A 113,448-nucleotide genomic window follows, 5' to 3' on the forward strand; every position below is an offset into this window, starting at 1 on the left:
TACGCGGGCGCGGCGAAGCTGGTGCTGCGGCACGAGCACGTCTTCCGCACCCGGCGGGCACCCGAGCACGACGGGCAGCTGGCCGCGCTGGTGTTCCTCGCGACCCTGCTGCGGCCGTTGCACGTGGGCGCGGCCCGCGACCTGTGCCTGCACTTCGAGCTGATCGACGCCGAGCACGACTGGCGACCGCTGCTCGCCGCGTACGAGCGGCTCTACCCGCTCGACCAGGAGGCGCTCGACCCGCTCGGCCCGTGCCAGCTCGCCGACGACCTGCTCGCGGGCGTCCTGGTGGACAAGGACGCCGATCTCGGCGTCGACCCGGACTGGGCGGTGCGGCTGCTCGATGCGATCGCGACGGCCACGTTCCCGGAAGACCCCGGCGTCGAACCGCACTCGATGGCCGCGCTCGCCCACGCGTCGGCGCGGTTCCGCCGGCTCGCCACCGGCTTCCTCAACCCGATCGTCCACTCCCGGCCGGAGCTGCTGGTCCGCGCGGGCGCGGCGGCGATCATGACGGCGCTGGCGAACGCCGACACCGAGCTGCTGGAGCGCATCCACGGCGCTCTGCCACCACCGGACGAGCGCGAGGTGCACCTCGACCCGGCCGTGGTGCGGCTGGAGCTGGCGCTGGTCGACCACCTGCGGTCGGAGGGTGCGCCGAGTCCGGAGCGCGACGCGCCGCTGGACCTGCGGCTGGCGCGCAGCCAGGCTCGTGCCGGTCTGCTGGAGGCGGCCCTCACGACAGCGGCGAAGGCCGCCGACGGGTACCGCAGGCTCGTGGTGCGGGAACCCCGCGTGCACACCACCGGCCTGTGCGAGTCGCTGGTCCTGCAGAGCGGGCTGCTGGGCGAGCTGAACCAGTCCGAGCAGGCGCTGGCGGTCGCCGAGGAGGCCGAGTCGCGGCTGCGGACGCTCCAGGTCAAGCGCCGGGACGAACCGGGCTCCACCCTCGCCTCCGCGCTCGCGAACCTGGGCAGGCAACGCGCGCGCAGCGGCAACACCGGGCACGCCCTGCGCGACGTGCGGGAGGCCGTGACCATCCTGCGCGACCTGGCCGGGGTGCGGCGCGCCGAGTACGAGCCGGAGCTCTGCGAGGTGCTGGTCAACCTCGCCGAACGCGCGGGCGAGGCCGGGGAGCCGGAGCTCGCGCTGTCCGCCGTGGAGGAGGCGGTGGCACTGGCCGCCCGGCTCCACGCCGCCAACAAGTGGGCCCACCTCCACCGCTACGCCGCGGCACTGGCTGGGCGGTGGCGGTGGACCGGGTCGGCGAGCGACCTGGACGAGGCGGTGTCGTTGTACCGGCAGGCCGCGCAGGCATCACCCGAACGGTTCGACCTGGCGCTCGCCGGCGTGCTCGTCGACCGGTCCCGCACCACCGGCGACCTGTCCGCGCTGGAGGAGGCGATAGGCCTCTACCAGCGACACAAGCGGGCAGAGGACGAGCTGGCCGCGGCGGTTGCGCTGCGTGACCAGTGGGAGGGCGGGTCGGTGTGATCGCTACCCTGGAGCCGTGACCGACCTGGCCGACGACCTCAGCCTGCTGCGCGACCTCGAACGCAGGTTGCTCGTCTACAAGTTCGCGATCGAAGAGCTCATGACCAAGCTGAGGATTCTCAGCGAGGAGTTCGACTCCGTGCACCGGCACGACCCGATCGAGCACATCACGAACCGGGTCAAGAAGCCGGAGGGCATCCTGGAGAAGCTGCGGCGCAAGGGGGTGCCGTTCGACCCCGACCGGATCGGCGACCACCTCGACGACATCGCCGGGGTGCGGGTGGTCTGCCCGTTCGTCTCGGACGTGTACCGGGTGTCGGCGATGCTGGCGCGCCAGCACGACGTGGACGTGCTGCTCACCAAGGACTACATCGCGGTGCCCAAGCCGAACGGGTACCGCAGCCTGCACCTCATCGTGCGGATCCCGGTGTTCCTGTCGGACCGGGTGGAGCACGTGAAGGTAGAGGTGCAGCTGCGGACCATCGCCATGGACTTCTGGGCCACGCTGGAGCACAAGCTGTTCTACAAGTACGACGACCGGCCGCCGGCGGACTTCGTCGACGAGCTCATGTCGTCGGCGTTGATCGCCGCGCAGCTGGACGAGCGGATGGAGTCACTGCACCGCCGCATCCACCAGGACGACCGCTAGCTGCCGGGCCGCTTCGCCGCGCAGGACGCCGTAGTGGTCGGCGTCGATGCGGTGCGTGGTGGCGTCGGTCAGGCTCGCCCACATGTCGAGCTGGCTGTCGAGCAGGTCCGCGGCGACGACCACGGCTCGGGTCTGCTGCGGTCCGCGGGCCCGGTAGGCGGCCGAGGCCTGGGCGTGGCGCAGGAAGACCTCCCAGCGCTCGTCCAGGACGTGCGCCGGCACGTGGTGGCCCGCCTGGGCCAGGCGCGCGGAGATCACCAGGGTGTCGGTGAACTCGCCCTCGACGCCGAACGACGCCATGAGGTTGCGGCCGAACATCTGGAACCACTCGCGTTCGATGCCCTCGGGGTAGTTCTGGTTGATCGGCGGGGTCGAGTCGATCACGGCCACCAGCGGCGGCTGCGGGTCGCGGGCCGTCATCTCGAACACGATCTGGCCGCCCATCGACCAGCCGGCCAGCACGTCCGGGCGCAGGCCGGCGAGGTCGAGGTCGGTGCGGTAGGCGCGGGCCATCATCGGCAGGGTGGGCAGTGGTTCGACCTCCTGCGAGACGGTGACGCGCCAGTCGTCGGGCAGTGCGGCCACGAGGTCGCGGTAGTCCTGGACGCCGCCGCCCGCGCCGTGCACGAGGTGCAGGTGCGTGCCGGGGCCGTCCTGGAGGGTCACCAGGGTGCTCGGCGCGGCCTGTTCGCCGGTGCTCTGCAGCTGGGCGACGAGCCTGCGCGGGGTGGGGTCGACGAGCCAGTCGGCGATGTCGACGGAGGCGTCGAGCCGGTCGCGCACGGCCGCGAGGAGCCGCACGACGTGCAGGGAGTGGCCGCCGGAGGCGAAGAAGTCGGCGTCGGGACCGGTGGGCGGTTCCTCCACGAGCGCGGCCCACTCCTCCGCGATCACCTCCCACTCGGTTCCGGCGGGCAGTGCCTGGTGTTCGACGACCTCGGTCTCGACGTGGCCGGTGACCGCGCGGGTCCGGATCGGCAGCTCACCGACGGTCAGCGCGGGGTCGGCGGACAGCACGGTGTCGAGGTCGTCGAGCAGCCGCAGCACGGTGTCGCGGTCGTAGCGGCCGGTGTTGTACTCCACCTCGGCGCGGTGGCCGCCGTCGACCTCGGCGAACGACATGGACATGTCGGCGCGGGCCGCGCGGTTGGGGCTCGCGAGCCAGGTGAGGCCGACGTCGCCGAGCTTCAGGTCGAAGCCGATCTGGCCGAGGTAGCTGACGAGCAGCGGGGACGCGTCGGTCAGCGACGCCTGCGTGGCCGCCGGCAGCGCGGCGAACACGGCCGGGTAGGGCACGTGCTGGTGCGCGAACATCTGCCACAGGCCGTCACGGGCCCGCGTGACGACCTGCGCGACGGTGTCGGTGTCCTGGATGGACGCTCGCACGACGCACAGGTTCGCCGTGTAGCCCACGAGTGCCTGGTCGCGGACGCTCATCCGGTTCGCGGCGACGACACCGACGCTGATGTCGGCACCGGCGGTGCGGGCGAGCACGGCCTCCAGCGCGGCCAGCATGATCGCGAACGGCGTGGCGAACGACGCCTTGGCGAGTGCCGCGAGGCCGGCGCTCGCCTGCGCGCTCAGCGTGTGCCGGATGACGACACCGGGTGCGCCGACGCCGAAGCGGCCGGCGTGGTCGGCGGCGACCGTGGTGGCGGTCGCACCGTCCAGTGCGGACCGCCAGTGGTCGAGCGACTTGTCCCACTTGCCGCTCGCGCGGGCCTCGTGCTGCTCGGCGGCGTAGACCGTGAACGGCACGGGCTCGTCGTCGAACTCGCCGCCCTCGTAGGCGACCGACAGCTCGGCCACGAGCAGCTGGATCGCCCAGCCGTCCAGCACGACGTGGTGGACGGTGAGCAGCAGCTCGTGCCGGTCGCCGATGCGGACGTACGTCAGGCGTGCCAGCGGGGCGTCGGCAAGGTCGATCGGCTGTTCCTGGACCTCCTCGGCGATGAGGCGGGCCAGCTCCTCGTCGCCGTGGTCGACCTCGACGACGTGCAGGCGGGCCGTGCGGGTGTCGTGCACGGTCAGCGTGATGTGGTCACCGGTGCGCTGGACGGCGGTGCGCAGCGCCTCGTGCCGGTCGGTGAGGCGTTGCCACGCGGACCGCAGGCGGTCGACGTCGAGCGGGCGGTCGCACAGCAGCCGCCAGGTGAGGTTGTAGAGGGACTTGTTGCGGGCCCGCTGGTGGATCCACCAGACGGACTCCTGCATCGCGGTCGCGGGACTAACGAACACCCTGTGCCTCCAAGAACTCGGCGAGGAGGCGCTTGCGGTCGACCTTGTCGATGTCGGTCAGCGGGATGTCCGCGCGGTGGTGGAACGCGCGCGGCCGCATGTACACCGGCAGGGTGTCGGTGAGGCTGATGAGCTCGTCCTCGCCGACCTCGGCGCCCGTGTGGAACGCGTGCAGGTCGATCTCGCCGTCCGCCGCGGTGACTGCCAGCACGACCGCCTCGACGACGCCGGGGTGGCGGCGCAGCACGGACTCGATCTCGCCGAGCTCGACCCGGTTGCCGCGCACCTTCACCTGGTGGTCGATCCGTCCCATGTGGACGAGCTCGCCGCTCTCCAGCCGGACCCGGTCACCGGTGCGGTACCAGAGGTCGTCGGACACCGGGCTCGTCCCGTCGTAGAGGGTGCCGCGGGTCTCGCCCTCCTTCCACGCCACGAACCGGCCGATGTTCTCGCTCTCGGTGAGGTAGCCGGGGAACCGCTGCGAGCCGCGCACGCACAGCTCGCCGTCGTCCTCCTGCGGCTCGAACTCGTCGTTGAACAGCACGTAGTCGAGGTGGTCGAACACGGTGCCGATGGGCGCGGAGCCGTTGGAGGTGACGATCCGGTCCTCCGGGTTCGCCGGCACCTCGTAGGCGGTGACGATGCAGGCGGCCTCGCTGGGGCCGTAGCAGTTGATCACCGCGGTGTTCGGCGCGGCCTGGGTCCAGGCCTCGATCTGCTCCACGGTCAGGGGTTCGCCGCCGAACGAGCTGAGCCGCAGCGTCGGCATGCTGTTGGGGGCGAGTGCGCGCAGGCGCTTGGCGAACGAGATCAGCGACGGCACGGACATCCAGTGGGTGAGCCGCTTGCCGCTGATGAACTTCACCGGCGTGAGCACGTCACCGCGTTCGGCCACGACCAGGGTCGCACCGGAGCCCCACGCGCCGAACATCGACAGGATCGAGCCGTCGAAGCACATCTCGAACGTCTGCGCGACGCGGCAGTCCGGGCTGAGCTTGTAGCGCTTCATGACCTCGGCCAGGAACCAGCTGACGTTGGTGTGCGTGACCGGGACGCCCTTGGGCTTGCCGGTGGCGCCACTGGTGTAGACGACGTAGGAGCCCTCGTCGAGGTCGGGGCGGATGATGTCCGGGATGGCGATCTCGTTGTCCGGCAACAGGAACTTGCGCCAGCGGTCGCCGGTCATGTCGAACAGCGGCACCCGCGCGTTGGCCCGGTACTCCTCCAGGCCCTCGCCGGAGCTGTCGTCGATCATGGTGAAGTCGACGGCGGCGTCCTCGGTGATGCCGAGGTTGCGGACCGCGGGCGCGGCGGGGTTGAGCGCGACCGCCGTGGCACCGAGCCGCAGCCCGGCCAGGTAGGCGATGTAGCCGATGAGGCTGCGCGAGGTCATCAGCCCGACCCGCTTCGGCGCGTGGCCGAGGTTCTCCAGCATGGCGGCGCTGACCCGTTCGACGGCCTCCTGCAGCTCGGCGTAGGTCAGGGTGGCGCTGGACATCTCGATCGCGACGTTGTCCGGGTACTCCTGCGCCGACGCGTGGAACCAGTCGTAGAGCGAGCGGGTGGTCAGCACGGTTGCCTCCGGGACGAGATCGGTTTCGAGCTCAAGCAGGTGACGCAGGGTGTTGTGCACGAGCGACGCGCGCGGGCGGCCCCTGCGTGCGGAGTCGACGGCGAAGCGCAGCGCCTTGGGCAGGCCCTCCCAGGCCGTGCCCGCGTCGGTGTGGCCGAGCAGCCGGTGCCGGAACGCCCGGTGCTGCGCCGCGGTCCACAGGTCGTCGAGGTTGCGTTCGGTGATGCGGTCGGCGAGGAACGGCAGGACCTCCTCGTCCGTGCGCAGCCACTCGCCGTCGAGGTGGGGCGTGACACCGGGTCCTCGTTCTCTTCTGAGCCAGAGCTGACCGTCGGGTTGGTGCAGCGGGAACCCGAACACGTGCTCGTTCCTGAGTCTCTGCTCCGGCGTCCAGTCGTCCGGGTGCATGGCCTTGAGCAGCTGCTCGGTGGTGAGCCAGCCGGCGAACGGGTGCTGCTCGCCGTCCGCGAGCAGGCCCGCGAACCCGTCGCGCACGTACCAGCGGTTCTGCCGGCGGCGTTCGACGAGCACCCAGTGCGGCGCCGGGGTCTTGCTCGGCGACCACGGCAGTTTGGCGTTGTCGGTGACCACCAGGCAGCGCCCGTGCTCTTCGAGCTCGTCGGTGATGCCCCTGACCGGGTCGCCGGTGGCGTAGGCGAGCTGGGTGCCGTCCGGCAGCCGGTTCAGCGGGTACCGGTGGTGCGAGAACGCCAGCTCGTCCAGGTCCGTGCGCACCGCCAGCCGCACGGACTCGGCGAAGGTCGCCTCGGTGCCCGCGAACTCACCGGCGAGGTAGGCGACCAGGTTCGTCGTGTAACAGCTCAGCCCGGTGATCACGGTGCCTCCAGGAACGCCACGCTCACCGGTACCGCGCTGGTGCGCAGCCGGTTCCACCGCACGCCGCGCCACGTCCCGCTGGCCTGCCCGCGGGCCACCGGGATCGACCACGGCCGGCCCGACAGGCCCTCGCCGGTCGCCTTCACACACGCCTCCTGCACGGTCCACACCCAGGCGAACTCCAAGTCCCGCTCCCCCTCCGGCAACTCCGCCAGCTCCGCCACCCCGCACCGCCGCAACAACCCGTCCGAGGCGGGTACCGGCAGCTGCACGTCCACGCCGACCCCGAGTCCCCTGCCCCGCCGGCACGCGGCGGCGACGTACCCGCCGTCGTGCGCCAGGCTGACGGCCAGGTCGGGGTGCTCCGGCAGGTACGGCTGCCCGCTCTCGCGCGCCGCGATCTCCCCCTCGCCCAGCTCGGCGACCAGGCTGCGCAGCAGGCCCCTGGCGGCGGCGAACTCACGGGCGCGCACGGCGGGGAGGTGGGCCGCGGCCTGGACGTCCACGGCGTGCGGGGTGACGTCGCCGACGGCGGCGACCGCGACCCTCACCGGACCTCCAGCAGGTCGTCCGCGTGGTCCGCCACGCCCGCCAGCATCGCCCCTACGGCACCGCCGGCGATCCCGAACATCGCCACCGCCGCCCGCAGCTCCGCGATCCCGCCGTGGGTGAACGCGTCCGCGCCCAGCAGCTGCGTGCACTCCCGCAGCACGACGTCCAGCCCGTCCGCGACGGCCACCTTCAACGCCATCGCCGAGGCCATGTCCGGTGCTGCCGCCGACACCGCCGCCATCCGCCACGTCTCCACGACGCACCGCGCGAAGCGTTCGCGCACCGCCGCGTTGTCCCACAGCACGCCCTCCCCCAGCGCCCGCGAGCCCAGCCGGGCCCGCACGTCCCGCAGCACCCGCCGGCACAGCGCCACCGCCCACAGGGCACCCGCGCGGCGTTCGGCGGCGACCTGCACCGCGAACGACGCCAGGCCGCGTCCGGGTGGCCCGACCAGGGCGGAGCGGTCCAGGACCACCTCGTCCAACGTGATCGCGCCGATGCCCGCACCGTCGAACAGCGACGTCGGCTCCGGTGTCACCCGCACGCCCGGCGCGTCCAGGGGCACCAGCACCCAGCAGAAGCTCGTGAAGTGCCGCACCGGCTTGTGCCGGGCCAGCACCAGCGCGTGCGAGGCGTGGCAGGCGTTCGTGATCCACCGCTTGACGCCCGACACCGCGACCGACGAGTCCGACAGCTTCGCCGTCGTGCCCATCGACATCAGGTCCGACCCCGCGCCCACGTCGTCGGTCGCGGCCAGCGCCACCACCGCGTCACCGGCCTCCACCGCGCCGGCCAGCGGATGTCCGTTGTCCCGCAGCAGCGGCAGGACCGTGGCGAGCTGGACGCAGCAGGCCAGCACCACCCCGACCGGGTGGCGTCCGTCCAATGCGGACACGTCGGCCGTGCTCGTGTCCAGCTCCAGCCACGCATCACGCAAGGCGCACCTGCCGATCGAGCAACGCCAGCGCGCCGTTCGCCAGCAGCAGGCGGTCGTTCGAGTAGTTCAACGACGCCGAGCGCAGGTCGCGGAAGACCCGTTCCAGGTCGGAGGACCGCATGTACCCGTGCCGGAGCCCGACCAGCTCGACCATCTCGTCGACCGCGGCGAAGCACTCGACCGCTGCCCGCACCTTCAACGTGTTCACCAGCATCTGCCCGGCGCCGACCGAGAAGTCGGCGTCGAGGGTGTGCTGCAGCAACGCGTGCACCACGTCCAGCCGCTCGCGAATCCGCGCCACGCGCGTCAGCAGCAGCTCCGACGACGGGTCGAACTGCCGCGACGACCCGCGCACCAGTCCGAGAACGCGGGAGAACGCGCCCGACGCCGCACCCAGCCACGCCGCCGCCCAGCCGAGGTGCGCCAGCGGCCCGAAGGTCGCCGCCACCACGTCGCGGAACCCACCGGGTGCGCCCACGACCTGGGAGGCGGGAACGACACCGGCGAGCCGCATCGGCACGCTGTGGGTGGCACGCATGCCCAGCGGGTCCCAGCCGCCGTGCACCTCGACCACGTCGAGCTGCGAGCGGTCCGCGTACACCAGCGACACCTGCGTCGGCGTCGTCGCGTCCGGTGCCAGCACGGTCACCAGGAACGCGTCCGCGTGCACGCCGCCGGTCACGATCGGCGCGTCCCGGTCGATCCGCAGAGCGCCGTCCACCCAGTCCACAGTGGACTCCGACGACAGCAGGTGTCCACCCTTGCCCTTCTCGGTGGTCACCGAGGCCAGGTACACCCGGCCGGACCGGATCCGGTCCACCAGCGCGGGCGCGTGCCGCACCAGCGCGAACGCCTGCTGGCAGTGCATCGCGTAGATCATCGCGACGGACATGTCCTCGCGCCCGAGCCGCAGCGTCACGTCCACGACGTCGCGCACCGACCCCACGACCGGCAGCGCCAGCAACCCGCTGTCGCGCAACGCCTCCAGCGCCTCCACCGGGAACGCCGCATCGGCGTCGCAGCGGCCGGCGTGCTCGGCGGTGACCGCGAGGACCTTCTCCAGCGCCGGGATCACGACGCGACCCGCAACGAGTCGACCGCCGCCCACAGGCTGCCCGCGGTCGCGAACGTCGCGTCGGTCAGCAGCTCGTCGGGCAGCGACACCCGGTAGTTGTCCTCGATCGCGAACAGCAGCTCGATGGCGCGCATCGAGTCCAGTCCGAGATCGCGCAACGACGACTCGGGCGTGATGGTGCCCGCACCCGCGTACTTCAGGAACGGCCGCAGCACGGCCGGGAACTCAGCGTCCATTACAAACCCCTCTCTCGTCTGATCTCCAGCCGCGACTCGTCGACGACCACACCACCGTCCACGACCACCTCGTCGGCCAGCGGATGTCCGAGGAACGCCACCAGCGAGGCGTAAAGCCCGTACGCACCGACGTTGGGAACGCTCACCACGTCACCGGGTGACACCGGCGCGACCTCGGCGGCGCGCGCCCACGTGTCGACCGGTGTGCACAGCGGGCCGGCGACGATCGTGTCCGGCACCGGAGACCGCGCCGGGTCGTCCTGGGCCGTCTGCACGTCCGGCACGATCGGCGGCAGCCTGCGCAGCCCCGACATGCCGCCGAGGTGGTTCACCCCGGACTCCAGCACGAGCACCGGCCGGTCCTGCGAGTACTTCACGTCGAGGACGCGCGTGCGCAGGGTCCCGCAGGTCGCCGTCAGGTACCGGCCCGACTCGAACGCCACCACCGGCGCACCGGTCCGCCAGCCGGGGAACGTCTCGTCCAGCAGGTCGGCGAGGCCGTCCGCCAGGCCGGGGAAGACCGGCAGTTCCCCCGACCTGGCGAACGGTGCCCCGAACCCGCCGCCGAGGTCGAGGACCTCGACCGCGAGCCCGGTCTCGTCGGCGAGCCGGCGGGCCGTGCGCGCCGCCTGCCGGAACTGGTTCAGCAACGCGTCCTCGTCGCTGATGTTCGTGCCCATGTACAGGTGGAAGCCGGCGACCGAGACGTGCTCGCGCGAGCCGAACGCCGCCGGGTCGCGCAGCACCCAGGTCAGGTCGGCGCCGAACTGCGAGGGCACCCCGGTCATCGTCAAGCCGTGGCCGGGCACCGGCTGCTCGTCGTTGATCCGGACGATCGCCCGCACCGGCACGCCCAGCGCGTTCAGCTGGTCGAGGCCGAACGGCGAGTCGACGGAGAAGTGCGTGACGCCCTCCTTCACCGCCTCCCGCAGGTCCTCGTCCCGCTTGCCGGGACCCGTGTACAGCAGCTGCTCGCCGGTGAACCCGGCCTCCAGCGCCACGTGCAGCTCGCCCGGCGAGCACACCTCGGCCAGGCAGCCCTGCTCCCGCAACGCCCGCACCACCAGCGGGTGCGGGTTGGCCTTGAGCGAGTAGTAGATCTCGCTCGGTTCCGGCAGCGACGAGCGCAGCAGCGCGTGACAGCGCCGCACCTCGTCCAGGTCGTAGACGTACTCAGCCACGCGTCCCCCTGAGCACTCGGCCGTGAGCCCCGCCCACCCCCGCTGCTGCCAAGGGCGTCTGCAAGTACCACCAACACATGATCGAATCGCCCTCAACTACCACCGACATGCTCGCCGCCCTTCGGACCAGGCCTGCGCCCGCGGGCGGCCGGAAGCACTGTCGGCAGTGGAAAAGTGCTTGTTGATGTTGAGTTGGTGGTACTTGCAGATGCCGGCGGAAGCAGGGGGTGGAAGGGAGACGGGAGAACCTGGTCACGCATGCTGGAGCCTCTTCCGGTCGACCTTCCCGTTGGGGGTCAGCGGGATCTCGGTCACGACCACGCACGCCCGCGGCGCCTTCGCGTCCTCGATCTGCTCGCGCAGCAACGCCAGCACCTGCTCGGAGGTGAGTGCGGTGACGGCGAACAACGTCGCCCCGTGCTGCCCGCTGGCCGGGGGCAGCACCGCCGCCGCCTCGACGCCGGGGACGCGGTGGGCCGCGGCCTCGACCTCGGTGACGCTGACCCGCGAGCCGTGCTCCTTGTAGATGTCGTCACGCCGGCCCACGAAGTACAGGTAGCCGTCCGCGTCCATGCGCCCGTAGTCGCCGGTGCGCAGCTTGGGGAACAGGCCCTCGTCGCGCGGGAACCGCTGGGCGGTCAGCTCGGGACGCCGCCAGTAGCCGCTCATGACGTTCGGCCCGCGCACCACGATCTCGCCGACCTCCCCGACCGGCACCGGTGTGCCGTCCGGGTCGACGACCAGGATCTCGGTGCCCGGCAACGCCTTCCCGCACGCTCCCGGCCGGCGCAGGTCCTCGTCCTTCGGCATGATCGCGGCGCGTTTGCACTCGGTGAGCCCGAACATCAGCTGCACCTGCAGGCCGAGGACCAGGTGGCGCAGCTCGGCGATCACCTCGGGCTGCATGGCCGCACCGGTGTTCGTCAGCAGCCGCAACGCCGGCGGCTGCGTCCCCGGCCGCGCGAGCATCCGCGCGAGCCCGGCCGCCATCGCCGGCACCGCGGGCAGCACGGTCGCACCGCACGCCCGCAGGTGCCGCACCAGCTGCGGGCCGGCGTCCGCCGCGCTGCCCAGCTGCAGCCGCGCGCCCGCCAGCGTGCTCAGGAACACCTGGTAGAGCCCGTAGTCGAAGGCCAGCGGCAACGCGCAGAACACGGTGTCGTTCGGCAGGTACTCCAGCTGCGACTGGATGGCCTGCGCGGCGAACACGACCTGCGCGTGCGTGGACACGACGGCCTTCGGCATGCCGGTGCTGCCCGAGGTGTAGACCAGGCACACCGGGTCGACCGCGATCGGGCCGGGCACGGGCTCCTCGTCCCCGCCCTCCACCGCCCTGCGGACCTCGTCGAGGTCGCGCAGCACGAGCACCGGTTCGCAGTCGGCGACCACGTGGGCGATCGCCACCTCGGGCGACTGCGGGTTGAGCACGCTGAACACCGCGCCCGCCCGCGCGCACCCGTAGAGCAGGGCGGGCACCAGCAGGTCGACCGGGACGACGACGACCACCCGGTCACCGCGCCGGACACCCTGGCGGTGCAGCCAGGTCGCGATCCGGCGGCTGGCCCGGCTCAGCTCGCGGTAGGTGAGCGTCGCGTCGCCGTGACCGACGGCTAGCGAGTCCGGCCGGGACCGGGCCGCGCGGTCGAGGAACTCGTGCAGCAACGTCATCTCGCGCTCCCCGCAGCAGCCGACCCGGTGAACAGCACGCACAGGGAGTCCAGGTCGCGCAGGCTCTCCGGCGTGAGCGCCTCGGCGGCCACCTCGACGCCGAGCCGCGCCTCGACCCGTTCGATCACGTCCACGAGCCGGAACGAGCTGAACCCGGGGAACTCGCGCAACGGTGTCCGGCCGCTGTGCACCCGGTTGCCGAGCACGTCGCTCAGCTCGGCCGCCACGACGGACCGCACGCGCGTCAGCTCCTCGTCGCGCGCCAGCAACCGGGTGAGCTCGGCCGCCACGCTCGGCACCAGCGCACCGCCGCGCAGCACCCGCCGCATCGCCACGTAGCTGTGCGCCGCCAGGACGTTCCACTCGCGGACGTGCTCCTCGAACGCCGCCGAGTCGAGCCACACGGCGTGCAGCCCGCGGGAGCGCGCCAGCAGCCAGATGTCGAGCACCATCTGCTCGACGTCGGCGCACGTGGCCTCGACGTCGACCGTGCTCACGAACGGGGAGATCGCCCGCGGTGCGGGCAGTTCGCCGAACGCGAGCTCGACCACGGTGGCCCTGGGCAGCTCGTCCCACGACACCCGCCACACGCCCGGCCGGGCGTTTCCCCACTGCGTGCCGTTGTGGTACCCGTCCACGACCTCGCAGGCGTCGCCGTCGTCGCGGAACAGGAAGCTGTGCTCCATGTGCTGGTGGCCGGCGTACGGCACCCAGCTCAGGTCGAACGCGTCGGCCACCGCGTACTGCAGCTCGTCGGTGGCCCGGTCGCGCAGCACCGCGTCGTCGTGGCGCTTCACCACCTGCAACCCGAGCAGGCGGGAGGCCTCGTCGAGCCGGCGGTCCAGTGTGGACTCACCGGTCAGCTCGGCACCCAGCGCCACGTGGCTGCCGGGACCGTGCCGGAGGTCGGCGAGGATCGCCAGGTTGACCTGGAGGCAGTCCATCAGCTCGGCGCGCAGGCCGCTGAAGTCGCTCGGCACGTCAGATCCTCCTCAGTCCGGCCACGGCTTCGCGCAGCGCCTCTTCGTCGGCCGGTGCGTCCTCCGGCAGGCCGGCGAGCAGCCGGTCGTAGGCCGAGAGGTCGAGCAGGCCGTGCCCGCTGACGCACACCAGCACGCCCTTGCCCGGCTGCGCGGCGGCGGTGATCGCCGCGGCGAGCGCGTGCCCGGACTCCGGTGCCGGCAGCACCAGCTCGGTCATCGCGAACGCCCGTGCCGCCTCCAGCGCCGTCCGCTGCCCCACCGCGACCGCGTCCACCTGACCGTGGTGCCGCATCGCCGAGATCACCTTGGCCGCGCCGTGGAACCGCAGCCCCGCCGAGTGCGACGGCGGGATCGAGTAGGAGGAGCCGATCGTGTACATCGCCTCGACCGGCCCGGTGCCGGTGGCGTCGGTGTGGTCGTAGGCGTAGACCCCGCGGGTCAGCTTCGGCGTGGCCGACGACTCGACCGCGAGCAGCCGTTCACCGGTGCCGCGGGCGAAGAACGGCAGCGCGATGCCGCCGAAGTTCGAGCCCGCTCCCACCGAGCCGACCACCACGCCGACCTCGTCGTCCAGCTGCTCGACCGCCTCCAGCCCGATCACGGTCTGGTGCAGGATCGAGTAGGTCTCGCCGGAGCCGATGCAGAACGCCCGCTTGGGGTCGGCCGCCGCGTACTCGACCGCCTCCCCGATCGCGAGCGACAGGCTGTTCGCCTGCTGCCCCGACTGGCCCACCGACGTCAGCGTGCTCGGCGAGGCGTGCACCTCGGCGCCGAAGAGTCGCATCAGGCTGCCCCGGTAGGGCTTGTCCCGCAACGACCCGCCGACCATGAACACCGTGCAGGTCATCCCGAACGCCGCGCACGCCGCCGCCAGCGCCGTCCCCCACTGCCCGGCACCCGTGCCGGTGACCAGCTCGCGGAACCCCGCGCGGTGGTAGTAGTGGGCCTGCGCCAGCGCGGTGTTCAGCTTGTGGCTGCCCGAGATGTTGCCGCCCTCGTACTTCACGTAGATCGGCGCGCGGGCGCCGACCTCCTCCTCGAACCGCCGGGCCCGCCACAGCGGCGACGGCCGGTAGGTCCGGTAGCGCTCCAGCACCGGTTCCGGGATCTCCCAGTACTCCTTGGCCGACACCGACTGGCGCACCAGCTCCAGCGGCAGGCCCGCCGTGACGGCGCCGGACGAGGTCTCCGGCGTCAGGTCCGGCGGCAGGTCGTGGCCCAGGTGCGGCAGAACGCTCCGCCAGTGCGTGATCATTCCGCCACCGCCGCGCTGACGACGTCCACGATGTCCGCCACCGTCGTGAACTTGCGGCCGGCGAACAGGTCGTCCGGCAGCGTCACGTCCAGCTCGTCCTCCAGCTTGACCAGCATGCCGAGGAACCCCAGCGAGTTGATCCGCAGCAGCGACCCGTTCAACGGCTCGTCGTCGGCCAGCTCCGCGGGGTCGAGCGCCAGCCGCGACTCGCGGATGACCAGCTTCTTCACGACGTGCCCGATCTCAGCCGCCCTGATCTCAGCCACGGAGCGCCCCCTCCCCCTCGATCACCCAGCTGTGGGTCAGCAACGCCGACAGGCCCACCGGTCCGCGCACGTGCAGCCGGCCGGTGCTGATCGACAGCTCCGGTCCGAGCGCCATGGTCGGGCCGTCGTGCAGCCGCAGCGACCCGTTCACCACCAGCGCCGCCGCGTCCACGGTGTTCAGGAACCGCGTCACCACCTCGCGGTCGGAGGCGACGATGCCCTCCGTGTGCGCGGACCCGTACCGGCGGATGTGCGCGACCGCGTCGTCCACGGAGGACACCCGGTGCAGCGCGATCGTGCGGTCCAGGAACTCGCGGCCGTGGTCGTGCGGGTCCAGCTCCAGCTTCAACGCCCAGCCGTCGCGCGCCGCCTCGAACGCCTCGATCAACGCGGGCGCGATGTCCTCGTGCGCCAGCACCATTTCGAGGGTGTTGCACGCCGTCGGCTCCGGCAGCTTGCTGTCCAGCGCGATCGACACCGCCAGGTCGACGTCCGCACTGGCGTCCACGTAGAGGTGGTTCACGCCACCGCCGGAGGCGATCACCGGGATCGTCGACGCGGACAGGCAGTAGTCGATCAGCGAGGGGCTGCCGCGCGGGATCAGCACGTCGATGGCGTCGTGCCGCTTCAGCAGCTCCCGCACCACGCGCCGGTCGTGGTCGGTGACGACCTGGACGACGCCCTCCGGCAGCCCGGCCCGTGCCGCCGCCTCGGCCGCGATCCGGCCCAGCTCGGCGTTGGTGAGCGCCATCTCCTTGCCACCGCGCAGGATCACGGCGTTGCCGACCGCGACGGGCAGCAGCGCGCCCTCGATCGTGACCGTCGGCCGCGCCTCGTAGATCATCAGGACCACGCCGAGCGGTTTGGCGATCCGGTTGCCGACCCGGCCGGTCACGCGCGGCAGCTCGGCGCGCACGTCCTCGGTGAGCCGCACCAGCACGTCGAGGTGGCGCTGCGCCAGCGTGAGCCGGTCCAGCAGCTCCCCGGACAGCCCCGAGCTCTCGACGTCCTGCGCGTTCGCGGCGAGCACCCGCGTCCAGTCCTTCGTCAGGCCGGCGGCGAGCTCCGAGCAGTACTCGGCGTACCGGTCGTCGCCGGGGGGCGGGGCGGCCGCTCTGGCCTGCGCCGCACGCGTCACCACATCCACTGGCCACCATCCACGATCAGCTTCTGCCCGGTCACGTAGGTGCCGTTGACGAGGAACTCCAGCCCGTCGGCGACGTCCTCGACGGTGCCCATCCGGCCGACGGGGATCTCGGAGATCACCTGGGCCCGCGCGACCGGGTCGTCCAGCCGGAACCGGGTGACCAGCTCGTCGGTCTCGGTCATGCCGGGGATCAGGCAGTTCACCCTGATCTTCGGCGCGAGCTCCAGCGCCAGGCACTTGGTCAGGTGCAGCAGGCCGGCCTTGGCAGCGCAGTAGTTCGCGCCGTTGGCCCGCGCCCGCATGCCGGTCGTGGCACCGACGTTGATCACGGTGCCGTCGTCCATCATCGGGACGAACGCCCGCGTCAGGTAGAAGGCACCGGACAGGTTGGTGTCGACGACGGTCTTCCAGTCCTGCACGGACATCTCCAGGAACGGCCGGTCGATGTTGACCCCGGCGTTGTTCACCAGCACCGAGATCGGCCCGATCTTGTCGGCGACGACGGCGACCGCGTCCGGGTCGGCCACGTCCACCTGGTAGGTCCGCAGTCCCGACGCCTCGGCGGCCGCGGCGGCCGCGGCGTCCGAGCGGTACAGCGCGACGACCTCGAAGCCGAGCTTGGTCAGGCGCCGGCTCAGCGCCAGCCCGATCCCGCGGGTTCCCCCGCTCACCACAGCGAGCCTCATGCCCGCACCCCCAGGAAAGCGTCGAGTCGTGCCGTGAGCTCCGGCAGGTGTGCCGGGTCGAAGACGGAGTAGTGCGAGGCGGCGAGCGTGCCGCCGACCAGGTGGGGTGCCAGCTCGCGCCAGCGCGCCGCCGCCGCCTCCCGGTCGCGGAAGTCGTCGTCCCGGCACATCAGCACCAGCACGCGACCCGCGTGGGTGCCGGTGCCGTGGTACTCCGCGAGGGCGGCGACCTGCGTGTCGAACGTGGCCCGCACGCGGTCGGCCGTGTCCGGGTCCGGTCGCGGGCCGAGCATGCCGACGATGAACTCGCGCAGCTCCGCGTCGTCCTCCGCGGTGGACACGCGGGGCAGCGGTGAGCTGTCGACCACCACGAGGTCCGGTGCGCCCGCGAGCCGCTGGCACAGCTCCCAGCCGACCGTGCCGCCGAGCGACCAGCCGAACACCAGGGCGGGGTCCACCCCGGCCTCGGCGAGCGCCTTGTCCGCCGACTCGGCCATCTCCGCGATCGTGTGCTCGGGTTCCTCGCCGGGGACGAGGCCGGCCGCGCGGACGGCGTGCACGTTGTGGGTCTCGCCGAGGTGGGTGGCCAGGCGCAGGTACGGGTTGAGCCCGCCGCCGGCGCCGGGCAGCAGCACCGCGGACGGCCGGTCGCCGCGGCGCACGAGGGTGATCAGCCGGCCGAGCATCAGCCCGCCTTCCCGGCGCGGACCAGGCCGGCCAGCGTCGCGACGGTCGGCGAGCCGAAGAAGTCGATCATCGGCACGGGGACGCCGTAGCGCTCCTGCACCTCGGCGAGGACGGTGAAGATCGTGAGCGAGTGGGCGCCGTACTCCAGCACCGGCCGGTCGCGCACGATCGGCTCGACGTTCAGCACCCCCGACCAGATCCCGGCCAGCTCGCGCTCCAGCTCGTCCTCGTACTCGACGGTCTCCGGCTCCTCCGGTGCCACGAGCAGCTCGTCGCTGCGGGCCACCAGCGCGTCCCTGTCGGTCTTGCCGGTCGGCGTCGTCGGCACGGTGTCCAGCTCGAACACCCACACCGGCACCATGTACGACGGCAGCGACCGCGACATCTCCGCCTTGATCGCGTCGGCGTCCAGCTGCCCGGAGGGCACGACGAACAGCACCAGCTCGCGGTCCACGCCGTCGCCGCGCACGACCGCGACGGCCTGGTGCACCGAGGGGCACCGGTTCGCGACGGTCTCGATCTCGCCCAGCTCGATCCGGTAGCCGCGGATCTTGACCTGGTCGTCGGCGCGGCCGAGGAACGTGAGCACGTCGTCGTCATCGCGCACGACCAGGTCACCGGTGCTGTACATGGTGCCGCCGCCGGCGAACCGGTCCGGCACGAACCGCTGGGCCGTGATCTCCGGGTCGTTGACGTACCCGGTGGCCGGGCACAGCCCGCCCAGGTACAGCTCGCCGACCACCCCGGGCGGTGCGAGGTGCCCGGTCGAGTCCACGACGTAGGCCTCGACACCGGGGTACGGCAGGCCGATCGGCACGTGCGCGGCCCACTCGTGGCTGCGGTACGACAGCCGGTGCGAGGTCACGGCGTGCGTCTCCGTGGGTCCGTACAGGTTCACGAGGACGCAGTGCTGGTGGCGTTCGAAGAACGTCCGCACCTCGTCGTCGACCATCAGCTGCTCGCCGGAGACGCACAGGTAGCGCAGGTGCGGCAGGACGACGCCGCGGGCGTTCGCCAGCTGCACCAGCGGCCGCAGCGCCGCGACCGGCAGGTACACGTGCGTGACCTCGGTCGAGGCGATCCGGCTCAGCACCGCCGGGAACATCCGGCGGTCGGCGGGCTCGCGGGAGACGATGGTGCCGCCCGCGACCAGGGTCGGGACGATCTCCTGGAACGACACGTCGAACCCGAGCGGCGCGTACTGCAGGAACCGGGTGTCGGCGTCCATGTGCAGCGCGGCGAGCTGCCACGAGGTCAGGTTCGCGAGCGGGCCGTGGCCCATCTCGACGCCCTTGGGCTTGCCGGTCGAGCCGGAGGTGTACATGACGTACACCGGGTGCTCGGTGCTCGCGACGAGCCCGGCGTCCGGTCCGTCCAGTGTGGACACCTCGGCGTCACGGCCGAGGACGAACGCGCAGCCCGCCTTCTCGATCATGTACGCGAGCCGTTCGTCGGGCAGCGTCGGGTCGAGCGGCAGGTAGGCGGCGCCGCGGCGCAGGATCGCGAGGATGGCGATCGTGGTGTCGGCGAGGTCCTGGTTGACGAGGCCGACCACGTCACCGGGGCCGATCCCCCTGGCGGCCAGGCCGTTCGCGACCCGGCGGGCCGCGGCGACCAGCTCGCGGTAGGAGAACGCGCGGTCCGGCGTCTCGATCGCGACGGCGTCCGGCCGGTCGGCGGCGACGTCCTCGATGATCGACGCGAACGAGCCGTCCGGGATCGGGCGGTGCCAACCGTCGGTGCGCGGCACCGGCCAGTCGGTGAACAGGTCGGCCAGCGCGACCGACGAGTCCGCGAGCGCCCGCCGCATCGCCGAGCGCAGCGACGTGAGCAGACCGTCGGCGGTGGCCGGCGAGATCAGCTCGCGGTCGTACTCCAGCTCGAACTGCCAGCGCCCGTCGACCGGGGTGGCGCCCAGCCACAGGTCGAACTTCGCGTTGCCGTTGCCCAGCTCGTGCACCCGCAGCACCGAGCCCCGCGACTCGGAGAACGTGTCCTGCATGGCGAGCATCGCGGAGAACAGCGGGTTGCGGTTGCTGGAACGCTCCGGGCGGGCGTGCGCGACCAGCTGGTTGAACGTGATGTCCACATTGGACCGGCAGTGGTCGACCGCGCCCTTGACCACCTTGCCGAGGTGCTCGTCGACCGTGCGCGACCACTCGGCCTCGACGGTGACCGGCAGGGTGTTGACGAAGAACCCGCACAGGTCGAACGCGCCGATCGTGCGCCGGGCCATGAACGGGCTGCCGACCAGGACGCTGCCGACGTTGCCGTGCCGCGCGAGCACCAGCCCGTACATGCCGCTGAACACCACGAACGGCGTCACGTCGAGTCGGCGGCACAGGTCGGTGAGCGCCCTGCCCTCCGCCTCGGACATGGTCCAGCTGATCCGCGCGCCGGTGAACGAGGTGTAGGACGGGCGGCCCGGCCGCGGCGAGAGCACCAGCGGCGGCACCTCGCGCAGCTGCGCCGCCCACTCCTGCGCCCGCTCCGCCACGCGTTCCGGGCTCGCGCTGCGGGTCTGCGCCTCGAGCTCCTTGCGGAACGCGGTCTCCCGCGCCTCCCGCTTGGCCGCGAGCTCCTCCCGCGACAGCGGCTGGGCCAGCGCGGCCTCCAGGTCGCGCACGAACGGCCCGAGCGAGATGCCGTCGAGGATGATGTGGTGGTCCGCCAGCAGGATCGCGGCCGCGCTGCCGTCGGACGCGCGGACGAGCGCGAACCGGTAGGCGGGGCCGCGCGCGAGGTCGAACGTCGGGCGCCCGATCCGTTCCGCGACCTCCGCGACCGCCTGCTCGAACTCCCACGGCTGCACGGTCACCCGCTCCATCGGCACCACCACCGGCGGCGGCGTGAGGGAGGCGTGCATCTGCGGCAGCGCGGCGAACACCTCGCGCATCGCCGGCTGGATCGTCACCAGCGTCAGCAGCGCCCGCGACACCGCCTCGTCGCTCAGCGCCGGGTCGACGTCCAGGCGGACGAGCTGGTTGTACAGCACGGAGTCCGCCGGCGCGCCCGCGTCGACGACCAGCAGTCCCTTCTGGGACTCCGTCATGGGCAGCCCATAAGGAGTTGTCACTGCGCCGCTCCCTCCAAGTCGCGCAACCAGCCCTTCAGGTCCCCCACCGTGCGGAGGTCGACGAGCCGTGCGGCGTCGATCTCCGCGTCGTCGTCCGTCGCGACCTCGACCGCGAGCCGCAGCAGCGCGAGCGACTCGAGGCCCGCCTCCAGCAGCGGGGTCGAGTCGTCGAAGTCGGTCGACGCGTACCGGGCAATCACCGAATCCAGGTCGGACATGAGCGCAAGCTTCAGCGTCGCCGATGTTTTCTCGATGTTCGCCGGATGGAATGTCGCTGTACGGGCTGGACAGGCCTTCGACGTCGGGTAATAGTGAGTCACCCTGGAATGGAGAGGTAGCTCGTGCGCGCTCGCTGGACCGGTCACCACCTGCGGAAACACCGGTTCACAAGCCCCGGCATCACGTTTTCCGAGCTGCCCATTCGCAAACCAAATGGCCCTACGGACGGGGAACTGCCGTGAATTCACCCGACGAGCTGCGTCCTGCCACGGCGCGCCGCAACGAATGGTTGCTGGTGGCCTTCACCGGCACCACGAACATCGCCGACGCGGTGACGAGGGTCGCCCTGCCGCTGCTCACCGTCGGCATCACGACCTCGCCGATCGTGGTGACCGCGGTGGCCTCGCTGATGACGTTGCCGTGGCTGCTGACCTCGTTGCACATCGGCGTCTTCGTCGACCGCATGGACCGCCGCACGCTCATGATGGCCGCGGAGATCGCCCGCACGCTGTCGGTCGCGGCGATCCTGCTCGCGTACTTCTTCCAGATGGTCAACCTGCCGTTGATCTACCTGGTCGCGCTGGTGCTCGGTCTCGCCGACGTGCTCGCGGGCGTGTCCGGCGCGGCGATCCTGCCCAACGCCATCCCCAAGAAGCGCTGGCAGAAGGTCAGTGAGCGGATCACCGGCCTGGAGTACCTCGCGAACGGCTTCCTGGGCACGCCGATCGGCGGTTTCCTGACGGCGGCGGGCTTCGCGGTGGCGTTCGGCGTCTCCGGGATCGTCTACGCCCTCGGCGCCCTGCTGCTGATCTCGCTGGTCGGCAAGTTCAAGGTGGAGCCGACGACCGAGCGCAAGTCGGTGAACGCGGAGATCAAGGACGGCCTGGGTTTCCTGTTCGGCAACAGGTTGCTGCGCACGATGTCGATGATGATCACCGTGATGGCGGCCTGCTGGGGTGCCTGGCTCGCGCTGATCCCGGTGTACGCGGTCGGCGGGCCGCTCGGGTTGTCCGCCGAGCAGTACGGTCTGCTGCTCACCTGGCTCGGCGCCGGTGGTGTGGTCGGGTCGCTGCTGGTCGGGTGGATCAACAAGCTGCTGGGCCGGCGCTGGTCGATGTTCGTCGACATCATCGGCTCGTTCGCGCTCGTGGCCGCGCCCGCGTTCCTCCCGGCCGAGCCGGGCAGCGCGTACGTGATCGGCGCGGCGGCGTTCGTCGCGGGTGCCGGTGGTGTCATGTGGACGGCGAACTCGCGCGTGATCACGCAGACGTTCGTGCCCGCCGAGATGATGGGCCGCTACAGCGCCGCCGCGCGCATGATCGCCTGGGGTGCCTCGCCGATCGCGGCGTTCCTGTCCGGTGTGATCGCGCAGTTCGCCGGCTACCGCTGGGCGTTCGGCATCTTCGCCGCGCTGTGCCTCGCGATCGTCGTCCCGTTCTTCCTGGTCGTCACGCCGGAGGCCGTGGCCGCGGTGGACCAGCCGGACGAGGACGAGGACGAGGCGGACGGCGTGGACAAGAAGGACAAGCCGGAGGAGGCGAAGGCGTGACCCTCTGGCAGCGCTTCGCCACGACGGCCCAGCACCACCCCGACGCGGTGGCGCTGGTCGCCGGTTCGTCGTGGACCTACGCCGGCCTGCACGACCTGGTGCTGCGCACGGCGGCGCAGGTCGTGCGGGACGCGGGCGGTGTGCCCGCGGCGGTCGGGGTCACGGCCACCCGGACCGTCGACGCCTACGTCGGCTACCTCGCGGCACTGCGGCTCGGTGCCGGTGTCGTGCCGATCAGCCCGGACTGGCCCGCCGCACGGGTGGCGGCCATCTGCTCCGCCGCCTCGGTGACCCACGTCGTGTCGGAGGTGGGCACCGGGAAGCCCTGGGAGGAGCCGTACTACGGCGACGCGGACGACGTGGCCTACACGTTGTTCACGTCCGGCTCGACGGGCTCTCCCAAGGGCGTGCCGATCCGGCACCGGAACGTGCTGGAGTACCTGGACTTCAACGTGGCCCGGTACGGCGTCACGCCGGACTCGCGGCTGTCGCAGACCTTCGAGCTGACCTTCGACCCGTCCGTCTTCGACATGTTCGTCGCGTGGTCGGCGGGCGCGTCCGTCGTCGTCGCGCGGCCGGACGACAAGATGGCGCCGGTGCGGTTCGTGAACGACAACGAGATCACGCACTGGTTCTCGGTGCCGTCGGTGATCTCGCTGGCCCGGCGGCTGCGCCAGCTCCGGCCGAACGCCATGCCGTCGCTGCGCTGGAGCCTCTTCGCGGGCGAGCAGCTGACGCTCGACGCGGCACGGGTGTGGGCCACCGCGGCACCCGCCTCGACGATCGAGAACCTCTACGGCCCGACCGAGCTGACCGTCACCTGCACCGGCTACCGGCTGCCCGAGGTGTGGCCGGTGACCTCCAACGGGACCGTGCCGATCGGCGAGGTCTACCCACACCTGTCCTACGAGGTCACCGAGGACGAGGAGCTCTGCGTCGGTGGTTCGCAGTGCTTCTCCGGCTACCTCGACCCCGAGCAGAACGTCGGCCGGTTCCTCGGCGGCCGCTACCGCACCGGCGACCGGGTGCGGTGGGAGAACGGCGTGCTGGTGCACCACGGCCGGCTCGACGACCAGGTGAAGGTGCACGGCTACCGGGTCGAGCTCGGGGAGGTCGAGTCGGTGCTGCGGCGCCACCCGCTGGTGCAGGACGTGGTGGTGCTGGCAGTCGGCGAGCTGCACGCCGTCTACACCGGCACCGCCTCCCCCGCCGAGCTGGAGACCCTGGTCGCCACCGAGCTGCCCGCCTACATGGTGCCGCGCACCTTCTCCCCGGTCTCCGGCTTCCCGTTGAACGGCAACGGGAAGATCGACCGCCGCAGGCTCGCCGCCGACCTCGGGGAGGTGACGGGTGCGGTTCCGGATCCTCGGCGCGGTTGAGGTCTTCGACGGCTCGTCGTGGCGCGCCATCGGGTCGGCGAAGCAACGCGCACTGCTGGCGTCGTTGCTGCTCAACGCCAACCAGGTGGTGCCGGCCGAGCGGCTGATCTCCGACCTGTGGCCGGACGGCCCGCCCGCGTCCGCCTCCGGGCTGCTGGCCGGGTACGTGTGGCGGCTGCGGCACGCGCTGCGCGACGACGGCGTGCTGCTGACCCGCGCACCCGGCTACCAGCTGGCCGTGCCGTCCGGCGCGATGGACGTGCACTACTACGAAACCCTGGTGGCACAGGGACGTGCGGCCTCCGACCTGGAGGAGGCGGTGTCGGCGTTCACCCGCGCGCTGGCGGTGTTCCGCGACGTGCCGTACGCGGACGTGCCGCTGACGCCGTCGGTGCTGGCCGAGCGGGCCCGACTGGAGGAGTCGCAGCTGTCGGTGGTCGAGGCGCGGATCGGCGCCGAGATCAAGCTCGACCGGCACGAGGCGCTGCTGCCGGAGCTGAAGCTGCTCGTGTCGCAGTTCCCGCTGCGGGAACGGCTGCACGCCCACCTGATGCTCGTGCTCTACAAGTGCGGGCACCAGGCCGACGCGCTCGGCACCTACCGCGACCTGCGCCGGCTGCTCGTGAACGAGCTGGGCATCGAACCGTCGAAACCGTTGCGGGACCTGCAGCAGCGCATCCTCCAGGAGGACCCGTCGCTGCTGGGCCCCGCACCCGTGCGGGCCCGGCCACGCACCCCGCCGCCGCGCGGGCTGCTCATCGGGCGGTCGCGCGAGATCGCCGCGGTGGCCGGGTTGCTGGCCGCGGGACAGGTGTGCGCGGTGCACGGCCCGGTCGGCGTGGGCAAGACGGCGCTGGCCGCGCACGCCGCGTTCTCCGTCGCCGCTCACTTCCCGGTGGGGGTGCTGCACTTCTCGGCCGCGGAGGCGCTGCACTCGTTGCCGCCGGGCGTGCTGGCGGTGCTCGACGACGTGCCGGACGTGGGCGTGGTCCCGGCCGGTGTGGGGGTGCTGGTGACGTCGCGGGGGCCGGTGCGCGGTGTGCCCGGCCGCGCTCACGTCCACTTGGGACGGTTGTCCGGCGCGGCGGCGGCGGAGCTGCTGCGGGCGCACGTCGGCGACCGCGAGGGACCCGCCGCCGAGATCGCCCGGCTGTGCGAACGGCTGCCGCTCGCGCTGCGGCTGGCCGGTGACCGCCTCGCGACCCGGCCGGACTGGTCGCTGGCCGACTTCGCCGCGCGGCTCGCCGACCCCCGGCGGCGGCTGGACCTGCTGTCGTGGCAGGACACCAGCGTGCGCGACCGGCTGGCGGGCGCGTGGGACGGCCTGGCCACGGCTGAGCGCTCGGCGCTGCGGCTGCTGGGCGCGCTGGACCTGCCGGTGGTCGCGGCTGACACGATCGGCGCGCTGATCGGGCGGTCGGAGACCGAGGCGTCGCTCATCGCCGAGCGGCTGATCGACGCCGGGCTCCTGGAGAGCGTGACGATCGACCGCTACCGGGTGCCGGACCTGGTCCGGCTGTTCGCCCGGGAACGGCAGGAGGGAGACGCGTCGGCGGCGATCTCCCGGGTCGTCGAGCACTACGTGGCACTGGTCGACCAGCGGCGGTCCACCGCGGACCGGCGGGCCTGGTACCGCGGCGAGCTGGCGACGTTGCGGTCACTCGGCCTGCACGACCGCTCCGACCGGCTGCACCGGGCCGTGGCGCACCTCCTCGGCGGCCAGCAGACTTAGGCACGTGAAGAGCGTGTGGCCGTTGTGCGCGGCCGGTTTCGTGACGGCGTTCGGCGCCCACGGCGTCGCGTCCGGACTGGGTTTCCTGGAGCCGGACCTGCTCACCCTGGGTCTGCTGCTCGCGCTCTACGACGGCGCCGAGGTGGTGCTGAAACCCGTCTTCGGCTCGCTGGCCGACCGCGTCGGCCCGCGCCCGGTCCTGCTCGGCGGTCTGCTGGCGTTCGCCCTCGCCTCCGCGTCGTTCGTGCTCGTCGACAGCATCGCCGTGGCCCGCTTCGGCCAGGGCGTGGCCGCCGCCGCGTTCTCCCCCGCCGCCAGTGCGCTGGTGGCCAGGCTGACCCCGGACACCGCGCGCGGCCGGGCGTTCGGCCGCTACGGCGCGTGGAAGGGCATCGGCTACACCGCCGGCCCGCTGCTCGGCGGCGTGCTGATCCACTTCGGCGGCTTCGACGTGCTGTTCCTGACGATGGCCGGGCTGGCGGTGGCCGTCGCGCTGTGGTCGCTCACCGTCCCGCGGCTGGAACCGTTGCCGCGCACCGGGCAGACCGTGCTCGACCTGGTGCGGCGCCTGTCCCGCCGCGACTTCCTGCGCCCCACCGCGGCACTCGCCGCCGCCACCGCCGCGCTGGCCACCGGCGTCGGCTTCCTCCCGGTCGCCGCGGCGGCCCACGGCCCGGCCGTCACCGGTGCCGCGGTCTCGGTGCTGGCGCTCACGGCGGCCGTCGTGCAGCCCCGCGCCGGCCGGGCGTACGACGCGGGCCGCATCACGAGCCCGCGCCCCGCGTTGCTGGCCGTCGCACTCGGTTTCGTCGCGGCCGCACTGGTTCCGGGCTTGCCGGGAGCGTTCACGGCCGCCGTCCTGATCGGCGCGGGCACGGGCGTCGTGACACCGCTGGCGTTCGCGGCGCTGGCCAGGTCCACTCCGGAGGAACGCCTCGGCCAGACGATGGGCAGCGCCGAGGTGGGCCGCGAGCTCGGCGACGCGGGCGGCCCGCTCCTGGTGGGCGGGCTCGCCGCGGTCGCCTCGCTGCCGGTGGGCCTGCTCGCGCTGGCCGCCGTGATCACCGTCACGGCTTGGAGATCTCCAGCTGCAGCTCGGTGACCCAGCCCGCCGGGTCGCCCGCGCCGTAGTCGAGGTACACCTCGCGGGCGAACCCGAGCTGCCGATAGCCGTTGGCCTCGATCCACGTCGCCACGGTCTGGTAGGTGACGTCGACGTCGTCCATCGGTCCGCGGTGCACGACGGTCGCCGCCTGCGGCAGCGCCGGCAGGTCCACGACCTCGAAGTCGTAGGCGTCCGACGGCTCGACCGACACGGTGACACCGGCCCGCACCAGCACGGAGTCCCCCTCGGCAGGCTCGTAGGTCGCGATCCCGTAGCCGGTGATCCGCACCCCGGCGCGTTCCACCCGTGACAGCAGCTCCGGGTACAGCGGCTGGATGACCGGGCCGATGTCCTCGGGCCCGTAGGAGGCGGCGGTGGCGCTCAGCCTGGCCACTCGCGCGGACGGGACGGGTTTCACGACGACGTCGTCGGTGGGCATGGCGCCCTCTCTCTCGATGGCGCGGAGACGTGCCTCGACCCGCCGCAGCCGCGACTCGTCCGCGACGATCCGCTGGCGCAGCTCGGCCCGCCGCAGGGACAGCATCCCGTGCAGCTGCTCGACGGACAGCTGGTCGTCGAGCACGACGCGGACCTGTTCCAGGGTCAGGCCGAGGTCCTTCAGCGCGACCAGGCGGTTGAGGCGGTGCAGCTGGGCGACGGTGTAGAAGCGGTAGCCGGAGCCGGGGTCGACGTGAGCCGGCGGGAGCAGCCCCACCGCGTCGTAATGGCGCAGCATCCGCACCGACACCCTCCCCAGCCGGGCGAAGTCTCCGATGGTGAACACGACTGCTCCTGTGTAGGGGCTGACACGGTGTCAGGGTCAAGAAATGATGGTTTGAACAGCGCGCCGGGTGCGCACCCCGGGGTGTTGACGAGAGGTGGCACATGACGTTCGCACATCCGGCGTTGTTCTACTCCGACGAGGAGTCCTACATCGACGGCATCGTCCCGTTCGTCGTGGAGGGGCTCGCGAACGCCGAACCGGTGGTCGTCGCCGTGCCGGACCGCCACCTCGCGCTGCTCAGGGAGGCGCTCAGCGGGTTCGCGCACCTCGTCACCTTCCTCGACATGGCGGACGCCGGCCGCAACCCCGGCCGGATCATCCCGGAGCTCCGCGCGTTCGCCGACCGGCACCGCGGGCCGCTGCGGATCATCGCCGAACCGGTGTGGGAGGGCCGCAGCGACGTCGAGTACCCGGCGTGCGCGCTGCACGAGGCGCTGGTCAACTACGCGTTCAGCGACCGCGACCTGAGCATCCTGTGCCCGTACGACACCACCGGGCTCAGCCACGACGTCCTCGCCGACGCCGAGAAGACCCACCCGGTCGTGATCGACGCCGGCGGTCACCGCCCCAGTGACCACTTCCACCCCGCACGGGTCGTCGTCGCAGCGCACACGATGCCGCTGCCCATCCCGGAGGACGCCGCCGGCACGAGCGTCGGCGCCGGGGCGATGGCGGCGGTGCGGGCGTTCGCGCGCGAGCAGGCCACGAAGCTCGGTCTCGCGCCCGACCGCGTCCACGACTTCGCACTCGCGGTCACGGAGCTCGCGACCAACAGCGTCCGGCACGGCGGCGGCGAGAGCACCGTCCGGGTCTGGACCGAAAGCGAGAGCATTGTTTGCCAAGTCAACGACAACGGTCACATCACCGATGTTCTGGCCGGACGCACACCCGTTCACGCAAACGATCCAGGCGGTCGCGGTCTGTTGCTGGTGAACCGTTTGGCCGACCTCGTGCGCACCCAAACGACGTCGTCGGGCACCGCAATCCAGGTCAGATTCGACCTGGGGCACAAAAAGGCAACGTGATCGACATACATTTGGCCGATCTCGTTATAGCTTGGGCACGTGCACGACGAGGAAGCGACGGAAATCGGTTACACCGGGGCACGTTTCGGGTCTCCGGCGACTCGCGCACGCCTGCGCGCCGATGGAAGAGATGACGCGAGCGGTCTGGAGACGCAGCAGCTACCCCGTCAGCACCCGACGCGCCGGCGACCGCCGGAACCGCCTCCGGAGTGGCTGATGCAGGAAGAAGAACAGCAGGTGTCGGCGCGGGACAGCGCGCTGGTCCGCCCGTACGCCCGCACCGGTGGCCGCACCGCGGCCCGCCACGACCTCCGGTTGGAGACGCTGCTCTCGACCGACGAGGAACGCCTGTACCGGGCCAGCGCCGAACAGTCCCAGATGATGAGACTGTGCCTGCAACCGCGGTCGGTCGCGGAGATCTCCGCGCTCATGAAGATCCCGCTCGGTGTCACGCGGGTGCTGCTGAGCGACCTGATCACGCTGGACCTCGTCGCCGTGCACGAACCCGGCGACAAGCCGAACATGGCGCTGCTCGAACGGGTTCTGTCGGGTCTGCGGCGCCTCTGACCCACCTCCGGCCGGCGCGCGGAATCGTGCCGGGGCGCCGATAATGGTGCTGTGGCGACCCCCAGCGGCGAGACCGACCCGACCCTGCAGCCGACCCCGCAGCCGACCTCCGCGTCGACTGCGCCGTCTGCCGCGCCGACGACCCCGATCACGACCCCGCCCGCGACCACGCCGGGGGACACGACCGGGACCGTCGCCCAGAAGAGGAAGCCGCGGCCGACCAGGATCAGCGGCACCTGGGTGGCCGTGCTGGTCGCGCTCGTCGTGCTGATCTTCCTGCTGGTGTTCATCCTGCAGAACGGCGGCAACACGACCATCTACTTCCTGGGGGGCCAGAGCACGCTGCCGCTGGGCGTCGCGCTGCTGTTCGCCGCGATCGGCGGCGGGCTGCTCGTCGCGGTCGTGGGCGCGGCCCGGATCATGCAGCTGCGCCGCCAGGCCAAGCGCGCCCAGGTCGTCCCTAGTCCTCGTCCCGGGACCTCAGCACCAGCTCGACGCGAGAGCTGATCCCCAGCTTCCGGAAGATCTTGCGCAGGTGGAAGTTCACCGTGTGCGGTGACATGAACAGCTGCGTCGAGATCTGCCGGTTCGTCCTGCCCTTCGCCACCAGGTTCGCGATCGCCCGTTCGGTGTCGTCCAAGCTGGACCATCCGGACGAGGGCCGCACCGGTGCCGCACGGCGGCGTCGGCCGAGTTTGCGCAGCCGCCCCAGCACCCTGGCGCCGTCGCGGGAGGCGCCGATCTCGCGGTAGAGGCCGAGCGCGGTCTCCAGCGCCTTCACCGACGCGGCACGGTCGGGTGTCGCGGCCAGCACCGCGCCGAGGTCCTCGGCCGCGTTGGCGCGCGCCCACGGGTCGCGGTGCTGTTCGGAGGCCAGCCGCAGCAGCGCGGTGTCGCCGTCGAGCAGGCCTCGGACGTGCAGGGCGGTCGCGGCCACCGCGCGGAAGCCGGGGTTCTCCTCCGCGAGCCGTTCCACCCGGTCGACCACGGCCTTGGCGAGCCCGTCGTCGCCCGCCTCGGCGGCCCGGCGCACGAACCACCCGGCGGCGCGGGGTTCCTCGGCGAAGAGCCCCGACTCGACCAGGTCCGGGTACCGGCCGTGCAGCAGCCCCAGCGCCGGTTCGAGGCCGCGGTGCACGTAGGTGACGAGCACGTCGGCCCACTGGTAGAAGCCGTGGGAGAAGACGATCCCGTCGACCTGGCCGGTGCCGCGGTACCGCTCGACGTGCTCGACCGCCGCGGGCAGGTCGCCGGTGTGCAGGGCGACCAGCGCGAGCACCACCAGCGCGGGCGCCAGCAGGACGGTGTGCCCGGTGTCCTCGGCGGCGGCAAGCGCGGTGTGGGCCTCGGAGGCGGCCTCCTCGATCCGCCCTGCCTGCAACAGGACGCGCGCGTGCACGACGGCGGTCAGCAGCTCCCTCGTGACGACGGAGGACGGCCCGCCGCGGACCCGGCGGAGCAGGCCTTCGGCCTCGCCGAACTCGCGCAGCCCGGCGTGCAGGGTCGCGAGCAGCAGCTGCGGGTAGGCGCACAGGTCGTGGGAGGACACCGCCCGCGCGCCCGCACGGGCCAGTTCCAGTGCGGTGCCAGGACGTCCGCTGTCACGCGCGAGCGCCGCGAGCACGGCGAGGGCCGTGGCGAGCACGTCGTCCGGCGCACCCCGGCGGGAGCGCACGACCGCGTCCGCCACCTCCTGGGCGCGGTGCCGGTCGTGCCCGAGCAACGCCATCAGCCGGGTGATCTCCACCCAGGGCACGAGCTCCGCGGGCAGGTCGGTCTCGGTGAGCAGCACGTCGGCGAGCTCCACGGATTCGGCGCACCGCGCGCCGAGCAACGTCGTGACCGCCACGCAGTGCCGCAGCTTCGCCGCGCTGGGCGAGGGCACCTGGCCCGCGACCGAGTCCTCGGCGAGCGCGTGGGCCGCCGTCAGCCGGCCCGCGGCGACCAGGGCCCGCACGGCGGTCACCGTGCGGTTCGGCAGCGACGGCGAGGTCTGGTCGGTGAGCTCCAGCGCCCGCACGGCGAGCTCGGCCGAGGCGTCAGGTGCCTGCCACAGCACGGCTTTCGCCGCCGTGACCAGACCGTCGATCGACCGCACGTCACCGCGCCGGGCGCCGTGCAGCAGGTGCCGGGCGGCCGTGGCCGCGGCGTCCCCGCGCCCCAGCAGCATCTCCCCCGCCTCGCGGTGCAGCGCGCGCCGGACGGGTGCGGGCACGGAGTCCGCGACGAGCCGCCAGACCAGCTCGTGGCGGAACGCGAGCCGGTCCTCGGCCGCGGTGACGAGGCCGGCGCCGATCACCTCGTCCAGCGCGGGCACCAGGACCGCGGTGCTGGAGGCGAGCAGCTCGGCGACGTCACCGGGTTCGAACCGCGGCCCGAACACCGACGCGACCTGCAGCAGGTGCCGCGCTCCGCCGCTCAGGGCCGTGATGCGCTCGCGCAGCAACGCTTCCGTGCGGCGCGGCGACCCGTCGGTGCGCAGCGCGGCCCGTTCCTCTGTGACCACGAGCTGGTCGTCGTCGCGCAGTGCGGTGACGAGGCGGATCAGGGCGGCGGGGTTGCCCTGGGCGGTGGCGGCGAGCGCGCACAGGTCGTGGTCGGGAACGCCGCCGGCGAGATCGGCGACGAACTGGGCGGCGACGTCGTCGGGCAACGGCCGCAGCTCGACGTGCGCGGCGGTGCGGGCGAGGGCGGCGAACAGGCGGTCGGCGCCCTCACCGCAGCGCCGGGCGAGCAGCCAGACCACCTGCTGCTGCACGGAGTTCGGCAGCAGCGCGCGCAGTGCGGCGAGGGTGCCGGGCTCGGCGAGGTGCAGGTCGTCGAGCACGACCAGCGTGGGACCGCCGGGGTCGCGTTCGGCCAGGCGGGCCAGCAGGAACGGCTGGTCCAGCTCGTCGCGCGCGGTCACGACGGTGAAGCCGCGGCGTTCGGCGGTGCGGGCGGTCTCGGTCAGCAGCCGGGTCTTGCCGGTGCCCGCCGCGCCGTCGACGAGGGCCACACCGGTGCCCTCGGCCAGCACGCCGTCGAGCAGCGCCCGTTCTCCTTCGCGGCCGCGGAACAGCCCGTCCCGATTCCCCGACACCCGATTTCCTTTCACCCCGCGGCTGCGGAGAAACGCTGCCCTACCACAGCGACCCCGGCCGCGACCAGCCCTGATCGTTCCGAACCGGCCCGCGGGGATGAGCGGTCACGCACTCTTCCGGCCGCCGCTACCCATTCGAGTAGCTGCCTGGCGGATCATACGTGCCGCCACCGTGCTGAGACGCCTCCCGGCGCGGCTACCTTTACCTGGGCAAGTGGCGCGCTTTCTCCTAGCATCATTTCTGCTGATCGTTTCACCCCCGGATTGCGAGAGATCGTGGAAAACCCGCCGAAAGCGTGGTGCGCCGGAATCAGCGACCGGGTGGCGCCGGGCACGACGACGGTCGTGGAAGGCGCTCCGGGTACGGGCAAGACGGCGGTGCTGGACGACGTCGCCGCGCGCTGGGAAGGCTCCGGCGGGCGCGTCGTGCGGGCCCGCGGAAGTGCTCTGGAAATCGATTTACCATTCGGCTTGGTGGCCCAGTTGTTCGATTTGGTGGATCCGGCGGTGGTGCCTTCGGAGGCAGTCCCGGCCCTCCGGTCGACGGCCTCCGGTGCCGGCTTCGCGGTGCTGCGAGCGCTTTACCGGCTCGCGGTTGAGTTAGCCGGTTCGTCCAGTTTGCTGGTTCTCGTGGACGACGCGCAGTGGGCGGACGCGGAGTCGTTGCGGTGGCTCGCGTACCTGTCCCTGCGGGTGCGGCAGCTGCCGGTGGCGGTGGTTCTCGCGGTCGGTTCCGGTGAACGGGCGGACGACCCGTCGTTCGCGGAGATCGCGGCGACGTGCCGCCGGGTGGTGCTGGCGGACCTGACGCCGGACGAGGTCACCGGGCTGGTCACCGCGGCACTGGGCCCGGCCGATCCGGCGTTCACCGCCGCCTGCCGCACCGCGACCGGCGGGAACCCGCTGCTGACCGTGCGGCTGCTGAGGGCGCTGGCGCGGGACGGGGTGCCGCCCTCGGCCGCGGCGGCCAGGCAGGTTGATCACCTGGCCGCGGAGGTGGCCCGCGAGGTCGTGGTGGCGCGGGTGCGGCGGCGCCCGGCGGCGGTCGTGACGGCGGCGCACTGCCTGGCGGTGCTCGGGCCGGCACCGCACCCCGGCGTGCTGGCGGAGCTGACCGGGCTGGGTCCCGGCGAGCTGGCCGAGGCGGTGCGCACGGCCGAACTGCTCGGCGCGACCGGTCCGGCGGTGCTCGCGGACGTGCCGGCGGCGGCGCTGTCGGCGTTGCACCTGCGGGCGGCGGAGTCGTTGCGGGCCCACGGTGCCGCGGACCGCGAGGTGGCGGCGCACCTGCTCCAGACGGCACCGGGGCTGCCGCCGTGGGCGGGCGGGGTGCTGGACCGGGCGGCGCGGGAGGCGGTGGGCGGTGGCGACCAGCCCGGTGCGGCCCGGTTGCTGTGGCGGGCGTTGCGCGAGCCGGTCGCGAACCCCGCGCGGGCGTTGCGGATGCTGGGGATGGCGGAGCTGGTCGGGAACCTGCCGGGTGCGACGGCACGGCTGCGCGAGGCGCACGAGTCCGATGTGGACGACGTGGAGTCCGCCGTGGCGCTGTCCTACGCGTTGCACGCCGACGGGAAACCCGCGGAGCTGGTGGAGGTGCTGCGCTCCCCCGACGCCTTCGCGCACCTGGTGGTGCACGGGCTGGTGTGGCGGGAGGCGGTGCCGCCGTCGGTGCCGCTCGACACCCCGGCGGGGGTGCTGCACCACGTGATGGCCGGGTCGATCAGCGCGGCCGAGGCCGTGCGGCGGCTGTCCACCGACGGCGCGATGCCGGCGTTGACGTCCGCGATGGTGCTGAACCTGGCCGACCGGCTCGACCCGGCGCTGGACGTGCTCGACGCCGTGGACCGCGCGGAGGCACCGGCGTTGCGCGCGCTGGTGTCGGTGATGAGGGCGAACGTCCAGCGGCGCAAGGGAGATCTCACGTCCGCCCGCGCCGACCTCACCGCGGCCGCCGGCCACCTGCGGCAGGACCCGCGCTGGCACGCGGTGACGGCGTGGCACGCGGCGTTGCTCGCGGACATCCTGCTGGAGGAAGGACGTCCGGACGAGGCGCTGGCGTTGATCGAGCAGACGACGACGGACGAGCTCCGGCGGCTGTGGACCTACGGCGGGATGCTGACCGTGCGCGGCAGGGCGTTGATCGTGCGCGGTGAGGACCACGAGGCGCTGGAGGCGTTCCTGGCCGCCGCACGGCACTGCGCCCAGTGGCCGTACCGCAACCCGGCCGCGCTGGCGTGGCGTTCCGGTGCGGCGGTGGCGTGCGCGGCGCTGGGCGACGGCGAGCGGGCCCGGCAGTTCGCGCTGGAGGAGGTCGAGCTGGCCGGGGACTGGGGTGCGCCCAGGGCGTTGGGCATGGCGTTGCGCGCACTGGGCCGGGTCACCGCGGGAGCCGCCGGACGCGCGCACCTGGAGGACGCCGTGCGGGTGCTGCGCGGCTCCCCCGCCCGGCTCGAACTGGGCCGCGCGCTGGTGGACCTCGGCGTGGTGGCGCGCCGGCAGGGCGACACGGCGGCGGCGCGCGTGTGCCTGCGCGAGGCGGTGGACCTGGCGCAGAAGTGCGGGTCCACAGCGATGGCGGCGCGGGCGCACTCCGAGCTGGTCGCGACGAGCGCGGGACCGCGGCGGCTGCGGCAGACCGGGCCGACCGCGCTGACACCGGTGGAGCACCAGGTGGCGGTGCTGGCGGCGCGGGGCCGATGTGACGAGGAGATCGCGGGTGCCCTGCTGCTGTCCGCCGACGCGGTGGAGGGCGTGCTCACCGCCGTCTACCGCAAGCTCGGCGTGCCCGGCCGGTTGCAGCTGCCGGAGGCGCTCGACGCGGGGTGAGCGGCATCCCCCGTACGCGAGTGGTCCGGACCCGTTCGGCCGATGGTTCACGCTGGACCGTTCGGCCCATGGTCCTTGCTCATGGCGAGCGACCTGCAAAGACGCAAGGTGTCCGTGGTGTTCGACGCGTTGGACGCCAACAGCGACGGATACCTCGACGAGAGCGACTTCCGCGCGCTCACCGCGCGCTGGGTGTCGTTGCGCGGCGGCGACGAGGAGCTGCTGTCCGAGGTGATGATGGGCTGGTGGGCCACCCTCACGTCGGCGGCGGGCACCGACCGGGTGAGCATGGACGACGTGCTGTCCATCGTGGACGTGCTGCCGCGGAGCCCGGAGGCGGTCACCGGCACGGCGCACGCGATGTTCGGTGCCGTGGACGCCAACGGGGACGACTACGTGTCGCCGGAGGAGTTCCAGACGATGATCTCCGCGTGGCTCGGTCACGACGGTGCCACCGACTTCGCGGCCCTCGACTCCGACGGCGACGGCAGGCTGTCGCGCGACGAGTTCGCCCAGCTGTGGCTGGAGTTCTGGTCCGGCGACGACCCCTCCGCCGCCGGCACCCGCGTCTTCGGCCCTCTCTGACTCCCCCTGCTGCTCCGGCAGGCAGGGGAGTCAGAGAGGGCCGGGGCGATCATGGTCGGCGGTGGCGGTCGCGGTGGACGCGACGGTCGTGCGCTGCCTGCTGGTGCCCGCGGCGATGGGGGTGCTGGGCGACCTCAACCGGTGGGCGCCGGGCGCACGACGGCGAGGCGACCGGACCCGCCCTCCCACGAGCCCGTGACCACGCCGACCACGTCACCGTCGGCGGGGCGCGGCAGCACCAGGCGGTCGAGCTCGACCACGACCGGACCCCCCACCGCGCGCCGCAGCTCGCCGCGAGCCTCGGCGGCCAGGCTGCGGCTGCCCGGCTCCGAGGTGCCGCCGGTGGTGACGAGGTCGAGCACGGCGGCGTGCCAGACGGGGTCGGTGACGGCGTCGTAGATCCACCGCGGGCCCAGGACGCTGTGCTCGGCGGTCGTGAGGAGCGCGCCACCGTCGAGCGGCGCCGGCCGGTAGGTCAGCGGGACCTGGTAGACCGACTCACCCGCCCGCAGCAGGTGCGTCTCCACGCCGACCTCGCCCGCGGGGTCGGAGAACCGGAAGTACCCGACCGGCCGCAACGGCCCCTCGCCCGCGTACCAGTCCTGCCGCGCCACCCAGGCGGGCACGAAGTCGCGGAACGGCGGTGTCAGCGCGGCCCCGGCGTGGATGTTCCCCATGTCCCGCAGGTTACGCGTGCACCAGCGTGAAGAACTCCTGCCGGGACGCGGGGTCCTGCCGCAACGCGCCCTGCAACGCCGAGGTCACCGTGCGGGCCCCGCTGACCCGCACCCCGCGCAACGCCATGCACATGTGCTCGGCCTCGATCACCACGCCGACGCCCTTGGGCCGCAGGTGTTCCTGCAGCCAGTCGGCGACCTGCTTGGTCAGCCGCTCCTGCACCTGGAGGTCGCGGGCGAACATCTCCACGACCCGCGCGAGCTTCGACAGCCCCAGGATGCGCTCCCCCGGCAGGTACCCGACGTGCGCGATGCCGTGGAACGGCAGCATGTGGTGCTCGCACAACGACTGCACCGGGATGCCGCGGGCCAGCACCAGCTCGTCGTAGCCCTCGTCGTTGGGGAACGTGGTCAGGTTGAACGTCCGGGGCGTCAGCAGCTCCTCGTACGCCTCGGCGACCCGGCGCGGCGTGTCGGCCAGGTGTTCGGAGTACGGGTCCTTGCCCAGCGCCTTGAGCAGGTCCGTGACCGCCTTCTGCGCGCCCTCGACGTCCATGCCGCCACGGTAGTTCGGCTGGCCGAATTTAGTCAATGGGAGTAGTTTTTAGAGATGGCCGACCCCGTCGCCGCCGTCGCGGCCCTGGACGAACCGAACCGGCGCAGGCTGTACGACCTCGTGGCCCGCCGGACCGCGCCGATCAGCAAGGACGAGGCCGCGCAAGCCGCCGGACTGCCCCGCACGACCGCCGGGTTCCACCTCGACAAGCTGGTCGAGATGGGCCTCCTCACAGTCGTGCACCAGCGCCGGACCGGACGCGGCGGACCGGGCGCGGGCCGTCCGGCGAAGCTCTACCGCCGTGCCGAGGAGCAGATCGCGGTGTCGCTGCCGGACCGGCGGTACGAGGCCGCGAGCCACCTGCTGACCGACGCGCTCCTCGAAGCCGAGACCACCGGTGAGCCCCCGCGCGAGGTCCTGCGCCGCCGCGCGCACGAGTGGGGCACGGCCCTCGCGGCCGCCGCGCGGGGCGACCTCGTGCAGGCGCTGGAGGACTTCGGGTTCGAGCCGCGGGCCGGGGACGGCTCGGTCCTGCTGGGCAACTGCCCGTTCCACAGCCTCGCGCAACGCCACACCGAGCTGGTCTGCGGCCTGAACCTCCGCCTGCTCACCGGCCTGGCCGACGGCATCGGGGCGGGCTACCGCGCCCGCCTCGACCCGTCACCGGACCACTGCTGCGTGCGCCTCGATCAGGCGCCGTCCTCCAGGTCGCCCTCGGTCTCCAGGTAGGCCGCCCTCAGCGCGTCCAGGGTGGCCTCCTCCGGGTGCTCCCACATCTTGCGCTCGGCGGCCTCCAGCAACCGTTCCGCGATGCCGTGCAACGCCCACGGGTTCGAGGTCTGCAGGAACTTCCGCGTCTCCGGGTCGAGCACGTAGGTCTCGGTCAGCTTCTCGTACATCCAGTCGGCGACCACGCCGGTCGTGGCGTCGTAGCCGAACAGGTACTCGACCGTGGCCTGCAGCTCGAACGCGCCCTTGTACCCGTGCTGGCGCATCGCGTTGACCCAGCGCGGGTTCACCACGCGGGCGCGGAAGATCCGCGAGGTCTCCTCGGTGAGCGTGCGGGTCCGCACCGCCTCCGGGCGCGTGCTGTCCCCGACGTACGCGGCGGGCGCCTTGCCGGTCAGCGCCTTCACCATCGTGACCATGCCGCCGTGGTACTGGAAGTAGTCGTCCGAGTCGGCGATGTCGTGCTCGCGGGTGTCGATGTTCTTGGCCGCCACCGCGATCCGCCGGTACGCCGACTCCATGTCCGCGCGCGCGGCGATGCCGTCGACACCGCGACCGTAGGCGTAGCCGCCCCAGACCGCGTACACCTCGGCGATGTCCTGCGAGTCGCGCCAGTTGCGGCTGTCGATCAACGGCAGCACGCCGGCGCCGTACGCACCGGGCTTCGAACCGAAGATCCGCAGCGTCGCCCGGCGGTGGTCGCCGTGCTCCGCCAGGTCCTGCACCGCGTGCGCCCGCACGAAGTTCTGCTCCGCCGGTTCGTCCAGCGCCGCGACCAGCTGCACCGCGTCGTCCAGGAGGGACACGACGTGCGGGAAGGCGTCGCGGAAGAACCCGGAGATCCGCACGGTGACGTCGATGCGCGGCCGGCCGAGCTCGTCGAGCGGGACGACCTCCAGACCGGTCACGCGGCGGGACTGGTCGTCCCACACCGGTCGCACGCCCAGCAGCGCGAACACCTCGGCGATGTCGTCACCGGCGGTGCGCATCGCGGACGTGCCCCACACCGACAGACCCACGGACGGCGGCCACTCGCCGTCGTTGTCGGCCCGGTAGCGCTCCAGCAGCGAGTCCGCCATCGCCTGGCCGGTCTCCCACGCGAGCCGCGACGGGATGGCCTTCGGGTCGACCGAGTAGAAGTTGCGGCCGGTCGGCAGCACGTTCACCAGGCCGCGCAACGGGGAACCGGACGGACCGGCCGGGACGTAGCCACCGTCGAGCGCGTGCAGGACGTGCGTCATCTCGTCGGTCGTGCGGGCGAGCCGCGGCACGACCTCGACGGCCGCGAACTCCAGGATCTTCTGCACGTCGGTGTTCTCGTGCAGCGTCTTCGCCACGGCGGCGTCCCAGCCCGCGTCCTCCATCGCCTGGACGAGCACGCGGGCCTGTTCCTCCACGGTGTCAACGTCTTCACGCGCCGTGCCGACGAGTCCGAGCGCCTCGCGCAGACCGGGCAGCGCCGCGACCTGACCGCCCCACATCTGCCGCGCCTGGAGCATCGCGAGCACCAGGTTGACGCGGGTCTCCCCCGCCGGCGCCTGGCCGAGGACGTGCAGGCCGTCGCGGATCTGGACGTCCTTGACCTCGCACAGCCAGCCGTCGACGTGCAGGATGAACTCGTCGAACTCCGCGTCGTGCGGCCGGTCGTCGAGCCCCAGGTCGTGGTCGAGCTTCGCGGCCTTGATCAACGTCCAGATCTGCGCGCGGATCGCCGGCACCTTGGCCGGGTCCATCGCGGAGATGTTCCCGTACTCGTCCAGCAACTGCTCCAGCCGCGCGATGTCGCCGTAGCTGTCCGCGCGGGCCATCGGCGGCACGAGGTGGTCGACCAGCGTGGCGTGCGCGCGCCGCTTGGCCTGCGTGCCCTCACCGGGGTCGTTGACGAGGAACGGGTAGATCAGCGGCAGGTCGCCGAGCGCCGCGTCCGTGCCGCAGGACGCCGACATGCCGACGGTCTTGCCCGGCAGCCACTCCAGGTTGCCGTGCTTGCCCACGTGCACCACGGCGTCGGCGCGGAAGCTCGACTCGATCCAGTGGTAGGCACCGAGGTAGTGGTGCGAGGGCGGCAGGTCCGGGTCGTGGTAGATCGCGATCGGGTTCTCGCCGAACCCGCGCGGCGGCTGGACCATGACGGTGACGTTGCCGGACTGCAGGGCCGCGAGGACGATCTCGCCGTCCTTGTCCTTGCTGCGGTCCACGAACAGCTCACCGGGCGCTTCACCCCAGTGCTCCCGCATCGACTCGCGGAACTCCTCCGGCAGCGTCTCGTGGAACCGCCGGTAGTCGGCGGCCGCGATGCGCACCGGGTTGCTCTCGAACTGCTCCTGCGTCAGCCAGTCCACGTCCTGGCCGCCCGCGGCGATGAGCGCGTGGATCAGCTTGTCGCCGTCGAGCTCGTCGACGCCCGGCAGGTCGTCGCCGATGTCGTAACCGTGCTCCCGCATGGCCTTCAGCAACCGGACCGTGGAGGCGGGTGTGTCGAGGCCGACCGCGTTGCCGATGCGGGAGTGCTTGGTCGGGTACGCCGACAGCATCACGACGACCCTGCGCTCGCCGACCGGGATGTGCCGCAACCGCGCGTGCCTGGTCGCGATGCCCGCGACGCGCAGCGCCCGTTCCGGGTCGGCGACGTAGACGGTGAGACCGTCGGAGTCGATCTCCTTGAACGAGAACGGGACCGTGATGATCCGGCCGTCGAACTCGGGGATCGCCACCTGGGTCGCGGTGTCGAGCGGTGACAGGCCGTCGTCGTTGGAGTCCCACTGCTCACGGCTGGAGGTGAGGCACAGGCCCTGCAGGATCGGCACGTCCAGCGCCGCCAGCGCACCCACGTCCCACGCGTCGTCGTCACCGCCCGCGCTCGCGTTCGCCGGGTTCGTGCCGCCGGCCGCGAGGACCGTCACGACCAGCGCGTCGGCCTGCCGGAGCGTGTCGAGCAGCTCGGGTTCGGCGGTGCGCAGCGACGAGCAGAACACCGGCAGCGGCCTGCCGCCCTTGGCCTCGATCGCGTCGCACAGCGCGTGCACGAACGCCGTGTTCCCCGCCACGTGGTGTGCGCGGTAGTAGAGCACCGCGACCGTCGGGCCCTCCACCGCGGCCGGCTCGCGTTCCAGCACCCCCCACGTGGGGGTGGCGGCGGGCGCGGCGAACCCGTGGCCGGTCAGCAGGATCGTGTCCTCGAGGAACTTGTGCAGCTCGGCGAGGTTTCCTGGCCCGCCCTGCGCGAGGTACAGGTGCGCCTCCGCGCACACGCCGCCCGGCACCGTCGACAGCTCCATGAGCGCCGCGTCGGGCTGCATCTCACCGCCGAGGACGACCACGGGCAGCGGCTGCGCGAGCAGCCAGTCGAGGCCCTCCTCCCACATCCGGCGGCCGCCGAGGATGCGCACGACGACCAGGTCCACGCCCTCGACCAGCGCGGGAAGGTCGTCGGTGGTCGTGCGCGAAGGGTTGCCGAGCCGGTACTCGGCGCCACTCGCACGCGCCGACAGCAGGTCGGTGTCGGAGGTCGACAACAGCAGGATCACGCGGGCTCCATCCCTCGTGGGGTCCTCGCCCCAGGTCACGGGTCGCGACGAAGCGGAGTTCCTGACTCCCGGCGAGTTCGCTGGTCACAGTGGCGGGACCGCGCCGGATTCGCACCGGCTTCCTCCTGCGCTTCGTCGTTCGGGCTCACCCTAACCGGCGGGTTACAGTCCGACCTATGCGTACTCACCCGGATGCCTGCCCCGGCGCCGTCGAGCTGCACCAGGCGGCCGATGGCGGGCTGGCCCGCATCCGGGTCCCCGGCGGCACCCTCTCCGCAGCTCAGTGGGACGTCGTGCGCACCGCCGCGGCCGAACTGGGGTCGGGCGTGCTGGAGCTGACCTCGCGGGCGAACCTCCAGATCAGGGGCCTCACGTCGGGGGTCGAGCTGGGTGCCCGCCTGCGTGCGTGCGGCCTGCTGCCGTCGGACACCCACGAACGCATCCGCAACATCATCGCCGCGCCCCTGGACGACAACCAGGCGCTGGTCGACGCACTGGACACCGCCCTGTGCTCCGACCCGTCACTCGCCGCCCTACCAGGGCGTTTCCTGGTGACGGTGGGTGCTTCGGTGAGCGGTCTGGGCGGCGACATCGGCCTGGTGGACGACGCGCTCCTGCTCGCCGGTACCGATACAGGTGTCCGGGTCGACGACCCCGTGGACGCCGTCGTCACCGCCGCCCGGCTGTTCCAGGAGCTGCGCGGCACGGCCTGGCGCCTGTCCGAAGTGGACGGCGGTGTGCGCAAGATCACCGCCCACCTCGGCACTTCCGCCGCACCGCGCGTCACCCCGGCTGTGACTCCTGTCGCACCTTCACCTGTGACACCAGGCGTTCCACTGGGCCGGCTCGACGCCGGTCAGCTGCCGGGCACGGCCCTGCGCCTGACCCCGTGGCGCTCCCTCGTCGTGCCGCCGGGCACCGACACGTCCGGCCTGATCACCGACCCCGCCTCGCCGTGGCACGGGGTGAGCGCGTGCACCGGCAAGCCGGGGTGCGCGAAGTCGTTGTCGGACGTCCGCGCCGACGCCCGCGCGTGGCTCGGCACGCCCCACTCGCGGCCGGTGCACTGGTCGGGTTGCTCACGCCGATGTGGTCGTCCGGCCGGTGATGTGATCGAGTTCGTCGCGACCGGCGACGGCTACGAGGAGATCAGGTGACGGAGTACATCAGGGACGGCGCGGAGATCTACCGGCAGTCCTTCGCCACCATCCGCGCGGAGGCAGACCTCACCGCCTTCCCCGCCGACGTCGCCCAGGTCGTGGTCCGCATGATCCACGCCTGCGGCATGACGGACCTGCCGCGGGACGTCGGGTTCTCCCCGCACGTCGTCCGCGACGCCCGCGCGGCGTTGCGCGCCGGCGTCCCGATCCTGTGCGACGCCAACATGGTCGCGTCCGGCGTGACCCGCCGGCGCCTCCCCGCGGACAACGAGGTCCTCTGCTACCTGCAGGACCCCCGTACCCCCGCACTGGCGACCGAGATCGGCAACACGCGCAGCGCGGCGGCACTCGAACTGCTCGCCGACCGCTTCGACGGCGCGGTGATCGCCATCGGCAACGCCCCCACCGCCCTCTTCCACCTCCTGGACCTGATCGCGGCCGGAGCCCCGCGACCGGCGGCCGTGCTCGGCATCCCGGTCGGGTTCATCGGCGCCGCGGAGTCCAAAGACGCCCTGGCCGCAACGGATCTCGAACACCTCGTGGTCCGCGGCCGGCGCGGCGGCAGCGCCATGACGGCGGCCGCCATCAACGCGATCGCTAGTGAGGTCGAATGACGGGCAAGCTCTACGGCGTCGGTGTGGGTCCCGGTGACCCCGAACTCGTGACGGTCAAGGCCGCACGGCTCATCCGGGAAGCCGACGTCATCGCCTACCACAGCGCCCGGCACGGTCGCAGCAACGCCAAGAGCATCGCGGCACCGTACTTCCGCGACGGTCAGATCATGGAGCAGCTCGTCTACCCGGTCACCACCGAGGACACCGACGACTACCAGGGCGAGATCGACGCGTTCTACGAGGAGGCCGCCGCCACGCTGGCCGCGCACCTCGACGCCGGCCGCACGGTGGTCGTCCTCGCGGCGGGAGACCCGTTCTTCTACGGCTCCTACATGCACATGCACAAGCGGCTCGCCCACCGCTACGAGGCGGAGGTCGTCCCCGGCGTCACGTCCGTCAGCGGTGCCTCCGCGGTACTGGGCACCCCGCTCGTCGAACGGGACGAGGTGCTCACGATCCTGCCCGGCACGCTGCCGCCGGCCGAGCTGGCCGCGCGGATCGCGGACACCGACTGCGCCGCGATCCTCAAGCTGGGCCGCACCTTCGGCAACGTCCGGCAGGCGCTGGAGGAGGCCGGGCGGCTCGACGGCGCCTGGTACGTGGAGCGGGCGACCACCGGGCGGGAGCGCACGGCGAAGCTCGCCGACGTCGACCCCGGGTCGGTGCCGTACTTCTCGCTGGCGTTGCTGCCCAGCAACTCCCGGCCGGCGCGGCCGGGTGGTGAGGTCGTGGTCGTCGGTCTCGGCCCAGGCCACCACTCCTGGCTCACCCCGGAGGCCAAGCGGGCACTGGAGTCCGCCGACGACCTCGTCGGCTACACCACCTACCTGAACCGGGTGCCCGACCGCCCCGGCCAGACGAAGCACGCCTCGCACAACCAGGTCGAGTCCGAGCGCGCCTCCTTCGCACTCGACCTGGCCCGCCGCGGGTCGCGCGTCGCGGTCGTCTCGTCGGGTGACCCCGGTGTGTTCGCGATGGCCACCGCGGTCCTCGAAGTGGCCGCCGAACACCCGGACGTCCCGGTGCGGGTGCTCCCCGGTGTCACGGCCGCGAACGCCGTCGCCGCGAAGGCCGGTGCGCCGCTGGGGCACGACTACGCGGTGATCTCGTTGAGCGACCGCCTCAAGCCGTGGGACGTCATCGCCGAACGCCTGGAGGCCACCGCCAAGGCGGACCTGGTGATCGCGATCTACAACCCGGCCTCGAAGGCCCGCACGCACCAGGTGGCGGAGATGCGCGACCTGCTGCTCAAGCACCGTTCGCCGGACACGCCGCTGGTCGTCGGCCGGGACGTCGGCGGTCCGGAGGAGGAGATCCGCGTCCTCACCCTCGGCGCGCTCGACCCGGCCACGATCGACATGCGCTGCCTGCTGGTCGTCGGCTCGTCGCAGACCGTCGTGACCGAGCAGGGGGTCGTGTTCACGCCCCGGCGGTACCCAACCAGCTGACGGCCTCGTCCACGGTGGCCACCGCCTCCACGGGTGGGAGCGGTGGCCGCCGCACGACGACGACGGGGAGGCCGAGCCGTTCCGCGGCGTCCAGCTTCGCCGACGTCATCGCGCCGCCGCTGTCCTTCGTCACGAGCACGTCGATCCGGTGCTCGCGCATCAGCGCCAGCTCGTCTTCGACGGTGAACGGCCCGCGCGCCAGCAGCACCTCGATCCGTTGGGGCATCGGCGGTTCCGGCGGTTCGACCATGCGCGCGAGGAACCACTGCGGACACCCGGCGAACTCGGCGAGGTCCTGCCGCCCGGTCGTGAGGAACACCCGCTCACCGGGCAGGGCTGCCGCCGCGTCCGCGACGCTGTCCACCCGGGTCCATCCCGGCCGGGGCGTGAACCCGGGCCGCCGCAGGACCAGCAGCGGCACCCCGACCCGTTGGCAGGCCTCAAAAGCGTTCGCGGTGATCCGCGCCGCGAACGGGTGGGTGGCGTCGACCACGGCGTGGATGTCGTTGTCCCGCAACCACTGCGCGAGCCCGTCCACCCCACCGAACCCGCCGACCCGCACCTGTCCGGCCGGGAGCCGCGGCTCGCGCACCCGTCCGGCCAGGGAGGACACCGCGGTGACCCGGGACGCCAGCGCGCGGGCCTCGCCGGTGCCGCCGAGGATGAGAATCATCGAACGCGGGTCGCCGAGTACAGGTGGCTGTCCGGGAACTGCGTCGCCCCCAGCACCTTCCCCACGATGATCACCGCGGTCCGCTTGATGCCCGCCGCGGCGACCTGGGCGGCGATGTCGTCGAGGGTGCCCCGCAACACGACCTCGTCCGCGCGCGAGGCGTACGCGACGACCGCGACCGGGCAGTCCGCGCCGTAGTTGGGCACCAGCTCCGCGACCACGTCCGCGATCCGCTGCACGGCCAGGTGCAGCACGAGCGTCGCGTTCGACCGCCCCAGCGTGTCCAGGTCCTCGCCCTCCGGCATCGGCGTGGCCCGCTGCGACGTCCGCGTGAGGATGACGGTCTGCCCGACGCCCGGAACGGTCAGCTCGCGCTGCAACGACGCCGCCGCGGCCGCGAACGCCGGCACCCCCGGCGTCACGTCGTAGCCGATGCCCAGCGCGTCCAGCCGCCGCATCTGCTCGGCCATCGCGCTGAACACCGCCGGGTCGCCGGAGTGCAACCGCGCCACGTCCAGTCCGGCCTCGTCGGCCGCCACCAGCTCAGCGATGATCTCGTCGAGCGTCAGGTTCGCCGTGTCGACCAGCCGTGCGCCGTCCGGGCAGAACTCCAGCAGCTCCACCGGAACGAGCGCACCGGCGTACAGGCACACCGGCGAGGAGGCGATCAGGTCGCGGCCCCGCACGGTGATCAGGTCGGCGGCACCGGGTCCGGCGCCGATGAAGTGCACGGTCACTTGGTCACGCTCCACGTCGTCACCGGCATGTGCGGCCGCCAGCCGGTGAACCCGCCGACGGCGGACCCGCGGTTGACCGCGATCCGCACCAGGTCCCCGCCGAGCCGCGCGTACCACTGCGCCACAACGGCTTCCGACTCCAGCGTCACCGCGTTGACCACCAGTCGTCCACCGGAACCCAGTGCGTCCCAGCAGAACTGCACCACGCCGGGCACCGTCAGCCCGCCGCCGATGAAGATCGCGTCGGGCTTCTCCAGCCCCTCCAACGCCTCCGGCGACCGCCCGACGAGCACCTGCACACCCGGCACGCCCAGCGCGGCGGCGTTGCGCACGATCCGTTCGGCCCGCACCGCGTCCTGCTCGACGGCGATGGCCCTGCACGTCGGGTGCGTGCGCGCCCACTCGATCGCGATGGACCCCGACCCCGCGCCGACGTCCCACAACAGCTGCCCCGGCAACGGCGCCAGCTGCGCCACCGACACCGCCCGCACCTCGCGCTTGGTGAGCTGGCCGTCGGTCTCGTAGGCGTCGTCGGGCAGTCCCGGCACCCGCGAGTACCCCGGTCCGCTGAACTCGACGGCGATCACCGACAGCGGGTCCGCGAGCTGCCCCGACCACGGGTAGACCCGCTCGTGCGGCCCGCCCAGCTGCTCCAGCACCGTGATCGGTCCCGCCAGCGCCGCCACGGCCTCGGCGTCCCCGCCGAGCACCAGCACCCGCCGCCCGGCCGTGAGCGCGGGTCGCAGCAGGTCGACCGACCGCCCCACCAGCGAGACGACCTCGACCTCGTTCAACGCCCACCCGAGCCGCGCGCACGCGAGCGACACCGACGACGGGTGCGGGATGACGGTGACGCGCGGCCCCAGCATGCGCACGAGCGTCGTGCCGATGCCGTGGAACATGGGGTCGCCGGAGGCGAGCACGCACACGTCCCGGTACTTCTCGAACAACGCGGGCAGCGCCGGCACCAGCGGCGAGGGCCACGCGACCCGCTCGAACTCGCCCGGCACCAGATCGAGCTGCCGCTGCGAGCCCATCAGCACCTTCGACCGCGACACGGCGGCCTGCGCGGCGGGTGAGAGCCCGTCCCACCCGTCGGCGCCGATGCCGACGACGAGGACGTCAGACTGATCCGGAGACACGCTGCACCTGAATCTCGATCACGACCCGTGTGGGGTTGACCCGCGGCTGACGATAACGCTGCGCGTACAGCTCCTCCGCTTGGGCGACGGACTCGGCGTCCTCGCGGACGGTCGCCGGCCCCTCCAGCGCGGACCACCGGCGTCCGTCCACCTGGCACACCGTCGCGTACCCGGCCCCGCGCACGTGCCGGACCTTCCACGACGCGCCGTCCGTGATCACCCGCGCGACACCGTTCACCCGGTCGAGCGTCACTCCCACGGGCACCACGTGTGGCGTGCCGTTCGCACGCACGGTGGACAGCGTGCACAGGTGCCGTTCCGTCCAGAACTCGGTGAACTCGGGGCCGCGCTCGATCGACATGGCACGCATCATCCCCGCGCGGGGCCCGCTGACGAAATCGAGGGAGAGCACCGTCACGCGAAGTCAGGTCATCGGTTCGAGCTCCGGAGCGTCGCGACGAGCTGCCGCGCCCGCGGTTCGTCGAACTCCGCCAAGACCGCGAGCGCTTCCTGTTCGGTGGCGGCTGCCTGGCCCGGCTGTTCGGACTCCCTGAGTGCGAGGGTCAGGTTGGTGAGTGCGCACGCGAGCATCCACCGGTCGCCGGTGTCCCGGAAGGCGGTCACGGCGGTCCGGTGGAACTTCTCCGCCTCGTCCGGCCTGCCCAGTTCCCGGTAGGCCTCACCGGTGCCGTCGAGCGCCTCTGCTTCCCGGTTGCGGTCACCGAGCTGCCGCTGCGCCACCGCGGACCGCTGGTAGGAGACCAGGGAGTCGGCCACCTCTCCCCTGGCACGCTGGATTCGGCCCAACTCGGTCAGCCAGTACGCCTCCCAGGCGACGTGGTGGTCCTGTTCGGCGATGGCGAGCGCTCGCCCGATCGACTCCGCCGCCGCGTCGAGCTCGCCGTTCTCCCGCTGGGCCGCGGCCAGCAGGAACCACGCGTTCCCCTCGTAGGCACGGTCGCCGAGGTCCCGGTAGGTCTGCACGGAACGGCCGAGGGCGTCGACCGCGGCCGGGAGCTCCGCGAGGTCGTAGCTGGCACCGCCCAGGTTGGTCATCGCCAGTGCCTGCCAGCGGCGGTCACCGAGCTCTTGAGCGATCTCCAGGCACTGCCGGAAGCGCTCGATGGCAGGAGTGAGCCTTCGGCGGCGCCACTCGAGCAGTCCGAGGGCGTTGACCGACACCATCTCCCCGTAGCGGTCGCCGCTCTCCGCGCGGAGGGCCAGTGCCCGCGAATGACATTCCTCGGCGCGCTCCAGCTGCTGCGACTGGAGGTAGGCCTTGCCGAGGCTGTCGAGCACCTCGCCCTGGGCTGCCAGGTCGCCGATCCGCTCCGCGGCCGCCAGCCCGGCGGAGCTGGTCTCGATCCAGTCCTCGAACGGGTTGCGGCTGACGTAGATGCTGCGCAACAGCACCGGCAGCCGCCACGCGACGTCGTCCCGGCCGGCCGAGACGGCGGTGCGGACGGCGGCGACGAGGTTCGCCCGCTCACGTTCGTACCAGTCGAACGCCTCGCCCCGGTCCGAAAAGGACACAGGAGTCGTGTTCGCGGGCAAGGGTGTCAGGACGACGCGCCGGTCGAGTGGTGCGATGACCGCTGTCGCGTTCGACAACGTGTGGAGGTACCAGCTCAGTCCCCGGTCCACGGCGTCCCTTCTGGCAGCGGCATCTTCATGGTGGAACGCCTGTTGTGCCGCGTAGATGCGCAACAGGTCGTGGAACTGGAACCGGTTCGGCGCGTGCTGTTCCAGCATGTGCGCGCCGATCAGCACGTCGAGCAACTTCCTGGTCTCGGACAGACCGAGGCCGCCGAGCGCGGCCGCCGCGGTGACGCCGAACTCCGCTCCGGGGTGGAGTCCGAGCAGCCGGAACAACCGGGCGGCATCCGCGTGCAAAGCCCGGTAGGACCAGGCGAAGACGGTCCGCACGGCATCCGACTCGTCGTCCTGGTCGGCGGTCAGCGCGTCCCACAGCGCCGACTCGTCGCGCAGATCGTCGATCAGTTCGTTCAGCATCATCAGCGGACGGCTCGACGCGCGTTCCGCGGCGATGCGCAACGCCAGGGGCAGCCGCGCGCACAGCCTCGCCAGCTCGACCAGGTCGGTCGTGTCGTCGTCGCGCCGGTAGCCGCTGGTGACCGTGCGCAGCAACCGAACCGCCTCCTCCTCGGAGAGCATGTCGAGCACGAGCCGCCGAGCACCGTCGCGGGCCACCAGCCCGGAGAAGCGGTTGCGGCTGGTGATCAGGACCAGGCACGTGGAGCTGCCGGGCAGCAGCGGCCGCACCTGGCCGGGACTCGCCGCGTTGTCCAGGACGACCAGCACGCGCCGGTCGGCGAGCAGCGAGCGGAACAACGCCGACCGGTCCTCCAGGGCGACCGGAATCGTTGTGGCCGGCACGCCGAGCCCCCGCAGGAACCGTTCCAGCGCCTGCTCGGCCGTCACCGGCGCGCCGGGGTCGTAGCCGCGGAGGTTGACGTAGAGCTGGCCGTCCGGGAACCGGTGCCGGACGCTGTGCGCCCAGTGCAGTGCGAGCGACGTCTTGCCGACACCGGCCGTGCCGGTGATCAGGTAGACGGCGACCGGTTCCTCGTCGGCCTGCTCCAGCACCTCGTCGAGCCGGGCGAGCTCGTGCAGTCGATTCACGAACCCGCTCGTGCCACCGGGCAGCTGGTTCGGCCGCGGCAACGGCCGTTCGTGGTCGCGCGGACCGTGGAAGTGGATGCCGCCTTCGACATCCCTCGCCTGCACCACGTCGGCGGCGGACCCGGAGACCGAGGAGCTCGGCTGAAGCCGGTCGTCCGGCTCCATCACCGGCTCCGCAGCGGTGGCCCCAACGACTCGACCTCACGTGCGAAGTACGTGCTGATCGGTTCCGCCTTCTCGTACAGCCGTGTGATGAACTCGCGACAACGGAGCACCGGAGAGGCACCCGTGTAGAGCACTGCGCCCCGCAGACGCCCGTTCTCCTCATAAAGGATCTCGTACATCACGTCGTCGCCCAAGGTGATCAGCTCGGGCAGCAGGCTCTTTTCCTCGAAGCGCGCGACCTCCTGCCGGAGCAGGATCCGAGTAGGGCCGCCGAGCTGATCCCTGACGCGGAGCAGGTGCAGTTCCCACCTCAGGTAGTCCGTCAGCGGATGCTCCACTATTCGCACTCGGGAGGTGACGAACCCCGCGTTCTCGATCTTCGCGTAATGCGCACGCAGAGCCGGCCTGCGTTCGTCCAGGAGCGCGAGGGACCGGTGCCAGTCGCCCTCGTGGAACGCCTCCCAGCTGTCGTCCCCCGGCTCCTCGAAGTGCTGCAGCCGTTCGAGCTTCCAGAAGCCGGACCGGCCGCTGTTCCAGAAGCGCCGGTCGAAGTCGTCGAGGTATGCGTCTCCGAGCAGCAGCTCGCCTTCCGCACCACCGAACAGGTCATGCATCGGGGATGTCCGCCTTCGCCGCGATCACCATTCCCCGCGGCAGCACGACGAGCCGCTCGTCCGCGCCGACGCTGACGCCGTCCGGCAGGCGCCCCGCGTACTCCGGGGTGAGGTCGCGGCCGATGACCGCGACGTCGCCGTTGTCGAGCTCCCAGATGTCAGGGCACTTGGACTCACCACCGCTGGCGGCTTCGTCGGACTCACCGCCGCTGCCCGGTTCCTGCGGTGCGATTCCCCAGCGCCGGGAAAAGTCAGCCGACGGATTCGGTTGCCATATGTTTGTGGACATAACAAGAATGTCCTTTCTCCCCAAACGTAAGAGAATCAAGGTTAGCACCGAAAACATCGGAACCACGAAGCCGTTCTTCCACCGATCGTATGAACCTCAATAGCGAACGGCCCGTCACGAAGGTGACGGGCCGTTTGCATGATCGAGCGCCTACGGGTAGTTGACGACGTTCACCGGCACGGTTCCCGGCGGCGTCACCCCTCCCGTCTCGTTGACCACGTGTGTGATGGTCCCCTTGTAGTTGAGCGACACGGTCAGCAGGTTGTGCAGCCGCACCCCGGACCGGTTGGGCACCTCGAACGCGTGGTGGGCCCGCACCGACGGGTTGACGTTGAAGAAGCAGTAGCTGCCGAGCCCCCACGCCTCGTGCGTGGTCACGTTGTCCGCGACCTTGTAGGCCGCGTAGCCGGCCAGGCCGTTCGGCGAGTTCCACACCGCCTGGTTCGGCACGTCGTAGGGCATCTCGTTCTGGAAGAAGATCGTCCGCCCGTTGTTGCCATTCCAGATGACCTGGTACTTCTGGTAGTGCTCGACGAACAGGCCGGTGGCCAGCACGTTGTTGCCGTTGACGACGACACCGGTGTCGCCGATGGCCTCGTTCCACCCGTAGGTGCCGGCGTTGCCGTGGTCGGCGCGCCAGACCCAGGTGTGGTCGATGATCGTGTCGTTGCTGTTGACGACGAGGCTGTTCGTGGCCTTGCCGGCGATGGCGCCGCCGACGCGGAAGAACACGTCCTGCAACGTGATCGGGTTCGCCGAGTGCGAGGCCGACGAGCCGGGTGTGCCGACGGTCAGCAGCGACTGCGACAGGGTCGTGCCGGCGTCGAACAGGACGCCCTTGATCCGCACGCCGTCGACGTCGGCGACCTGCATGGCCGTGACGCCGTTCTGCGGCACGATCGTCGCGTACCCGATGCCGAGCACGACGGTGTTCGGCCGGGTGATCTGCAGCGTCTGGTTGACGTTGTAGATGCCGGGCGTGAAGAACAGGTTGCAGCCCTGGGCCAGCGCCGCGTTGATCGTCGAGGCGGTGTCACCGGACTTGACGACGTAGAACTGGCTCATCGGCAACGACGAACCGGGCGTGCCGCCGTTGATCCACGACGCACCGGAGGCGTTGGTGCGCAACGAGGGCAGGAACACCCGGTAGGCACCGTTCTCGAAGTACAGGTACGGCACGTCGCGCGAGACCGGCGTGGTCGCGAGGGTCGTCGACGGCGGGTTCGGGAACGTGGTCGCCGGAGCGCCGGGCGTCCCGGAGAACACCATGTTCCACACGCCGCCGTTCCAGCTGCCGTAGTTGGAGTCGCGGGTGTACCACTGCTGCTGCGACACCGACGCCGTCTGCCCGGACACGCGCGTGTCGGCGGTGTAGCCACCGGACGCGAAGCCGTAGGAGGCCGGGTAGAGCGCCAGGTTGCCGCGGATGTCCATGCGGCGGAACGGCGCGGCCTGCGCGACGGCCCAGCGGTTGGTGCCGTTGCTGGGGTTCACGGCCATGTTCTCGGCCGAGCGCCAGAAGTTCTGCAGCGCCACGCCCTGGTCGGACTCGTTGAACGCGTCCACGGTGATGTCGCCGTTGATGACCACGTCACCGGGGTTGCGGCCCAGACCCGCGACGGACGTGTAGTAGCCGACGTCGTCGTGGATGTTGTACGTGCCCGGCTTGAACAGGTGCGCGACCCGCCGCGGCGCCATCTGCGCCGTCAGCGTGTCTTTTTGCATGTTGAAGTCCGCGTCCAGCTGCGTCTGGATGCTCGCCGCCGACATGCTCGGGTCGAAGATCCGGGTGTTCGGCCCGAAGTTCGGCGTGTTGGACTGCACGCAACCCTGCTGCGTGCCGATGGTGTAGGTGGCGCTGCCCACGGACGAGTTCGCGAGCCCGGACTTGATGCCGATCGCGTTGATGGTCCTGGAGCTCGGCACCGAGATCGGCCCGCTGTAGACCGGGGAGGACGCCGTCGGCGTCGAACCGTCCACTGTGTACCGGATGGTCGCGCCGGAGGTGGCGGTGGAGATCGTCACCGTCTGCCCGGACGTGTAGGCGCCGCCCGGTGGGCTGAACGTGGGAGTGGCGACCGGTGCCTGCGTGCTGCCGTGCGTGTAGGTGAAGTGCGGCGTGTCGTACTGGGGGCCGCTCTTCTCGTAGGTGAACCAGTACTCGACCACCGTGCCCGCCGACAGCGACCCGACGGACTTCTGCCACGTCCCGCCGTTGTTGGTCATCCGGAAGTTCTGCTGGGGCGTGTTGGTGATCAGGTAGTGGACGTCCACGTACAGAGCGGGCGTCGTCGGCGTGAAGTTGATCCTCGCCTCGGACGTGCTGACGGACGTCACGTTCTGCGTGTAGTCCGCCGCCGCCGAAGCGGTGTCGGACGCGGCTAATGAAGCCAGCACAACGGCAACGGCAGCGAAGCCGGCCTGCAATCTCGTCTTTGAGAGCGCTCTCACACCTGATGACGGTAAACGGCGCGGGTCCGCGGGACAAGCGCCGTTTCCACCCGAACGGGTCCGTACCTTGAAACGACTTCAAGCAATAGCGTCGGAGGCCATGACCTACTCCACCGCGTACAGCCGTGACCTCGGCGACGAGCTGCGCCTCATCCGGGAGACGAGCACGTCGCTGCACGGCCGCGCCATGGCGAACCGGCTCGGCTGGGACCCGAGCAAGGTCTCCACCATCGAACACGGGAAGGCGCACGCGAGCGCGGGCGACATCATCCAGTACCTGACGGTGTGCGGCAAGGACCTGGAGTACATCGAGGCTTTTCAGGCCCGGTACCGGCACGCCTTCGACCCGTACTTCGCCCAGATGCCGGAGAACCTGCGCACGCTCATGATGGCCGAGTCGCTGGCCACGAAGATCACCTGGGTGGAGACCAGCACCGCCCCTGGTCTCGTCCAGACAGCCGAGTACGCCGATGCGCTGTACCGCAAAGCGGGGCTGGTTGCCCTGGAGAAGATCGCGGCGTGCGTGCAGTGCCGCATCGACCGGCAAACGATCCTGCGGCGCGCCAGACGACCGGAGATCCGGATCTACGTGCTCGAACGCGCTCTGCAAACCTACGTCGGCGACGACAAAATCATGGAGGAGCAGTACCTCCGCATGCTCTTCAACACGCACATCGTGCGGATCATCCCTGAGGACGCGGTCATCCTGACGGCGGGTTGCGCTCTGCTGGAGTTCGAGAAGGCGCCGCCGGTTGCGTACACCGACAGTGAACTGGCACAGGTTTTCGCTCAGGACGATGCTGCGATCGAGGTTGCAGTAGCTCTGTTCAAGCGACTGGAGACGTTCGCCTTGGATCAGGAACAATCGAAGCGCAAGCTGATGGAGTACATCAGCCGACTTCGAGGGGATTCCAATGGCGCGGGAACGGACCTGGCGTAAGAGCAGCTACAGCACAGGAGGCGAGGCCAGCGCCTGTGTCGACGTGTCGCTGGCCCACAACGCGCAGGTGCGGGACTCGAAGAACGTGAGCGGCGACGTGCTCACGTTCTCGACTCCCGCTTGGCGCTCGCTGGTCGCACACGTCGGCTCGCGCTGAGACGGAGCACCCTCGGAGAACAGAGCCGTGGTGGAGCTGGAAGCCTGGTACGAGGAGGACCAGGACGACGCCGTGATCGTCCGCACCCCGGCCGAGCTGGACGCCGTGCTGGACGCCGTCGCCGGTCGGGACGGCCGCGTGCTCGTCGACCTGTACGTGGCCGAGAACCCCGGCCGCGCGAACTTCAACGTCGGGCTGCACGGCCAGGCCGGTCGGGGCGCGCTGTACTACGCCGGTGGCGGGCAGCAGTGGTTCAGCACGGAAACGCCCGGAACCGACTGGGGTTCCGCCGAACCGGTCCTGTACTACCTGATGAGCTCGGACACCGAGTACCCGGCCGACTCCGAGATCCCGCTGGACGTCGTGCGCCGGGCCGCCCACGAGTTCATGACCACCGGCGGCGAGCGCCCGGTCGCGCCCGCCTGGAGGGCCGCTCCGGACTGGTGGTGAGCGGCCCGCCGGCAGCCCTCACGTGCCCCGGTTCGCGTTGAGGTAGTTGTAGATCGTGTAGCGGGTCACCGCGAGCACGCTCGCCAGGTGGTCGACCGAGTCGCGGATCAGGAAGAACCCCGCCTCGTCCAGCACCCGCACGACCTGCGACTTGTGCACCTTCTTCATCAGCTCGACCGGCACCCCGACGTCGGCGATCGCCTTCTCGACGAGCACCCGTTGGAGTGTGTCCACGTCCTGCGGGAACGACTCGACGGGCCCGGACGCCTCGTGCGCGGCGAGCTTGTTGACGCACAGGCAGCCCACCGCCACCCCGGCCGCGTCGCGCACGAAGGTCGTCGACGACCAGATCGCGCGGCCGTCCGGCGCGTAGGTCTCGTAGCCGGGCATGTCGGTCGTCGTGCCGCGGCGGACCAGGCCGAGCAGCAGGTCCGTCATCGGGCCGCCCACCTGGCGGCCGGTGAGCGAGCCGGCGATCGCGATGATCGAGTTCGGCAGCCGGGACAGGTCGTGCACCACGACCTCGGTGTCCGGGCCCAGTGCCGTGGCGAGGCTGTCGACCGTCGGCACCAGCGCCGACAGCGCCGCCGGCATGGTCGAGACCGACGGACCGGACAGCGACCGCAGCGCCGACCGGACGCGTTCGAGGGTGCCGCGGGTGGTCGTGGCGTGCGGGGACAGGCGGACGTGCTCCGGGCGGACGGTGGCGGTGACGCCGAACGACTTCAGCGCCTCCCCCACGACCGGCGCGGCCTCGGCCGTCGTGAACGCCAGGATGCCGGCGCGGCGGTCGCGGGCGGAGACGACCTCGCCGCCGCACGACAGCACGATCTCCTCCAGTTCGGCGACGACTTCGGCGACGGCGGTGTCGAGCGCGCCTACTCCCGCCAGCTCGACGAGCTCCAGCGCCTCGGCGAACGCACCGGACACGACCGGGGAGAGGTTGGTGACGTTCCACGCCGCCGCGTCGGGGGCTGCGGCGTGCACGGCGTTGTCGAACAGGCCCGCGTCCACCGCGCCCGTCCACCCGGACAGCACGGGCTGGAGCCGTTCCAGCGCGCGGTCCGACAGCACCACGAAACCGGTGCTCCACCCGGCTCGCAACCACTTCTGGCCGCCGACCACGAGCACGTCGGCCACCTCCCACGGTTCGTCGACCACGCCGAAGCCCTGGATGCCGTCCACGATCAGCAGGCGGTCGCCGACGGCCTCGCGCAACGCCGCCAGGTCCGCCCGGTAGCCGGTGCGGAAGTCCACGGCGGACACCGACAGCGCGGACACCTCGGGCGTCAGCGCGTCGACGACCGAGGACGCCGTCACCGCGCCGTCGAGCACCACCGACGGCAGGCCCGCGCGCACCCACGGGTACGTGTTCGACGGGAACTCCGCCGCCGAGTACATGACGGTGCCGGTCAGGCCGAACGCGGCCTGGAAGAGGCCGGTCGACGTGTTCGGCACGAGCGCCACGTGGTCGGTGTCGGTGCGGCACAGCCGCGCGGCGGCGGCCTTGACGCGCTGCTCCTCGCGCATCAGCGTGTCCACCGTGGCGGGACCGGCGAGCGACGCCTGCTCCATCAGCCGGGTCGTGGCCGCCACCACCGGGATCGACGGGGGGCCGAAGCGGGCGAAGTCGAGGTACCCCTCCGGTTCGCGGAACTGGGCGAGGTACGAGGAGTTGGTCACCTAGAGCACCTTTGCGAGGAACTGCCGCGTGCGCGGCTGCTGCGGGTTGTCGAGCACGTCGGCCGGGGTGCCGGACTCGACGACCGCGCCGTCGACGAGGAACACCACGCGGTCGGCGACTGAGCGGGCGAAGCCGATCTCGTGGGTGACCACGATCATCGTCATGCCGTCGCGGGCGAGACCGGTCATCACGTCGAGCACCTCCCCGACGAGCTCGGGGTCCAGCGCCGACGTGGGCTCGTCGAACAACATCAGCTTGGGTTTCATCGCCAGCGCGCGGGCGATCGCAACACGCTGCTGCTGGCCGCCGGACAGCTGCGCCGGGTAGGCGCCGGCCTTCTCCGCGAGCCCGACCCGTTCCAGCAGGTCGCGCGCCTCGGCGACGGCGGTGGCCCGGTTGACGCCGAGCACGTGCACCGGGCCCTCGAAGACGTTCTCCAGCGCCGTGCGGTGCGGGAACAGGTTGAACCGCTGGAACACCATGCCCACGTCACGGCGCTGCCGGGCGACGTCGCGCTCCTTCAGCTCGTACAGCTTGCCGCCGGCCGCGCGGAACCCGACCGGCACGCCGTCGACCCAGATGCGGCCCGCGTCGATGGTCTCCAGGTGGTTCACGCAGCGCAGGAACGTCGACTTGCCGGCACCGGACGGCCCGAGCAGGCACACGACCTCACCCCGCTCGACCTCCAGGTCGATGCCCTTGAGCACCTCGGTGTGACCGAACGACTTGCGGACATCGACCGCCTCAACGAGGGCCATACGCACGCTCCAGGTAGTGCTGCCCGACCGACGCCAGCGACACCATCACCAGGTACCAGGCCGCGGCGGCGAACAGGGTCTCCATGATCTCCAGGTTGCGCGAGGCGATGTTGTTCGCGGCGTGGATGAGCTCCAGGAACGCGATCACCGACGCCATCGACGTGCCCTTGATCATGTTGATGAAGTTGTTGCCGGTCGGTGGGATGATCACGCGCATGGCCTGCGGCAGGACCACCCGCCGCAACGTCGTCGCCGGCGTCATGCCGATCGACTTGGCCGCCTCGGTCTGACCGGGGTCCACGCTGGACAGACCTGCGCGGACGATCTCGGCCATGTAGGCGCTCTCGTTCAGCCCCAGCCCCAGCAACGCCGCCACGAACGCGGTCATCACCACGTTCGTCGGCACGCTGAACACCATCGGGATGCTGATGTTCTGGAAGACGAGCGCGAGGTTGAACCAGATGAGGATCTGCAGCAGCACCGGCAGGCCGCGGAACAGCCAGATGTAGCCGATGGCGAACCACCGTGCGACCGGGTTGGCGCTCAGCCGCATCAGCGCGACCACCACGCCGAGCACGATCGCACCGCCCTGCGCGGCGATGGCCAGCACGATGGTGTTGACCAGGCCTTCGAGCATGACGGGGTGCGTGAAGAACCCCGGGACGTGCTCCCACTGGATCTGCGCCTCCGCCATCGCCCAGCCCAGGCCGGCGATGATGATGACGATGATCCCCGCGCTGACCCACCGCCACGGGTGGCTCAGCGGGACGACGACGAGCTCATGATCCTGCTTCTGATCGGACATCCGATCCACATCACTTGCCATTGATCGCAGCCTTGCCGATCGCACCCTGCTTGATGTCCCAGTTGCCGAGGATCTTGGCGTAGGTGCCGTCGTCGATCAGTGCCTGCAGCGCGCCCTTGACCGCCTCGCTGAGCTTGGCGTTCTGCTTGTTCACGCCGATGCCGTACGGGCCGCCGTTGATCGGGGCGAGCTCGACGACCTCGAAGAACGCGCCGTCACCCGCGGTCTTGGCGACGTACACGGCGGTCGGCAGGTCGTTGAGGATCGCGGCGACGCGGCCGGTGCGCAGCTGGTTCTGGTTGCCGGTGTCGCTGTCGGTGACGCTGACCTGCACCTCGGGCTTGCCCGCGGCGACGCAGCGCTGGCTCTGCTCCTTGGCGAACGTCTCCTGCGAGCTGCCGAGGTTCACCGCCACCCCCTTGCCGCAGAGGTCGTCGGGTCCCTTGACGCCCTGCGGGTTGCCCTTCTGCACCATGATCGTGATGCCGGAGGTGAAGTAGTCGACGAAGTCGATCTTCTGCTGACGTTCGGCGGTGTCGTTCATCGCCGCCATCGTCACGTCGACCCGGCCGGTCTCCAGGCTCGTGATCAGCGAGCTGAACGCCATGTCGCTGTGCTCGGCCTTGAGCCCGATCTTGGCGGCGATCGCGGTGATCAGGTCGACCTCCGACCCCTGCGGGGTTTTGCCGTCCTCCTTGTAGAAGTTGTTCGGCGGGTTCTGGATGTTCGACCCGACCCGCAGCTTGCCGGTCTGCGCGATGGCCGGGGGCACGAGCGCGGCGAGCGCGTCGTCCTTCTGGACGCTCGACAGGTCCGAGGACGGCGGGGTGGTCGTCTGCGCGTTGTCAGACGTGCCGCCACACGCGGTGAGCGTGGCGACGAGCAGCGTGGTCACGAGCAGGCGCGGCTTCATGGCCGGGAACCTACAACGCTCCGTTGAAGACGTCCACAAAAAGTTGAAATCCACGCCTGCCTCAGTGCACGCGGGGAGCTTTCGTACTCGTAGAGGGCACGCGGGGTCCCCGCGTGCCCGGAGGGGCGGGAATTCTGGGGGCGGTTGGGGCGTTGGGAGGGGCGAGCCCACTACGAGGAGGAACAGATGGCGACGGTCGAGCTGACCACGGAGAACTTCGACGAGGTGGTCGGCGGTTCCGGCATCGTCCTGGTCGACTTCTGGGCCGAGTGGTGCGGGCCGTGCCGTGCGTTCGCGCCGACGTACGAGGCGGCGTCGGAGAAGCACGAGGACCTGGTGTTCGGCAAGGTCGACACGGAGGCGCAGCAGGAGCTCGCGGCCACGTTCGGCATCCGGTCGATCCCTACGTTGATGATCGTGCGCGAGGGTGTCGTGCTGTTCGCCCAGCCGGGTGCGCTGCCGGGCAACGCGCTGGACGACCTGATCGAGCAGGCCCGCGGTGTGGACATGGAAGAGGTCCACGCGAAGGTCAAGCAGGCGCAGGAGCAGGGCTGACCTCCCGCGAAACACCCATGTCGGTGATTCGCGAGGGGCTACTCCGGGTAGCCGAGTCGCATGAACACCGACACGTCGACCGCACAGCTGGTCAACCAGCTGTCCGAGCAGGTGAGCAGGCTCGCACGCGATGAGATTCGCCTCGCGGTCGCCGAGCTCAAGGACAAGGGCAAGCACGCCGGTGTCGGCGCCGGGTTGTTCGGCGCGGCCGGCGTGTTCGCGTGGTGGGGTGGGCTGAGCGTCGTCGCCGGCCTGGTCCTCGCCCTCTCCCTCGTGCTGCCCGGGTGGGCGGCTGCCCTCATCGTCGCCGCCGGGCTCCTCCTGATCGCCGGTGTCCTGGCGCTGGTGGGGCGCTCGCAGGTCAAGCAGGCCGCTCCGCCCGTGCCGCGGCAGGCGGTGGAGAACGTCCAGCGCGACATCGCGACGATCAAGGAGAGTGCGCACCGATGACCGATCCCAGGGAGCAGTTGCAGCGGGACGTCGAACGCACCCGCCGTGAGCTCGGCGAGACCGTGGAGGCGTTGGCGCACAAGGTCGACGTGCCGGGTCGTGTGAAGGAGCAGGCGCACGAGACGGTCGTGCGGATGACCGCGGCGACCGACCAGGCCGTGGCGTCGCTGCCCGAACCGGTGGCGCAGCAGGTGCAGAAGGCGCGTCAGCACCCGCTGGCGATCGGAGCGGTGCTGATGGCACTCGTGCTCCTCATCTGGAAGCTGTCCAGGAGGAACGGATGAAGCTGCTGTACCGCCCACTCGGAATGCTGCTCGGTGCGTTGGGCGGCATGGCCGCCACGGCGATCTTCGGGCAGATCTGGAAGGTCGTCGCGGGTGACAAGGAAGCGCCCAGCGCGACCATGAAGGACCGCCGCTGGCGCGAGGTCCTGCTCGCCGCCGCACTGCAGGGAGCGATCTTCGGCCTGGTCAAGGCCGCGATCGACCGCGGTGGCGCCGTCGGCTTCCAGAAGGCCACGGGCAAGTGGCCCGGCGACGAGGAAGACTGACCACCGCACCACCACGGCACGACACGAGCCGGTCCGCGCCCACCCGCGGGCCGGCTCGTCGTGGTCCTGCGGGCGTTTGAACCCTCAACTACTCTGGTCGGCATGCCACAGCCAGAGGGTGCCGAGCTGGACGCGATCAGGGCCAAGCGCGACGAGCTGCGCGAACGCTACGTGAAGCCGTTGGCCGACCGCGGCGGCTCACCGACGCAGGGCGTCCACCACATCGCGCTGATCTGCCGCGACGTCGAGGAGACGATCCGGTTCTACCAGGAGTTCCTCGGCTTCCCGCTCGTGGAGCTCGTGGAGAACCGCGACTACCGCGGCTCCAGCCACTTCTTCTTCGACCTCGGCAGCAAGAACCTGCTGGGGTTCTTCGACTTCCCCGGTCACGACCACCCGCCGTTCTCCGAGACGATCGGCGCCGTGCAGCACCTGGCGCTGTCCATCTCGCCGGAGCGGTTCGACGCGATCAAGGCCAAGCTCGACGAGGACGGGGTCGAGTACCTGGGGCCGGATCGGGGCGTCGAGGACAGCCTGTACATCCGCGACCCCAACGGTGTAGGGATTGAGTTCTACCGGGAAGAGCTGGGCAAGTTCGAAGGCTCGACGCTCGTCAACTGAAGGAGTCGCAGAGTGGCGCAAGAGGTCAAGGGCATCGTCGCCAGGGGCAAGGGACAACCCGTCGAGCTGACCTCGGTGCTGGTGCCCGACCCCGGACCCGGTGAGGCCGTGGTGAAGGTGCAGGCGTGCGGCGTCTGCCACACCGACCTGCACTACCGCGAGGGCGGCATCAACGACGAGTTCCCGTTCCTGCTCGGGCACGAGGCGGCCGGTGTCGTCGAGTCCGTGGGCGAGGGCGTCGCCGACCTCGAACCCGGCGACTTCGTGGTGCTCAACTGGCGCGCGGTCTGCGGCACGTGCCGTGCGTGCAAGCGCGGCAAGCCGTGGTACTGCTTCTCGACGTTCAACGCGACGCAGCCGATGACGCTGACCGACGGCACGAAGCTGTCGCCCGCGCTGGGCATCGGCGCGTTCGCCGAGAAGACGCTGGTCCACTCGGGACAGTGCACGAAGGTCGACCCGTCCGCGCGGGCCGCGGCCGTGGGCCTGCTGGGCTGCGGTGTCATGGCCGGTGTGGGCGCGGCGGTGAACACCGGTGGTGTCACGCGCGGCGACTCGGTGGCCGTGATCGGCTGCGGTGGTGTCGGTGACGGCGCGATCGCCGGTGCGCGCCTCGCGGGTGCGGCGAAGATCATCGCCGTGGACACGGACCCGCGGAAGCTGGAGTGGGCCAAGGGTTTCGGTGCCACGCACACGGTCAACGCCCGCGAGGTCGACGACGTGGTGACGGCGATCCAGGACCTGACCGGCTCGTTCGGCGCGGACGTGGTGATCGACGCGGTCGGCCGCCCGGAGACGTGGAAGCAGGCGTTCTACGCCCGCGACCTCGCCGGGACGGTCGTGCTGGTCGGCGTCCCGACGCCGGACATGACGCTGGAGATGCCGCTGATCGACTTCTTCTCGCGCGGCGGGTCGCTCAAGTCCTCCTGGTACGGCGACTGCCTGCCCTCGCGGGACTTCCCGCTGCTGGTCGACCTCTACCAGCAGGGCCGGTTCGACCTGGACGCGTTCGTCACCGAGGAGATCGCGCTGGACGGCGTCGAGGGCGCGTTCGAGAAGATGCACCACGGCGACGTGCTGCGATCGGTCGTGGTGTTCTGATGGCGCTGCGAGTGGACCACACCGTCACGTCCGGCACGTTCTCGCTGGACGGCGAGACGTTCGACGTCGACAACAACGTCTGGGTGATCGGCGACGACAGGGAGTGCGTCGTCATCGACGCACCGCACGACGTGGACGCGATCCTGGCGGTCGTCGGCAGCCGCCGGGTCAAGGCGATCCTGCTGACCCACGCCCACGACGACCACGTGCGGGTCGCTCCCGACCTCGCGCACGCCACGGGTGCTCCCCTGGCGCTGCACCAGGCCGACCGGGTCGTGTGGGAGCTGACCCACACGGGCGTCACCCCGCACGAGGCGTTGCAGGACGGCCAGGTGCTCACGGTGGCCGGCGAGGAGATCCACGTGCTGCACACGCCGGGCCACTCGCCCGGCGCGGTGTGCTTCTACGTGCCGTCGCTGGGCGCGGTGTTCACCGGTGACACGCTGTTCCAGGGCGGTCCGGGCGCGACCGGCCGGTCGTTCTCGGACCGGCCGACGATCGAGCGATCGATCCGGGAGAAGCTCTTCGAGCTGCCCGGCGGCACCGTGGTGCACACCGGCCACGGCGAGGACACCACGATCGACGCCGAACGCTTCTGACCCCTGCCGGCCACGTCAGAACCGCGGGGGCCGCTTCTCCAGGAACACCGACACGCCCTCCGCGTAGTCGGCACTGGAGGCGGCCTCCGCGTACAGCGCCCGCACGAAGTCGTCCTCGTGGCCACCGTCGGTGATCGAGTTGACGATCTTCTTCGCCCCGCGCACGCTCACCTGCGCACGCCCGGCGATCTGTGCCGCCAGTTCCCCGACGCGCGCCGAGGTCCGCGACGACCTCGTTGACCAGCCCGATCCGCAACGCGGTCGCCGCGTCGATCAGGTCGGCGGAGAACAGGATCTGCTTCGCCCACGCCGGGCCGACCACGTCGACGAGCTGCTTGGTGGACGTGAAGTTGTAGACGATGCCCAGTTTCGCCGGGGTGATCCCGAACCGCGCGCCGGCCGCCGCCACCCGGAGGTCGCAGGCGAGGGCGATCTCGCAGCCGCCGCCCACGCAGAACCCGGACACCGCCGCGATGGTGGGCTTGTCGAGCTGCACGATGGCGCGCTCGCCGTTGTGCACAGCTTCCCCGTAGCGCGCGGCACCCTCCGCGCCCCGGCGCAGGGTGGAGAACTCCGCGATGTCCGCGCCGGCCGAGAAGTGCTCGCCACCCCTGATGACCAGCACGCGGACGCTGTCGTCGGCGGACACGCGGGCCATCAGGCCGGGCAGTGCGGACCACATCTCGTAGCTCATCGCGTTGCGCTTGGCCGGCCGGTCGATCGTCAGCGTGGCGACCGGACCCGCCGTTGACAGCTGAAGGAATTCACTCACTTGCCGCACGATACAGCGCGCATTCGGCGCACATCCCGGCTCTTGTTCGGGTAGGAACGCGGTCACGCCGTTGTGACGTCCGTTGCCGAACAAGGGAGGAACGCGTGACCGCGGCCGGCATCGGCGCTGCCACCCTGCGCACCTTCGCGACGCGGTTGCGCGGCAGCGCCCCCGTCTCCGCGCGCATCCTCTCCGAGCTGGCGAGCGAGCTCGACCGGGGCGGCCCGGTGGCCGACCTGCTCTGCTCGCACAGCGCGGTGCACAGCCCGCTGTTCGGCATCCAGGCGCTGGCCGGGGTGCGGCTGCTGATGCTGTCGGGGCGGGCGCCGGAGCTGAGCGAGCGGTTCGCCGGCGCGCACGCGGCGGCGATGGCGGGCGCGTCGGACTCGGCGTCGCTGCTGGCGTGGCTGGCGGCGCGGCGGGCGATCGTGGAGAACCCCGGCGAGATCCTCGCGGCGCTCGACCGGACCGTGCAGCAGCACCAGCCCAAGACCGCCGGGTTCCTGTTGCGGGGCCTCACGATGATCGGCGCGCCCAAGGTCCGGTTGCTGGAACTGGGCGCGTGCGCGGGGCTGAACCTGATCCTGGACCGCTACCGCTGGTTCGGCCTCGACTGGGAGTGGGGCGACCGGGACTCGCCCGTGCGGCTGGCCGCCGCGGGACCGCGGCCACCGGAGCTCCGGATCGTCGCGCGGGCGGGCTGCGACCTGCAGCCGCGCGACCCGGCCGACCCGCGGCACGCGATGATCCTGCACTCGTTCATCCCGCCGGAGCACGACGCGCTGCGCTGGGACCTCGACGACGCCATCGAGCTCGCCGCGCAGGTCGGGGTGCGGGTCGCGCGGTCACCGGCCGGGCGGTGGCTGCGGGAGAACCTCGTGGCGCCGGACGAGAGCGACACCTGCACGGTGATCTGGCACAGCTCGTTCTGGCCGTACCTGACCGAGGACGAGCGGCTGGAGATCGAGACGACGCTGACCGCGGCGGCGGGGTCGATGCCGCTGGCGCGCGTGGCGTACGAGGCGGCCGACTTCCGGTCTACGCCGCGGTTGACGGTGACGATCTACAGCTGAACAGTCCGTGAACGGTCAATCGCGCACCGTGGTGCCCGTGGCTTCATCACCTCTAGTTTGCGGTGGGTGAAAACTTTTTTCGCGACCGCTGTTCTGCTCACGACGACCCTCATCGCCGCGCCGGCGCAGGCGGCCGTCTCCGACTACGACCTCGCCCTGCACTGGGCGCCGGTGCACCACCAGGACACGGACTCGTCGGACCACGACGCGGACTACCTGTCCACAGTGGACTTCGACGGCGACTGGGACGGGCTGAACAACTGGGAGAACCAGACCCAGCTGAGCCGCCTCACCGGTGCCGCCTACTACTCGGTGGTGGAGACGGAGACCCACTGGTTCCTCGTCTACTCGTTCTTCCACCCGCGCGACTGGGACGACAAGCCGGACCCGTTCGGCCTCACGACGCACGAGAACGACCTGGAGGGCGCGCTGTTCGTGGTCCGCAAGGACGCCTCCTACGGCACGCTCGAAGCCGCGGTCACGGTGGCGCACAGCGACTTCTACTCCTACGTGCCGGCCGGGTCGCCGTACCGCAGCGGTTCGGAGACGGTCGACGGCACGCTGCTGCTCTCCGGCGGGCGGCCGGCCACGCGCCAGGAGGCAAAGGGCCACGGCCTGTACCGCTGGGACGGCAACGACTTCCCCGGCGGCGACGGAGTCGTCTACCACCCCGCCGCGACCGGTGAGGTGCCCTCCGGTGGCAACGACCGGGACGTGAAGTACCGGCTGGTGGACACGTTCGCCGCGAACGGGATGTGGGCGCGCCGCAACAACTCCGAGACGTACGCGTCGTTCGGCACGTTCCGCGGCGACAACGGCAAGGACAACGCGGCGAACGCGCCCTGGGGCTGGGACGACCAGAACGACGGCGCGTTCTACCGCGGCTACCTGGCCACGCACCCGGCGGAGCTGGTGAACTCGTACTTCTCCGGCAAGGGCACGTTCAGCCTCACGTACGTGCGCAACGCCTACCGCGGCTGAGCCAGCAGGTGCTGCAGGACGGCGAGCGCCTCGGTGATCGCGGTGCCGGTCCACCGCTTGCCCGCGGCTGCAAGGAGGAAAGGGGCGGACAAGAACTTCTGGCCGGCAGGGCGGCGGCTAGGCCTGGGCGGTGGGGCGCACGACGATCTCGTTGACGTCCACGTCGGGCGGCTGTTCCAGGGCGAACGCGACGGCGCGGGCGATGGCGTCCGGCGGGATCGCGATCTCGTCGCGCATCGCCGCGATGCCCGCCCGCACACCGGGGTTGGCCGACGCCTCCGCGAAGGCGGTGTGCACGAAACCGGGGAACACGGTCGTGACCCGCACCTGCGGACCGGCCTCCTGGCGCAGCCCCTCGCAGATCGCCTGCACGGCCACCTTGGTGCCCGCGTAGACCGCCATCGCCGGCACGACGCGGAACGCCGCGGTGGAGGCGGTGGTGACGAAGTGCCCGGACCCCTGCTCGCGGAACACCGGCAGCGCGGCGGCGATGCCGTGCAGCACGCCCTTGACGTTGACGTCGACCATCTCGTCCCACTCGTCGACGCGCAGGTCGTCGAGCGGCGAGATCGGGCCCGCACCGGCGTTGCCGACGAGCACGTCGAGCCGGCCGAACCGGTCGCGGGCCAGCGCCACCAGCGCGTGCAGGTCCGCGCGCCGGGTCACGTCGGTGGCCGTGTGCACGGCCGTGCCGCCCGCCTGCTCAATCCTCGCCACCAGGTCCGCCAAGCGGTCCGTGCGGCGGGCGCCGAGCACGAGCCGTGCTCCGCGGCGTGCGAGCAGCAGCGCGGTCGCCTCTCCGATCCCGCTGCTCGCACCGGTGATCGCCACGACCTTGTCCTCGATTGACATGGCACCAGCCTGCGGCGGCCTCACCCTGGTATCCAGAGCCGGTTTATGCTGGAACCGGAGGTACCAGCATGGGACGGACGGCTGACCAGCGGCGTGAGCTCGGCGCGTTCCTGCGCAGCCGGAGGGAACGCCTGTCCCCCGCCGAGGCCGGGCTGCCGAACACGTCCCGCCGCAGGACACCGGGGTTGCGCCGGGAGGAGCTCGCCGTCCTCGCCGGGATCAGCGCCACCTGGTACACGTACCTGGAGCAGGGGCGCGACGTGCGGGCGTCCGGCCAGGTGCTCACCGCGCTCGCCGCGGCGCTCGGGCTCGACCGGCCCGAAGAGGACCACCTGTTCCTGCTCGCCGGGCACGCGACCACGCGGGTGCCGGAAGCGGAGGCCGTGACCGCGGAGGTGGCGGCCGTGCCGCACCTGCTGGGCCCGCACCCGACGTACGTGATCGGCGCGACCTACGACGTGCTCAGCCACAACGCGGCGGCGGCCGAGCTGTTCGTGAACCTCAAGGCGGACAAGCCGAACTTCGCTCGGTGGACGTTCACCGACCCGCTGGCCCGCGAGGTCGTTCTCGACTGGGAGCAGGAGGCGCGCGGCCTGCTCGCCCGGCTGCGCACCCTCGCGGGCCGCCACCCCGCCGACGAGCGGTTCACGCGGCTGGTCGCCGAGCTGCACGAGGCGAGCCCGGAGGTGCGCTCGTGGTGGCCGCACCACGAGGTGCAGGACCAGGGCAGCGGCCGGAAACGCTTGCGCCACCCCGATCTCGGGCCCCTCGACTACGCCTACACCGCGTTCCACCTCGCCGGGCAGCCCGACCGGACGCTGGTGATCTACGCCGACGCCCGGCCCTGCTGAGGGTCAGGCCGCCCGCGGGTACATGCGCGCCATGCCCGGCGGCGCGGTGAAGGGCGCCCACGTGCCCTCCGGCTGGGCCAGCCGGTCGGCCACCACCCACAGCACGCTCGCGTTGAAGCCGTACCCGAGGTGCGACGAGGACACCTGGACGTTCTCCCGCCGCGGGCCCGGTTCCTCCACACAGGACTCCCAGGACACGATCCCGTCGGTCTTGGAGTAGACCGACGTGGCCGGCACCGGGATCGGCGGGCGGGTCGACTCCGGCGGCGGGAACTCGTCCTTCGGGATGTGCAGGCGGGAGAACAGCGCGAACGCGGGCATCGCCCGTGACTGCACGGGATCGCTCATGTTGTACGGCGAGCCGAGGGTGACCACCTGGCGCACCCGGTGCGGGTGGTCACGGGCCATCTCGCGCGCGAAGATCCCGCCGAGCGACCAGCCCACGATCGACACCGGGCCGCCGTGGGCGTCGGAGACCTTCTTGACCAGCGCGTGCATGCCGTCGACCGCGTGGCGGGTCGGGCCGATGTTGGTGCCCAGGCCCCAGCGGTGCGCCTCGTAGCCCAGGCCGGAGAGGAACCGGCGCAGCATCACCGTGGACGGGTCCGCGGCGCCGAGACCGGGGAACACGAGGACGGGGTGGCCGTCACCGGAGGGCGCACCGCGCAGCATCGACCGGGTCGCGACGAACTCGCCGACGTCCAGGGCGCAGCGGGTGGGTTCGGTGAGGTACCAGAAGAGGCCGGGAGCGCTGCCTCTCACGAGGTGCAGGGGCGAAGCGGCAGCTTCGTCGAAGACGTCGTCCGAAGGTATGGCGGACATACGGGCCTCCCCACACGTCGACAACCCCGAGCCGGCGCCCCGAGCGGCTCCGCCCGGTGTGTCCATGATGTTTCGTGATCGATCTTTTTGCCAGCACTTTCGAGTCTCGATTCGCCACGCGGAGGTGACGCGTCGGCAACCTCACCGCTGTGCAGTGCCTCTCACCTGCATGGACGTCGATTGAGACGGAGTGCTCCTCTAGTGTTCCCCGAGTGGACCGGATGAGCTCGCTCGACGCAGGCTTCTACTTCATCGAGGACGAGAACGTGCCGATGCACGTCGGTTCCGTCCTGGTCTTCGACGGCCCGGTGCCGTCCTACGGCGACGTCATCCGCCTCTTCCTGGCGCGCATGGACCAGGTGCCGCGCTACCGGCAGAAGGTGAAGGCGCTGCCGTTCCACGTCGGCCGCCCGGTCTGGGTCGACGACGACCACTTCAACGTGCTCTACCACGTGCGGCACACCGCGGTGCCGTCGCCGGGCGGCGAGGACCAGCTGCGCAACCTCGCGGGCCGGATCTTCGCGCAGAGGCTCGACGGCACGAAGCCGCTGTGGGAGGCGTGGCTCGTCGAGGGCCTGGAGGGCGGTCGCTGGGCGATCATCTCCAAGGTCCACCACTGCATGATCGACGGGGTGTCCGGTTCGGACATGCTGCAGCTCATCCTGGACTTCCGGAAGGAGGGCGAGCTGCCGGAGCCGGAGGAGTGGACGCCGCGGCAGCAGCCCTCGACCCTCGACCTCGTCGTCGACGGTGTGCGCGACGCCGTGGTGACCCCGGTGCAGCACCTCGCCGCACTGCCCGCGCTCGCGCGGAACCTGCGGTCGTTCAGCGAGATCGTCGACTTCGGCAAGTCCGTTCTCGGTTCTCTTCCCGGTACCGCGCGCCGCCTGCTGACGAGCGCGGCCACCTCGCTCAACGGCCCGATCGGCCCGCACCGCCGCTGGGTGTGGGCGCGGGCGGACCTGGCCGAGATCAAGCAGATCCGCCGTGCCGCCGGCGGCACGGTCAACGACGTCATCCTCACCGCGGTCACGCGCGGTTTCCGCGACCTGCTGGAGAAGCGCGGCGAGCTGACCGACGGCATGGTCGTGCGCACGATGGTGCCGGTGTCGATGCGCAGGGCCGACCAGCACAACGAGCTCAACAACCGCGTCAGCGCCGTGCTGGTGAACCTCCCCGTCGGCGAGGCGGACCCGGTGCGGCGGCTCGCGTCGATCCGCGCGCAGATGGACGACCTGAAGAGCTCCCGCCAGGCCGCGGGCGCCGACGTGCTCACGAACCTGAGCAACTTCGCCGCGCCCACGCTGATGGCGCTCGGCTCGCGCACCGCCATGCGGTTCCCCCAGCAGGTCCTGCAGACCGTCACGACCAACGTGCCGGGCCCGCGGATCCCGCTCTACCTGCTCGGCCGCCCGCTGGTGGAGATGTTCCCGTACGTGCCGGTGGCCTCGACGATCCGGATCACCGTCGGCATCTTCTCCTACCTGGACAGGTTCACGTTCGGCATCAACGCCGACTTCGACGGCGTGCCGGACGTGCAGCTGCTGGCCGACGGCATCCGCGCCGGGTTCGACGAGCTGGTGGCGCTGGCCGCCGAACGGGAAGACCAGCGCTGAGGTCAGCTACCGAGCCGGTTGGCCGCCATCCAGTCCAGGACCCGCTCGGCCACGACGTCGGGGATCTCCATCTGCGGCACGTGACCGACGCCCTCGAACTCGTCGTAGCGCCAGTGCGGGCGGCGGCGCGCCACGTACCGGGCCGCCGCGACGTTGACGAGCCGGTCCCGGTCGCCGCTCATCAGGAACACCGGCACCCGGATCTTGTCCATGGCCGCGAAGTACGCGCCGCGCTTCGACGTCGTGACCACGACGCTGCGCGCGGCCGCGAGGAACGCCGCGTCGAGGCCCTCGACCTTCGCGCGTTCGCCGATGAGGTGCTCGCTGGCGAGCTTCAGCTCCTCCGGGATGGTCGTGGGGTCCGCGCACACGAGCTCCAGCACGCGGTCGACCTGCCGGCGCGGTGACACCGCCCTGGAGCGGGCCATGAACCGCTCGCCCAGACCGGGGACCGAGTACAGGAAGAACGTGCTGAGCATCGTCGGGTCCGGGCGGGTGCCGAACACCATCGGCAGCGCGGGGTCGACCAGCACGAGCCCGGTGACCAGGTCGGGGTCCTGCGCGGTGTGCAGCAGGGAGATCAGGCCGCCCATGGAGTTGCCGACGAGCACGGCCGGTTCCTTGACGACGTGGCGCAGGAACCGGCCGAGCAGCCGCGCGTTGGCTTGAACGGTGGTCCCGCGGCCCTCCGGGTGCGTCAGGCCGTGTCCGGCGAGGTCGACGGCCACGACGCGGGCCTTCTCGGCGAGCAGCGGCGCGAGCAGCACCCAGTTGAGGTGCGAGCCGCCGAGCCCGTGCACGAGGACGATCCGCGGACCGTCCTCCGGTCCGCCGAAGTCGACCCAGTGCACGGATCCGTCGAGGTCTGCGTACCGGCTGGTGCCGCCGAACTGGGCCACTGTCGTCATACCAACCAGTATGTCGCTTGGCGCTACCGACCGGTAGCGCCCGTCGGCGGCATCACTTCCACGGTCGCGCGGGCTGACACTTGCGGCCGTCCTGCTCCGCTTCCTCGACCGGCCGGAAGTCGGGGATCGCCTCGTTCGTGCCCGGCACGACCCAGCACTTGCCCTCGCCGTCGCTGTCCGGGTCGAGCGGCTTCCCCGCCGCGTCGTAAGCCTGCACCACCAGGAAGTCGCCAGGGCGACCGCCGCCGCTCCAGGTGGACGGGTGCAGGCGGCGCAGCACGAAGGTGCCGTTGGCGATCTTGACCTCACCGGTCGCGCCCTCGGAGTCGCGCCACGTCATGCGCGCGACGGACGAACCGACGCGGCCCGCGCGGAAGCGGTAGCCGGGCGCACCGGCCAGCGCGGGGCTGAACGGGTGCGTGTCACCGCCGGGCTGCACCCCGCCGACGTGGGTGGAGTAGTCCCCGGCCAGCCAGTCGACGTGGAGGGCGTTGGGCCCGCTCGCGCCGTACTCCTCGCCACCGCGGCCGATCTCGCACCACACGGCGGCCTTGGCGGTGTAGAGCAGCGCCCACCGGCCTCCCTCGTCCTGGCCGTAGTTGTCCAGCCGCAGCGGCTCGGTCACCTTCGCGTCCCGCGCGCAACCCTGTTCGATCCGGGTGACCTGATCCGGTCGCAGGCCGAAGGTGTCGCGCGGCGCCGGTTCCGGTGCCGGCGAGTCGGTGACGTGCACGGCCGGCTGCGGCGGTTGGGTCTTCGGGTCCAGCAGCACGACGCTCGTGACCACGGCGGCCACCGCGGCCGCCCCGGCGAGGACCGGCACCAGCAGCCGCCGGCGCGGGCGGCCGGAGACCGCCTGTTCGAGATCGGCCCTGATCCGCGCCTGGCGGCCGGGCGGCAGGTCGCGGTCGGGTGGCAGCACGTTCGTCATCGGTCCTCCCCTGCGGTCACGAGTTCGCTCTGCTTGAGCCGGGACCTGGCCTTGCTGACCCGAGCCCGCACGCTGCCCTCGGTGATGCCCAGCACGGCGGCGGCGTCGGCGTAGGACACGCCGGACCACACGCACAGCGCGAGCGCCTCCCGTTCGTTGCGCGGCAGCTTCTCGACGGCCTTGAGCAGCTCGGCCATCCGCCGCTGGTCGTCGACCCGGCCGGCGACCCGGTCGGCGTGGTCGGGCACGTGGCCGGGGTCGTGGGCCCGCCGCGCGAGCCGCAGCCGGCGCGCCAGCGACCGCCGCTCGTTGCGGGCCACGTTGGTCGCGACGGTGAGCAGCCACGGCAGCGCGGACTCGCGTTCCAGCCGCACCTGGTCGCGTTTGCGCCAGGCCAGCAGGAACGTCGCCTGCAGCTGGTCCTCGGCGGCCGCCCACGACGCGGTCAACCGGAAGCAGTGGTTGTAGACCGCTCTGGCGTGCCGGTCGAACAGCACCCCGAAGGCGTGCGCACTGCCCCCGGCGGCCTGCGCCCACAGCGCCCGGTCGTCAGGGTCTTCGGTCGTCATGCCCACTCGTGTCCGCAGGGTCCGGAGGTGTTGGCAGAAGAACTTCTGGATGATGTCGAGAACGGCCGGCCGGCTCCGTCCCCGTTGCGACCGACGTACTCGAAGGAGATCCTGATGGCCAAGTACCTGCTGCTCAAGCACTACCGCGGCGCGCCGGCGGCGGTGAACGACGTCCCGATGGCGCAGTGGACGCCCGAGGAGGTCACCGCGCACGTCCGGTACATGGGCGACTTCGCCGACCGCCTCCGCGAGACCGGCGAGTTCGTCGACGAGAACGCCCTGTCCCCCGAGGGCACCTGGGTCCGCTACGACGGCGAGGGCCGCCCGCCGGTCACCGACGGCCCGTTCGCCGAGACGAAGGACCTCATCGCCGGCTGGATGGTCATCGACGTGGACAGCCACGCCCGCGCCGTCGAACTGGCCGGCGAGCTCTCGGCCGCCCCCGGCGCCGGCGGCAGGCCGATCCACGAGTGGCTGGAGTTGCGCCCGTTCTACGGCGTGACGCCGACGATCACGGAGTAGCGGCCGTGGACTTCTCCCAGCTCCGAAGCCTCACGCCGGGAGTGCTCGGCGTCCTCGTCCGCCGCGGAGCCGACTTCGCGGCGGCCGAGGACGCCGTCCAGGACGCCCTGGTCGAGGCTCTGCGCTCGTGGCCGGCGGACCCGCCGCGCGACCCCAGGGCCTGGCTGGTGACGGTGGCGTGGCGCCGCTTCCTGGACACCGCCCGCGCCGAGTCGTCCCGCCGCCGCCGCGAGGACGCGGTGTTCGACGAGCCCCCACCCGGCGACGTGCCCACCGCGGACGACACGCTGCGGCTCTACTTCCTGTGCGCCCACCCGTCGCTGTCCCCGTCCTCGGCCGTGGCGCTGACCCTGCGCGCCGTCGGCGGCCTGACCACCCGCCAGATCGCCACCGCCTACCTCGTCCCCGAGGCGACGATGGCGCAGCGCATCAGCCGCGCGAAGAAGACGATCGCCGCGGCCCGCCTGGACCGCCCCGGCGACGTGGCAACGGTCCTGCGCGTCCTCTACCTGGTGTTCAACGAGGGCTACTCCGGCGACGTCGACCTGGCCGCCGAGGCCATCCGCCTGACCCGGCAGCTGCACACCGCCTTCGACCACCCCGAGGTCGCGGGCCTGCTGGCCCTGATGCTGCTCCACCACGCCCGCCGCGCCTCCCGCACCGGCCCCGACGGTCTCATCCCCCTCGCCGCCCAGGACCGCTCGCTGTGGGACGTGGCCCTGATCGCGGAGGGCGTGGAGGTCCTGCAGGCGGCGCTGGCCCGCGACCGCCTCGGCGAGTTCCAGGCCCAGGCGGCCATCGCGGCCCTGCACGCCGACGCGCGGACCGCGGCGGAGACCGACTGGGTGCAGATCGTGGAGTGGTACGACGAGCTGGCCGCCCTCACGCCGAACCCGGTCGTGCTGTTGAACCGCGCGGTGGCCGTCGGGGAGGCGGACGGGGCACCCGCTGGACTGGCCGCGTTGTCCTCTGTGGACCCCTCGTTGCCGCGGTATGCGGCTGTTTCCGCGTACCTGCGGGAGAAGGCCGGGGACCTGGACGAGGCGGCGCGGTTGTACGCGGAGGCGGCGGAGGCGGCGTCGAACCTGGCCGAGCGGCACCACCTGACCAGGGAGGCCGCTCGGGTGAACGCGCTGCGCAGGGACGTCAGGCGTGCGACGGGTGCCCGTACAGCCCGATCCCGCCGAACTCCAACGACGTGAGGAACGCGGCCGAGGCCACGTAGGACGCCTCCACCAGCTCCGCGGTGTGCGAGAAGTCCAGCGGTGTCACGGCCTGCACGGGCGGACCGGGCAGGTACAGCACCGGCACCTGCTGCGAGGCCAGCTCCACCTCCAGCACGGCCTGGTTGCGCATGCCCAGCGTGGCCCAGAACAGCAGGGTCTCGGCGAGGGTCTCCGGCACGGTCGGCAGGTGGCCGGGGAACGCGCAGTCCAGCACCACCAGGGACTGCGCGCCCATCGCGAGCGCCTGGCGGATGGGGACGTTGGCCAGCACGCCGCCGTCGTAGAGGACGCGGTCGGCGATCCTCACCGGCGGGTAGACGCCGGGGATCGCGGCGCTCGCGAGGATCGCGGGGACGAGGTCGCCGGAGGTGATGTTGACGGCCTCGCCGGTCACGCAGTCCACCGACACCGCGCCGAAGGGGAGGGAGAGGCCCTCGAACGTCGTGGTGCCGTCGAGACCACCGGCGAGCACGCCGGCCAGGCCGGTGTTCGGGAAGAGGTAGGTCTTGTTGGCGCGCAACGACCTCAGCTGGGCGAGGGGGCCGCCGGGGAACACCCGCTGGCGGGTCATGCCCTGCCAGAGCGCGAAGAGGCGTTCCGCGGCCCGGTCGGGGTCCAGTGCGAGCAGGGAGCCGTTCACCGAGCCCACCGACGTGCCGACGACCAGGTCCGGGCGCACCCCGTGCTCGCGCAGCGCGCGGAGCATGCCGACCTGGGCCGCGCCCAGGCTCCCGCCACCGCCGAGCACGAAGCCCACTGGTCCTGGCAGTTCGATCGTCACGACGAAAATCCTAGGGCGGAACTCTGGTTTCGGCCGACACTGAAGCTACGAAGAGAGCCACAGCAACGGGATCGCCACCTCGTCGCGCGTCCGCGAGCCGTGGAACCCGTTCAACGCCGAGAACCGCCGTTCGGCCTGGCCGCGCACCAGCACCGCGTCACCGGTCATGGCCACCACGACGTCGCCGATGCGGTCCGCGGCGATCGGCGCGACCGGGCCGAACCAGCCGGCGGCCACGGCCTCGGCGCGGGTCAGCACCTCCGCGCGGGAGCCGAGGAACGACCGCCACACCGACACGACCTCGTCGACGGGGCCGGACACGTGCAGGCTGCGCGCCCGCGGTTCGCCCGTGATCAGCCGGACGCCCTGCCACAGCAGGGGTTCGGTGTCGAAGTCGATCCGCTCCCCCGCCGTGATCATGCCGTGGTCCGCGGTCACCACGAGCACCGACCCGGCCGGCAGGCGGTCGGCGATCCGGGCGGCCAGCGCGTCCACGAACTCCAGCTGCAGCAGCCACTGCTCGGAACCGGGCCCGTGAACGTGCCCGATCGTGTCGAGGTCCGCGTGATAGGCGTAGCAGAACGCGCGGTCCGCGGTGAGCGCCGCGGCCGCCCCGAGGGCCAGGTCGCCGAAGCCCGCCGCGCCGACGAACCAGGAGCCGCGCAGCACCGCGCGGGTCAGGCCGCTGCCGCGCTGGACCATCGGCGCCACCGTGCTGACCGCGACACCGGCGGCTGCCGCGCGTTCGAACGTCGTGGGGTGCGGCTGCACGACCTCGGGCACGAGGGTCTTGCGCAGGTCGTGGTGGTGGTCGTCGTGCCGGGTCCACGACAGCGCGTTGAGCACCTCGCCGCCGGTCTCGAAGGTGTAGCCGACGATGCCGTGCTCGCCGGACAGCAGGCCGGTGCCGATCGAGGCGAGGCTGGTGGCGGTCGAGGACGGGAAGCCCGCGTCGATCTCGCGACCGGCCAGCGAGCTCAGGAACGGCGCGTGCTCGGCGTGGGCGCGCAGCAGGTGGTGGCCCAGCCCGTCGACGAGCAGCAGGCAGACCCTGCGGGAGGCGGGCAGGTCGAGCGTGTTGTCGCAGCCGGGCACGTCCAGCCCGGCCAGCAGCGAGGGAACGACCTCGGCGATGCTCATCGGGCCACCGTGCCACGCCGAATCCGGCGAAGGGCACAATGACCCGCTGTGACAACGCTCATCCACCAGAAGATCGCTGACGAGCTCGGTGTGGCCTCGGGCCAGGTCAGCTCTGCTGTCGAACTGCTCGACGGTGGCGCGACCGTCCCGTTCGTCGCCCGCTACCGCAAGGAGGCGACCGGCGGTCTCGACGACGCGCAGCTGCGCACGCTCGAGGAGCGGCTCGGCTACCTGCGCGAGCTGGAGGAGCGCCGTGCGGCGGTTCTCACCTCGATCCGCGAGCAGGGCAAGCTCGACGAGGCGCTCGAAGCGCAGATCCTCGCCGCGGACTCCAAGGCCCGGCTCGAGGACCTCTACCTGCCGTACAAGCCGAAGCGGCGCACCAAGGCCCAGATCGCGAGGGAGGCGGGCCTCGAACCGCTGGCCGACGCGCTCCTCGGCGACCCGAACCTGAACCCGCAGGAAGAAGCGGCCGGGTACGTCGACGCGGAGAAGGAGGTCGCCGACGCGGCGGCCGCTCTGCAGGGCGCGCGGGCCATCCTGGTCGAACGGTTCGGCGAGGACGGCGACCTGATCGGCGAGCTGCGCGAGCAGATGTGGACGCGCGGCCGGGTCGTGGCGAAGGTCCGCGAGGGCAAGGAGACCGAGGGCGCGAAGTTCGCGGACTACTTCGCGTTCGACGAGCCGTTCACCAAGCTGCCGTCGCACCGCATCCTCGCGCTGTTCCGCGGTGAGAAGGAGGAGGTCCTCGACCTCGTCCTCGAACCGGAGGAGCCGGTCGAGAGCGGTCCGTCGTCGTTCGAGGTGCGCATCGCCGCCCGGTTCGGCATCGACGACCGGGGCCGTCCCGGCGACAAGTGGCTCACCGACACGGTGCGCTGGGCGTGGCGGACGCGGATCCTCGTGCACCTGGGCATCGACCTGCGCGGCCGCCTGCGGGCGTTCGCGGAGGACGAGGCCGTGAAGGTGTTCGCGTCGAACCTGCGCGACCTGCTGCTCGCCGCTCCCGCCGGCACCCGCGCCACCATGGGCCTCGACCCCGGCTACCGCACCGGTGTGAAGGTCGCGGTCGTCGACGCCACCGGCAAGGTCGTGGCGCACGGCGTGATCCAGCCGCACGTGCCCGCGAACCGCTGGGACGAGTCGATCGCGAAGCTCGCGGCCATGGCCAAGGCGCACGACGTCGACCTGATCGCGATCGGCAACGGCACGGCCTCGCGCGAGACGGACAAGCTGGCCGCCGACCTGATCAAGCGCCACCCCGAGCTGAAGCTCACCAAGGTCGTCGTGTCCGAGGCGGGCGCGTCGGTGTACTCGGCGTCGGCGTACGCGTCGTCGGAGCTGCCCGGCCTGGACGTGTCGATCCGCGGCGCGGTGTCGATCGCGCGGCGCCTGCAGGACCCGCTGGCCGAGCTGGTGAAGATCGACCCGAAGTCGATCGGCGTCGGCCAGTACCAGCACGACCTGTCGGAGTCGAAGCTGTCGCGCTCGCTGGACGCGGTGGTCGAGGACTGCGTGAACGCGGTCGGCGTGGACCTCAACACCGCGTCGGTGCCGCTGCTGACCCGCGTCTCCGGCATCACCGCCGGTCTCGCGGAGAACATCGTGCTGCACCGCGACCAGAACGGCCCGTTCAAGACCCGCACGGCGCTGAAGAACGTGACGCGCCTGGGGCCGAAGGCGTTCGAGCAGTGCGCGGGCTTCCTCAAGATCCGCGGCGGTGACGAGCCGCTCGACGCCTCCTCCGTGCACCCCGAGGCCTACCCGGTGGTGCGCAAGATGCAGCAGCAGGCGGGCACCGAGCTGATCGGCAACACCGCGGTGCTCACGAAGCTGCGGCCGGAGACGTTCGTCGACGACAAGTTCGGCCTGCCGACGGTCACGGACATCCTGCGGGAGCTGGAGAAGCCGGGCCGCGACCCGCGTCCGGCGTTCAAGACCGCGACCTTCGCCGACGGCGTCGAGAAGATCGCCGACCTGAAGCCGGGCATGGTGCTGGAGGGTGTTGTCACGAACGTGGCCGCGTTCGGCGCGTTCGTCGACATCGGTGTGCACCAGGACGGTCTCGTGCACATCTCCGCGTTGTCCAACACCTACGTCAAGGACCCGCGCGACGTCGTGAAGTCCGGTGACGTGGTGCGGGTGAAGGTGCTGGAGGTCGACGAGGCGCGCAAGCGGATCGGGCTGACGCTGCGGCTGACCGACGAGCCGGGCAAGCCGGCGCCGAAGCAGCACGGCGGAGGCGGTGGCGGCGGTGGCCGTGACCGTCGCCCGCAGCGCGGTGGCGGTGGCGGCGGCGGCAACGACCGTCGCAGCTCCCCGCCGCCGGCCAGCGGCTCGATGGCGGACGCGCTCCGCAAGGCCGGCTTCGGCAAGTAGCCCGGCCCGGCATGTGGAAGGGGCGTCTGCAAGTACCACCAACTTCAGGTCGGCAGTACTTGCAGACGTCCCAACAAGCAGGGGTGGGTGCCGGGGTTACTTGGCCCTGGTGCCCTTTGCCTTCACCAGCTCCGACTCGAACAGGTCCTCCACGGTCGTCAGACCGCCGGGCGCCGACGCGTCCACCTTCGTGATGTACGACTGGGTCGCCGAGGGCCGTCCCACCAGCGAGTAGTGCAGCGGGCTCGTCAGCCCTTTGGTGTCCAGGCCGTTGGTGTCGTGGAACGCCTTGAGCAGCCCGTCACGGGTGAGGTCACCGTTCGCGCACGCCTTCTCGACCACCGCGAGGAACACCATCGCGACGGTGTAGCCGTGGTCGACGTAGATCGCGGGCTCGTCGTTCGGGAAGCGCCGGGTGAACGCGGCCGCGACCTCGCGCGGGCCCTGGGCGGTGCCGGTGAACGGCGCCACGGACGTCACGACCGACACCTGCTTCTGCACGGCGGCCGCGACGGGCGACTTGAGGATCGCCGGGTCGAAGCCGACGACGTTGACCATGAACGGCACGTCCCACTTCAGCGCGGCGGCCACGCCCACGGCGGCGGCGGTCTGGGCGGGGGTGGTGCTCAGGACGACGGCCTTGGCGCCCGCGGCCTTCAGCGCGGCGACCTGGGTGCTCAGGTCGGCGGTGGTCTCGGTGATCGCCTGCTTGGCGACCGGCATGCTCCACTGCCCGCCGGCGAACTCGCTGCCTTCCACCGCGTTGTCGCCGTAGCTGCCCTGCACGTACACGTGGCCGATGGTGTCGCCGTCCTTGATGACACCGCGGCGCTTGTAGTGGTCGAGGCCGTTGATCACGTCGAGGTCGTAGGTGGTGCCGACGATCATCATGTGCGGGTTGCCGAGCAGCTGCGCCGACCACGAGGCCGGCGCGGTCAGGGTGCGGGTCTGCATGATGTCCGGCTCGATGGCGGCGGTCATCGGGGTGCCCGCGAGCTCCAGCAGGCCGAGGACCTGCGGTTCGAGCTCGAAGTAGCTGTCGAGCGCCTTCTGCACGTCGTAGGCGTGGTCCCGCTGCTTGAGCTCGATGCGGCGCCCGCAGATCCCGCCGCGCTGGTTCACCTGGTCCAGGTAGAGCTCGTAGCCCTTGATCCTGGTCAGCGCGGACGCTTTGAACGGCCCCGTCATGTCCGACAGGATGCCGAGCGAGATCGTGTCGTCCGTGACTCCCGGCCCGGTCTTGACCTGGGCTTTCTCGTCGCTCGAAGCGCCACAGCCGGCCGCGAGGACGGCGAGCGCGACGGCGGTGGGCAGTGCGCGGCGGAAGGGCATGCAGGAGTCCTTGTCAGGGGCCAGAACGTACTGAGCGGTAGCTCAGTATTGGTTTCGTTGTCTCATATCGCTTCTCTAAGTGGTACGGAACACAGATGCGCAGGGTTCAGGTGACTGCCGTCCGACCACGCGCTGTGCTAGACCTTCGGCCCCGAACGAAATGAGACGCGCTTCACCGGCGGAGTTGCGGGTACCCGTCCCTCATGGCTGACGACGTGATCACGCAGAGCGGGGACCTCGGAACGCTGGTCGCGCAGGCGCCCGCCGGGGACGAGAACGCGATGGTCTGGCCGGGCGGCGAACCGGTCGTGCAGTCGCGGACCGAGGACGACTGGCGGGAACGGCACCTGCGCAAGGCCTACGAGATGGAGCAGCTCGAACAGCTGGCGCGCACGGTGCGCGCGGCCGAGGCGACCCGGTCCCGGCCCCGCGTCGCGGTGTTCAGGTGAGGGTCGTCGTCACCGGCGGTTCCGGCAACGTCGGCACGGCGCTGCGCCGCCACCTCGACTTCGAGGACGTCGGCGTCGACGTGCGGACGCTTTCGGCGTTGCGCGACGCCATCAGCGGCGCGGACGTCGTCGTGCACCTCGCGTGGGCGGTGAAGCCCACGCACAAGGAGACCAACGTCGACGGCACGGAACACGTGCTCGCCGCGTGCGTCAAGGAGAACGTCAAGCACCTCGTCTGCGCGTCGTCAGTCGCCGCGTACGCACCGGCACCGCGGTGGGGCCGGGTCGACGAGTCGTGGACGCTGACCGGAATCCCGGGCAGCACCTACAGCGCCCACAAGGTCAAGCTCGAAGAGATGGTCCGGCGCTATCCGTTGCCGTGCACGGTCATCAGGCCGTGTGGAATCGGGCAGGCGTCGGCGGCGCAGCAGCTGCGACGGTGGCTGCTGGGCCCATTGGTGTCACCGAAGCTGTTGCCGCTGCTGCCGTTGCCGTTGTGGGACGGCCTGCGGTTGCAGCTCGTGCACTCCGACGACGTGGCGCGCGCGATCGTCGAGATCATCGAGCAGCAGGCGCACGGCGCGTTCAACCTCGCCGCCGAACCGGTGCTGACCGCGCCGATGATCGCCGACCTGGTCGGGCCGGGCCGGGTGCCGCTGCCCTACCCGGTGGTGGAACGGCTGGCGGGCGCGACGGCACGGCTGGGGTTGCAGCCGCTGACGCCGGAGTGGGTCCGGATGGCGGACCGGGCTCCGCTCGTGCGCTGCACCCGCGCGCAGGAGGATCTGGGATGGTGGCCACAACACGATGCGCGCGACGTGCTGCGCGAGGTGGTCACGGCAATGGGGAGGCGTGCGTGAACGAGGTCGACGCGGTCGTCATCGGCTCCGGACCGAACGGGCTGGTCGCCGCGGCACTGCTGGCGGACGCGGGCTGGGACGTGCTGGTGCTGGAACAGCGCGGCACCCCCGGTGGTGCCGTCACGTCGGCCGAGACCACGGCGCCGGGCTTCACCAACGACGTCTACAGCGCGTTCTACCCGCTCGGGCTGGGCTCGCCGGTCATCGCCGCGCTGGACCTGGACGTGCGGTGGGAGCACGCACCGGCCGTCCTCGCGCACGTGCTGCCCGACGACCGGGTCGCACTGCTGTCGCGGGACGTCGAGACGACGGCGAAGTCGATGGGCTCGTTCGCCCACGGCGACGCCGACGCGTGGCAGGCGGCCTACGAGCAGTGGCGCAAGGTGCGCGGCCCCGTGATCGAGTCGCTGCTGCGCCCGTTCCCCCCGGTGCGAGGGGGTGCGTCGTTGCTGCGCACCGCCGGGATCGGTGACGCGCTGCGACTCGTGCGGATGCTCACGCTGCCGGTGCGGCGGCTGGGCGAGGAGCTGTTCGAGGGCGAGGGCGCGCGGGTGTTGCTGGCGGGCAACGCCATGCACACCGACCTCGGCCCGGACCAGGCCGGTGGCGCGGGCTTCGGCTGGCTGCTCGCCATGCTCGGGCAGGAGGTCGGCAACCCGGTGCCCCGCGGCGGCGCGGGTGAGCTGAGCGCGGCGCTCGTGCGGAGGTTCGGCGGGCGCATCGAGACCAATGCGCGGGTGACCGAGGTGCTGCACGCGCGCGGTGTGGCCGTGGGTGTGCGTCTCGAAGACGGAACGGCCGTGCGCGCGCGGAAAGCCGTTCTCGCCGACGTTCCCGCACCGCGGCTGTACCTGGACCTGATCGGCGCGGACGCGTTGCCCGGCCGGCTCGCCGAGGACCTGAAGAGGTTCCAGTGGGACGGCGACACGATCAAGATCGACTGGGCGTTGTCCGGCCCGATCCCGTGGACCAACCAGGAGGCCGCGCAGGCCGGGACCGTCCACATCGGAGGTGACGTCAACGGCCTGGCCGGCTTCGCGCACGAGCTCGCGTGCGGCAAGGTGCCGCGCACCCCGTTCTCGATCATCGGCCAGATGACGACGACCGACCCGACCCGCTCCCCCGCGGGCACCGAGGCGGCGTGGGCGTACACCCACGTCCCGCTGGGCGGCACCTGGACACCGGACCGGCTGAAGCGCCGCGCCGACCGCGTCGAGCAGGTCATCGAGGAACGCGCACCCGGCTTCCGCGACCGCATCATCGCGCGGTCGGTGCTGGGCCCGCAGGACATCGGCACCGTCAACGGCGGCACGGCGGCCATCCACCAGCAGCTGGTGTTCCGGCCGGTGCCGGGCCTGGGCCGCGCGGACACCCCGTTCGACCGCCTCTACCTGACGGGCTCGTCGGCGTGGCCGGGCGGCGGTGTGCACGGCGCGGCCGGGGCGAACGCGGCACGGGCGGCGCTGGCGCGGCACGGTGCGGCGGGTGAGCTGTACCGGATGCTGGTGCAGGGACTGCACAGGGCGATCTACTGACGGGCCGACCTGGTGGTCCGGGCTTCCGGGTGACCCGCGTTTCCGGTTGCCTCGGCGCTACGCCTGGACCGCCAGGCTTTGCCGGTGTTCGGTCGCCTCCGGTTCGAGCACGTACTCCAGCACCTGCCCGGAGTGCTTCTTGAGCAGTTCACGCACTTCCTCCGGAGTGGCGTGGAAGAACTCCCGGAGCATGTTCACGCGGTTGACCCTGCGATCGGTCAACTCCTGGTGCAGTCCTGCCAGTTCAGCGCGCATGCGGTCGACCTCTTGCCGGACCTGCGCGTACGACTGGTACCGACGTCATCGCGAGGCGCCGTCGGCTTGTTGGACCGACTGTGCGAACTCACCCGAACGGACGATCTACTGACGGGCCGACCTGCGGGCCCGTGAGGCCCGCAGGTACCCCATCACCAGCTCCTCCAGGTCGGGCACGTCCGCCTCCCACCCGTCCGGCGCGCTGTCGCCGCGCACCAGCGCGGTGGTCAGGCGCGGTGTCCGCGACGAGTCGACGACACCGGCGGCGGGCAGGTCGAGGCCGGCGGGACCGACGAGGACCCGGTGCCCGGCCAGCACCTCCTCGATGTCGCCCGCGAGCTGCATCCGGCCCTCGTCGAGCAGCAGCAGGTGGTCGCACACGTCGCGGAGGTCGCCGAGCAGGTGCGACGACAGGATCACCGTCGTGCCGCGTTCGGCGACCTCGGTCATGACGATGCGCACGGTCTCGTCGCGTGCCAACGGGTCGAGGTCGGACAACGGTTCGTCGAGCAGCAGCACCTTCGGCAGCCTGCCGAGTGCCATGGCGATCGCGACCTGCGTGCGCGCGCCGGCGGACAACGTGCCCACGCGCGCGTCCTTGTCCACGCCCGCCAGCAGGTCCAGCACCTCGAACGCGCGGTCCGCCGACCAGCGGTCGTTCATCGCCGCGCCCGCGCGCATCATCTCGTGCACGGTGAACCGGTCGTAGAGGGGGCGGCGCTGGGTCAGCAGCGACACGTCGGGGTGCATCCGGCCGCGCACCTCGGTGCCATGGACGCGCACGGTGCCGTGGGTGGGCTTGGTGAGCCCGGCGAGCAGCGACAGCAACGTGCTCTTGCCCGCGCCGTTCGGTCCCACCAGCCCGGTGACGCTGCCCTCCGGCACGGTGAACGTGCAGCCGTCGAGCGCCTTCGTGCGGCCGAAGTGCTTCGCCACGTCCTCGGCGCACACCGCAGCTGAGTTCATCCCGCTCTCCCAAGTAGAACGTCCTGAGTGGACACTAGAAGCGCGTCGAACGCACGTCCGTGTAGAGCGCGTCGACCTCGTCGCCGGACAGGCCCTCGCCCACCGCGCGGTCCATCCACAGCTCCAGGTCCTGCCGCAGCGGCGCACCGGCCTTCGCCGCGTCGGTGGCGAGCGAGGCCGTGACGAAGGTGCCCATCCCCCTGCGGCCCTCGACGAGGCCCTCGTGCTCAAGCTCGCGGTACGCCTTCAGCACGGTGTTGGGGTTCACCCTGGTGGCCTCCACCACCTCCCGTGCCGTCGGCAGCTTGTCACCGGGGCCCAGCACCCCCATGCGCATGGCCTGCTTGACCTGTGCGGCGATCTGGAGATAGGTGGACACCCCGGAGTGCCGATCGATGCGAAACTCGATCACGCCGCTCAGCATAGGTGCCCACCCGGCCTCCTGATCGCCGTCCGTCACGTCTGCCTGCGGACGGCCCACACCGCGCCGAGCACGAACACCGCCGCGAGCCCCGCGAAGACCGACGCCTCCAGCAGGTGCAGAGTGGTCACCTGGTCGACCGGGATGACGTCGGCGTACCCCTTCTCGATGCCGTTGCGCCGGTAGCAGGCCAGCAGGTCCACCCTCTCGTCCGGGTCGGGCGAGGCGCAGTTCAGCTTCGACGACGCGTCCACCACGACCGCACCGGACGCGTCGAGGTAGCCGCCGTCGACGTACAGCGGGCCGCGTTCGGCGACCACCGGGTTCGTCGGGTCGTCCGACACGATCCGGGTCGGCGCGATCATGAACTCGCGCAGCCCGGTGAGCACGAACCGCACCACGACGAAGACGCCGAGCGTCAACGTCATCGCGACCAGCGTCCGGCGGGACGCCGCGCCCGCGAACATGCCCAGCGCGTAGGCGAACACCGCGTACGCGAGCGGGGAGACGCCGTCGGACTCGAAGTTCGTGAAGTAGTACGGCCCGGTCGAGAACGGTCCCAGCTGCCCCGCGACGTCCAGCCAGCTGTGCACCAGGACCTGGAACGCCACCACGAAGGCCAGCGCGGGCAGTGCCGCGACGAGGAACTTGGTCGCCACCCATCGGGTGCGGCTCACCGACTGCGTGAACGCGAGCGCGTGCGTGCCCTGCTCGAACTCGCGCGCGAACAGCGGTGCGCCGACGAACACGCCGATCAGCGCGGGCAACGCCACCACCGCTCCCTGCGCCAGGTGCATCCGGTCGTACCAGGTCGTCTGGAACTCGGTCGCGGCGTTGCCGCGGCAGGCCTCCAGGCCCTTGTCCACGCAGTCCAGGAGGTTGCGCGCGGTGAGGTCGGCGAGCGTCGCCGAGCGCAGCAGCAGGACGACCACCGCGCCGATGAGCAGCCCCGCGGCGAACGTGACGAACACGGGCCGCTGCTGGCGCCACACGACCCAGGTCATGCCGCCACCTCCTCGCGCATGTAGGCGAGCGCCAACCGGCTCAGCCGTTCCAGCCCCGGCCGTCCGGCGTGGGCGCGCAGCAGCTCGTCGACGTCACCGGCGAGCCGCACCCGCCCGCCGGTCAGCAGCACGAGGTGGTCGCACACGTCCTCCAGCTCCGCCAGCACGTGCGACGACAGCACGACGGTGATCCCCTGCCGGCGGCACTCGTGCACGAGCGTCGCCAGCACCGCCTCGCGCGCCAGCGGGTCGAGGTCGGCGAGCGGTTCGTCGAGCACCAGCAGTCGCGGCCGCTTGCCCAGCGCGAGCGCCAGCGCCACCCGCGTGCGCTGCCCGCCCGACAGGGTGCCGATCTTCGCCGTGAACGGCACCTGCGCGTTCTCGACCAGCTCCTCGGCGTAGCCCTGGTCCCACGCGGGGTTGGCGGTGCGGCCGTAGCGCAGCGTCTCGGTCACCGTGAACTGCGGGTACAGCGGCTTGGCCTGGGTCAGGAACGCGACGGCCGGGTGCATGCCGCGGCCGGTGGGCACGTCGCCGAAGACGGCGATCCGGCCCTCCGTCGGCCGCAGCAGCCCGGCGAGCAGGCCCATCAGCGTGCTCTTGCCCGCGCCGTTCGGTCCGACGAGCGCGACGACGCGCCCGGCGGGGACGGTGAGCGTGCAGTCCCGCAACGCCCAGCCCCTCGGGTACTTCTTCCCCAGTTGCTCCGCCACGACCGGCGGGTGCTGACCTTCTCGCATGCCGCCACGCTAGCACCCTTTACCTAAGTAACTAGTGAAAGGGTGTTGAAAGGGTCAGCTCTTGCCCTTCGCGAGCGCCCCGAGCCGCTGCAACGTCTCCTTGTTCCGCGGGGTCAGCATCGCGTCCTGCACGAACGACGGCATGAGTGCCGACGGACCGCGCACCACCCGCTCGGTCATCCGCACCTCCGTCACCGTGTCCGAGCGCGCCATCAGCGTGAACGTGATGCGGGCCGCACCGGCGGGCCACAGCCGCGCGTCCAGCTCCAGCAGGCGCTTCGGTTCGCAGGTGACGACCTCGGTGACGTCCTCGATGGTCAGCGGCCACGGCCCGACGCTGTGGTGGATGCGCGTACCGGGCGACGGCCAGCCGCTGTCGACGTCGCGGATGTGCGACGCGCCGACCACCCAGGCCGCGTACGACCAGCCGTCGGCGAGCAACGCCCACACCGTGTCGATGGGAGCCTCAATGTCCAGTGATACCTCAGCCACGCAGGAGAGGTACCCCGTAATCAGGAAGCGATGCGCCGCGTGGCGGTTCTTGCGACCGAGCACGCGGCCACCTCCGGCTCACCCCGTCGGGCGAGAGGCGGCGACGGACGCCACGAACCGCACGAACCCCTCCGGGTCCTCGCAGGCCGCCGGCTGCTGCAGCACCACGCTCGACGCGCCCGCCTCGGCCATCGACGCCACCAGCTCGGTCACGTGCCCGCGGTCGCGCGAGCCGGTCTCCACGTAGACGACCACCGGGTGCTCGCGGGAGGACCGGACCGACCGCACCCGCTCCAGGTCCGCCGACGAGTCGAGGATGGTGCCGTCGCCGATCTGCGCGGCCAGCTCCAGGGTCTTCGGCCCGAGGCCGCCGACGTAGACCGGCACCGGTGCGGCGGGCGGCCAGTCCAGCGCCACGTCCGTCAGCGACACGTACCGGCCGGACGTGGTGACCCGCTCGCCCGCCAGCAACGCCCGCAGCGCACCGGTGTACTCGCGCAGCAACGTCAGCGGCGACGACACCCGCGCGCCGACCTGGCCCATCCAGTCCTGCACGCCGTGCCCGACGCCGATCGTGACGCGGCCGGGGAACATCCGCTCCAGCGTCGCGGTCTCCATCGCGGTCAGCGCGACGTTGCGCAGCGGCACCGGCAGCAGCCCCACGCCGACCTTCAGCCGTTCCGTCCACGCCAGCGCGGCGGAGGCGGCGGCGATCCCGCTCTCCAGGAAGCAGTCCTCCCACAGCCACAGCGAGTCCAACCCGGACTCCTCCGCGGCGAGGACGACGGGTCGCAGGCGTTCGGGCGGCAGCTGGGGCCGGTAGACGGCGCCGAGTGTGATCACCCGACAACTACTACCGGCCCCGCGGTCCGATCGGCAACAACGGCGCGGGTCAGCACCCGCCGCAGTTGTAGTACGTCACGTCCCAGTGGTTCGACTCGAGGTAGTAGACGTTGCCCGAGCTCGACTGCCACTTGTTGCCGCCGATGGACGAGAACCGGGACTTGATGTAGTTGGTGACGCAGCTCGACAGCGAGTAGTCGAGCTTGTAGCCGTTCCAGTGCGAGTAGGTGCCCGACGCGTGCCCGGTCTCGGTGCCGCCGGTGATGTTCAGCGCGCAGCCCGTCGCGCTCTTGAACGTCTTGGCTCCCGCGATGGTCGTCTGGTTCACCTGCTCGAACGACGTGCAGTTCGACCTGTTCCGGTCGCTGCAGCCGCCGCTGGAGGACCAGGTGATGCCGGCCGCGCTCAGCTGTGCGGTCGCCTGCGAGTGCGTGTACTTGGCCGGGGCCGCCGATGCGACGGACGCGCCCATCACCAGGGCCGCGAGCATCGCGGCCACAGCGGCGATCGTGCGTGCGAACATGCTGTCTCTCCTTCAGCCCTATGGTGGCGCGAAAGCTAGGCAGGGGCGGTAAAGGAAGGCCTAACGCGGTGTTCGGCCGTTCTTTGGCCGTTTTTTGGCGGTGCGGGGTCGAATCGGGTCGTCACCACCGAGCAGGACCGGAGCACCGGCCATGGGAACGAGGAGTACCGGACGGACTGCTCCGGCTTCGTGTCGTCGCCGTGGAGATCAGCTGATCGCGAGGAACCCCAGCGGCGGCCGCTGCGCCGGCCACCGCGCGCGCCACTGGAGCACCTCCCCCGACTCACGGGTGCCCAGTCGCGCGAACAGGGTCGCGGCCTCGCGCCAGCAGCGGTCCGCGCCCACCGCGTCCCCCAGGCGGGCGTGGGCCGCGCCGAGGTCCCGCAACGTCCTCGCGCGCCACAGCCGCAGACCCATGTCGGTCCACGCGGTGAGCGCCTCGGTCAGCACCAGCCGCGCACCGGCGTGGTCGCCGCGGGCGAGCCGCCACTCCCCCAGCGTGCGGCGGACCAGCGCCTCGCCGAACCGGTCGCCGACGTCGCGGCAGCCGTCCAGCGCGGTGCCCAGCAGCTCCCGCGCCGGGTCGAAGTCGCCCTTGCGCAGCAGCACCTTCGCCCACGCCTGGGCGGTGTAGCAGCCGAGCAGCTCGTCACCGGTGCCCGCGACCATCTCGTGGGCGCGCACGACGTGCTCCTCGGCGAGGTCCAGCTCGCCGCGCGCCCGGTGCACCAGTCCGATGCCGCGGGCCGCGAGTGCCTCCCCTCGGCGGCTGTTAGCCTTGCGGTAGGCGGCTTCCGCCTCGTGCAGCGTGTCGAGCGCCTGCTCGTCGTCGCCCAGTTCCCGGTGCACCGAGCCGATTCCGTACAACGCGTGCGCGACGCCCTCGGTGTCGTTGCCCGCCAGCAGCTCCCGTGCGCGGCCGAGGGCTTCGAGCGCGCACGGGTACTCGCCGAGGTCGCGGCACACCATGCCGATGCCGTTCATCGCGACGGCTTCACCGTGCTGGTCGTTCAGGCCCACGAACAACGTCTGCGCCGTGCCGAACCACGAGCGCGCCTCGACCAGGTTGTCCCGCTTGTAGTGCATCTGCCCGAGGCTGCACCTCAGGACCGCTTCCAGCCGCACGTCACCGGCGCGCCACACCGCCTCCAGTGCGGCCGTGTGTGTTCGTTCCCAGGCCTCGTAGCGGTTGCGCAGCCCGAACCACGCGAACACCAGCACCTCGGCCAGCTGCGAGGCGGTGGTGGCGAGCCCCAGCTCCGCCGCGCGTTCCACCAGCCTGGTCAGCACGGACTCCTCGCGTGCGAACCAGGCGTCCTTGTCCGCGGGCCGCGCCGCCGCGGTGACCACGCCCAGCGAGTCCTGCATGCGGGGAACGGCGAGGAAGAGGTGCTCGGTCAGACCGTCCACGGTGGACAGTGCGGCGAGCACGGCCCTGCGCACCAGGTCCTCGCGCTCCCGCTGCGGGTCCTCTGCCTCGGCGAGCTCCCTGGCGTGCAGCCGCACCAGCTCGTGCATGCGGTAGCGGGCGTTGCCGGTGACGTCGAGCAGCCGGGCGTCGACGAGCTGGTCGAGCACGTCCTCGTCGAGCAGGTGCACCCACAGGTAGCTCGGCACCTCGGGCAGCCCGAGGAACCCGACCACCCGGTACGCGCGGCGCACGTCCTCGCCCAGCGACCGGTAGGTGAGCTCCAGGCTCGACCGCACGGCCAGGTCGTCGGCCACGAGCTCGTCGAGCCTGCTGCGTTCATCGGCCAGCCGCCGCACGAGCTTCGACACGGGCCAGTGCGCGCGCCCGGCCAGACGCGCGCCGGTGATGCGCACGGCCAGCGGCAGGTACCCGCACAGCCGCGCGACCTCGGTGGCCTGCTCCGGTTCGGCGGCGACCCGGTCGTCGCCGAGGATGCGCGCCAGCAGCGTGACCGCCTCGTCGTCGCCCAGCACGTCGAGCGGGACCCGGTGCACGCCCTCCAGCCCGCAGAGCCGGCTGCGGCTGGTGATCAGGGTGAGGCAACCGGGGCTGCCCGGCAGCAGCGGCCGGACCTGCGACACGCTCGTGACGCCGTCCAGCACGATCACGACCCGCCGCCCGCCGACCTGGGCCCGCCACAGCGCCGCGCGTTCCTCCGGGCTCTCCGGGACCCGCTCGCTGGGCACGTCCATCGCCCGCAGCAACGCGTCCAGCGCCCCCGACGGCGAGTGCAGGTCCACGAACAGCTGCCCGTCCGGGTACCGCTCGGCCAGCCGGTGCGCCGCGTGCACGGCGAGCGCCGTCTTGCCCACGCCCGCCGGTCCCTCGATCCACCACACGCCGCCGTCGCCACCGAGCAGCCGGTCCAGCTCCGCGGCCCGCCCGGTGAAGTCCCCGGCGTCGCGCGGCAGGTAGTTGCGGCGCGTGTCCCGCGCGCCCTCCAGCACGTCCCGGTACAGCTGCTGCAGCTGCTCCCCCGGCTCGACGCCCAGCTCGTCCACGAGCACCCGGCGCGTCTCGCGGAACACCCGCATCGCGTCCGCCCGCCGCCCACCCCGCGCGAGCGCGGTCATGAGCTGCCCGCGCAACCGTTCCGCCAGCGGGTACTCGGCCACGAACACGCCCAGCGCGTCGATCAGCCCGGCGTGCCGCCCCAGCGCCAGCTCGGCGTCCGCCCACGCCTCGGCCGCCGCGAGCCGCTGCACGTCGAGGGTCTGCGCGAACACGACCGGCGTGCCGCGCCACAGCTCCAGCGCCCTGGCGAGCAGCTCGGCCTTGACCCTGAGCTCCGCGGTCTCCTGCGCGCTCGCGACGAGCCGGCGGAAGGCGTGCAGGTCGACGTGCCCCGGTTCGGCGGCCAGCACGTACCCGGCGGCCCGGTGCTCCACCGGCAACCCGGCCCTGCGCAGGCTGGAGATGTGCACCTGCAGCGACTTGCGGGCCTGTGGCGGCGGGTCCTCACCCCAGATGAGGTCGATCAGCCGGTCGACGGGCACGACCTTCCCGCACTCGACCGCCAGCACGGCCAGGATCTGCGCGGGCTTGGGTGGTACCGGCGGCTCGACCGGCCCGAGAATCCTGACTTCCACTGCGCCCCCACCAGTGTTGAAGATTCACCGAGTTCTGCGCGTCAAGGTCAAATTCTGACGCCACGTTCGAGCACCCGGTTCCACCTGCTGGCGAAGGCCACTCGAATGGACGCAGAAGTCGATGCAACCAGACCACGGTTGTCCCCGTCCACGCCACTGCGAGTGGTTCCGAATATGAACTGCCGTTCCGGCGCTACACGCTCGCTTTCAGCCGGGCGAACTCCTCGGCGAGGGCGGGCAGCTGCCAGTGCGCGTTCAACCCGCTCGGATTGGGCAGCAACCACACCCGCGCACCGCCCACGGTCTCGTCCTGCGGCCCGACCTGCGCTTTCTTCCACCCGAACGCACTGCGGTACACGGTCACACCGAGCACCGCGAGAACCTTCGGTGAATAGGTGCGAACCTTTTCGGTCAGCACGACCGCACCGGCTTTCATCTCGTCAATTGTTAATTCATCGGCTTTGGCCGACGGGCGTGCGACGACGTTCGTGATGCCGAGCCCGAGTTCGAGCAGCCCCTCCTGCTCGGTCGGCGCGAACAGCCGCGGCGTGAACCCGGACAAATGCAACGCGGGCCAGAACCGGTTTCCCGGCCGGGCGAAGTGGTGCCCGGTCGCCTCCGAGACCAGGCCGGGGTTGATGCCGCAGAAGAGGACGTCGAGGCCGGGCTTGAGCACGTCACCGATCACGCTGACCAGCCTACGAGCACTACCGTGGCCGGCATGGCCCGGCTCCCGTTGCTCTTCCTCGACGTCGACGGCCCGCTGCTCCCGTTCGCCGGCACCAGGCACACCGGCCCGGCCCACGAGAACCCGCTGCTCGCCCGCCTCGACCCGATGCACGGCCCCTGGCTCGCCGCGCTGCCGTGCGAGCTCGTCTGGGCCACGACCTGGATGGACGACGCCAACGACCTCCTCGCGCCCCTCCTGGGCCTGCCTGAACTGCCCGTCGCGACCTGGCAGGAGGACCAGGAGACCGAGGACCGCGACTTCCGCGACGGCCTGCACTGGAAGACCCGCGGCTTGGTCGCGCTGGCAGGCACCCGGCCGTTCGCCTGGGTCGACGACGAGATCACCGGGAAGGACCGCCTCTGGGTCGCCGAGCACCACGAGCGAGCCCTCCTGCACCGCGTCGACCCGCGCCACGGCCTGACCGATGCCGACTACCTGGCCCTCGACGCCTGGTTGCGCGCCGCGGCCTGACCGCCGCCCCCAGCGGCGAGCCCTGGTCAGGTCGTCGCCGGCACGCGCGGCCGTGGCGTCCACATCGTGTACCCGGCCCGGAGCGCGTCCTCGGCGGAGTGGAAGACCACGTCGCCCTTCATCCGCTTGTAGTAGGGCGACTCGGGCGTGTGGAACATCATCGTGCGCGAGTTCGCCTTGATCGCGGGCGCCGGCGGCACCGGGTCCTCCATGATCGAGAGGCGGGTCTCCGGCTGCGCGGCCGCACGGGAGCGCATGGTCAGCCAGGTGAGCAGCACGCCCGCGAGGAAGGCGCCCGCGCACAGCAGGAACATCTGGAGGAAGAACCCGAACAACGCGAAGGCTCCTAGCCCGTAGTCGTGAAGTCCTCGTCGACCCGCAGGCCGGGGGCCGCGGCGCGCAGGGCGTCGCTGAGCGCGCCCGCACGCGTGTGGTCGGGTACGCGTGCCGAGGCGACGAGGTGTCCGGTGTGGACGACGGCGGTGAAGTCGGTGACGTCCGCGCCGAGCACCGCGCGCAGCACCGAGGCGACCTCGTCCGCGGCGACCGGCAGCCGCACGGTCGTGGACGGGGTGATCAGGTCGGTGACGCGGTGCTTCTCGGCGACCGAGCGCACGGCGTCGGCCACCTCCTGGCGTTCGGCCGGGGTGGCGGCGCCGGCCAGCACGACCTCGGCCGAGCGCACGGCGAGCACGAGCTGGCCGGGCACGGCCGCGGGGGCCTGCCCGGCGTGCACCGCGACGCCCACGGAGGCGAGCAGCAGCGGCACGGCGATGGCGCCGATGGCGACGCGCTGCGGCAACTGCACGCGTCTGGCCTATCCCATCCGGCCGTCCGGTTGCCACCGCCTGCGGTGAAAGGCCCAGGACGCGCCGGAGAATTCACCCGGTCGTGGAAATCACGACGGGGTGGCCGCCGGCCACGAGCCGCCAGTCGGTGCGGGTGAAGTCGGCGGGGTCGAGCACGCCCGCGGCCTTCACCCAGTCGATCAGCAGCTGCCGGATCTCCTGCCGCCGGTCGAGCAGCACCGGGGCGGTCGCGATGTGCGGGAAGTCGCCGCCGCCCGCCTGCCGGTAGTTGTTCACCGCGACCGCGAACTCCTCGTCACCGGCCACCGGCACCCCGCCGTAGGACAGGTTCGTGATGCGCGAACCGGCCGGTCGGGCGATGTCGACGTCGTAGGTCAGCGGGGCGTCCAGGCCGTGGGCGATGTCGAAGTTGTAGTCGGGCACGTCGGCCGACACCTCCTCGGGCGTGAACGGCCCCGCGGCGGTGACCTGGCGGAAGTAGCGCGCCGACTCCTCCAGGAAGTCGCGCAGCTGCGCGCCGGTCAGCCGCACGCCCACGAGCGTGTTGTCGAAGATGTACAGCCCGGCGACGTCGCGGATGGACACCTCGCCGGCCGGGATCGCCGCGCCGCGGTTGAACGGCGCGCACAGCGACAGCACCGGCAGCGACGTGGACTTCTTGAGCTCCAGCGCCTGCACGTGGTTGATGAACCGCAGTGCGGGCGTGTCCTCGAACCGCGACCGCGCCGCCGACATCGCGGCCCGGCAGGTGCCGATCCGCCCGTTGACGTGGTGCACGACCTTCTCGTGGTCGTGCCGCAGCAGCCGCACGATCCGCGGGTCCTCCGGCACCGACGCCGACACCAGCACGGAGGACCGCGACCCGGTCAGGTGCCAGCCGCCGTCGTGCTCCAGGTCGAACTCCAGCACCGACAACCGCTTGCCCCAGTACAGCGGCTCGGTCAGCAGCACCCGCTGCCCGGTCACCCTGTTCCTCACGAACCGCTGCGGGATCTCGACGTGCGCGTGTCCCACCAGGATCGCGTCAATGCCCGGCACGGTCTCCGCGACCAGCTCCGCGCAGTTCTCCGGGAACGGCACCTGGTCGCCCAGCGACGACGACAGGTCCGCACCCGAGTGCGCCACCAGCACCACCAGGTCGGACTGGCGCCGCACCTCCGGCACCCAGCGCAGCGCCTGCTCCACCAGCCCCGGGAACGTCAGCACGCCCTCGACGTGCACCTTGTCCCACACCGCGATACCGGGGTTGGTGAGCCCGAGGACGCCCACCCGCAACGGCGGGCCACCGGTGCGCCACACCGTCTTCACCACGTACGGCGGGAAGGCGGGCAGCCCGGTCGCGACGTCGACCGCGTTCGCCCCGAGCAGCGGGAAGTCCAGCTGCCGTTCGAACATCCGCAGCACGTCGAGGCCGTAGTTGAACTCGTGGTTGCCCAGCACCGCGGCCGTGTAGCCGATGGCGTTCATCGCGGCCGCCATCGGGTGCACGTGCGTGCGGGTGATCGGCTCGACCTTGGCGTAGTAGTAGGCCAGCGGCGTGCCCTGGATCGTGTCGCCCGCGTCCAACAACAACGTGCGGTGCCGGCCCACCTCGGCGCGCACGCCGGCCACCAGCGTCGAGATCTTCGCGAGCCCGACGTCGTCGTGCGCGAAGTCGTCGTACTCCCGGTCGCGGTAGTAGTCCCAGTTGAAGAGGTTGCCGTGCAGATCGGTCGTCCCCATCACCGTCAGCGTGAACGTGCGCAGGACGCTCACCTCCGGGCGGTCGTCGGGTCCCCCGACCGAACATAGCTGCTCACAATTGACGTAACTGCTGATCGCCCGAACGGTGGACGGTCTCACAGGCGGTACACAGGATGACCGGTCACGATGGGAGCCATGCGCGCGATGGAAGCCGAACTCCGCCGGCCGGACGGGCAGCCCGTGCGGGTGCTCGTGGTGGACGACGAGTCCACACTGGCCGAGCTGATGACGATGGCGCTGCGCATGGAGAAGTGGGACGTGCGCACGGCGCTCGACGGCACGACGGCGGTCCGCACGGCACGGGAGTTCCGGCCGGACGCGGTGGTGCTGGACGTGATGCTGCCCGACTTCGACGGGTACGAGGTGCTGCGGCGGATGCGGGCCGAGCAGCCGGCCCTGCCGGTGCTGTTCCTGACCGCGCGGGACGCCGTGGAGGACCGCATCACGGGGCTCACGGCCGGTGGCGACGACTACGTGACGAAGCCGTTCTCCCTCGAAGAGGTCGTGCTTCGGTTGCGTGCACTCATGCGGCGCACCGGTGTCACGGAGGAGGACGCGGGCGCACGGCTCGTTGTCGGCGATCTGGTGTTGAACGAGGACACGCGCGAGGTGACGCGGGCGGGTGAGCACGTCTCGTTGACGGCGACCGAGTTCGAGCTGTTGCGGTACCTGATGAGCAACCCGCGGCGGGTGCTCAGCAAGGCGCAGATCCTCGACCGGGTGTGGAGCTACGACTTCGGCGGCCAGGCGAACATCGTCGAGCTGTACATCTCCTACCTGCGCAAGAAGATCGACGCCGGACGGGCGCCGATGATCCACACCGTGCGGGGCGCGGGCTATGTCCTCAAGCCCGCGGCGTAGCGACGGCCGCCCGCGCGCGCCGTGGCCGAAGACGTTGCGGGGCAAGCTGATCGCCGGCCAGGTCGCGGTGCTGCTGGCGCTGTCGGTCGGCACGGGCGCGGTCGCGGTGCCGGCACTGCACGGGTTCCTCACGCACGACCTCGACCGCCAGGTCCGGGAGATGGTGCAACCGGCGGTCGGCCAGCGGGCCCGGGGCATCAACGCGCGCGTCACCGAAGGCGGCGTGGAGGGCACGATCGAGCTGCCCGGCACGCGCACGTTGCCCATGACGGACCACGAGCGACGGCAGCTGACCGGACTGGGTCCCGGCGACCACACCGTGGACATGGGCGACAAGGGCACGTTCCGCGTCAACGTCGGACCGGCACAGATCAAGGGCCTGCCGTCGGGTCCGGTGGACGACGTCGTGTGGCGGATGGTGTGGCTGCTGGTGGCGTTGACGGCGGCCGGGGTGGCCGCGGCGGCGCTGGCCGGCCAGCGGATCGTCCGGCGCGCGCTCGTGCCGCTGGACCGGGTCGCCGCCACCGCGGCCCGTGTCGCCGAGCTGCCGCTGCACTCCGGTGAGGTCGCGCTCGCCGAACGCGTGCCGGAAACCGACCCGGACACCGAGGTCGGCAAGGTCGGGCTCGCGTTCAACCGGATGCTCGGCCACGTCGGTGCCGCGCTGAAAGCCCGCCACGACAGCGAGACGCGCGTGCGCAGGTTCGTCGCGGACGCTTCGCACGAGCTGCGCACGCCGCTGGCCGCGATCCGCGGGTACGCCGAGCTGACCCGGCGCTCCGGCGAGGAGCTCAGCCCGCGGGTCGCGCACGCGATGAGCCGGGTGGAGTCCGAGGCGGTGCGGATGACGTCGCTGGTGGAGGACATGCTGCTGCTGGCCCGCCTCGACGACGGCCGGCCGCTGGAACGCGCGGAGGTCGACCTCACCCGGCTCGTGCTGGACGTGGTCGGTGACGCCCGCATCTCCTCCGCGGACCACAGCTGGAAGATCGCCGTGCCCGACGAACCGGTGACGGTCATCGGCGACGTGCAGCGGTTGCACCAGGTGCTCGGCAACCTGTTGTCCAACGCGCGCACGCACACCCCGCCCGGCACGACGGTCACGACCGGCCTGTCCGTCCACAACGGACAGGTGGAGCTGACCGTCACCGACGACGGGCCGGGCATCCCCGAGGGGCTGAAGGTGTTCGAGCGGTTCGCGCGCGGCGACAGCTCCCGGTCACGCGCCGCCGGCAGCACGGGGCTGGGGCTGTCCATCGTGGCCGCCGTCGTCGGCGCCCATGACGGCGAGGTGTCCGTGCAGAGCGTCCCAGGGCAGACCACGTTCACCGTCTCGCTGCGCGGCTGAGGTCTCGTTCCACAGCAGCGGCAGCAGGTCGGCGCCGCGCCGGAACACCCACGGGACGCCCTTGAGCAGCAGCCACGCCACGTGGTGCCAGACGGTCAGCTCGCGCCCGCCGGAGCAGTCGAGGCTGATCTCACCGAACGCGTGGCCGCACGCGCGCAGCTCGTGCGCGAAGGCCTTCGCGAGCATGCGGTGCCCCAGCTCGGAGGGGTGCAGCCGGTCGACCGCCCAGGTGCCCGGCTCGTACGCGCCGGGCAGCGCGTGCAGGTCGACGCAGCGGACGCCGTGCCGGGCGACGACGACGTCGACGACCCGGTTGAGCTCGTCGATGCGGCCGCGCAGCACCCGCCGCAGCCGGCCGGGCAGCGTGAACACGCGGCCCTGGTCGTGGAACCGCACGGTCACCACGGAACAGCCGGCGGCGGTCAGCTCGCGGCAGACGTGGTCGAGGTCGGAGTGCGCCTGCCGGGCGGAGAAGTCCGAGCGCAGCGTGTCGTTGACGCCGGCGATGACGACGGCGGCCTTCGGCGCGAGCCGCAGCGCCTGCGGCAGCTGCAGGTGCCGCACGTCCGCGATCCGCGCACCGGAGACGGCGAGGTTGCGGTAGCCGTTGTGCTCGTAGGCCGCCGACAGCAGGGGGCCGAAGCCGCGCCAGCCGCCGGGTACGAGGTCGCCGATCCCGACCGCTGTCGAGTCACCGAGAAGCACCAGCACGTGCCCCAGGATCGACCGGCCCGGTGAGCCCGGGATGACCGTGCGGGAACCGTTCAGCGAAATGCCGGGTAAAGCGGGAGTTCGAGCACCTCGGACCCGTAGCGCTCGGCCAGCGCCCCGATGACGGCGTCGGCGTGCGAGGCGACGGTCTGCTCGCCGAGGACCAGCGCGTCGGCCCGCAGCCGCACCCACCGGCCCGCCAGCACGACGCTGCGCGGCGGGGCGTTCACGACGTTCGGCATGGGCTTGGACAGCGCACGCCACGTCGCGAGCCACACCCACAGCAGCTGGGCCTGCAGCAGCCGGGGTAAGAGCACCGCGTCGTCATCCATCTCCGGCCACACCGAGCCCACCTCGGCCCGCCAGGCGGCGACCATGGCCTCGGACATGCCCGGCGGCAGCCCCCACCCGCACCAGCAGGACGGGAACGGCACCCGCAGGCTGGCCGCGTCGAAGACGATGTCGCGGACGCAGCCGCCCTCGAAGTCGACGAACCGCACGCCGCGCGAGGTGACCAGGTGGTTGTCCGGGCACGACGTGGACGGGCTGAACGCCCTGCGCCGCGACGTGCTGAACGCCTTCGCCGCCGCGACCGCGAACTCGACGGCGTGCGCGGAGGTCTCCACGGCCAGCTCGGTCTCCAGCAGCCCCGGTAACCCGGCGATCGCCGCGTGCACGTCGACCGCGATCGGGTCCTGGCAGCACTGCGCACCGGCCCGGCGCATCAACGCGTCGAAGTCCGCGTCCCTGCCCGCCGTCGTGGCGTGCAGCCGCCCCATGGCGTGCGCCCAGGACAACAGGCCGCGTTCGGCGACCCGCGCGTCCTTGCCGTGCAGCTTCTCGGACAGCCGCGGCGCCCGGCCCAGGTCCTCCAGGACGACCAGCCGGGACGTGCCGTCGTGGGCGAACAGCTCCGGTGTGGCGCGCTCCTCCGCGGGCAGCGCGGTGAGCAGCTGGTGGCTGACGGCCTCGTGCGCCCACGGGTCGCGGTCACCGGCGGCGGGCGGGTAGCGCTTCACCACCAGCGTGCGCGGCATCGAGAACGGCGAGGAGGCCACTCTGACCCGGATGACGACGGAACGGCCGGTCCCCCCGAGTGCCTCGGGGTCCGCAAGGCGCACCTGTGCGCCCAAGCGCCTGGTCAGTACCCGCTCGGCGGCCTCGACGGCTTCGACGATCTCCGGTGAAGTCGTGTCGGGAGGGCCCGCGGTGATCTCCACGCTCATCCCCTCCGACCCTACTCCCCATGCCCGTGCGCCCGGCTGACGCCGATCAGGCCCCGTTGCGGTCACCACCACCGGTTCACCGCGGTCCCCACGTTCCCACAACACCCCTCCGAGCCCTGGACGTGTGCAAACACCTTCCGTTGCCCGGTACGGGCAGATCAACCCGATCGTTCGAGCCGGTCGCGTCAATACCGATCAAGTAGCCGCTCGTTCAGGCGATCCGGTCCCATGTTGTGGGAAACGCGCGTGATCGTCCGGGAGGTTGCCCTCCCGGACGATCTTCCTGCGGAATCGATCCCGCTCAGCTCTTCTGGTCGGGCTTCGCGTCCACGCCGGCTTCCTTGCGCTGCTGCGCGGTGATCGGCGCCGGAGCCGCGGTCAGCGGGTCGAAACCGCCGCCGGACTTCGGGAACGCGATGACCTCGCGGATCGAGTCGACGCCCGCGAGCAGCATGCAGAGGCGGTCCCAGCCGAGCGCGATGCCGCCGTGGGGCGGGGCGCCGTACTTGAACGCGTCGAGCAGGAAGCCGAACTTCTCCTGCGCCTCCTCGGCACCGATGCCCATCACGTTGAACGCCCGCTGCTGCACGTCGGCGCGGTGGATACGGATCGAGCCGCCACCGAGCTCGTTGCCGTTGAGGATCACGTCGTAGGCGTAGGCCAGCGCGTTGCCCGGGTCGGTCTCGAAGTTGTCGATCCACTCCGGGGTCGGCGAGGTGAACGCGTGGTGCAACGCGGTCCACTTGCCGCCGCCGACCGCGACGTCGCCGGCCTCCAGCTTGTCGACGGCCTCGAACATCGGGAAGTCGACGACCCAGGCGAACGCCCAGGCGTTCTCGTCGATCAGGCCGACGCGGGTGGCGATCTCGACACGCGCGGCACCGAGCAGGGCGCGGGCGTCGCGGGCCTCACCGGCGGCGAAGAAGATGCAGTCGCCGGGGTTGGCGCCCACGGCCTTGGCCAGGCCGTCGCGCTCGGTGTCGGTCAGGTTCTTCGCGACCGGCCCTCCCAGCGTGCCGTCCTCGCCGACCAGCACGTACGCGAGCCCCTTGTGGCCGCGCTGCTTGGCGAACTCCTGCCAGCCGTCGAGCGTGCGGCGCGGCTGCGAGGCACCACCGGGCATGACCACGGCACCCACGTACGGCGCCTGGAACACGCGGAACGTCGTGTCCTTGAAGTACTCGGTGAGCTCGGTCAGCTCCAGCTCGAAGCGCAGGTCGGGCTTGTCCGAGCCGTACTTCGCCATGGCCTCGGCGTAGGAGATCCGGCGGAACGGCAGCGGCAGCTCGACGTCCTTGGTCTCCTTCCAGATCGCGGCCAGCAGCTTCTCGGTGAGCGCGATGACGTCGTTCTGCTCGACGAAGCTCATCTCGATGTCGAGCTGGGTGAACTCCGGCTGCCGGTCGGCGCGGAAGTCCTCGTCCCGGTAGCAGCGGGCGATCTGGTAGTAGCGCTCCAGGCCGCCGACCATGAGCAGCTGCTTGAACAGCTGCGGCGACTGCGGCAGCGCGTACCAGCTGCCCGGTCGCAGCCGCGCGGGCACCAGGAAGTCGCGCGCGCCCTCGGGCGTGCTGCGGGTCAGGGTCGGCGTCTCGACCTCGACGAACTTCTCGCCGTGCAGCACCTCGCGGGCGATGCGGCTGACCTCGCTGCGCAGCCGGATGGACTTGGCCGGGGTGGACCGGCGCAGGTCGAGGTAGCGGTGCTTGAGGCGGGCCTCCTCGCCCGGCTCCACGTCGCTCTCGACCTGGAACGGCAGCGGCGCGGCCTCGTTGAGGACCTCGAGGTCGCTCACGTAGACCTCGATGGCACCGGTGGGCAGCTCGGGGTTCTCGCTGCCGTCGGGCCGCTTGCTCACGTCGCCGGTGACCTTGATGACGTACTCGCTGCGCAGCCGGTGCGCGCGCTCGGCCATCTCGCCCTCGCGGAACACGACCTGGGCGACCCCGCTGGCGTCGCGGAGGTCGATGAAGATGACACCGCCGTGGTCCCGCCGGCGAGCGACCCACCCGGTGAGGGTGACGGACTGCCCGGCGTGCTCGGCCCGGAGTGATCCGGCCTCGTGCGTGCGCAACACGGTGGTGGCTCCTTGTAGACGAAGTCAGCTTTTCCGTCAAGGCTAGCTGGCCGCACCGACAGATTTTCACGCAGGTCGTGCGCCTGCGCCCGTCCACCCGCGGCGCTGATCTTCGCCGGCCGCGTTCCGGCCGCGCCCGCCCTGCTGCACGCGCTGACGCCGTCGCTCCACCGGCATCAGCAGCAGGGGGTGAGCGGGTGACTCGGCCGCGGCCGGGAAAAACCCTCCTGTGCAGCCGAAAAGGGCCGCGACCTGTGTCGCGGCCCTTCCCTCACAGCTCAGTTCACGCGGCCCGGCTCACCGGCCGGACCCGGTTCACGCGCTCGGCGCGAGGTACAGCAGGCGGTTCGGCGAGCCCGAACCCGGGTTGGTCACCTTGGACGGCGTCGACTGCGCGACCAGGTACGAGGCGACCTGGGCGGGCGTGGCCGACGGGTTGGTGGACAGGTACCTGGCAGCGGCGCCCGCGACGTGCGGGGTGGCCATCGAGGTGCCCGAGATGGTGTTGGTGGCGCTGTCGGAGGTGTTCCAGGCCGAGGTGATGGCCGAGCCCGGCGCGAAGATGTCGAGCAGCGAACCGTAGTTCGAGTACGACGCGCGGGCGTCGTTGCGCTCGGTGGCGCCGACGGTGATCGCCTCGCTCACGCGGGCCGGGGAGAAGCCGGACGCGTTGGCGTTGGAGTTGCCGGCCGCGACCGCGAAGGTCACGCCCTTGGCGATGGCGTTGCGCGTGGCGGCGTCGAGGGTGGCGTTGGCACCGCCACCGAGCGACATGTTCGCCACGGCGGGCTTGACGGCGTTGGCGCCGACCCAGTCGATGCCCGCGGCGACACCGGCGAGGGTGCCGGAGCCGTTGTTGTCGAGCACGCGGACGGCGACGATCCTCGCGTTCTTCGCGACGCCGTACTGCGAGCCCGCGATGGTGCCGGCGACGTGCGTGCCGTGGCCGTTGCCGTCCTGCGCGACGTTGTCGTTCTCGACGAAGTCACGGCCGTTCGAGGCGCGGCCGCCGAAGGTGGAGTGGCTGATGCGCACGCCGGTGTCGATGACGTACGCGGTGACGCCCGATCCGGTCGAGGTGTAGCTGTAGGACGAGTCCAGCGGCAGGTTGCGCTGGTCGATGCGGTCCAAGCCCCACGACGGCGGGTTCGTCTGCGTCGCCTGCGTGTGGATGACCTGGTCGGCCTCGACGAACTCGACCGTCGGGTCGGCGGCCAGGCGCTTGGCCTGCTTCTCGGTCAGCTTCACGTTGAAGCCGCCGAAGCTCGTGTAGTCGCGCTCGACCTTGGCACCGAACCGCGACGCCAGCGCGTGCGAGTTGCCCTTGCCCTCCTTGAACTTCACGATGAAGCTGCCCGCGATCTTCTCGGGAGCGTTGAGGGAGAGGACCTCGCCCTCGGCGGCGGAGGCGTTGGGAACCATGAGGACCGACATGGCGAGCGTCGCCGCGCCGGCACCGGCCAGGAACCGGATCTTTCGCGTCATGATGTGCATTCCGTTCTTTGCAGGGGAACGAAGCGCTTTCGACGCTAGGGAGAGATCCGGTCCCTGCCAAGGGTGTCCTATGGATTAAGACGGCCTTGTGCCGCCCAACAATTCACGCTTCACAGCGTCGGCGGCCAGTAAAGGATACGAGTGACGGGTGGCGTTCCCGGGGTGCCCGTGGTAACCAGCGCGCTCTCCACCTGCGCGGGCGTCGCCGCGCGGTTGAGCTCCAGGTACCGCGCCGCCACACCGGCCGCGTGCGGTGCCGCCATCGACGAGCCGGACAGGGTGTTCGTCGCCGTGTCACTGGAGTTCCACGCCGACGGGACGCTCACACCCGCCGCCCAGATGTCGACGAGCGGACCGTAGTTCGACGAGGAGGACCTGGTGTCGTTCTGCGTCAGCGCGCCCACGCAGATCGCCTGGGACACGCGCTGCGGCGAGGAGTTGGCCGGGTCGGTGTTGCTGCCGCCGGCCGCGACCGTGAACGAGACACCGGACGCGATCGCACGCCGCACCGCGTCGTCGAGCGCCGTGGAAGCGCTCCCGCCCAACGACATGTTCGCCACCGCCGGCTTCACGGCGTTGCGGGTCACCCAGTCCACGCCCGCGATCACGCCGGAGATCGTGCCGGAGCCCGACCCGTTGAGCACCCGCACGCCCCACACGGTGGCGCGCTTGGCCACGCCGTGCTTCGTGCCGGCGGCGATGCCGGCGACGTGCGTGCCGTGACCGTTGTCGTCCTGGGCGACCGCGTCGTTGTCGACGGTGTCCCAGCCGTTGCGCGCCCGCCCGCCGAAGTCGGTGTGCGTCACCCGCAGGCCGGTGTCGATCACGTAGATGTTCACGCCCGCACCGGTGCTGGTGTACTCGTAGCGCTGGTCGAGCGGCAGGGCCCGCTGGTCGATGCGGTCCAGGCCCCACGGCGGGTTGAGCTGGGTGGTGTTGGCGTGCACCAGTCCGTCGCGCTCCACGTGGGACACGTTCGGGTCGGCCTGCACCGCGCGCAGCTGCCGCGCGGTCAGCCGGGCGCTGTACCCGGTGAAGACGCTGGTGTACCGGTGCTGCACCTCGCCCGCGAACGAGGACACGGCGCCGTCCTTCAGCACCACGATGTAGGAGGAGGTGGCCGCGGCCGCCGGGACGACCACGACCGAGGCGGTGAGTGCGGCGACTGCCAGCAGGGCTCTCACAGTCGGTTTTCCTTTCGGAGCAGGGATTCTCTTCTGGGCGGAGAACGGGGAACGGCTCGGGAACGGGCCGGGGCAGCACGTGCCGGACCAGCACTCAGCTGGTCGTCGTGTCCGTCGCAGGGGTGTGCGGAACCCGACCGGGACCATTGGCGGCGAAATAGGCCCGAGATCTGAACTTGCCGAGTTTCCATCGGCCGCAAAACCGCCGATCGGCTGTACCGCGCGCCCTTTGCTGCCGATAACCTCTCGTGCTTGACTCCGGGAACGGAGGGGTGATGCTCACGATCTACCCACCGCGCGAGGAGCTCGCCGACCTGTTGGTGACGGGTCCGTTCGCGGACGCGCTGAGGGTCGCGATCCAGGTGCGGGGACTCAGCCTCGAACGCCTGCAGCACCGGTTGCGGGTGCGCGGCGCGCCGATCAGCGTGACGGCGCTGAGCTACTGGCAGTCGGGGCGCCGCCGGCCGGAGCGACCGGAGTCGCTGAGGGCGCTGGCGCACCTGGAGGACGTGCTGGGGCTGCCCAGGACAGCGCTCTCACGGCTGCTGGGCCCGCCCCGGCCGCGGGGTCGTTCGCGCAGGCGGGAGGTGTCGCCGCGGGCGGCCTGGGACGGGTCGGGGCTGGTGCTGACCGCGCAGCAGGACCGGGTCGACGTCGCGCCGTGCGGCGGGGTGCGCGGGGTGCGGTCCCGGCAGGTCATGCAGGCGACGAAGGCCGGCGTGGACCGGTGGGTGCTGTGCCAGGAGACGGGTTCGGCGCAGCCGGCGCTGACCGCGATCCGGTCGTGCCGGGTCGGGCGGACCGCGCGGGAACGCACGAGCGGCGTGCTCGTCGCGGAGCTGTTGTTCCCCGAACCGCTGTGCGCCGACGAGTCCATCGCGATCGAGTACGAATTGGTCTATCCACGTCCGACGGCCGAGCACACGCATTTCCGGCGGTTCGCCGAACGGGTGCACGACTACGTGCTGGAGATCAAATTCCCGGTCGGTGCGACACCCGCCGTGTGCGAACAGTTCGCGTCGGGTCCGGCGGGCGTGGAATTGTCCGGCGGCGTGCGCCCGGCCCCGGTGGACGCCTGGGGCTACGCGCACGCCGCCGCGCTCGACTTCGGGCCCGGTCTCTACGGGATGCGCTGGACCGCGCCGGTGACGGCCGAGGAGAACGCCGCGGGGTCGTCGGCGAACGGGAAGTGACCGGCGCCGGGCTGCACGACCAGCTCGGCGTTGGGGAACAGGTCCGCGTACGCGCGCGCGCACTTCGGTGGCAGTGCGACGTCGTACTCGCCGGCGATGAGGAGCGTTGGCACGTCGAGGGTTGCGAGCGCCTTGCGGGTCTGCTCGGGGTCGAGGGCGCCCTCGGCGTAGAACTGCGCGGCACCCTCGTCGTTGCTCGGGTGGGCGTCGAGCGCGCGTGCCTCGTCGTCCCAGCGGCCGTAGTGGAACGGCGCGATCTTCGCGAAGTTCTCGGCCGTCGGCCGGCCGGCCCAGATGTCCTCGAACGCGGCGAACGCCTCGGCGAACCAGGGTTCCGCGCTGCGCTGCTCGGCGACCTCGCGGCGGTCGGCGTCGGTGACGTCGAGCCCGACGACCCGCGGGCTGGGTGCGACGAGGACGAGCTGCTTGACGTGCCTCGGGTAGCGCTGCGCGTAGAGGACCGCGAGGGTGCCGCCCGCGGAGTGGCCGAGCAGGCGGAGCCGGTCGAGGCCGAGGTGGCGGCGCAGCGCCTCCACGTCGTCGACCTGGCGGTCGGCGCGGTAGGTCTGCGGGGGCGCGGCCTGCGAGTCGCCGGTGCCGCGCAGGTCGAGGACGAGCGTGTTCGGCAGCCCGCCGAGGTCGCCGAGGTAGGAGGAGTGCTGCATCGGCCCACCCGGCAGGCAGACCAGCGGGTCGGTGCCGCCTGCCGGGTGGTACGCGAGCGTGATGCCGTCTGAAGTCGTGAAGGTCCCCATGACGGCGCAGTCTGTCAGTAGGAGCGCGGGAGCTTGAGCGAGTTCTGCGCGACGAAGTTGAGGATCATCTCCCGCGACACCGGCGCGATCCGCGAGAGCCGTGACATGCCGAGCATCGACGCGAGGCCGAACTCGGCGGTCAGGCCGTTGCCACCGTGGGTCTGGATCGCCTGGTCCACCGCTGCCGCCACGGCTTCGCCCGCCGCGTACTTGGCCATGTTCGCGGCCTCACCGGCCTCCCGGTCGTGGCCGCTGTCGTAGAGCGCGGCGGCCTTCTGGGTCATGAGCCGGGCCAGCTCGATCTCGATGTGGATCTTCGCGAGCGGGTGGGAGAGGCCCTGGTGCGCGCCGATCGGCGTCTCCCACACCTGGCGCTGGCGGGCGTAGGTGACGGCTTTGCGCATGGCGAGCCGGGCCGAGCCGGTGGCCATGCTCGCGCCCATGATCCGTTCGGGGTTGAGCCCGGCGAAGACCTGGAGCAGGCCCTGGTCGGGTGCGCCGACGACGGCGTCCGCGGGCAGCCGGACGTCGTCGAAGAAGAGGGTGAACTGCTTCTCCGGTGACAGCAGGTCCATCTCGATCTCGTGGTGGGTGAAGCCCTCCGCGGTCACCGGCACCACCACGAGCACCGGTCCGGTGGCCTGGATGGAGACCACGAGGACGGCGTCGACCTCGTCGATGCCGGAGATGTAGGTCTTGCTGCCGTTGAGGACCCACTCGTCGCCGTCGCGGCGGACGTTCGTCTTCAGCTTGTGCGCGTTCGACCCGGCGTCGGGTTCGGTGATGGCGAACGCCATCTTGAGCGTGCCGTCGGCGAAACCGGGCAGCCACTTGGCCTTCTGCTCATCGGTGCCGAACCGGGCGATCACCGTGGCGCAGATCGCCGGCGAGACCACCATGAGCAGCAACGGGCACCCGGCGGCGGCCAGCTCCTCGCACACCGCGGCGAGGTCGCCGATGCCACCGCCACCGCCGCCGTACTCCTCGGGCACGGCCACGCCGAGGTAGCCGAGCTTGCCTGCCTCCTGCCACAGCTCGGTGGTCTTCTCCCCCGCGCGGGCCTTGGCGACGAAGTACTCGGTGCCGTACTTGCCGCCCAGCTCGGCGACCGCCCTGCGCAGCGCGGTCCGCTCCTGCGACTCGACGAAGCTCACTGTTCCTCCACTACGGCCAGGACGTCTCCGGCGTTGACCTGCTGCGCCCGTTCGACGAGGAGTTCGGTGACGGTGCCCGCGGTGCCGGCGAGCACCCGGTGTTCCATCTTCATGGCTTCCAGCACCAGGAGCTCCTGTCCCGCGGCCACGTGGTCGCCCTGGCGCACCGACACCCGGACGACCGTGCCGGGCATCGGCGCGACCGTCGCACCGGGGGCCACCCCGGTCTCGGGTTCGGGGAAGCGCGGCACGACCCGCAGCGACACCGACCCGCGCGGCGAGTCGACCTCGACGGTGTCGCCGTACCGGGCGACGTGGAACGGGACGCGCACGCCGTCGAGGTCGAGGATGACGGTGTCCGCGGTGGCCTGCGCCGGGTCGTACTCGACCTCGATCTGCTCGTCGCCGAAGAGGAACCTCGCCTTCGGCTGCTGCGAGCGAACGTTGCGCCAGCCCAGCGGCAGCGCGCCGATCCGGCGGGTGGCCGCGCCCGCCAGTGCCGCCGCGAGCGCGAACGGGTGCGGGTCGACGGTTCTGGTGAGGTCGTGCTCGGTGAGGAACCCGGTGTGCGTGTCGCCGTCGAGGAACGCGTCGTGCCGCAGGACGTTCACGAGCAGCGCGCGGTTCGTGACCAGGCCGTGGACCTGCGCGTTCTCCAGCGCCGCCGCGAGCTTGCGGGCGGCGGCCGCGCGGGTCGGTGCGTGCGCGATCACCTTGGCCAGCATGGGGTCGTAGTGCACGGAGACGACCGACCCGTCCTCGACGCCGCTGTCGAGCCGGACGTCGCCGGGCACGGTGAAGCGGTGCAGCGTGCCGCTGGCGGGGCGCCAGTCGTGCGCGGGGTCCTCGGCGTAGAGGCGGACCTCGATGGCGTGCCCCCGCGGCGGTGGTGCCTGCTCGGGCAGCCGGTCGCCCTCGGCGATGCGCAGCTGCCACTCGACCAGGTCGACGCCGTGCACCAGCTCGGTGACGGGGTGCTCGACCTGCAACCGGGTGTTGACCTCCAGGAAGTGGAAGTCGGTGCCCTTCAGCATGAACTCGACGGTGCCCGCGCCGACGTAGCCGATCGACTCGGCGGCGGCCACGGCGGCGGCGAACAGGCGTTCGCGGACGTCGTCGCCGACCGCGGGGCTCGGGGACTCCTCGACGATCTTCTGGTGGCGGCGCTGGATGGAGCACTCGCGTTCCCCGAGCGCCCACACGGTGCCGTGGGTGTCGGCGAGGACCTGCACCTCGACGTGGCGCGCGTGTTCGAGCAGCGGCTCGCAGAACACGGTGGGGTCGCCGAACGCCGACTCGGCCTCGCGGCGCGCACTGGCGAGCGCGTCCGCGAGCTCCGCTTTCCCGCGCACGACCCGCATGCCGCGCCCGCCGCCGCCGGCCGAGGCCTTGATGAGCACCGGGAACTCGGTGACGGTGTCCGGGTCGAGCTCGGGCAGCGTGGGCACGCCCGCGGCCGCCATGCGCTTCTTCGCGGCGACCTTCGAGCCCATGGCCTCGATGGCGTCCGGTGCCGGGCCCACCCAGGTGAGGCCGGCCCGCTGGACCTCGCGTGCGAAGCCGGCGTTCTCGCTGAGGAAGCCGTAGCCGGGGTGGACGGCGTCGGCGCCCGCCTTCAGCGCGGCCTCGACGAGCAGGCCGGCCCGCAGGTAGGTGTCGGCGGGTGCCGCGCCGGGCAGGTTGACCGCGAGGTCGGCCTCCCGCACGTGCGGTGCGCCGGCGTCGGGGTCGGAGAACACCGCGACGGTGCGGATGCCGTGGGCGCGGCAGGTCCGGATGATGCGGCGGGCGATCTCGCCGCGGTTGGCGATGAGGAGCGTCTTGATCACTGGGGTCATCACATCCGGAAGACGCCGAAGCCGTCGGCGCCCCTGATCGGTCCGCTGTGGACAGCGGAGAGGCAGATGCCGAGCACGGTCCTGGTGTCGCGCGGGTCGATCACGCCGTCGTCGTAGAGCTTGCCGGACAGGAACGGTGCGAGGGACTGCTCCTCGATCTGCGCTTCCACCATGGTGCGCATGGCGGCGTCGTGCTCCTCGTCGTACTCCTGGCCCTTCGCGATCGCGGCCTGCCGTCCCACGATCGACAGCACGCCGGCGAGCTGGGCGGGGCCCATGACGGCGGACTTGGCGTTGGGCCAGGTGAACAGGAACCGCGGGTCGTAGGCGCGGCCGCACATGCCGTAGTTGCCCGCGCCGTAGCTGGCGCCCATGGTGATGGTGAGGTGCGGGACCCGGCTGTTGGACACCGCGTTGATCATCATCGAGCCGTGCTTGACGATGCCGCCCTGCTCGTACTGGGCGCCGACCATGTAGCCCGTGGTGTTCTGCAGGAAGACCAGCGGCGTGTCGCTCTGGTTGGCGAGCTGGATGAACTGGGTGGCTTTCTGCGACTCCTCGCTGAAGAGCACGCCGCGGGCGTTGGCGAGGATGCCGACCGGGTAGCCGTGCACGCGCGCCCAGCCGGTGACGAGGCTGGTGCCGTACAGCGGTTTGAACTCGTCGAACTGCGAGCCGTCGACGAGCCGGGCGATGACCTCGCGCGGGTCGAACGGGACGCGCTGGTCCTCGGAGACGAGGTCGAGGATGCTGTCGGCGTCGTACAGGGGTTCGACGACGGCGGCCGGTTCCGGTCCCTGCTTGCGCCAGTTGAGGCGGGCGACGACGCGGCGGGCGAGGCGGATCGCGTCGACCTCGTCCTCTGCCACGAAGTCGGCGAGCCCGGACGTGGTGCCGTGCATGGTGGCGCCGCCGAGCGACTCGTCGTCCGCGTCCTCCCCGGTGGCCATCTTGACCAGCGGCGGGCCGCCGAGGAACACCTTGGAGCGGTCCTTGACCATGATCACGTAGTCGGACAGGCCCGGCACGTACGCGCCGCCGGCCGTGGCGTTGCCGAAGACCGCGGTGATCGTGGGAACTCCGGCCGCGCTCAGCCGGGTGAGGTCGCGGAACGCCCGGCCGCCGGGGATGAAGATCTCGCTCTGCGTCGGCAGGTCGGCACCGCCGGACTCGACGAGGCTGACCACCGGCAGCCGGTTCTGCAGTGCGATGTCGTTGGCCCGCAGGCTCTTGCGCAACGTGTACGGGTTGCTGGACCCGCCGCGCACGGTCGGGTCGTTGGCGACGACCACGCACTCGACGCCCTCGACCCGGCCGATGCCGGTGACCACGGACGCGCCGACGGGGAAGTCGGTGCCCCAGGCCGCGAGCGGTGACAGCTCCAGGAACGGGCTGTCCTCGTCGAGGAGCAGCTCGACGCGTTCGCGTGCGAGGAGCTTGCCGCGCCGGTGGTGCCGTTCGACGTACTTCGGCCCACCTCCGGCGAGCGCTTTGGCGTGCTCGGCGTCCAGCTGCGCGATCTTCGCGAGCAGCGCCTCCCTGTTGCCCATCAGGCGAACCCCAATCGTCGTGCCGCGAGCTCGGTCATCACCTCGCTCGCACCTCCCCCGATGCCGAGGATGCGGGCGTCCCGGTAGTGGCGCTCCACTTCGGACTCCCGCATGTAGCCCATGCCGCCGTGCAGCTGCACGGCCTCGTCGACGACCTCGGCGCACGCGTCGACGGCGGCGTTCTTCGCGAAGCAGACCTCGGTGACGCAGTCCTCGCCGCGGTCGACCCTGGCCGCGACCTCGCGCGTGTAGGTCCGCGCCAGCTCGACCTCCTGCGCCATGTGGGCGAGCTTGTGCCGCACCACCTGGTTCTTGATGAGCGGTTTGCCGAACGTCGTGCGGTTGCGCACCCATTCGACGGTGAGGTCGAGGGCGCGCTGGGCCGTGGCGTAGGCCTCGACCGCCATGGTGACGCGTTCGACCTGGAACTGCTGCATGATCAGCGCGAACCCCTGGTTCTCCTCGCCGACCAGGTTCGCCACCGGTACCCGCACGTCGTCGAAGTGCAGCTCGGCGGTGTCGCTGCAGTGCCAGCCCATCTTGTCGAGCCTGCGGCGGGTGAACCCGTCCTCGACCACGAGCAGCGAGATGCCCTGGTAGCCCTCGCCGCCGGTGCGCACGGCGGTCGTGACGAAGTCCGCGCGGCACCCGGAGGTGATGAACGTCTTGGCGCCGTTGACGACGTAGTGGTCACCGTCCCTGACCGCGCGGGTCGTGATCGCGGCGACGTCCGACCCGGCGCTGGGTTCGGTGACGGCGAGGCTGCCGATCTTCTCGCCGCGGATGGCGGGCCGCGCGAACCGTTCGATCAGGTCTTCGTTGCGCGACTGCCAGATGTGCGGGATCGCGATGCCGAGCGTGAACAACGCCGCCATCAACCCCGAGGAGCCGCCGTTCTGGATGATCTCCTCGGTGAGCACGACCGAGTCGAGCAGGTCGCCGTGCTCGAACCCGATGCCGAGCAGGCCGAGCTCCGCCGCCTTGCGGTGCAGCTCGCGCGGGACCTCGCCGTCGCGCTCCCACCGGTCGAGGTGCGGCACGACCTCCTTGCGCGTGAAGTCGCGGACGAGCTCCCTGAGCTCCTTCCGCTCGTACAGGTCCTTCGTGATCACAGGAGCTCCTCCGGGATCTCGACTTCCCTGCTGCGCAACCACTCGCCCAGGGCCTTGGCCTGCGGGTCGAACCGGGTGCCGCTGGCCACGCCCTCGCCGAGCAGGCCGTGCAGCACGAAGTTGAGCGCCTTGAGGTTCGCCAGCTCGTACCGCGTGACCGCACCGGCCTCGGGCAGCAGCTCCTTGAGCCGGTCCGCGGTGAGCGTTTCCGCCAGCCACGCGTACTGCGCTTCCGTGCGCACCCACACACCGATGTTGGCGTCGCCGCCCTTGTCTCCGCTGCGGGCGCCGGCGATGGTGCCCAGTGGCCGTTTCACAGGATCACCGCCTTCGGGCTGACCTCGCCGCGGTGCACGTACGCGGCCCGGTAGACGCCGAACGGCGTGCCGTCGCTCGGCGGCGCCGTGACGTGGAAGCCGGGGTAGCTGCCCAGCGCGAGCTCGACCGCCGCCCGGCTGAACGCCTTGGCCCGCTTCGGGTCCGCGGTCTTGACCACGACGTGCAGGAGCGCGCTGGCCTGCTCCTCGGTGGCGGCGTCGGGCCGGTCGGTCCTGGCCAGCGTCCAGGTGAGGTCCTGCTCGCCGATCCGCCGGTGCAGCTGTTCCCTGACCAGCTCCGCCTTCTGCTCGACGTCGAGTCCGGTGAGGACGAACGTGGTGCCGTTGCGGAACCCGCCGAGCGTGTTGAGGCACACCTTGAGCGTGTCCGGCGGAGGGCTGCCCCTGGTGCCGCTGATCTCGACACCGCGCGGGGTTTCCTGGAGCCGGACGGTGTCGAAGTGCGTGGTGACGTCCGGCCCGAGGTACTGCGGCGCGCCGATCTCGTAGAGCAGCTGGGCCGTGACGGTGTCCACGGTGACCGCACCGCCCGTGCCGTCGTGCTTGGTGATCAGGCTGCTGCCGTCCTCGCGCACCTCGGCGATGGGAAAGCCGGGGTGCGTCGCGTCGATCTCGGTGAAGAACGAGTAGTTGCCGCCGGTGGCCTGCGTGCCGCACTCCAGCACGTGCCCGGCGACGGTGGCGCCGGCGAGCCGGTCCCAGTCGCCGCGCCCCCACCCGAAGTGCGCCGCGGCCGGCCCCACGACGAGGCTCGCGTCCGTGACCCGGCCGGTGACCACGACCTGCGCACCCTGCGTCAAGCAGTCGGCGATCTCCCAGGCACCCAGGTAGGCGTTGGCGGTCAACGCCTCCGGGAACCGGTCCTTGAGGTCGTCGCCGGTGACGTACCCGACCATGGTGTCCGGTGCGAGGTTCTTGAGCTTGCGCGCCAAGCTTTCCGGGTTGAGCCCGCCGGCGTTGGTGACGACCTTGACGCCCCGGTCGAGGGCGAGCGCCAGGCAGTCCTCCATCTGCCGCAGGAACGTCTTGGCGTAGCCCAGCTCCGCGTTCTTCACGCGGTCGCGGCCGAGGATCAGCATGGTGAGCTCGGCGAGGTAGTCGCCAGTCAGGACGTCGAGGTGACCGCCTTCCAGCTGTTCGCGGACCGCGGACAGGCGGTCACCGTAGAAACCGGAGGCGTTGCCGATGCGGATCACCGGGTGGCCGCCTGGGGGGCTTGACTTTGTGCGTTGCCGCGCCGCCTTGTGTTGCCGCATCCGCGCGCGTTGCCGAGCCCGCTCACGTTGCCGAGCCCGCTCGCGTTGCCGAGATCGTGCGACCTGCGCCCGTGCGCGCCCGCCGGTCTCACCGACCCGCACACGTCCACACGCCCCACAGCCCCGCGCCTGTCCGCGTTCGCAGAACCCGCCAACCTGCCCGCGTTCTCCATCCCCGCTCGCGTCCCAGCGCTCACCGCCCGCCTCCGGGCGGCCCGGCGAACGCCTGCGCGATCGGCACCCACTCCTGCGCCACCGGCCCGACGGCCTCGATCTTCAGCTGCTCGCGGTTGCGCCGCTGCGTCACCAGGAACGCGAAGTCCAGCGCCGGCCCCGTGATCCGGTTCTCCGCGTCCTGCGGGCCCCACGTCCACACCTCGCCGCCCGGCCCTTCGAGCTCGACGCGCACCTCCTGCTCGGGGGTGGCCTTGCCGTTGAGCAGGAAGGCGAAGCCCATGGTGCGCACGCCGATGTGGCAGACGTGCCGGATGCGCGCGGTCGGTTCGCGGGTGACGCCCAGGCCGTCGAACACGTCCTGGCCGTGCGCCCAGGTCTCCATGATCCGCGCGGTCGCCATCGAGGCGGGGCTCATCGGCGGGCCGAACCACACGATCTTGCCGCCGGCTGCGGCGAGGTGCTCCCGCAGTGCGCGGCGGCTGTCGCGCCACAGGTCCAGCAGGTCCGGCAGGGCCGCCGCCTCGGCCGCGGTGCGGTCGACGATGTCCGGGGTCAGGGGTTGCGCCTGGAACGCCTCCGGGTCCGTGATCGCGAGGACCGCGGCCTTGTCCGTCCACATGAGATGGCCGATCTGGTGGCCGACGGTCCAGCCCTCGGCCGGTGTCGGCGTGGTCCAGTCTGCGTGCCTCGTCACGAGCTCGTCGAGCTCACGCGACTCGGCGTCGAGGTCGGCCAGCAGTTCCGTGATCACAGCTGCTCCTCCAGCATCCTCGCCCAGTACCGCACGACGTGGGCACGCCGTTTGGTGTCGTCGCCGAGCTGGTTCGCCAGTGCCAGGCCGCGGACCAGGTCCAGGGTTGCCTGCACGGCGTCCTTCACGCCCGGCTTGGTGTCGTCGGCGTCGAGCAGTTCCAGTGCCAGGCCGTAGACCTCGCGGCCCAGCCGCGCCTGCAGCTGGAGCACCTGCTCGCGCAGCTCGGGGTCCGTTCGCGCGGCCACCCACAGTTCGAGGGCCGCGGTGAACAGGTCGCTCGCGTGGAAGTCCGCGATCAGCTCCACCACCGCGTGCGTGCTCTTCTCGGCGACGGCCGCCCGGCTCTTCAGCGCCTCGACGCTT

The 113,448-nt window shown here is 71.6% G+C and carries 105 protein-coding genes, 3 pseudogenes and 1 riboswitch (2 of these 109 only partly in view); of the genes and pseudogenes, 39 read left to right on the forward strand and 69 right to left on the reverse strand.

The window, feature by feature from the left end; translation table 11 throughout:
- Together AB0A63_RS17775 and AB0A63_RS17780 are read left to right on the forward strand one after the other, a co-directional pair.
- Positions 1-1,494, forward strand: the 3' portion of a protein-coding gene (locus AB0A63_RS17775; protein ID WP_360392013.1) for a hypothetical protein. The gene continues 1,632 nt to the left of window position 1, outside the view; 1,494 of the gene's 3,126 nt are visible here — the last part of the coding sequence; its start codon lies beyond the left edge, outside the window; its stop codon occupies positions 1,492-1,494.
- Positions 1,495-1,510: 16 nt separating this feature from the next.
- Complete coding sequence (locus AB0A63_RS17780; RefSeq protein ID WP_360392015.1) at positions 1,511-2,143, forward strand: GTP pyrophosphokinase family protein; 633 nt, start codon at positions 1,511-1,513, stop codon at positions 2,141-2,143.
- Here the strand turns inward: AB0A63_RS17780 and AB0A63_RS17785 are convergent.
- The 16 genes from AB0A63_RS17785 to AB0A63_RS17860 form a co-directional block, all read right to left on the reverse strand.
- On the reverse strand, positions 2,108-4,381 hold the full coding sequence (locus tag AB0A63_RS17785) for a condensation domain-containing protein (RefSeq protein WP_360392018.1): 2,274 nt from the start codon (positions 4,379-4,381) through the stop codon (positions 2,108-2,110). The genes AB0A63_RS17780 and AB0A63_RS17785 overlap by 36 nt on opposite strands.
- The gene (locus AB0A63_RS17790) at positions 4,371-6,791 is read right to left on the reverse strand and encodes an AMP-binding protein (RefSeq protein ID WP_360392021.1); all 2,421 of its coding nucleotides are present in this window, start codon (positions 6,789-6,791) and stop codon (positions 4,371-4,373) included. The genes AB0A63_RS17785 and AB0A63_RS17790 overlap by 11 nt, the downstream gene beginning before the upstream one ends.
- Entirely contained in the window at positions 6,788-7,342 is a 555-nt protein-coding gene (locus tag AB0A63_RS17795; RefSeq protein ID WP_360392024.1) for a 4'-phosphopantetheinyl transferase superfamily protein, read from the reverse strand. Before AB0A63_RS17795 ends, AB0A63_RS17790 begins: the two co-directional genes overlap by 4 nt.
- Positions 7,339-8,280: an acyl-CoA dehydrogenase family protein gene (locus AB0A63_RS17800; RefSeq protein ID WP_360392027.1), complete on the reverse strand. Its 942-nt coding sequence runs from the start codon at positions 8,278-8,280 to the stop codon at positions 7,339-7,341. The genes AB0A63_RS17795 and AB0A63_RS17800 overlap by 4 nt, the downstream gene beginning before the upstream one ends.
- Positions 8,273-9,355 (reverse strand): acyl-CoA dehydrogenase family protein, encoded by a 1,083-nt coding sequence (locus AB0A63_RS17805; RefSeq protein WP_360392030.1) that lies wholly within the window; start codon positions 9,353-9,355, stop codon positions 8,273-8,275. Before AB0A63_RS17805 ends, AB0A63_RS17800 begins: the two co-directional genes overlap by 8 nt.
- Positions 9,352-9,591 carry a phosphopantetheine-binding protein gene (locus AB0A63_RS17810; RefSeq protein WP_360392033.1) on the reverse strand — a complete coding sequence of 80 codons (240 nt, stop codon included), beginning with the start codon at positions 9,589-9,591 and terminating at the stop codon, positions 9,352-9,354. Before AB0A63_RS17810 ends, AB0A63_RS17805 begins: the two co-directional genes overlap by 4 nt.
- The gene (locus AB0A63_RS17815) at positions 9,591-10,772 is read right to left on the reverse strand and encodes a type III PLP-dependent enzyme (RefSeq protein ID WP_360392035.1); all 1,182 of its coding nucleotides are present in this window, start codon (positions 10,770-10,772) and stop codon (positions 9,591-9,593) included. The genes AB0A63_RS17810 and AB0A63_RS17815 overlap by 1 nt, the downstream gene beginning before the upstream one ends.
- A gap of 252 nt (positions 10,773-11,024) precedes the next feature.
- A complete protein-coding gene (locus AB0A63_RS17820; protein ID WP_360392038.1) occupies positions 11,025-12,440 on the reverse strand; it encodes an AMP-binding protein in 1,416 nt (471 codons plus the stop codon).
- Positions 12,437-13,420, reverse strand: coding sequence for an acyl carrier protein (locus AB0A63_RS17825; RefSeq protein ID WP_360392041.1), 984 nt, complete (start codon positions 13,418-13,420; stop codon positions 12,437-12,439). Before AB0A63_RS17825 ends, AB0A63_RS17820 begins: the two co-directional genes overlap by 4 nt.
- Position 13,421: 1 nt before the next feature.
- Entirely contained in the window at positions 13,422-14,678 is a 1,257-nt protein-coding gene (locus AB0A63_RS17830) for a TrpB-like pyridoxal phosphate-dependent enzyme (protein ID WP_360392043.1), read from the reverse strand.
- A complete protein-coding gene (locus AB0A63_RS17835) occupies positions 14,675-14,944 on the reverse strand; it encodes an acyl carrier protein (protein WP_360392046.1) in 270 nt (89 codons plus the stop codon). Before AB0A63_RS17835 ends, AB0A63_RS17830 begins: the two co-directional genes overlap by 4 nt.
- Complete coding sequence (locus AB0A63_RS17840) at positions 14,937-16,091, reverse strand: glutamate-5-semialdehyde dehydrogenase (RefSeq protein ID WP_360392049.1); 1,155 nt, start codon at positions 16,089-16,091, stop codon at positions 14,937-14,939. Before AB0A63_RS17840 ends, AB0A63_RS17835 begins: the two co-directional genes overlap by 8 nt.
- Positions 16,079-16,777 carry an SDR family oxidoreductase gene (locus AB0A63_RS17845; RefSeq protein WP_360392051.1) on the reverse strand — a complete coding sequence of 233 codons (699 nt, stop codon included), beginning with the start codon at positions 16,775-16,777 and terminating at the stop codon, positions 16,079-16,081. Before AB0A63_RS17845 ends, AB0A63_RS17840 begins: the two co-directional genes overlap by 13 nt.
- Entirely contained in the window at positions 16,774-17,463 is a 690-nt protein-coding gene (locus AB0A63_RS17850; protein WP_360392053.1) for an alpha/beta fold hydrolase, read from the reverse strand. Before AB0A63_RS17850 ends, AB0A63_RS17845 begins: the two co-directional genes overlap by 4 nt.
- Complete coding sequence (locus AB0A63_RS17855) at positions 17,463-20,516, reverse strand: amino acid adenylation domain-containing protein (protein ID WP_360392055.1); 3,054 nt, start codon at positions 20,514-20,516, stop codon at positions 17,463-17,465. Before AB0A63_RS17855 ends, AB0A63_RS17850 begins: the two co-directional genes overlap by 1 nt.
- 20 nt (positions 20,517-20,536) lie before the next feature.
- The gene (locus tag AB0A63_RS17860; RefSeq protein WP_360392057.1) at positions 20,537-20,758 is read right to left on the reverse strand and encodes a phosphopantetheine-binding protein; all 222 of its coding nucleotides are present in this window, start codon (positions 20,756-20,758) and stop codon (positions 20,537-20,539) included.
- 239 nt (positions 20,759-20,997) lie between these two features.
- On the opposite strand from AB0A63_RS17860, the gene AB0A63_RS17865 reads away from it, so the two are divergent.
- Genes AB0A63_RS17865 through AB0A63_RS17880 form a run of 4 tightly spaced genes read left to right on the forward strand, consistent with a single transcriptional unit; the run spans position 20,998 to position 26,521 of the window.
- Complete coding sequence (locus AB0A63_RS17865; RefSeq protein ID WP_360392060.1) at positions 20,998-22,308, forward strand: MFS transporter; 1,311 nt, start codon at positions 20,998-21,000, stop codon at positions 22,306-22,308.
- Entirely contained in the window at positions 22,305-23,687 is a 1,383-nt protein-coding gene (locus tag AB0A63_RS17870) for an AMP-binding protein (protein ID WP_360392063.1), read from the forward strand. The genes AB0A63_RS17865 and AB0A63_RS17870 overlap by 4 nt, the downstream gene beginning before the upstream one ends.
- Positions 23,659-25,419, forward strand: a complete 1,761-nt coding sequence (locus AB0A63_RS17875; RefSeq protein WP_360392066.1) for an AfsR/SARP family transcriptional regulator — start codon at positions 23,659-23,661, stop codon at positions 25,417-25,419. Before AB0A63_RS17870 ends, AB0A63_RS17875 begins: the two co-directional genes overlap by 29 nt.
- 4 nt (positions 25,420-25,423) lie before the next feature.
- Positions 25,424-26,521 (forward strand): MFS transporter, encoded by a 1,098-nt coding sequence (locus AB0A63_RS17880; protein ID WP_360392068.1) that lies wholly within the window; start codon positions 25,424-25,426, stop codon positions 26,519-26,521.
- Here the strand turns inward: AB0A63_RS17880 and AB0A63_RS17885 are convergent.
- Complete coding sequence (locus AB0A63_RS17885; protein WP_360392071.1) at positions 26,487-27,308, reverse strand: MerR family transcriptional regulator; 822 nt, start codon at positions 27,306-27,308, stop codon at positions 26,487-26,489. The two genes, AB0A63_RS17880 and AB0A63_RS17885, sit on opposite strands and share 35 nt — an antisense overlap.
- Before the next feature lie 101 nt (positions 27,309-27,409).
- On the opposite strand from AB0A63_RS17885, the gene AB0A63_RS17890 reads away from it, so the two are divergent.
- From AB0A63_RS17890 to AB0A63_RS17900, 3 genes are all read left to right on the forward strand, one after another.
- Positions 27,410-28,333 carry an anti-sigma factor RsbA family regulatory protein gene (locus AB0A63_RS17890; protein WP_360392074.1) on the forward strand — a complete coding sequence of 308 codons (924 nt, stop codon included), beginning with the start codon at positions 27,410-27,412 and terminating at the stop codon, positions 28,331-28,333.
- Positions 28,334-28,549: 216 nt separating this feature from the next.
- Positions 28,550-28,900: a DUF742 domain-containing protein gene (locus tag AB0A63_RS17895; protein WP_360392077.1), complete on the forward strand. Its 351-nt coding sequence runs from the start codon at positions 28,550-28,552 to the stop codon at positions 28,898-28,900.
- A gap of 51 nt (positions 28,901-28,951) precedes the next feature.
- Positions 28,952-29,407 (forward strand): LapA family protein, encoded by a 456-nt coding sequence (locus AB0A63_RS17900; protein ID WP_360392079.1) that lies wholly within the window; start codon positions 28,952-28,954, stop codon positions 29,405-29,407.
- On the opposite strand, the gene AB0A63_RS17905 is transcribed toward AB0A63_RS17900, so the two are convergent.
- Positions 29,361-31,982, reverse strand: a complete 2,622-nt coding sequence (locus AB0A63_RS17905) for a LuxR C-terminal-related transcriptional regulator (protein ID WP_360392082.1) — start codon at positions 31,980-31,982, stop codon at positions 29,361-29,363. The genes AB0A63_RS17900 and AB0A63_RS17905 overlap by 47 nt on opposite strands.
- Positions 31,983-32,303: 321 nt before the next feature.
- Between AB0A63_RS17905 and AB0A63_RS17910 the strand changes: the two genes are divergently transcribed.
- Both AB0A63_RS17910 and AB0A63_RS17915 read left to right on the forward strand, forming a co-directional pair.
- Entirely contained in the window at positions 32,304-34,808 is a 2,505-nt protein-coding gene (locus AB0A63_RS17910; protein ID WP_360392672.1) for an AAA family ATPase, read from the forward strand.
- A gap of 81 nt (positions 34,809-34,889) precedes the next feature.
- Positions 34,890-35,393 (forward strand): EF-hand domain-containing protein, encoded by a 504-nt coding sequence (locus tag AB0A63_RS17915; RefSeq protein WP_360392085.1) that lies wholly within the window; start codon positions 34,890-34,892, stop codon positions 35,391-35,393.
- 134 nt (positions 35,394-35,527) lie between these two features.
- On the opposite strand, the gene AB0A63_RS17920 is transcribed toward AB0A63_RS17915, so the two are convergent.
- Both AB0A63_RS17920 and folE read right to left on the reverse strand, forming a co-directional pair.
- Complete coding sequence (locus tag AB0A63_RS17920; RefSeq protein ID WP_360392087.1) at positions 35,528-36,070, reverse strand: hypothetical protein; 543 nt, start codon at positions 36,068-36,070, stop codon at positions 35,528-35,530.
- A 10-nt stretch (positions 36,071-36,080) separates the two neighbouring features.
- Positions 36,081-36,626, reverse strand: a complete 546-nt coding sequence (folE, locus tag AB0A63_RS17925; protein WP_360392090.1) for a GTP cyclohydrolase I FolE — start codon at positions 36,624-36,626, stop codon at positions 36,081-36,083.
- 54 nt (positions 36,627-36,680) lie between these two features.
- On the opposite strand from folE, the gene AB0A63_RS17930 reads away from it, so the two are divergent.
- Positions 36,681-37,355 (forward strand): helix-turn-helix domain-containing protein, encoded by a 675-nt coding sequence (locus AB0A63_RS17930; protein ID WP_360392092.1) that lies wholly within the window; start codon positions 36,681-36,683, stop codon positions 37,353-37,355.
- On the opposite strand, the gene cobN is transcribed toward AB0A63_RS17930, so the two are convergent.
- Positions 37,316-40,882, reverse strand: coding sequence for a cobaltochelatase subunit CobN (gene cobN / locus AB0A63_RS17935; RefSeq protein WP_360392095.1), 3,567 nt, complete (start codon positions 40,880-40,882; stop codon positions 37,316-37,318). The genes AB0A63_RS17930 and cobN overlap by 40 nt on opposite strands.
- A gap of 33 nt (positions 40,883-40,915) precedes the next feature.
- Positions 40,916-41,050: riboswitch (cobalamin riboswitch) on the reverse strand.
- Positions 41,051-41,058: 8 nt separating this feature from the next.
- Between cobN and AB0A63_RS17940 the strand changes: the two genes are divergently transcribed.
- Genes AB0A63_RS17940 through AB0A63_RS17950 form a run of 3 tightly spaced genes read left to right on the forward strand, consistent with a single transcriptional unit; the run spans position 41,059 to position 44,104 of the window.
- Positions 41,059-42,039 (forward strand): hypothetical protein, encoded by a 981-nt coding sequence (locus AB0A63_RS17940; RefSeq protein WP_360392098.1) that lies wholly within the window; start codon positions 41,059-41,061, stop codon positions 42,037-42,039.
- Positions 42,036-42,656: a precorrin-8X methylmutase gene (locus AB0A63_RS17945; protein WP_360392101.1), complete on the forward strand. Its 621-nt coding sequence runs from the start codon at positions 42,036-42,038 to the stop codon at positions 42,654-42,656. The genes AB0A63_RS17940 and AB0A63_RS17945 overlap by 4 nt, the downstream gene beginning before the upstream one ends.
- Positions 42,653-44,104: a precorrin-2 C(20)-methyltransferase gene (locus tag AB0A63_RS17950; RefSeq protein WP_360392103.1), complete on the forward strand. Its 1,452-nt coding sequence runs from the start codon at positions 42,653-42,655 to the stop codon at positions 44,102-44,104. The genes AB0A63_RS17945 and AB0A63_RS17950 overlap by 4 nt, the downstream gene beginning before the upstream one ends.
- Here AB0A63_RS17950 and AB0A63_RS17955 read toward each other — a convergent pair.
- The 8 genes from AB0A63_RS17955 to AB0A63_RS17990 form a co-directional block, all read right to left on the reverse strand.
- Positions 44,076-44,777 (reverse strand): cobalt-precorrin-6A reductase, encoded by a 702-nt coding sequence (locus AB0A63_RS17955; RefSeq protein WP_360392105.1) that lies wholly within the window; start codon positions 44,775-44,777, stop codon positions 44,076-44,078. The two genes, AB0A63_RS17950 and AB0A63_RS17955, sit on opposite strands and share 29 nt — an antisense overlap.
- Positions 44,774-45,514, reverse strand: a complete 741-nt coding sequence (cobM, locus tag AB0A63_RS17960) for a precorrin-4 C(11)-methyltransferase (protein ID WP_360392675.1) — start codon at positions 45,512-45,514, stop codon at positions 44,774-44,776. Before cobM ends, AB0A63_RS17955 begins: the two co-directional genes overlap by 4 nt.
- Entirely contained in the window at positions 45,511-46,656 is a 1,146-nt protein-coding gene (cbiE, locus tag AB0A63_RS17965) for a precorrin-6y C5,15-methyltransferase (decarboxylating) subunit CbiE (RefSeq protein ID WP_360392108.1), read from the reverse strand. Before cbiE ends, cobM begins: the two co-directional genes overlap by 4 nt.
- Complete coding sequence (locus AB0A63_RS17970; RefSeq protein WP_360392678.1) at positions 46,637-47,026, reverse strand: TIGR03618 family F420-dependent PPOX class oxidoreductase; 390 nt, start codon at positions 47,024-47,026, stop codon at positions 46,637-46,639. Before AB0A63_RS17970 ends, cbiE begins: the two co-directional genes overlap by 20 nt.
- 59 nt (positions 47,027-47,085) lie before the next feature.
- Positions 47,086-49,464, reverse strand: coding sequence for a tetratricopeptide repeat protein (locus AB0A63_RS17975; RefSeq protein WP_360392110.1), 2,379 nt, complete (start codon positions 49,462-49,464; stop codon positions 47,086-47,088).
- On the reverse strand, positions 49,464-50,078 hold the full coding sequence (locus AB0A63_RS17980) for a DUF6879 family protein (protein WP_360392113.1): 615 nt from the start codon (positions 50,076-50,078) through the stop codon (positions 49,464-49,466). The genes AB0A63_RS17975 and AB0A63_RS17980 overlap by 1 nt, the downstream gene beginning before the upstream one ends.
- A complete protein-coding gene (locus tag AB0A63_RS17985; RefSeq protein ID WP_360392681.1) occupies positions 50,071-50,424 on the reverse strand; it encodes a hypothetical protein in 354 nt (117 codons plus the stop codon). The genes AB0A63_RS17980 and AB0A63_RS17985 overlap by 8 nt, the downstream gene beginning before the upstream one ends.
- Positions 50,425-50,517: 93 nt before the next feature.
- Positions 50,518-52,818: a chitobiase/beta-hexosaminidase C-terminal domain-containing protein gene (locus AB0A63_RS17990; RefSeq protein ID WP_360392116.1), complete on the reverse strand. Its 2,301-nt coding sequence runs from the start codon at positions 52,816-52,818 to the stop codon at positions 50,518-50,520.
- A 100-nt stretch (positions 52,819-52,918) separates the two neighbouring features.
- On the opposite strand from AB0A63_RS17990, the gene AB0A63_RS17995 reads away from it, so the two are divergent.
- Genes AB0A63_RS17995 through AB0A63_RS18005 form a run of 3 tightly spaced genes read left to right on the forward strand, consistent with a single transcriptional unit; the run spans position 52,919 to position 54,365 of the window.
- Entirely contained in the window at positions 52,919-53,758 is an 840-nt protein-coding gene (locus tag AB0A63_RS17995; protein ID WP_360392119.1) for a helix-turn-helix transcriptional regulator, read from the forward strand.
- The gene (locus AB0A63_RS18000) at positions 53,733-53,915 is read left to right on the forward strand and encodes a DUF397 domain-containing protein (protein WP_360392122.1); all 183 of its coding nucleotides are present in this window, start codon (positions 53,733-53,735) and stop codon (positions 53,913-53,915) included. Before AB0A63_RS17995 ends, AB0A63_RS18000 begins: the two co-directional genes overlap by 26 nt.
- A gap of 27 nt (positions 53,916-53,942) precedes the next feature.
- Positions 53,943-54,365, forward strand: a complete 423-nt coding sequence (locus AB0A63_RS18005) for an Imm1 family immunity protein (RefSeq protein WP_360392125.1) — start codon at positions 53,943-53,945, stop codon at positions 54,363-54,365.
- Positions 54,366-54,383: 18 nt separating this feature from the next.
- On the opposite strand, the gene AB0A63_RS18010 is transcribed toward AB0A63_RS18005, so the two are convergent.
- From AB0A63_RS18010 to AB0A63_RS18025, 4 genes are read right to left on the reverse strand one after another with little or no spacing between them, the layout of a single operon-like run.
- On the reverse strand, positions 54,384-56,048 hold the full coding sequence (locus AB0A63_RS18010) for an aminotransferase class V-fold PLP-dependent enzyme (protein WP_360392128.1): 1,665 nt from the start codon (positions 56,046-56,048) through the stop codon (positions 54,384-54,386).
- A complete protein-coding gene (locus AB0A63_RS18015; protein WP_360392130.1) occupies positions 56,049-56,813 on the reverse strand; it encodes an amino acid ABC transporter ATP-binding protein in 765 nt (254 codons plus the stop codon).
- Complete coding sequence (locus AB0A63_RS18020) at positions 56,794-57,612, reverse strand: amino acid ABC transporter permease (protein ID WP_360392133.1); 819 nt, start codon at positions 57,610-57,612, stop codon at positions 56,794-56,796. Before AB0A63_RS18020 ends, AB0A63_RS18015 begins: the two co-directional genes overlap by 20 nt.
- A 10-nt stretch (positions 57,613-57,622) precedes the next feature.
- The gene (locus tag AB0A63_RS18025; protein ID WP_360392136.1) at positions 57,623-58,525 is read right to left on the reverse strand and encodes an ABC transporter substrate-binding protein; all 903 of its coding nucleotides are present in this window, start codon (positions 58,523-58,525) and stop codon (positions 57,623-57,625) included.
- 186 nt (positions 58,526-58,711) lie between these two features.
- On the opposite strand from AB0A63_RS18025, the gene trxA reads away from it, so the two are divergent.
- The 7 genes from trxA to AB0A63_RS18060 all read left to right on the forward strand — a co-directional run bounded on the left by trxA (position 58,712) and on the right by AB0A63_RS18060 (position 62,401).
- Positions 58,712-59,080, forward strand: a complete 369-nt coding sequence (trxA, locus tag AB0A63_RS18030; protein ID WP_360392139.1) for a thioredoxin — start codon at positions 58,712-58,714, stop codon at positions 59,078-59,080.
- A 60-nt stretch (positions 59,081-59,140) separates the two neighbouring features.
- Positions 59,141-59,530 carry a phage holin family protein gene (locus tag AB0A63_RS18035; RefSeq protein WP_360392141.1) on the forward strand — a complete coding sequence of 130 codons (390 nt, stop codon included), beginning with the start codon at positions 59,141-59,143 and terminating at the stop codon, positions 59,528-59,530.
- Positions 59,527-59,814, forward strand: a complete 288-nt coding sequence (locus tag AB0A63_RS18040) for a DUF3618 domain-containing protein (protein ID WP_360392143.1) — start codon at positions 59,527-59,529, stop codon at positions 59,812-59,814. The genes AB0A63_RS18035 and AB0A63_RS18040 overlap by 4 nt, the downstream gene beginning before the upstream one ends.
- Positions 59,811-60,080: a DUF4235 domain-containing protein gene (locus tag AB0A63_RS18045; RefSeq protein ID WP_360392146.1), complete on the forward strand. Its 270-nt coding sequence runs from the start codon at positions 59,811-59,813 to the stop codon at positions 60,078-60,080. Before AB0A63_RS18040 ends, AB0A63_RS18045 begins: the two co-directional genes overlap by 4 nt.
- Positions 60,081-60,182: 102 nt before the next feature.
- Positions 60,183-60,701 (forward strand): VOC family protein, encoded by a 519-nt coding sequence (locus AB0A63_RS18050; RefSeq protein WP_360392148.1) that lies wholly within the window; start codon positions 60,183-60,185, stop codon positions 60,699-60,701.
- Positions 60,702-60,713: 12 nt separating this feature from the next.
- Complete coding sequence (locus AB0A63_RS18055; RefSeq protein WP_360392151.1) at positions 60,714-61,802, forward strand: S-(hydroxymethyl)mycothiol dehydrogenase; 1,089 nt, start codon at positions 60,714-60,716, stop codon at positions 61,800-61,802.
- On the forward strand, positions 61,802-62,401 hold the full coding sequence (locus AB0A63_RS18060) for an MBL fold metallo-hydrolase (RefSeq protein WP_360392154.1): 600 nt from the start codon (positions 61,802-61,804) through the stop codon (positions 62,399-62,401). Before AB0A63_RS18055 ends, AB0A63_RS18060 begins: the two co-directional genes overlap by 1 nt.
- 15 nt (positions 62,402-62,416) lie before the next feature.
- Here the strand turns inward: AB0A63_RS18060 and AB0A63_RS18065 are convergent, their stop codons facing one another.
- On the reverse strand, positions 62,417-62,566 hold the full coding sequence (locus tag AB0A63_RS18065; protein ID WP_360392708.1) for a hypothetical protein: 150 nt from the start codon (positions 62,564-62,566) through the stop codon (positions 62,417-62,419).
- 115 nt (positions 62,567-62,681) lie between these two features.
- A pseudogene (locus AB0A63_RS18070) lies at positions 62,682-63,095 on the reverse strand (enoyl-CoA hydratase-related protein); the annotation flags it as partial.
- Positions 63,096-63,277: 182 nt separating this feature from the next.
- On the opposite strand from AB0A63_RS18070, the gene AB0A63_RS18075 reads away from it, so the two are divergent.
- The gene (locus tag AB0A63_RS18075) at positions 63,278-64,246 is read left to right on the forward strand and encodes a DUF2332 domain-containing protein (RefSeq protein ID WP_360392157.1); all 969 of its coding nucleotides are present in this window, start codon (positions 63,278-63,280) and stop codon (positions 64,244-64,246) included.
- A 66-nt stretch (positions 64,247-64,312) separates the two neighbouring features.
- On the forward strand, positions 64,313-65,227 hold the full coding sequence (locus AB0A63_RS18080) for a hypothetical protein (RefSeq protein ID WP_360392160.1): 915 nt from the start codon (positions 64,313-64,315) through the stop codon (positions 65,225-65,227).
- A 117-nt stretch (positions 65,228-65,344) separates the two neighbouring features.
- Here AB0A63_RS18080 and AB0A63_RS18085 read toward each other — a convergent pair whose 3' ends face one another.
- Positions 65,345-66,079, reverse strand: a complete 735-nt coding sequence (locus tag AB0A63_RS18085) for an SDR family oxidoreductase (protein WP_360392163.1) — start codon at positions 66,077-66,079, stop codon at positions 65,345-65,347.
- A gap of 68 nt (positions 66,080-66,147) precedes the next feature.
- Between AB0A63_RS18085 and AB0A63_RS18090 the strand changes: the two genes are divergently transcribed.
- On the forward strand, positions 66,148-66,930 hold the full coding sequence (locus AB0A63_RS18090) for a helix-turn-helix transcriptional regulator (RefSeq protein ID WP_360392166.1): 783 nt from the start codon (positions 66,148-66,150) through the stop codon (positions 66,928-66,930).
- Between the two features lie 3 nt (positions 66,931-66,933).
- On the opposite strand, the gene AB0A63_RS18095 is transcribed toward AB0A63_RS18090, so the two are convergent.
- Complete coding sequence (locus AB0A63_RS18095) at positions 66,934-67,752, reverse strand: alpha/beta fold hydrolase (protein WP_360392169.1); 819 nt, start codon at positions 67,750-67,752, stop codon at positions 66,934-66,936.
- A 221-nt stretch (positions 67,753-67,973) separates the two neighbouring features.
- On the opposite strand from AB0A63_RS18095, the gene AB0A63_RS18100 reads away from it, so the two are divergent.
- Complete coding sequence (locus tag AB0A63_RS18100; protein ID WP_360392172.1) at positions 67,974-69,368, forward strand: wax ester/triacylglycerol synthase family O-acyltransferase; 1,395 nt, start codon at positions 67,974-67,976, stop codon at positions 69,366-69,368.
- Between the two features lie 2 nt (positions 69,369-69,370).
- On the opposite strand, the gene AB0A63_RS18105 is transcribed toward AB0A63_RS18100, so the two are convergent.
- Genes AB0A63_RS18105 through AB0A63_RS18115 form a run of 3 tightly spaced genes read right to left on the reverse strand, consistent with a single transcriptional unit; the run spans position 69,371 to position 71,776 of the window.
- The gene (locus AB0A63_RS18105; protein WP_360392175.1) at positions 69,371-70,276 is read right to left on the reverse strand and encodes an alpha/beta hydrolase; all 906 of its coding nucleotides are present in this window, start codon (positions 70,274-70,276) and stop codon (positions 69,371-69,373) included.
- A 52-nt stretch (positions 70,277-70,328) separates the two neighbouring features.
- A complete protein-coding gene (locus tag AB0A63_RS18110; protein WP_360392178.1) occupies positions 70,329-71,207 on the reverse strand; it encodes a hypothetical protein in 879 nt (292 codons plus the stop codon).
- Positions 71,204-71,776 (reverse strand): sigma-70 family RNA polymerase sigma factor, encoded by a 573-nt coding sequence (locus AB0A63_RS18115; RefSeq protein WP_360392180.1) that lies wholly within the window; start codon positions 71,774-71,776, stop codon positions 71,204-71,206. Before AB0A63_RS18115 ends, AB0A63_RS18110 begins: the two co-directional genes overlap by 4 nt.
- Before the next feature lie 114 nt (positions 71,777-71,890).
- Here AB0A63_RS18115 and AB0A63_RS18120 point away from each other — a divergent pair, with 114 nt between their 5' ends.
- Both AB0A63_RS18120 and AB0A63_RS18125 read left to right on the forward strand, forming a co-directional pair.
- A complete protein-coding gene (locus AB0A63_RS18120; RefSeq protein WP_360392183.1) occupies positions 71,891-72,298 on the forward strand; it encodes a YciI family protein in 408 nt (135 codons plus the stop codon).
- A gap of 5 nt (positions 72,299-72,303) precedes the next feature.
- A complete protein-coding gene (locus AB0A63_RS18125) occupies positions 72,304-73,500 on the forward strand; it encodes a DUF6596 domain-containing protein (RefSeq protein WP_360392186.1) in 1,197 nt (398 codons plus the stop codon).
- Here AB0A63_RS18125 and AB0A63_RS18130 read toward each other — a convergent pair.
- Entirely contained in the window at positions 73,445-74,305 is an 861-nt protein-coding gene (locus AB0A63_RS18130) for a patatin-like phospholipase family protein (RefSeq protein ID WP_360392189.1), read from the reverse strand. The two genes, AB0A63_RS18125 and AB0A63_RS18130, sit on opposite strands and share 56 nt — an antisense overlap.
- Before the next feature lie 45 nt (positions 74,306-74,350).
- Positions 74,351-75,445 carry an alkaline phosphatase family protein gene (locus AB0A63_RS18135; protein WP_360392192.1) on the reverse strand — a complete coding sequence of 365 codons (1,095 nt, stop codon included), beginning with the start codon at positions 75,443-75,445 and terminating at the stop codon, positions 74,351-74,353.
- Positions 75,446-75,493: 48 nt separating this feature from the next.
- Here AB0A63_RS18135 and AB0A63_RS18140 point away from each other — a divergent pair, with 48 nt between their 5' ends.
- A complete protein-coding gene (locus AB0A63_RS18140) occupies positions 75,494-77,824 on the forward strand; it encodes a Tex family protein (protein WP_360392194.1) in 2,331 nt (776 codons plus the stop codon).
- A 96-nt stretch (positions 77,825-77,920) separates the two neighbouring features.
- Here the strand turns inward: AB0A63_RS18140 and AB0A63_RS18145 are convergent, their stop codons facing one another.
- Positions 77,921-79,156, reverse strand: a complete 1,236-nt coding sequence (locus AB0A63_RS18145; protein ID WP_360392197.1) for an ABC transporter substrate-binding protein — start codon at positions 79,154-79,156, stop codon at positions 77,921-77,923.
- Between the two features lie 203 nt (positions 79,157-79,359).
- Between AB0A63_RS18145 and AB0A63_RS18150 the strand changes: the two genes are divergently transcribed.
- Genes AB0A63_RS18150 through AB0A63_RS18160 form a run of 3 tightly spaced genes read left to right on the forward strand, consistent with a single transcriptional unit; the run spans position 79,360 to position 82,000 of the window.
- Positions 79,360-79,605 (forward strand): hypothetical protein, encoded by a 246-nt coding sequence (locus AB0A63_RS18150; RefSeq protein WP_360392200.1) that lies wholly within the window; start codon positions 79,360-79,362, stop codon positions 79,603-79,605.
- A complete protein-coding gene (locus AB0A63_RS18155) occupies positions 79,602-80,465 on the forward strand; it encodes an NAD-dependent epimerase/dehydratase family protein (protein WP_360392203.1) in 864 nt (287 codons plus the stop codon). The genes AB0A63_RS18150 and AB0A63_RS18155 overlap by 4 nt, the downstream gene beginning before the upstream one ends.
- The gene (locus AB0A63_RS18160) at positions 80,462-82,000 is read left to right on the forward strand and encodes an NAD(P)/FAD-dependent oxidoreductase (protein ID WP_360392206.1); all 1,539 of its coding nucleotides are present in this window, start codon (positions 80,462-80,464) and stop codon (positions 81,998-82,000) included. The genes AB0A63_RS18155 and AB0A63_RS18160 overlap by 4 nt, the downstream gene beginning before the upstream one ends.
- A gap of 57 nt (positions 82,001-82,057) precedes the next feature.
- Here the strand turns inward: AB0A63_RS18160 and AB0A63_RS18165 are convergent, their stop codons facing one another.
- The 10 genes from AB0A63_RS18165 to mug form a co-directional block, all read right to left on the reverse strand.
- Positions 82,058-82,255, reverse strand: coding sequence for a GIY-YIG nuclease family protein (locus AB0A63_RS18165; RefSeq protein WP_360392209.1), 198 nt, complete (start codon positions 82,253-82,255; stop codon positions 82,058-82,060).
- 105 nt (positions 82,256-82,360) lie between these two features.
- Positions 82,361-83,221: an ABC transporter ATP-binding protein gene (locus AB0A63_RS18170; protein WP_360392212.1), complete on the reverse strand. Its 861-nt coding sequence runs from the start codon at positions 83,219-83,221 to the stop codon at positions 82,361-82,363.
- A 34-nt stretch (positions 83,222-83,255) separates the two neighbouring features.
- Positions 83,256-83,633 (reverse strand): GntR family transcriptional regulator, encoded by a 378-nt coding sequence (locus tag AB0A63_RS18175; protein WP_360392215.1) that lies wholly within the window; start codon positions 83,631-83,633, stop codon positions 83,256-83,258.
- Between the two features lie 44 nt (positions 83,634-83,677).
- Complete coding sequence (locus AB0A63_RS18180; RefSeq protein ID WP_360392217.1) at positions 83,678-84,646, reverse strand: ABC transporter permease; 969 nt, start codon at positions 84,644-84,646, stop codon at positions 83,678-83,680.
- Positions 84,643-85,386: an ABC transporter ATP-binding protein gene (locus AB0A63_RS18185; RefSeq protein ID WP_360392220.1), complete on the reverse strand. Its 744-nt coding sequence runs from the start codon at positions 85,384-85,386 to the stop codon at positions 84,643-84,645. The genes AB0A63_RS18180 and AB0A63_RS18185 overlap by 4 nt, the downstream gene beginning before the upstream one ends.
- A gap of 54 nt (positions 85,387-85,440) precedes the next feature.
- The gene (locus AB0A63_RS18190) at positions 85,441-85,878 is read right to left on the reverse strand and encodes an SRPBCC family protein (protein ID WP_360392223.1); all 438 of its coding nucleotides are present in this window, start codon (positions 85,876-85,878) and stop codon (positions 85,441-85,443) included.
- A 78-nt stretch (positions 85,879-85,956) separates the two neighbouring features.
- Complete coding sequence (locus tag AB0A63_RS18195) at positions 85,957-86,721, reverse strand: LLM class flavin-dependent oxidoreductase (protein WP_360392226.1); 765 nt, start codon at positions 86,719-86,721, stop codon at positions 85,957-85,959.
- Positions 86,722-86,770: 49 nt separating this feature from the next.
- Positions 86,771-87,244, reverse strand: coding sequence for a hypothetical protein (locus AB0A63_RS18200; protein WP_360392229.1), 474 nt, complete (start codon positions 87,242-87,244; stop codon positions 86,771-86,773).
- 207 nt (positions 87,245-87,451) lie between these two features.
- Positions 87,452-90,304, reverse strand: a complete 2,853-nt coding sequence (locus tag AB0A63_RS18205) for a BTAD domain-containing putative transcriptional regulator (protein WP_360392232.1) — start codon at positions 90,302-90,304, stop codon at positions 87,452-87,454.
- A gap of 193 nt (positions 90,305-90,497) precedes the next feature.
- Positions 90,498-90,992 carry a G/U mismatch-specific DNA glycosylase gene (mug, locus tag AB0A63_RS18210; RefSeq protein WP_360392235.1) on the reverse strand — a complete coding sequence of 165 codons (495 nt, stop codon included), beginning with the start codon at positions 90,990-90,992 and terminating at the stop codon, positions 90,498-90,500.
- A 33-nt stretch (positions 90,993-91,025) separates the two neighbouring features.
- On the opposite strand from mug, the gene AB0A63_RS18215 reads away from it, so the two are divergent.
- The gene (locus AB0A63_RS18215; RefSeq protein WP_360392238.1) at positions 91,026-91,505 is read left to right on the forward strand and encodes an HAD domain-containing protein; all 480 of its coding nucleotides are present in this window, start codon (positions 91,026-91,028) and stop codon (positions 91,503-91,505) included.
- Positions 91,506-91,531: 26 nt separating this feature from the next.
- On the opposite strand, the gene AB0A63_RS18220 is transcribed toward AB0A63_RS18215, so the two are convergent.
- From AB0A63_RS18220 to AB0A63_RS18230, 3 genes are all read right to left on the reverse strand, one after another.
- Complete coding sequence (locus tag AB0A63_RS18220; RefSeq protein WP_360392241.1) at positions 91,532-91,840, reverse strand: hypothetical protein; 309 nt, start codon at positions 91,838-91,840, stop codon at positions 91,532-91,534.
- Between the two features lie 11 nt (positions 91,841-91,851).
- Complete coding sequence (locus tag AB0A63_RS18225) at positions 91,852-92,313, reverse strand: hypothetical protein (protein ID WP_360392244.1); 462 nt, start codon at positions 92,311-92,313, stop codon at positions 91,852-91,854.
- Positions 92,314-92,386: 73 nt separating this feature from the next.
- Entirely contained in the window at positions 92,387-94,036 is a 1,650-nt protein-coding gene (locus AB0A63_RS18230) for a 5'-nucleotidase C-terminal domain-containing protein (protein ID WP_360392247.1), read from the reverse strand.
- Between the two features lie 156 nt (positions 94,037-94,192).
- Here AB0A63_RS18230 and AB0A63_RS18235 point away from each other — a divergent pair, with 156 nt between their 5' ends.
- Positions 94,193-94,918: a response regulator transcription factor gene (locus tag AB0A63_RS18235; RefSeq protein WP_360392250.1), complete on the forward strand. Its 726-nt coding sequence runs from the start codon at positions 94,193-94,195 to the stop codon at positions 94,916-94,918.
- Positions 94,896-96,266 (forward strand): ATP-binding protein, encoded by a 1,371-nt coding sequence (locus tag AB0A63_RS18240; protein ID WP_360392253.1) that lies wholly within the window; start codon positions 94,896-94,898, stop codon positions 96,264-96,266. The genes AB0A63_RS18235 and AB0A63_RS18240 overlap by 23 nt, the downstream gene beginning before the upstream one ends.
- A 180-nt stretch (positions 96,267-96,446) precedes the next feature.
- Here AB0A63_RS18240 and AB0A63_RS18245 read toward each other — a convergent pair.
- From AB0A63_RS18245 to AB0A63_RS18265, 5 genes and pseudogenes are all read right to left on the reverse strand, one after another.
- Positions 96,447-96,977: pseudogene (locus AB0A63_RS18245) on the reverse strand (SGNH/GDSL hydrolase family protein); the annotation flags it as partial.
- 53 nt (positions 96,978-97,030) lie between these two features.
- Positions 97,031-98,203: a hypothetical protein gene (locus AB0A63_RS18250; RefSeq protein ID WP_360392256.1), complete on the reverse strand. Its 1,173-nt coding sequence runs from the start codon at positions 98,201-98,203 to the stop codon at positions 97,031-97,033.
- Between the two features lie 301 nt (positions 98,204-98,504).
- A complete protein-coding gene (aspS, locus tag AB0A63_RS18255) occupies positions 98,505-100,280 on the reverse strand; it encodes an aspartate--tRNA ligase (RefSeq protein WP_360392259.1) in 1,776 nt (591 codons plus the stop codon).
- A 315-nt stretch (positions 100,281-100,595) separates the two neighbouring features.
- Positions 100,596-101,774, reverse strand: a complete 1,179-nt coding sequence (locus AB0A63_RS18260) for a S8 family peptidase (RefSeq protein ID WP_360392260.1) — start codon at positions 101,772-101,774, stop codon at positions 100,596-100,598.
- Between the two features lie 110 nt (positions 101,775-101,884).
- The gene (locus AB0A63_RS18265) at positions 101,885-102,958 is read right to left on the reverse strand and encodes a S8 family peptidase (protein WP_360392262.1); all 1,074 of its coding nucleotides are present in this window, start codon (positions 102,956-102,958) and stop codon (positions 101,885-101,887) included.
- A 275-nt stretch (positions 102,959-103,233) separates the two neighbouring features.
- Between AB0A63_RS18265 and AB0A63_RS18270 the strand changes: the two genes are divergently transcribed.
- Complete coding sequence (locus AB0A63_RS18270; protein WP_360392265.1) at positions 103,234-104,151, forward strand: hypothetical protein; 918 nt, start codon at positions 103,234-103,236, stop codon at positions 104,149-104,151.
- Here AB0A63_RS18270 and AB0A63_RS18275 read toward each other — a convergent pair.
- The 8 genes and pseudogenes from AB0A63_RS18275 to AB0A63_RS18310 all read right to left on the reverse strand — a co-directional run.
- Positions 104,079-104,906, reverse strand: a complete 828-nt coding sequence (locus AB0A63_RS18275; protein WP_360392268.1) for an alpha/beta hydrolase — start codon at positions 104,904-104,906, stop codon at positions 104,079-104,081. The two genes, AB0A63_RS18270 and AB0A63_RS18275, sit on opposite strands and share 73 nt — an antisense overlap.
- Before the next feature lie 14 nt (positions 104,907-104,920).
- Positions 104,921-106,060, reverse strand: coding sequence for an acyl-CoA dehydrogenase family protein (locus tag AB0A63_RS18280; protein WP_360392271.1), 1,140 nt, complete (start codon positions 106,058-106,060; stop codon positions 104,921-104,923).
- A complete protein-coding gene (locus AB0A63_RS18285) occupies positions 106,057-107,889 on the reverse strand; it encodes a biotin carboxylase N-terminal domain-containing protein (protein WP_360392274.1) in 1,833 nt (610 codons plus the stop codon). The genes AB0A63_RS18280 and AB0A63_RS18285 overlap by 4 nt, the downstream gene beginning before the upstream one ends.
- Positions 107,890-107,897: 8 nt before the next feature.
- The gene (locus AB0A63_RS18290) at positions 107,898-109,448 is read right to left on the reverse strand and encodes an acyl-CoA carboxylase subunit beta (protein WP_360392276.1); all 1,551 of its coding nucleotides are present in this window, start codon (positions 109,446-109,448) and stop codon (positions 107,898-107,900) included.
- Positions 109,448-110,560: an acyl-CoA dehydrogenase family protein gene (locus AB0A63_RS18295; RefSeq protein WP_360392279.1), complete on the reverse strand. Its 1,113-nt coding sequence runs from the start codon at positions 110,558-110,560 to the stop codon at positions 109,448-109,450. Before AB0A63_RS18295 ends, AB0A63_RS18290 begins: the two co-directional genes overlap by 1 nt.
- Positions 110,557-112,154, reverse strand: a pseudogene (locus tag AB0A63_RS18300) (acyclic terpene utilization AtuA family protein). Before AB0A63_RS18300 ends, AB0A63_RS18295 begins: the two are co-directional and overlap by 4 nt.
- Before the next feature lie 193 nt (positions 112,155-112,347).
- Positions 112,348-113,082 carry a TIGR03084 family metal-binding protein gene (locus AB0A63_RS18305; protein ID WP_360392282.1) on the reverse strand — a complete coding sequence of 245 codons (735 nt, stop codon included), beginning with the start codon at positions 113,080-113,082 and terminating at the stop codon, positions 112,348-112,350.
- Positions 113,079-113,448, reverse strand: partial view of a TetR family transcriptional regulator gene (locus tag AB0A63_RS18310; RefSeq protein WP_360392285.1) — the 3' portion only. Its footprint extends 212 nt past the window's final position; only the last 370 of its 582 coding nucleotides appear in the window; the start codon falls outside the window, past its right edge — the gene reads right to left on this strand; its stop codon occupies positions 113,079-113,081. Before AB0A63_RS18310 ends, AB0A63_RS18305 begins: the two co-directional genes overlap by 4 nt.

The sequence above is a fragment of the Lentzea sp. NPDC042327 genome (assembly GCF_040647275.1).
Taxonomy (GTDB): domain Bacteria; phylum Actinomycetota; class Actinomycetes; order Mycobacteriales; family Pseudonocardiaceae; genus Lentzea.

What these genes read in the sequence shown, in the direction of transcription:
- AB0A63_RS17810 (WP_360392033.1), bottom strand. Translation starts at nt 9,591, where the DNA reads ATGGACGCTGAGTTCCCGGCCGTGCTGCGGCCGTTCCTGAAGTACGCG.
- AB0A63_RS17820 (WP_360392038.1), bottom strand. Translation starts at nt 12,440, where the DNA reads ATGACGTTGCTGCACGAGTTCCTCGACCGCGCGGCCCGGTCCCGGCCG.
- AB0A63_RS17830 (WP_360392043.1), bottom strand. Translation starts at nt 14,678, where the DNA reads ATGATCACGCACTGGCGGAGCGTTCTGCCGCACCTGGGCCACGACCTG.
- AB0A63_RS17845 (WP_360392051.1), bottom strand. Translation starts at nt 16,777, where the DNA reads ATGAGGCTCGCTGTGGTGAGCGGGGGAACCCGCGGGATCGGGCTGGCG.
- AB0A63_RS17850 (WP_360392053.1), bottom strand. Translation starts at nt 17,463, where the DNA reads ATGCTCGGCCGGCTGATCACCCTCGTGCGCCGCGGCGACCGGCCGTCC.
- AB0A63_RS17855 (WP_360392055.1), bottom strand. Translation starts at nt 20,516, where the DNA reads ATGACGGAGTCCCAGAAGGGACTGCTGGTCGTCGACGCGGGCGCGCCG.
- AB0A63_RS17860 (WP_360392057.1), bottom strand. Translation starts at nt 20,758, where the DNA reads ATGTCCGACCTGGATTCGGTGATTGCCCGGTACGCGTCGACCGACTTC.
- AB0A63_RS17890 (WP_360392074.1), top strand. Translation starts at nt 27,410, where the DNA reads ATGACGTTCGCACATCCGGCGTTGTTCTACTCCGACGAGGAGTCCTAC.
- AB0A63_RS17895 (WP_360392077.1), top strand. Translation starts at nt 28,550, where the DNA reads ATGCAGGAAGAAGAACAGCAGGTGTCGGCGCGGGACAGCGCGCTGGTC.
- AB0A63_RS17915 (WP_360392085.1), top strand. Translation starts at nt 34,890, where the DNA reads ATGGCGAGCGACCTGCAAAGACGCAAGGTGTCCGTGGTGTTCGACGCG.
- AB0A63_RS17920 (WP_360392087.1), bottom strand. Translation starts at nt 36,070, where the DNA reads ATGGGGAACATCCACGCCGGGGCCGCGCTGACACCGCCGTTCCGCGAC.
- folE (WP_360392090.1), bottom strand. Translation starts at nt 36,626, where the DNA reads ATGGACGTCGAGGGCGCGCAGAAGGCGGTCACGGACCTGCTCAAGGCG.
- AB0A63_RS17930 (WP_360392092.1), top strand. Translation starts at nt 36,681, where the DNA reads ATGGCCGACCCCGTCGCCGCCGTCGCGGCCCTGGACGAACCGAACCGG.
- AB0A63_RS17940 (WP_360392098.1), top strand. Translation starts at nt 41,059, where the DNA reads ATGCGTACTCACCCGGATGCCTGCCCCGGCGCCGTCGAGCTGCACCAG.
- AB0A63_RS17950 (WP_360392103.1), top strand. Translation starts at nt 42,653, where the DNA reads ATGACGGGCAAGCTCTACGGCGTCGGTGTGGGTCCCGGTGACCCCGAA.
- AB0A63_RS17955 (WP_360392105.1), bottom strand. Translation starts at nt 44,777, where the DNA reads ATGATTCTCATCCTCGGCGGCACCGGCGAGGCCCGCGCGCTGGCGTCC.
- AB0A63_RS17970 (WP_360392678.1), bottom strand. Translation starts at nt 47,026, where the DNA reads ATGCGTGCCATGTCGATCGAGCGCGGCCCCGAGTTCACCGAGTTCTGG.
- AB0A63_RS17975 (WP_360392110.1), bottom strand. Translation starts at nt 49,464, where the DNA reads ATGGAGCCGGACGACCGGCTTCAGCCGAGCTCCTCGGTCTCCGGGTCC.
- AB0A63_RS17980 (WP_360392113.1), bottom strand. Translation starts at nt 50,078, where the DNA reads ATGCATGACCTGTTCGGTGGTGCGGAAGGCGAGCTGCTGCTCGGAGAC.
- AB0A63_RS17985 (WP_360392681.1), bottom strand. Translation starts at nt 50,424, where the DNA reads ATGTTTTCGGTGCTAACCTTGATTCTCTTACGTTTGGGGAGAAAGGAC.
- AB0A63_RS17995 (WP_360392119.1), top strand. Translation starts at nt 52,919, where the DNA reads ATGACCTACTCCACCGCGTACAGCCGTGACCTCGGCGACGAGCTGCGC.
- AB0A63_RS18000 (WP_360392122.1), top strand. Translation starts at nt 53,733, where the DNA reads ATGGCGCGGGAACGGACCTGGCGTAAGAGCAGCTACAGCACAGGAGGC.
- AB0A63_RS18020 (WP_360392133.1), bottom strand. Translation starts at nt 57,612, where the DNA reads ATGTCCGATCAGAAGCAGGATCATGAGCTCGTCGTCGTCCCGCTGAGC.
- AB0A63_RS18025 (WP_360392136.1), bottom strand. Translation starts at nt 58,525, where the DNA reads ATGAAGCCGCGCCTGCTCGTGACCACGCTGCTCGTCGCCACGCTCACC.
- trxA (WP_360392139.1), top strand. Translation starts at nt 58,712, where the DNA reads ATGGCGACGGTCGAGCTGACCACGGAGAACTTCGACGAGGTGGTCGGC.
- AB0A63_RS18035 (WP_360392141.1), top strand. Translation starts at nt 59,141, where the DNA reads ATGAACACCGACACGTCGACCGCACAGCTGGTCAACCAGCTGTCCGAG.
- AB0A63_RS18040 (WP_360392143.1), top strand. Translation starts at nt 59,527, where the DNA reads ATGACCGATCCCAGGGAGCAGTTGCAGCGGGACGTCGAACGCACCCGC.
- AB0A63_RS18045 (WP_360392146.1), top strand. Translation starts at nt 59,811, where the DNA reads ATGAAGCTGCTGTACCGCCCACTCGGAATGCTGCTCGGTGCGTTGGGC.
- AB0A63_RS18050 (WP_360392148.1), top strand. Translation starts at nt 60,183, where the DNA reads ATGCCACAGCCAGAGGGTGCCGAGCTGGACGCGATCAGGGCCAAGCGC.
- AB0A63_RS18060 (WP_360392154.1), top strand. Translation starts at nt 61,802, where the DNA reads ATGGCGCTGCGAGTGGACCACACCGTCACGTCCGGCACGTTCTCGCTG.
- AB0A63_RS18085 (WP_360392163.1), bottom strand. Translation starts at nt 66,079, where the DNA reads ATGTCAATCGAGGACAAGGTCGTGGCGATCACCGGTGCGAGCAGCGGG.
- AB0A63_RS18090 (WP_360392166.1), top strand. Translation starts at nt 66,148, where the DNA reads ATGGGACGGACGGCTGACCAGCGGCGTGAGCTCGGCGCGTTCCTGCGC.
- AB0A63_RS18095 (WP_360392169.1), bottom strand. Translation starts at nt 67,752, where the DNA reads ATGTCCGCCATACCTTCGGACGACGTCTTCGACGAAGCTGCCGCTTCG.
- AB0A63_RS18100 (WP_360392172.1), top strand. Translation starts at nt 67,974, where the DNA reads ATGAGCTCGCTCGACGCAGGCTTCTACTTCATCGAGGACGAGAACGTG.
- AB0A63_RS18105 (WP_360392175.1), bottom strand. Translation starts at nt 70,276, where the DNA reads ATGACGACAGTGGCCCAGTTCGGCGGCACCAGCCGGTACGCAGACCTC.
- AB0A63_RS18110 (WP_360392178.1), bottom strand. Translation starts at nt 71,207, where the DNA reads ATGACGAACGTGCTGCCACCCGACCGCGACCTGCCGCCCGGCCGCCAG.
- AB0A63_RS18115 (WP_360392180.1), bottom strand. Translation starts at nt 71,776, where the DNA reads ATGACGACCGAAGACCCTGACGACCGGGCGCTGTGGGCGCAGGCCGCC.
- AB0A63_RS18120 (WP_360392183.1), top strand. Translation starts at nt 71,891, where the DNA reads ATGGCCAAGTACCTGCTGCTCAAGCACTACCGCGGCGCGCCGGCGGCG.
- AB0A63_RS18135 (WP_360392192.1), bottom strand. Translation starts at nt 75,445, where the DNA reads ATGAGCATCGCCGAGGTCGTTCCCTCGCTGCTGGCCGGGCTGGACGTG.
- AB0A63_RS18145 (WP_360392197.1), bottom strand. Translation starts at nt 79,156, where the DNA reads ATGCCCTTCCGCCGCGCACTGCCCACCGCCGTCGCGCTCGCCGTCCTC.
- AB0A63_RS18150 (WP_360392200.1), top strand. Translation starts at nt 79,360, where the DNA reads ATGGCTGACGACGTGATCACGCAGAGCGGGGACCTCGGAACGCTGGTC.
- AB0A63_RS18165 (WP_360392209.1), bottom strand. Translation starts at nt 82,255, where the DNA reads ATGCGCGCTGAACTGGCAGGACTGCACCAGGAGTTGACCGATCGCAGG.
- AB0A63_RS18170 (WP_360392212.1), bottom strand. Translation starts at nt 83,221, where the DNA reads ATGAACTCAGCTGCGGTGTGCGCCGAGGACGTGGCGAAGCACTTCGGC.
- AB0A63_RS18180 (WP_360392217.1), bottom strand. Translation starts at nt 84,646, where the DNA reads ATGACCTGGGTCGTGTGGCGCCAGCAGCGGCCCGTGTTCGTCACGTTC.
- AB0A63_RS18185 (WP_360392220.1), bottom strand. Translation starts at nt 85,386, where the DNA reads ATGCGAGAAGGTCAGCACCCGCCGGTCGTGGCGGAGCAACTGGGGAAG.
- AB0A63_RS18200 (WP_360392229.1), bottom strand. Translation starts at nt 87,244, where the DNA reads ATGTTCGCACGCACGATCGCCGCTGTGGCCGCGATGCTCGCGGCCCTG.
- AB0A63_RS18215 (WP_360392238.1), top strand. Translation starts at nt 91,026, where the DNA reads ATGGCCCGGCTCCCGTTGCTCTTCCTCGACGTCGACGGCCCGCTGCTC.
- AB0A63_RS18230 (WP_360392247.1), bottom strand. Translation starts at nt 94,036, where the DNA reads ATGGGGACGACCGATCTGCACGGCAACCTCTTCAACTGGGACTACTAC.
- AB0A63_RS18235 (WP_360392250.1), top strand. Translation starts at nt 94,193, where the DNA reads ATGCGCGCGATGGAAGCCGAACTCCGCCGGCCGGACGGGCAGCCCGTG.
- AB0A63_RS18240 (WP_360392253.1), top strand. Translation starts at nt 94,896, where the DNA reads ATGTCCTCAAGCCCGCGGCGTAGCGACGGCCGCCCGCGCGCGCCGTGG.
- AB0A63_RS18250 (WP_360392256.1), bottom strand. Translation starts at nt 98,203, where the DNA reads ATGAGCGTGGAGATCACCGCGGGCCCTCCCGACACGACTTCACCGGAG.
- AB0A63_RS18260 (WP_360392260.1), bottom strand. Translation starts at nt 101,774, where the DNA reads ATGCACATCATGACGCGAAAGATCCGGTTCCTGGCCGGTGCCGGCGCG.
- AB0A63_RS18270 (WP_360392265.1), top strand. Translation starts at nt 103,234, where the DNA reads ATGCTCACGATCTACCCACCGCGCGAGGAGCTCGCCGACCTGTTGGTG.
- AB0A63_RS18275 (WP_360392268.1), bottom strand. Translation starts at nt 104,906, where the DNA reads ATGGGGACCTTCACGACTTCAGACGGCATCACGCTCGCGTACCACCCG.
- AB0A63_RS18290 (WP_360392276.1), bottom strand. Translation starts at nt 109,448, where the DNA reads ATGGGCAACAGGGAGGCGCTGCTCGCGAAGATCGCGCAGCTGGACGCC.